At 63.4% G+C, this 112,419-nt stretch carries 107 protein-coding genes, 1 pseudogene and 1 riboswitch (2 of these 109 only partly in view); of the genes and pseudogenes, 50 read left to right on the top strand and 58 right to left on the bottom strand.

Features of this window, described 5'->3' with window-relative positions; genetic code table 11:
* Nucleotides 1–422, bottom strand: partial view of a biosynthetic peptidoglycan transglycosylase gene (locus NKI10_RS09450; protein WP_050587122.1) — the 5' portion only. The gene continues 286 nt to the left of window position 1, outside the view; only the first 422 of its 708 coding nucleotides appear in the window; it begins with the start codon at nucleotides 420–422; its stop codon lies beyond the left edge, outside the window.
* A gap of 132 nt (nucleotides 423–554) precedes the next feature.
* Between NKI10_RS09450 and NKI10_RS09445 the strand changes: the two genes are divergently transcribed.
* Nucleotides 555–1,472 carry a polyprenyl synthetase family protein gene (locus tag NKI10_RS09445; RefSeq protein WP_023693656.1) on the top strand — a complete coding sequence of 306 codons (918 nt, stop codon included), beginning with the start codon at nucleotides 555–557 and terminating at the stop codon, nucleotides 1,470–1,472.
* Nucleotides 1,473–1,569: 97 nt separating this feature from the next.
* On the opposite strand, the gene NKI10_RS09440 is transcribed toward NKI10_RS09445, so the two are convergent.
* Nucleotides 1,570–2,571, bottom strand: coding sequence for an NADP-dependent oxidoreductase (locus tag NKI10_RS09440; RefSeq protein WP_023702756.1), 1,002 nt, complete (start codon nucleotides 2,569–2,571; stop codon nucleotides 1,570–1,572).
* A gap of 68 nt (nucleotides 2,572–2,639) precedes the next feature.
* Entirely contained in the window at nucleotides 2,640–3,455 is an 816-nt protein-coding gene (locus NKI10_RS09435; protein WP_023715037.1) for an oxidoreductase, read from the bottom strand.
* A gap of 102 nt (nucleotides 3,456–3,557) precedes the next feature.
* Between NKI10_RS09435 and NKI10_RS09430 the strand changes: the two genes are divergently transcribed.
* Nucleotides 3,558–4,145 (top strand): TetR/AcrR family transcriptional regulator, encoded by a 588-nt coding sequence (locus tag NKI10_RS09430; RefSeq protein WP_352859636.1) that lies wholly within the window; start codon nucleotides 3,558–3,560, stop codon nucleotides 4,143–4,145.
* Nucleotides 4,146–4,453: 308 nt separating this feature from the next.
* On the opposite strand, the gene NKI10_RS09425 is transcribed toward NKI10_RS09430, so the two are convergent.
* Nucleotides 4,454–5,347, bottom strand: a complete 894-nt coding sequence (locus NKI10_RS09425) for a LysR family transcriptional regulator (protein WP_352859634.1) — start codon at nucleotides 5,345–5,347, stop codon at nucleotides 4,454–4,456.
* A 154-nt stretch (nucleotides 5,348–5,501) separates the two neighbouring features.
* Here NKI10_RS09425 and NKI10_RS09420 point away from each other — a divergent pair, with 154 nt between their 5' ends.
* From NKI10_RS09420 to NKI10_RS09405, 4 genes are all read left to right on the top strand, one after another.
* Complete coding sequence (locus NKI10_RS09420; RefSeq protein WP_023832021.1) at nucleotides 5,502–6,335, top strand: SDR family oxidoreductase; 834 nt, start codon at nucleotides 5,502–5,504, stop codon at nucleotides 6,333–6,335.
* Between the two features lie 239 nt (nucleotides 6,336–6,574).
* Nucleotides 6,575–7,066, top strand: a complete 492-nt coding sequence (locus tag NKI10_RS09415; protein ID WP_023730815.1) for a (2Fe-2S)-binding protein — start codon at nucleotides 6,575–6,577, stop codon at nucleotides 7,064–7,066.
* The gene (locus NKI10_RS09410; protein ID WP_352859632.1) at nucleotides 7,063–8,055 is read left to right on the top strand and encodes an FAD binding domain-containing protein; all 993 of its coding nucleotides are present in this window, start codon (nucleotides 7,063–7,065) and stop codon (nucleotides 8,053–8,055) included. The genes NKI10_RS09415 and NKI10_RS09410 overlap by 4 nt, the downstream gene beginning before the upstream one ends.
* The gene (locus NKI10_RS09405) at nucleotides 8,052–10,433 is read left to right on the top strand and encodes a xanthine dehydrogenase family protein molybdopterin-binding subunit (RefSeq protein ID WP_352859630.1); all 2,382 of its coding nucleotides are present in this window, start codon (nucleotides 8,052–8,054) and stop codon (nucleotides 10,431–10,433) included. The genes NKI10_RS09410 and NKI10_RS09405 overlap by 4 nt, the downstream gene beginning before the upstream one ends.
* Before the next feature lie 165 nt (nucleotides 10,434–10,598).
* Here the strand turns inward: NKI10_RS09405 and NKI10_RS09400 are convergent, their stop codons facing one another.
* The 4 genes from NKI10_RS09400 to NKI10_RS09385 all read right to left on the bottom strand — a co-directional run bounded on the left by NKI10_RS09400 (nucleotide 10,599) and on the right by NKI10_RS09385 (nucleotide 15,928).
* Nucleotides 10,599–11,699 (bottom strand): ABC transporter ATP-binding protein, encoded by a 1,101-nt coding sequence (locus tag NKI10_RS09400; RefSeq protein ID WP_352859628.1) that lies wholly within the window; start codon nucleotides 11,697–11,699, stop codon nucleotides 10,599–10,601.
* 14 nt (nucleotides 11,700–11,713) lie between these two features.
* Nucleotides 11,714–13,918, bottom strand: a complete 2,205-nt coding sequence (locus NKI10_RS09395) for an ABC transporter permease (protein ID WP_352859627.1) — start codon at nucleotides 13,916–13,918, stop codon at nucleotides 11,714–11,716.
* A gap of 89 nt (nucleotides 13,919–14,007) precedes the next feature.
* Nucleotides 14,008–15,033, bottom strand: coding sequence for an ABC transporter substrate-binding protein (locus NKI10_RS09390; RefSeq protein ID WP_023752887.1), 1,026 nt, complete (start codon nucleotides 15,031–15,033; stop codon nucleotides 14,008–14,010).
* 61 nt (nucleotides 15,034–15,094) lie between these two features.
* A complete protein-coding gene (locus tag NKI10_RS09385; RefSeq protein WP_050591319.1) occupies nucleotides 15,095–15,928 on the bottom strand; it encodes an inositol monophosphatase family protein in 834 nt (277 codons plus the stop codon).
* 218 nt (nucleotides 15,929–16,146) lie between these two features.
* On the opposite strand from NKI10_RS09385, the gene NKI10_RS09380 reads away from it, so the two are divergent.
* The 3 genes from NKI10_RS09380 to NKI10_RS09370 all read left to right on the top strand — a co-directional run bounded on the left by NKI10_RS09380 (nucleotide 16,147) and on the right by NKI10_RS09370 (nucleotide 19,817).
* Nucleotides 16,147–17,166, top strand: a complete 1,020-nt coding sequence (locus tag NKI10_RS09380) for a LacI family DNA-binding transcriptional regulator (RefSeq protein WP_031195645.1) — start codon at nucleotides 16,147–16,149, stop codon at nucleotides 17,164–17,166.
* A 37-nt stretch (nucleotides 17,167–17,203) separates the two neighbouring features.
* Nucleotides 17,204–17,389 carry a hypothetical protein gene (locus NKI10_RS09375; RefSeq protein WP_023684018.1) on the top strand — a complete coding sequence of 62 codons (186 nt, stop codon included), beginning with the start codon at nucleotides 17,204–17,206 and terminating at the stop codon, nucleotides 17,387–17,389.
* A gap of 85 nt (nucleotides 17,390–17,474) precedes the next feature.
* Complete coding sequence (locus NKI10_RS09370) at nucleotides 17,475–19,817, top strand: response regulator (protein ID WP_352859624.1); 2,343 nt, start codon at nucleotides 17,475–17,477, stop codon at nucleotides 19,815–19,817.
* On the opposite strand, the gene NKI10_RS09365 is transcribed toward NKI10_RS09370, so the two are convergent.
* From NKI10_RS09365 to NKI10_RS09340, 6 genes are all read right to left on the bottom strand, one after another.
* Entirely contained in the window at nucleotides 19,786–20,565 is a 780-nt protein-coding gene (locus NKI10_RS09365; RefSeq protein ID WP_352859622.1) for a Stf0 family sulfotransferase, read from the bottom strand. The two genes, NKI10_RS09370 and NKI10_RS09365, sit on opposite strands and share 32 nt — an antisense overlap.
* A gap of 80 nt (nucleotides 20,566–20,645) precedes the next feature.
* A complete protein-coding gene (locus NKI10_RS09360) occupies nucleotides 20,646–21,782 on the bottom strand; it encodes a sterol desaturase family protein (protein WP_352859620.1) in 1,137 nt (378 codons plus the stop codon).
* 164 nt (nucleotides 21,783–21,946) lie between these two features.
* A complete protein-coding gene (locus NKI10_RS09355) occupies nucleotides 21,947–22,498 on the bottom strand; it encodes a chloramphenicol phosphotransferase CPT family protein (RefSeq protein WP_352859618.1) in 552 nt (183 codons plus the stop codon).
* 14 nt (nucleotides 22,499–22,512) lie between these two features.
* Nucleotides 22,513–23,370, bottom strand: a complete 858-nt coding sequence (locus NKI10_RS09350) for a transglycosylase SLT domain-containing protein (RefSeq protein WP_352859616.1) — start codon at nucleotides 23,368–23,370, stop codon at nucleotides 22,513–22,515.
* 3 nt (nucleotides 23,371–23,373) lie between these two features.
* The gene (gene ispG, locus NKI10_RS09345; protein ID WP_352519845.1) at nucleotides 23,374–24,627 is read right to left on the bottom strand and encodes a flavodoxin-dependent (E)-4-hydroxy-3-methylbut-2-enyl-diphosphate synthase; all 1,254 of its coding nucleotides are present in this window, start codon (nucleotides 24,625–24,627) and stop codon (nucleotides 23,374–23,376) included.
* 287 nt (nucleotides 24,628–24,914) lie between these two features.
* Entirely contained in the window at nucleotides 24,915–25,094 is a 180-nt protein-coding gene (locus NKI10_RS09340; RefSeq protein WP_023684024.1) for a YdcH family protein, read from the bottom strand.
* 239 nt (nucleotides 25,095–25,333) lie between these two features.
* Between NKI10_RS09340 and NKI10_RS09335 the strand changes: the two genes are divergently transcribed.
* On the top strand, nucleotides 25,334–25,537 hold the full coding sequence (locus tag NKI10_RS09335) for a YdcH family protein (protein WP_023673103.1): 204 nt from the start codon (nucleotides 25,334–25,336) through the stop codon (nucleotides 25,535–25,537).
* A 24-nt stretch (nucleotides 25,538–25,561) separates the two neighbouring features.
* On the opposite strand, the gene NKI10_RS09330 is transcribed toward NKI10_RS09335, so the two are convergent.
* Nucleotides 25,562–26,377, bottom strand: coding sequence for an IclR family transcriptional regulator (locus NKI10_RS09330; protein ID WP_352859614.1), 816 nt, complete (start codon nucleotides 26,375–26,377; stop codon nucleotides 25,562–25,564).
* 155 nt (nucleotides 26,378–26,532) lie between these two features.
* Between NKI10_RS09330 and NKI10_RS09325 the strand changes: the two genes are divergently transcribed.
* The 8 genes from NKI10_RS09325 (at nucleotide 26,533) to NKI10_RS09290 (ending at nucleotide 32,999) form a co-directional block, all read left to right on the top strand.
* On the top strand, nucleotides 26,533–27,363 hold the full coding sequence (locus NKI10_RS09325) for a transporter substrate-binding protein (RefSeq protein ID WP_352859670.1): 831 nt from the start codon (nucleotides 26,533–26,535) through the stop codon (nucleotides 27,361–27,363).
* A gap of 69 nt (nucleotides 27,364–27,432) precedes the next feature.
* Nucleotides 27,433–28,098 (top strand): amino acid ABC transporter permease, encoded by a 666-nt coding sequence (locus NKI10_RS09320; protein WP_023693641.1) that lies wholly within the window; start codon nucleotides 27,433–27,435, stop codon nucleotides 28,096–28,098.
* Nucleotide 28,099: 1 nt separating this feature from the next.
* Nucleotides 28,100–28,750, top strand: a complete 651-nt coding sequence (locus NKI10_RS09315) for an amino acid ABC transporter permease (protein ID WP_352859612.1) — start codon at nucleotides 28,100–28,102, stop codon at nucleotides 28,748–28,750.
* Between the two features lie 4 nt (nucleotides 28,751–28,754).
* Entirely contained in the window at nucleotides 28,755–29,549 is a 795-nt protein-coding gene (locus NKI10_RS09310) for an amino acid ABC transporter ATP-binding protein (RefSeq protein WP_352859610.1), read from the top strand.
* A gap of 117 nt (nucleotides 29,550–29,666) precedes the next feature.
* A complete protein-coding gene (locus NKI10_RS09305) occupies nucleotides 29,667–30,128 on the top strand; it encodes a RidA family protein (RefSeq protein ID WP_023673109.1) in 462 nt (153 codons plus the stop codon).
* Between the two features lie 20 nt (nucleotides 30,129–30,148).
* Nucleotides 30,149–31,354, top strand: a complete 1,206-nt coding sequence (locus NKI10_RS09300; RefSeq protein WP_352859609.1) for an aminotransferase class V-fold PLP-dependent enzyme — start codon at nucleotides 30,149–30,151, stop codon at nucleotides 31,352–31,354.
* A gap of 74 nt (nucleotides 31,355–31,428) precedes the next feature.
* Nucleotides 31,429–31,926 (top strand): 5-(carboxyamino)imidazole ribonucleotide mutase, encoded by a 498-nt coding sequence (purE, locus tag NKI10_RS09295; protein ID WP_352859607.1) that lies wholly within the window; start codon nucleotides 31,429–31,431, stop codon nucleotides 31,924–31,926.
* Nucleotides 31,923–32,999 (top strand): 5-(carboxyamino)imidazole ribonucleotide synthase, encoded by a 1,077-nt coding sequence (locus NKI10_RS09290; protein WP_352859605.1) that lies wholly within the window; start codon nucleotides 31,923–31,925, stop codon nucleotides 32,997–32,999. Before purE ends, NKI10_RS09290 begins: the two co-directional genes overlap by 4 nt.
* Nucleotides 33,000–33,101: 102 nt before the next feature.
* On the opposite strand, the gene NKI10_RS09285 is transcribed toward NKI10_RS09290, so the two are convergent.
* The gene (locus NKI10_RS09285; protein WP_352859604.1) at nucleotides 33,102–33,500 is read right to left on the bottom strand and encodes a lysozyme inhibitor LprI family protein; all 399 of its coding nucleotides are present in this window, start codon (nucleotides 33,498–33,500) and stop codon (nucleotides 33,102–33,104) included.
* 206 nt (nucleotides 33,501–33,706) lie between these two features.
* On the opposite strand from NKI10_RS09285, the gene ykgO reads away from it, so the two are divergent.
* The 4 genes from ykgO (at nucleotide 33,707) to NKI10_RS09265 (ending at nucleotide 36,271) form a co-directional block, all read left to right on the top strand.
* Nucleotides 33,707–33,832, top strand: coding sequence for a type B 50S ribosomal protein L36 (gene ykgO, locus NKI10_RS09280; RefSeq protein ID WP_006327841.1), 126 nt, complete (start codon nucleotides 33,707–33,709; stop codon nucleotides 33,830–33,832).
* Nucleotides 33,833–33,945: 113 nt separating this feature from the next.
* Entirely contained in the window at nucleotides 33,946–34,527 is a 582-nt protein-coding gene (locus NKI10_RS09275) for a tetratricopeptide repeat protein (protein ID WP_023690055.1), read from the top strand.
* A 165-nt stretch (nucleotides 34,528–34,692) separates the two neighbouring features.
* On the top strand, nucleotides 34,693–35,757 hold the full coding sequence (locus tag NKI10_RS09270; protein WP_352859602.1) for an alpha/beta fold hydrolase: 1,065 nt from the start codon (nucleotides 34,693–34,695) through the stop codon (nucleotides 35,755–35,757).
* A 7-nt stretch (nucleotides 35,758–35,764) separates the two neighbouring features.
* Nucleotides 35,765–36,271 (top strand): hypothetical protein, encoded by a 507-nt coding sequence (locus NKI10_RS09265; RefSeq protein ID WP_352859600.1) that lies wholly within the window; start codon nucleotides 35,765–35,767, stop codon nucleotides 36,269–36,271.
* Here NKI10_RS09265 and pyk read toward each other — a convergent pair.
* On the bottom strand, nucleotides 36,229–37,674 hold the full coding sequence (pyk, locus tag NKI10_RS09260; RefSeq protein WP_023673117.1) for a pyruvate kinase: 1,446 nt from the start codon (nucleotides 37,672–37,674) through the stop codon (nucleotides 36,229–36,231). The genes NKI10_RS09265 and pyk overlap by 43 nt on opposite strands.
* Nucleotides 37,671–38,159: a DUF1036 domain-containing protein gene (locus NKI10_RS09255; RefSeq protein WP_023673118.1), complete on the bottom strand. Its 489-nt coding sequence runs from the start codon at nucleotides 38,157–38,159 to the stop codon at nucleotides 37,671–37,673. The genes pyk and NKI10_RS09255 overlap by 4 nt, the downstream gene beginning before the upstream one ends.
* Nucleotides 38,160–38,405: 246 nt before the next feature.
* On the opposite strand from NKI10_RS09255, the gene NKI10_RS09250 reads away from it, so the two are divergent.
* From NKI10_RS09250 to NKI10_RS09240, 3 genes are all read left to right on the top strand, one after another.
* Nucleotides 38,406–39,203: an N-formylglutamate amidohydrolase gene (locus tag NKI10_RS09250; RefSeq protein ID WP_023690052.1), complete on the top strand. Its 798-nt coding sequence runs from the start codon at nucleotides 38,406–38,408 to the stop codon at nucleotides 39,201–39,203.
* Nucleotides 39,204–39,215: 12 nt separating this feature from the next.
* Nucleotides 39,216–39,524, top strand: coding sequence for a DUF1244 domain-containing protein (locus NKI10_RS09245; protein WP_023690051.1), 309 nt, complete (start codon nucleotides 39,216–39,218; stop codon nucleotides 39,522–39,524).
* A 155-nt stretch (nucleotides 39,525–39,679) separates the two neighbouring features.
* Nucleotides 39,680–40,855, top strand: coding sequence for an MFS transporter (locus NKI10_RS09240; protein ID WP_023690050.1), 1,176 nt, complete (start codon nucleotides 39,680–39,682; stop codon nucleotides 40,853–40,855).
* Here NKI10_RS09240 and NKI10_RS09235 read toward each other — a convergent pair.
* Nucleotides 40,819–41,727, bottom strand: coding sequence for a LysR family transcriptional regulator (locus NKI10_RS09235; RefSeq protein ID WP_023832032.1), 909 nt, complete (start codon nucleotides 41,725–41,727; stop codon nucleotides 40,819–40,821). The two genes, NKI10_RS09240 and NKI10_RS09235, sit on opposite strands and share 37 nt — an antisense overlap.
* Nucleotides 41,728–41,822: 95 nt before the next feature.
* Between NKI10_RS09235 and NKI10_RS09230 the strand changes: the two genes are divergently transcribed.
* The 5 genes from NKI10_RS09230 to NKI10_RS09210 all read left to right on the top strand — a co-directional run bounded on the left by NKI10_RS09230 (nucleotide 41,823) and on the right by NKI10_RS09210 (nucleotide 46,827).
* Nucleotides 41,823–42,779, top strand: a complete 957-nt coding sequence (locus NKI10_RS09230) for an SDR family oxidoreductase (protein ID WP_352859598.1) — start codon at nucleotides 41,823–41,825, stop codon at nucleotides 42,777–42,779.
* 175 nt (nucleotides 42,780–42,954) lie between these two features.
* On the top strand, nucleotides 42,955–43,815 hold the full coding sequence (locus NKI10_RS09225; RefSeq protein ID WP_352539185.1) for an FAD binding domain-containing protein: 861 nt from the start codon (nucleotides 42,955–42,957) through the stop codon (nucleotides 43,813–43,815).
* On the top strand, nucleotides 43,815–44,297 hold the full coding sequence (locus tag NKI10_RS09220) for a (2Fe-2S)-binding protein (RefSeq protein WP_023684040.1): 483 nt from the start codon (nucleotides 43,815–43,817) through the stop codon (nucleotides 44,295–44,297). The genes NKI10_RS09225 and NKI10_RS09220 overlap by 1 nt, the downstream gene beginning before the upstream one ends.
* Nucleotides 44,294–46,558, top strand: a complete 2,265-nt coding sequence (locus NKI10_RS09215; RefSeq protein ID WP_352539186.1) for a xanthine dehydrogenase family protein molybdopterin-binding subunit — start codon at nucleotides 44,294–44,296, stop codon at nucleotides 46,556–46,558. Before NKI10_RS09220 ends, NKI10_RS09215 begins: the two co-directional genes overlap by 4 nt.
* A 23-nt stretch (nucleotides 46,559–46,581) precedes the next feature.
* The gene (locus tag NKI10_RS09210; protein ID WP_023684042.1) at nucleotides 46,582–46,827 is read left to right on the top strand and encodes a MoaD/ThiS family protein; all 246 of its coding nucleotides are present in this window, start codon (nucleotides 46,582–46,584) and stop codon (nucleotides 46,825–46,827) included.
* Nucleotides 46,828–47,056: 229 nt separating this feature from the next.
* Here NKI10_RS09210 and NKI10_RS09205 read toward each other — a convergent pair whose 3' ends face one another.
* The 10 genes from NKI10_RS09205 to NKI10_RS09160 form a co-directional block, all read right to left on the bottom strand.
* On the bottom strand, nucleotides 47,057–47,899 hold the full coding sequence (locus NKI10_RS09205; RefSeq protein ID WP_352859596.1) for a hypothetical protein: 843 nt from the start codon (nucleotides 47,897–47,899) through the stop codon (nucleotides 47,057–47,059).
* On the bottom strand, nucleotides 47,896–48,288 hold the full coding sequence (locus NKI10_RS09200) for a phage holin family protein (RefSeq protein WP_023693628.1): 393 nt from the start codon (nucleotides 48,286–48,288) through the stop codon (nucleotides 47,896–47,898). Before NKI10_RS09200 ends, NKI10_RS09205 begins: the two co-directional genes overlap by 4 nt.
* Nucleotides 48,285–48,893 carry a hypothetical protein gene (locus NKI10_RS09195; RefSeq protein WP_023693627.1) on the bottom strand — a complete coding sequence of 203 codons (609 nt, stop codon included), beginning with the start codon at nucleotides 48,891–48,893 and terminating at the stop codon, nucleotides 48,285–48,287. The genes NKI10_RS09200 and NKI10_RS09195 overlap by 4 nt, the downstream gene beginning before the upstream one ends.
* A gap of 260 nt (nucleotides 48,894–49,153) precedes the next feature.
* Nucleotides 49,154–49,609 (bottom strand): manganese catalase family protein, encoded by a 456-nt coding sequence (locus tag NKI10_RS09190; protein WP_081725537.1) that lies wholly within the window; start codon nucleotides 49,607–49,609, stop codon nucleotides 49,154–49,156.
* Between the two features lie 301 nt (nucleotides 49,610–49,910).
* A complete protein-coding gene (locus tag NKI10_RS09185; RefSeq protein WP_023690511.1) occupies nucleotides 49,911–50,327 on the bottom strand; it encodes a DOPA 4,5-dioxygenase family protein in 417 nt (138 codons plus the stop codon).
* A gap of 350 nt (nucleotides 50,328–50,677) precedes the next feature.
* A complete protein-coding gene (locus NKI10_RS09180) occupies nucleotides 50,678–50,836 on the bottom strand; it encodes a DUF3309 family protein (RefSeq protein ID WP_023685825.1) in 159 nt (52 codons plus the stop codon).
* Nucleotides 50,837–50,932: 96 nt separating this feature from the next.
* Nucleotides 50,933–54,103, bottom strand: coding sequence for an efflux RND transporter permease subunit (locus NKI10_RS09175; RefSeq protein WP_352859593.1), 3,171 nt, complete (start codon nucleotides 54,101–54,103; stop codon nucleotides 50,933–50,935).
* 65 nt (nucleotides 54,104–54,168) lie between these two features.
* Nucleotides 54,169–55,368 carry an efflux RND transporter periplasmic adaptor subunit gene (locus NKI10_RS09170; protein WP_027050802.1) on the bottom strand — a complete coding sequence of 400 codons (1,200 nt, stop codon included), beginning with the start codon at nucleotides 55,366–55,368 and terminating at the stop codon, nucleotides 54,169–54,171.
* 481 nt (nucleotides 55,369–55,849) lie between these two features.
* Complete coding sequence (locus NKI10_RS09165; protein ID WP_023715056.1) at nucleotides 55,850–56,980, bottom strand: patatin-like phospholipase family protein; 1,131 nt, start codon at nucleotides 56,978–56,980, stop codon at nucleotides 55,850–55,852.
* A 385-nt stretch (nucleotides 56,981–57,365) separates the two neighbouring features.
* Nucleotides 57,366–58,454, bottom strand: coding sequence for a citrate synthase/methylcitrate synthase (locus tag NKI10_RS09160; RefSeq protein WP_352859591.1), 1,089 nt, complete (start codon nucleotides 58,452–58,454; stop codon nucleotides 57,366–57,368).
* A 93-nt stretch (nucleotides 58,455–58,547) separates the two neighbouring features.
* Between NKI10_RS09160 and NKI10_RS09155 the strand changes: the two genes are divergently transcribed.
* Complete coding sequence (locus NKI10_RS09155; RefSeq protein ID WP_023693620.1) at nucleotides 58,548–59,687, top strand: citrate synthase; 1,140 nt, start codon at nucleotides 58,548–58,550, stop codon at nucleotides 59,685–59,687.
* On the opposite strand, the gene ftrA is transcribed toward NKI10_RS09155, so the two are convergent.
* Complete coding sequence (ftrA, locus tag NKI10_RS09150) at nucleotides 59,684–60,676, bottom strand: transcriptional regulator FtrA (RefSeq protein ID WP_023752866.1); 993 nt, start codon at nucleotides 60,674–60,676, stop codon at nucleotides 59,684–59,686. The two genes, NKI10_RS09155 and ftrA, sit on opposite strands and share 4 nt — an antisense overlap.
* Before the next feature lie 89 nt (nucleotides 60,677–60,765).
* Here ftrA and NKI10_RS09145 point away from each other — a divergent pair, with 89 nt between their 5' ends.
* The gene (locus NKI10_RS09145; RefSeq protein WP_023702797.1) at nucleotides 60,766–61,185 is read left to right on the top strand and encodes a rhodanese-like domain-containing protein; all 420 of its coding nucleotides are present in this window, start codon (nucleotides 60,766–60,768) and stop codon (nucleotides 61,183–61,185) included.
* Nucleotides 61,186–61,235: 50 nt separating this feature from the next.
* Nucleotides 61,236–61,691, top strand: a complete 456-nt coding sequence (locus NKI10_RS09140; protein WP_031194243.1) for a GNAT family N-acetyltransferase — start codon at nucleotides 61,236–61,238, stop codon at nucleotides 61,689–61,691.
* A 45-nt stretch (nucleotides 61,692–61,736) separates the two neighbouring features.
* Here NKI10_RS09140 and phaR read toward each other — a convergent pair whose 3' ends face one another.
* The gene (gene phaR, locus NKI10_RS09135; protein ID WP_023685813.1) at nucleotides 61,737–62,351 is read right to left on the bottom strand and encodes a polyhydroxyalkanoate synthesis repressor PhaR; all 615 of its coding nucleotides are present in this window, start codon (nucleotides 62,349–62,351) and stop codon (nucleotides 61,737–61,739) included.
* A gap of 302 nt (nucleotides 62,352–62,653) precedes the next feature.
* Here phaR and NKI10_RS09130 point away from each other — a divergent pair, with 302 nt between their 5' ends.
* From NKI10_RS09130 to NKI10_RS09105, 6 genes are all read left to right on the top strand, one after another.
* Nucleotides 62,654–63,838 carry an acetyl-CoA C-acetyltransferase gene (locus NKI10_RS09130; RefSeq protein WP_023673832.1) on the top strand — a complete coding sequence of 395 codons (1,185 nt, stop codon included), beginning with the start codon at nucleotides 62,654–62,656 and terminating at the stop codon, nucleotides 63,836–63,838.
* Between the two features lie 128 nt (nucleotides 63,839–63,966).
* A complete protein-coding gene (gene phbB, locus NKI10_RS09125; protein WP_352760755.1) occupies nucleotides 63,967–64,692 on the top strand; it encodes an acetoacetyl-CoA reductase in 726 nt (241 codons plus the stop codon).
* Nucleotides 64,693–65,386: 694 nt separating this feature from the next.
* Complete coding sequence (locus tag NKI10_RS09120) at nucleotides 65,387–68,932, top strand: helicase-related protein (protein ID WP_352859668.1); 3,546 nt, start codon at nucleotides 65,387–65,389, stop codon at nucleotides 68,930–68,932.
* Between the two features lie 75 nt (nucleotides 68,933–69,007).
* Nucleotides 69,008–69,394, top strand: coding sequence for an RNA-binding S4 domain-containing protein (locus NKI10_RS09115; RefSeq protein WP_352544306.1), 387 nt, complete (start codon nucleotides 69,008–69,010; stop codon nucleotides 69,392–69,394).
* Between the two features lie 253 nt (nucleotides 69,395–69,647).
* On the top strand, nucleotides 69,648–69,986 hold the full coding sequence (fdxA, locus tag NKI10_RS09110; RefSeq protein ID WP_013529180.1) for a ferredoxin FdxA: 339 nt from the start codon (nucleotides 69,648–69,650) through the stop codon (nucleotides 69,984–69,986).
* Nucleotides 69,987–70,412: 426 nt separating this feature from the next.
* A complete protein-coding gene (locus tag NKI10_RS09105; RefSeq protein ID WP_023673664.1) occupies nucleotides 70,413–70,994 on the top strand; it encodes a CarD family transcriptional regulator in 582 nt (193 codons plus the stop codon).
* Nucleotides 70,995–71,190: 196 nt separating this feature from the next.
* On the opposite strand, the gene NKI10_RS09100 is transcribed toward NKI10_RS09105, so the two are convergent.
* The 3 genes from NKI10_RS09100 to NKI10_RS09090 all read right to left on the bottom strand — a co-directional run bounded on the left by NKI10_RS09100 (nucleotide 71,191) and on the right by NKI10_RS09090 (nucleotide 73,546).
* Nucleotides 71,191–71,958 (bottom strand): amino acid ABC transporter ATP-binding protein, encoded by a 768-nt coding sequence (locus NKI10_RS09100; protein WP_023820301.1) that lies wholly within the window; start codon nucleotides 71,956–71,958, stop codon nucleotides 71,191–71,193.
* Nucleotides 71,955–72,635, bottom strand: coding sequence for an amino acid ABC transporter permease (locus NKI10_RS09095; RefSeq protein WP_023693608.1), 681 nt, complete (start codon nucleotides 72,633–72,635; stop codon nucleotides 71,955–71,957). Before NKI10_RS09095 ends, NKI10_RS09100 begins: the two co-directional genes overlap by 4 nt.
* A gap of 137 nt (nucleotides 72,636–72,772) precedes the next feature.
* Nucleotides 72,773–73,546 (bottom strand): amino acid ABC transporter substrate-binding protein, encoded by a 774-nt coding sequence (locus NKI10_RS09090; protein ID WP_023702802.1) that lies wholly within the window; start codon nucleotides 73,544–73,546, stop codon nucleotides 72,773–72,775.
* Between the two features lie 397 nt (nucleotides 73,547–73,943).
* Between NKI10_RS09090 and NKI10_RS09085 the strand changes: the two genes are divergently transcribed.
* Nucleotides 73,944–74,801 carry an RNA polymerase factor sigma-32 gene (locus tag NKI10_RS09085; protein ID WP_023685806.1) on the top strand — a complete coding sequence of 286 codons (858 nt, stop codon included), beginning with the start codon at nucleotides 73,944–73,946 and terminating at the stop codon, nucleotides 74,799–74,801.
* Between the two features lie 82 nt (nucleotides 74,802–74,883).
* Here the strand turns inward: NKI10_RS09085 and NKI10_RS09080 are convergent, their stop codons facing one another.
* The 4 genes from NKI10_RS09080 to thiB form a co-directional block, all read right to left on the bottom strand.
* Entirely contained in the window at nucleotides 74,884–76,290 is a 1,407-nt protein-coding gene (locus tag NKI10_RS09080) for a M48 family metalloprotease (RefSeq protein ID WP_245266161.1), read from the bottom strand.
* Nucleotides 76,291–76,620: 330 nt separating this feature from the next.
* Nucleotides 76,621–77,385, bottom strand: coding sequence for a thiamine ABC transporter ATP-binding protein (thiQ, locus tag NKI10_RS09075; RefSeq protein ID WP_352859587.1), 765 nt, complete (start codon nucleotides 77,383–77,385; stop codon nucleotides 76,621–76,623).
* The gene (gene thiP, locus NKI10_RS09070) at nucleotides 77,382–78,980 is read right to left on the bottom strand and encodes a thiamine/thiamine pyrophosphate ABC transporter permease (protein ID WP_023707250.1); all 1,599 of its coding nucleotides are present in this window, start codon (nucleotides 78,978–78,980) and stop codon (nucleotides 77,382–77,384) included. The genes thiQ and thiP overlap by 4 nt, the downstream gene beginning before the upstream one ends.
* Nucleotides 78,981–79,200: 220 nt before the next feature.
* A complete protein-coding gene (thiB, locus tag NKI10_RS09065) occupies nucleotides 79,201–80,208 on the bottom strand; it encodes a thiamine ABC transporter substrate binding subunit (protein ID WP_031246663.1) in 1,008 nt (335 codons plus the stop codon).
* Nucleotides 80,209–80,251: 43 nt separating this feature from the next.
* Nucleotides 80,252–80,366: riboswitch (TPP riboswitch) on the bottom strand.
* Nucleotides 80,367–80,528: 162 nt separating this feature from the next.
* Between thiB and NKI10_RS09060 the strand changes: the two genes are divergently transcribed.
* The 4 genes from NKI10_RS09060 to NKI10_RS09045 are packed head-to-tail and all read left to right on the top strand — an operon-like array spanning nucleotide 80,529 to nucleotide 83,607.
* Nucleotides 80,529–81,188: a thiamine diphosphokinase gene (locus NKI10_RS09060; RefSeq protein ID WP_023690494.1), complete on the top strand. Its 660-nt coding sequence runs from the start codon at nucleotides 80,529–80,531 to the stop codon at nucleotides 81,186–81,188.
* 1 nt (nucleotide 81,189) lies between these two features.
* A complete protein-coding gene (locus tag NKI10_RS09055) occupies nucleotides 81,190–83,010 on the top strand; it encodes an ABC-F family ATP-binding cassette domain-containing protein (protein WP_023690493.1) in 1,821 nt (606 codons plus the stop codon).
* Between the two features lie 55 nt (nucleotides 83,011–83,065).
* Nucleotides 83,066–83,308 carry a type II toxin-antitoxin system CcdA family antitoxin gene (locus tag NKI10_RS09050; RefSeq protein WP_245271029.1) on the top strand — a complete coding sequence of 81 codons (243 nt, stop codon included), beginning with the start codon at nucleotides 83,066–83,068 and terminating at the stop codon, nucleotides 83,306–83,308.
* Complete coding sequence (locus NKI10_RS09045; protein ID WP_023673676.1) at nucleotides 83,308–83,607, top strand: CcdB family protein; 300 nt, start codon at nucleotides 83,308–83,310, stop codon at nucleotides 83,605–83,607. Before NKI10_RS09050 ends, NKI10_RS09045 begins: the two co-directional genes overlap by 1 nt.
* Nucleotides 83,608–83,633: 26 nt before the next feature.
* On the opposite strand, the gene NKI10_RS09040 is transcribed toward NKI10_RS09045, so the two are convergent.
* Both NKI10_RS09040 and NKI10_RS09035 read right to left on the bottom strand, forming a co-directional pair.
* On the bottom strand, nucleotides 83,634–85,274 hold the full coding sequence (locus tag NKI10_RS09040; RefSeq protein ID WP_286440138.1) for a hypothetical protein: 1,641 nt from the start codon (nucleotides 85,272–85,274) through the stop codon (nucleotides 83,634–83,636).
* A gap of 75 nt (nucleotides 85,275–85,349) precedes the next feature.
* A complete protein-coding gene (locus NKI10_RS09035) occupies nucleotides 85,350–86,648 on the bottom strand; it encodes an adenylosuccinate synthase (RefSeq protein ID WP_023684197.1) in 1,299 nt (432 codons plus the stop codon).
* Between the two features lie 208 nt (nucleotides 86,649–86,856).
* Between NKI10_RS09035 and NKI10_RS09030 the strand changes: the two are divergent.
* Nucleotides 86,857–87,762: pseudogene (locus tag NKI10_RS09030) on the top strand (DMT family transporter).
* Nucleotides 87,763–87,867: 105 nt separating this feature from the next.
* Nucleotides 87,868–88,332 (top strand): DUF2231 domain-containing protein, encoded by a 465-nt coding sequence (locus tag NKI10_RS09025; protein ID WP_352859666.1) that lies wholly within the window; start codon nucleotides 87,868–87,870, stop codon nucleotides 88,330–88,332.
* Between the two features lie 64 nt (nucleotides 88,333–88,396).
* Here the strand turns inward: NKI10_RS09025 and serA are convergent, their stop codons facing one another.
* The 5 genes from serA to glmM form a co-directional block, all read right to left on the bottom strand.
* Nucleotides 88,397–89,998 carry a phosphoglycerate dehydrogenase gene (serA, locus tag NKI10_RS09020; protein ID WP_352859582.1) on the bottom strand — a complete coding sequence of 534 codons (1,602 nt, stop codon included), beginning with the start codon at nucleotides 89,996–89,998 and terminating at the stop codon, nucleotides 88,397–88,399.
* A 58-nt stretch (nucleotides 89,999–90,056) separates the two neighbouring features.
* Nucleotides 90,057–91,232, bottom strand: a complete 1,176-nt coding sequence (locus NKI10_RS09015; protein ID WP_023747279.1) for a phosphoserine transaminase — start codon at nucleotides 91,230–91,232, stop codon at nucleotides 90,057–90,059.
* Nucleotides 91,233–91,433: 201 nt separating this feature from the next.
* Nucleotides 91,434–92,204 (bottom strand): outer membrane protein, encoded by a 771-nt coding sequence (locus NKI10_RS09010; protein ID WP_023684192.1) that lies wholly within the window; start codon nucleotides 92,202–92,204, stop codon nucleotides 91,434–91,436.
* 229 nt (nucleotides 92,205–92,433) lie between these two features.
* On the bottom strand, nucleotides 92,434–93,249 hold the full coding sequence (locus NKI10_RS09005) for an outer membrane protein (protein ID WP_023728610.1): 816 nt from the start codon (nucleotides 93,247–93,249) through the stop codon (nucleotides 92,434–92,436).
* Nucleotides 93,250–93,500: 251 nt separating this feature from the next.
* Nucleotides 93,501–94,853 (bottom strand): phosphoglucosamine mutase, encoded by a 1,353-nt coding sequence (glmM, locus tag NKI10_RS09000; RefSeq protein WP_023673591.1) that lies wholly within the window; start codon nucleotides 94,851–94,853, stop codon nucleotides 93,501–93,503.
* 343 nt (nucleotides 94,854–95,196) lie between these two features.
* Between glmM and NKI10_RS08995 the strand changes: the two genes are divergently transcribed.
* Complete coding sequence (locus NKI10_RS08995) at nucleotides 95,197–96,201, top strand: hypothetical protein (protein ID WP_023716084.1); 1,005 nt, start codon at nucleotides 95,197–95,199, stop codon at nucleotides 96,199–96,201.
* 239 nt (nucleotides 96,202–96,440) lie between these two features.
* The gene (locus NKI10_RS08990; RefSeq protein ID WP_352859579.1) at nucleotides 96,441–96,893 is read left to right on the top strand and encodes a hypothetical protein; all 453 of its coding nucleotides are present in this window, start codon (nucleotides 96,441–96,443) and stop codon (nucleotides 96,891–96,893) included.
* 170 nt (nucleotides 96,894–97,063) lie between these two features.
* On the opposite strand, the gene NKI10_RS08985 is transcribed toward NKI10_RS08990, so the two are convergent.
* A complete protein-coding gene (locus tag NKI10_RS08985; protein ID WP_352859577.1) occupies nucleotides 97,064–97,837 on the bottom strand; it encodes an NAD(P)-dependent oxidoreductase in 774 nt (257 codons plus the stop codon).
* A 28-nt stretch (nucleotides 97,838–97,865) separates the two neighbouring features.
* On the bottom strand, nucleotides 97,866–98,630 hold the full coding sequence (locus NKI10_RS08980) for an SDR family oxidoreductase (protein ID WP_352859575.1): 765 nt from the start codon (nucleotides 98,628–98,630) through the stop codon (nucleotides 97,866–97,868).
* A gap of 184 nt (nucleotides 98,631–98,814) precedes the next feature.
* On the opposite strand from NKI10_RS08980, the gene NKI10_RS08975 reads away from it, so the two are divergent.
* On the top strand, nucleotides 98,815–99,183 hold the full coding sequence (locus NKI10_RS08975) for a winged helix-turn-helix transcriptional regulator (RefSeq protein ID WP_023726185.1): 369 nt from the start codon (nucleotides 98,815–98,817) through the stop codon (nucleotides 99,181–99,183).
* A 66-nt stretch (nucleotides 99,184–99,249) separates the two neighbouring features.
* On the opposite strand, the gene ftsH is transcribed toward NKI10_RS08975, so the two are convergent.
* The 9 genes from ftsH to ybgC form a co-directional block, all read right to left on the bottom strand.
* On the bottom strand, nucleotides 99,250–101,175 hold the full coding sequence (gene ftsH / locus NKI10_RS08970; RefSeq protein ID WP_023673598.1) for an ATP-dependent zinc metalloprotease FtsH: 1,926 nt from the start codon (nucleotides 101,173–101,175) through the stop codon (nucleotides 99,250–99,252).
* 103 nt (nucleotides 101,176–101,278) lie between these two features.
* Nucleotides 101,279–102,685, bottom strand: a complete 1,407-nt coding sequence (tilS, locus tag NKI10_RS08965; protein ID WP_352859572.1) for a tRNA lysidine(34) synthetase TilS — start codon at nucleotides 102,683–102,685, stop codon at nucleotides 101,279–101,281.
* A 51-nt stretch (nucleotides 102,686–102,736) separates the two neighbouring features.
* Nucleotides 102,737–103,819 (bottom strand): tol-pal system protein YbgF, encoded by a 1,083-nt coding sequence (ybgF, locus tag NKI10_RS08960; protein WP_023694601.1) that lies wholly within the window; start codon nucleotides 103,817–103,819, stop codon nucleotides 102,737–102,739.
* A 213-nt stretch (nucleotides 103,820–104,032) separates the two neighbouring features.
* A complete protein-coding gene (gene pal / locus NKI10_RS08955) occupies nucleotides 104,033–104,539 on the bottom strand; it encodes a peptidoglycan-associated lipoprotein Pal (RefSeq protein ID WP_352859570.1) in 507 nt (168 codons plus the stop codon).
* A 249-nt stretch (nucleotides 104,540–104,788) separates the two neighbouring features.
* The gene (gene tolB, locus NKI10_RS08950) at nucleotides 104,789–106,093 is read right to left on the bottom strand and encodes a Tol-Pal system beta propeller repeat protein TolB (protein WP_023737860.1); all 1,305 of its coding nucleotides are present in this window, start codon (nucleotides 106,091–106,093) and stop codon (nucleotides 104,789–104,791) included.
* Nucleotides 106,094–106,133: 40 nt separating this feature from the next.
* Nucleotides 106,134–107,291: a cell envelope integrity protein TolA gene (tolA, locus tag NKI10_RS08945; protein ID WP_352859568.1), complete on the bottom strand. Its 1,158-nt coding sequence runs from the start codon at nucleotides 107,289–107,291 to the stop codon at nucleotides 106,134–106,136.
* 7 nt (nucleotides 107,292–107,298) lie between these two features.
* A complete protein-coding gene (gene tolR / locus NKI10_RS08940) occupies nucleotides 107,299–107,751 on the bottom strand; it encodes a protein TolR (protein ID WP_023673843.1) in 453 nt (150 codons plus the stop codon).
* A gap of 9 nt (nucleotides 107,752–107,760) precedes the next feature.
* The gene (gene tolQ / locus NKI10_RS08935) at nucleotides 107,761–108,471 is read right to left on the bottom strand and encodes a protein TolQ (RefSeq protein WP_023673844.1); all 711 of its coding nucleotides are present in this window, start codon (nucleotides 108,469–108,471) and stop codon (nucleotides 107,761–107,763) included.
* Between the two features lie 312 nt (nucleotides 108,472–108,783).
* The gene (ybgC, locus tag NKI10_RS08930) at nucleotides 108,784–109,254 is read right to left on the bottom strand and encodes a tol-pal system-associated acyl-CoA thioesterase (protein WP_352859566.1); all 471 of its coding nucleotides are present in this window, start codon (nucleotides 109,252–109,254) and stop codon (nucleotides 108,784–108,786) included.
* A gap of 65 nt (nucleotides 109,255–109,319) precedes the next feature.
* On the opposite strand from ybgC, the gene NKI10_RS08925 reads away from it, so the two are divergent.
* Nucleotides 109,320–110,576: a glycoside hydrolase family 5 protein gene (locus tag NKI10_RS08925; RefSeq protein ID WP_352859563.1), complete on the top strand. Its 1,257-nt coding sequence runs from the start codon at nucleotides 109,320–109,322 to the stop codon at nucleotides 110,574–110,576.
* A 137-nt stretch (nucleotides 110,577–110,713) separates the two neighbouring features.
* Here NKI10_RS08925 and NKI10_RS08920 read toward each other — a convergent pair whose 3' ends face one another.
* Entirely contained in the window at nucleotides 110,714–111,613 is a 900-nt protein-coding gene (locus tag NKI10_RS08920; protein WP_023726179.1) for a metallophosphoesterase, read from the bottom strand.
* Between the two features lie 134 nt (nucleotides 111,614–111,747).
* Nucleotides 111,748–112,419, bottom strand: the 3' portion of a protein-coding gene (ruvB, locus tag NKI10_RS08915) for a Holliday junction branch migration DNA helicase RuvB (protein ID WP_023700287.1). Its footprint extends 366 nt past the window's final position; the window shows 672 of its 1,038 coding nt (coding positions 367–1,038); its start codon lies beyond the right edge, outside the window; it ends in the stop codon at nucleotides 111,748–111,750.

The following is a 112,419-nucleotide window of genomic DNA, read 5'->3' as shown; positions in this document are numbered from 1 at the left end:
AGCGGCAGTTCGACCACCTTGCGCACCGAGCCCAGCGGCCGCGACCACAGGAAAAGGTTCTTCACCGTCTGCATGGTGATGGTCGAGGCGCCGCGCGTCGCCTCGCCGGCCAGCGCATCGTCGACGACGCCGCGCAATTCGCCGAGATCGATGCCGCGATGGAAGCAGAATTGCCCGTCCTCCGACATGATCACCGAATTGGCCAGCACCGGGGACACATCGTCGATCGACACCCAGCGCCGGTCGTAACCGGAGAAGGTCGCGAGGTCTTTGACCATCAAGGTCGATATCGGATGCACGAAGGACGGCAGATAGAGGAAGGTCAGCACAATGGGTATCGCCGCCAGCACGACGGCGACGACCAGGCCGCGCCGTGCCAGGCGCTTCAGACCGGCGCGGTTCACGCGCCTTGGTCGCGCCATCTCAAACCCTTCGGTTTCATGATCGACGATCGGTTCCGTCAAGCCGCCCCCACCCGCGCCACTCTCCCGCCTCCGGCATAATGGCGCGAGGCTTCTTGCGCAACGTCTGAGTGTCGGCTACCGCTCCCGGCCATGACGAAAGACGAGCAATTGGCCTTTGAGGCCGCACTTCTGGGGCGGGCGGCGGCGATCGAGGCCGGGCTCAGGCTGCTGCTCGACGGCCGCACGCTTGCCGGCGAGATCGCCCGACCGGAGCGTCTGATGGCGGCCATGCGCCATGGCGTGCTGAACGGCGGCAAGCGGCTGCGCCCCTTCCTGGTCATGGAAAGTGCCGCCCTTTTTGGCGCCGATGGCGAGGCGGCGATGCGCGTGGCGGCGGCGCTCGAATGCGTGCATTGCTATTCGCTGATCCATGACGATCTGCCTGCCATGGACGACGACGATCTGCGCCGCGGCCAGCCGACCGTGCACAAGGCCTTCGATGAAGCTACCGCCATACTTGCCGGCGATGCGCTTCTGACGCTTGCCTTCGATGTCCTCGCCGATGAGGCGACGGCGCTGCCGGCGGAGCGCAGGGCGGCGCTGGTGCTGGCGCTGGCGCGCGCGGCTGGCACCGGGGGCATGGTTGGCGGGCAGACGCTCGACCTCGAAGCCGAGCGCAACAGGCCGGACGAAGCCGGCATTATCCGGCTGCAGGCGATGAAAACCGGCGCGCTGATCCGCTTCGCCTGCGAAGCCGGCGCGATCATTGCCGGCGCCGCACCGCAGGACCGCGACCGGCTGGCCGAATTCGGCTCGGCGGTCGGGCTTGCCTTCCAGCTTGCCGACGACCTGCTCGACCTGACCGCCGATGCCAGCCAGATGGGCAAGGCGACCGGCAAGGACGCAGCCGCCGGCAAGGCGACGCTGGTGGCGCTGCATGGCGCGAACTGGGCGCGCAGCCAGCTCCATGGGCTGGTCAAGCAGGCCCATGAATTGCTCGAGCCTTACGGCGGACAGGCAGCCTTGCTGAAGGCAGCGGCAAGCTTCGTTGCAATCCGCAACAACTGAGGTTTGGGCGATCGGATGCCGAACCGTTTTCGGAATTTGTCGGCCTTGCGCTGCCTTGCTTTGGTGTCTCTCAAATGCCCCAAAGCAACTGGGCGCGCTATCTGACCTTGACGACGACCTTGCCCTTGGCGCGTCCTGTTTCGACGTAAGCCAGCGCCTCATTGGTCGCTTCAAAAGGAAAGACCCTGTCGACGACCGGGCGAATCGCCCCATCTTCGATGAGGGACGTGATTTTGCTCAGTTGCTCACCTTGCGCCGACATGAACAGGAACGAAAATCCCACGCCCCGGCGCTTGGCTTTGGTCCTGATACCACGGCTCAGCAGCCGCAGCAGCAGCCTTAGCACCACGTTCAGTCCCTGTTTCCTGGCAAATTCGGGATCCGGAGGACCGGAAATCGAGATGAGCTTCCCACCCGGTTTCAGCACAGTCAGGGATTTCTCAAGCGTCTTGGCGTCCTGGCTGTTCAGGACGACGTCGTAGCCCGACAGGATTTTCTCGAAGTCGTCCTTCCTGTAGTCGACGACGACATCGGCGCCGAGATCCCTGACCAGATCGTTGCTTGCCGCGCCCGCTGTTGTCGCAACGATCGCGCCGAGGTGCTTTGCCAACTGGATGGCGAATGTCCCCACGCCGCCGGAGCCAGCCTGGATGAAGATCTTCTGGCCTGTCTTCAGACCCGCCCTCTCGATGAGAGCCTGCCAGGCGGTCAGACCGACCAGCGGGATCGAGGCCGCCTCTTCCATGCTGAGGTTCGCCGGCTTCAGCGCCACGTCGGCTTCATCGATTGCGATGAATTCGGCGAATGTCCCGATCCGGCCGTCGCGCGGCCGCGCATAGACGGCGTCGCTGGGTTTGAATTTGCGGACTTTCGAGCCCACCCTGACAACCCTCCCGGCAACGTCGTGACCGAGGATGAAGGGCCGGCGATAGGGAAGGACGAGTTTGAATTCGCCGGTCCTGATTTTGGAATCCAGCAGGTTCACCCCGGCGGCATGGACCTCGACCAGGACGTCATTGTCCAGCAGCTCCGGCTCCGGCATCTCGGCCAGCCGCAAAATGCCTTTCTTGTTATATTTATCGACAACGAATGCCTTCATGGCAGTGACTTTCTGAGAGTGTCCGTTGGTGTGCCGTTTGTGTGTGAAATTCTCCGTCCCACCGTTGTTCAGACCGGCAGGCGGAACTGCTTGCGCAAGGTCTTGTCGAACATCCCCGCGGGGGCGAAGCGGCGCAGCAGGCTGACCTGGCGCGCTGCCTTCCCTGCGGTATAGCGCCGTCGCGGACGGGCGTCGGTCGCTGCCTTGACGACCACATCCGCCACCACTTCCGGCCGATCGGCTTTGGGCATCACATCGGCAAGCAGCGCCTTGAGACCGGCGCGCGCCTGATCGTAGTCCTTCAACAGGGAATCCGGCTCGATGCCGTTCTGGTCGAAGACGGTGCGCACGAATGCCGGCTCGATGACCGAGACGCGAATGTTGAAGGCGCGAACCTCATGATCGAGCGATTCCGAATAGCCCTCCAGCGCGTGCTTGACCGCCGAGTAGTGCGCTGAGTATGGCGCAGGCACCAATCCTAGAATCGAGCCGATGTTGACGATGCGCCCTTGGCCGCGGCGCCGCATCGACGGCAACACCGCATTGGTCATGCGCATGACGCCGAACAGATTGACGTCGAACAGAACCTGCACCTGTGCGACCGAAGATTCCTCGGCGCCGCCAAGCAGGCCGACACCGGCATTGTTCACCAGCAGATCGATACGACCGGTCTGGGCCAGCACGGTTGCAACGAGGGCGCTGACGGACTCCCCGTCGGTCACGTCGCAGGTCAGCATGGACACCTTAGCCGGGCCGTTGCCGGCCTTGCTGCGGCTTGTCCCGAAGACGGTATACCCCGCCCGCGCCAAGGCCTCGGCAGTGGCGCGGCCGATGCCCGAAGAGGCTCCGGTCACGACTGCGGTTCTTCCCGAAAGGGTACTCATTTGATACTCCACAGACATGAGGGCTAGCTTTTTGCCGTTGATTGAGTTATGATCGTAATATCACATTACACCTATAATGCAATAGCAGAAAGGAAGAGCGCCATGCGCTACGAAAAGGGCCGAAAGGAAGCCTCTCGCGATCGCATCGTCGAGGTCGCAGCCCAGCGTTTTCGCGGTGACGGCATCGCCGCGTCCGGACTGGCAGCCATCATGGGCGACGCCGGACTGACGAACGGAGCCTTCTATCCGCATTTCCAGTCCAAGGCGGAGCTTGTGCGTGAAAGCCTTGTAGCGGCACTGGAGAGCCAGTCGCAGCAACTGCAGGAGGTATTGGCAGCCGGTGGTCCGGAGATGGGCATAGCGGCGTATCTGTCAGCTGAGCACCGGGACAATCCGGGAGCCGGCTGCGCGTCGGCCGCCCTGTTGCCGGAACTCGCGCGTCAGCCGCCCGAAACGCGCCAAGTCTATACCGAACGCTTGCTGGTTCTGGTGCGCCAGTTGTCTGCAGTACTTCCGCAGACCAAGGACCCGGAAGCCGCCGCCCTGGGCGTTTTTGCGACCCTCATAGGCACGCTTCAGCTGGCCCGCGCGGCAGCGGGGACGGAATTGTCGGATCGCATCCTTGCGGCAGGAGCAGACGCCGCGCGCAGCCTGATCCAGCCACGTGAGGGCGAGAAGGCATCCATTTAGAGATAGAGCGGCAGCAGCAAAGAGCCTGACATCCTCATCATGGCGGGCCGCATTACAAGAAGGGTCGCTTTGCCTAAAGTCATCGGCCATTGCCAGCACGAGGCCATCTCAACCTGCATCAGGGAATGACCGCATAAGGGCCGGAAGCGACTGGCAGCTTCAAGGCTCGGAATCGGACGGCCACCGCGACGCAGTCCGTAAGGGGGGTAACTTGCGACGGAGGAATCGATTGGACGCCCGAAAATTGTGCTGATGAGGGAGGGATAACTCACTTCGCCAAGTTAGAGCGGCGTGTTTTCGCCCTTCCGTCACGCCTTGAGACGGAGTGCCTCCACAAGAAGAGCGAACGCTGCAGTGTGCTGGCGTCGGCTGGGATAATAGAGGTGATAGCCCGGGAAAGGTTGGCACCAGTCTTCCAGCACCCGGATCAGGCGTCCGTCTGCGACGAACGGAGCGACCTGGCTTTCAAATGTGTATGCTAGTCCGAGCCCGGCGAGGGCCGCAGCCTCCAGCATTTCCCCGTCATTGATAATGAGTGGGCCATTCATCCTGACTTCAAGTTCCTCACCGCGTTTTTCGAACTCCCAGGCAAAGAGCCCGCCGCCGGTCTTCTGACGGTAGCTGATGCCTTTGTGTTCCCCAAGTTCGCGCGGTGTCTTTGGAACCGTTCGGGTTGCAAAATACGACGGTGATCCAACTACCGCCATACGCAGGTCCGGGCCGATCCTTACTGCCACCATGTCCTTCTGGACCTGCTCGCCGATCCGGATACCGGCGTCGAATTTGCTTGCAACGATGTCAACCAGACCTTCGTCCAGGCTCAATTCCACTTCGATATCCGGATACTGCAGAAGGAGTTTGGCGATGACGGGCCACAGTACTGATTTGGCAGCATACCGGAATGTCGTCAGGCGAATGAGGCCAGTGGGCTTGTCGCGCAGGGCGGCGACGGCGGCGATCTCGCTTTCGATGTGATCGAAGGCCGGTCGCAGGCTTCGCAGCAAGCGCTCTCCAGCTACCGTCACGGACAGGCTGCGGGTGGTGCGTGAGATCAGCCGGACTCCCATGCGCTGTTCCAGCGTTCTGACAGCGTAACTGAGCGCCGACTGCGATAGACCAAGCTTTGCTGCGGCGCGTGTGAAGCTGCCCGCCTCTGCTACGGCGATGAAGACTGCCAGCTCGCTGAAATCTCCGCGCCTCATTTATCAATCCCATTTCTAACTTCATGCAGATTATAGAGGCTAATCGTATCGAGTCCTATTCCCTATGTCACCTGGCAGACAACGAAACGCTGAGACGGACGTGCCAAGCCAACGCGGCATAAACTGAAAGATACCGACCAGGAAGGATACGACTATGAGTAGAGTATGGATGATCACCGGCGCAGGGCGAGGCATGGGCCTCGACTTTGCCAAAGCGGCCCTGGCCATCGGCGATAAGGTCGTTGCGACCGGTCGTAACCCAGATCGGGTCGCCAAGGGGATCGGGCAGTCGGACAATCTTTTGGTCGTCACGTTGGACGTGACCAAGCCGGCCGACGCCGACGCCGCGGTGAAGGCAACCCTGGACCGCTTTGGTCGCCTCGACGTGATCGTCAACAATGCCGCGGGCTTCTATGCCGGCTATTTCGAGGACCTGACTCCGGCCCATATCGAACTTCAGCTCGCGTCCACCCTGACCGGCGCCATGAACGTCACCCGCGCAGTCCTGCCGGTCATGCGCGCGCAGGGTTCTGGCAAGGTCATTGCCATCTCATCGACGGCAGGCCTGGTCGGCTTTGAGTTCTGTTCTGCATACGCCGCGGCAAAGTTCGGCGTTGATGGCTGGATCGAGTCACTGCAAGCCGAGGTGGCGCCGTTCGGCATTGAAACGATGATCGTGAACCCCGGGTTTTTCCGCACGGAGCTGCTGACGGACGAATCCACTCAATATGCTCCGTCATTCGTCAGCGATTACAGCGAACGTCGCGCCCGGCAGATAACGGGTTGGAAAGCCGCGAACGGCCAGCAAGTCGGCGACCCCGCCAAACTCGCGCAGGCGTTGATCACTCTGGTCGACAAGCCGGAGCTGCCCCGTCGGTTCATCGCCGGTGCCGATGCTCTTGCAATGGTCAGGCAGAAACTCGCTCTGCTGCAGCAGCAGGTCGATGCCCATGAGGAGCTATCCGGCTCACTGGCCTTCGACAGCTGAACGTCGCATCCAGCACTGCCGTCGTCGCAGGTCTATTTATGAGCGCCATCGATAGGCTCATGCGAATTCTGGGGGCTAATCCGAATGTCGCGCCCGTGCTCTCCTGAGGGTTGACCGTTGGGCAACCGGCCAACGACCGAACTTCGGAATGGACGTTCCCTTTCCCACTGATGCCGCCAGGCGTCGTCGGTCCGATTAGCTTCGCGTCCTATATCCCGCCCGCCACTCGAGGAGACGACATGCCAGAGCCCCGACAGCTAGCCTTGGACATCAACAGCCGGCGCCACCAGTTCAATCTTGATGTACGCGTGACTCTGCTGGATGCACTACGCGAGCATGCCAACCTGCCCGGCACGAAAAAAGGCTGTGATCATGGGCAGTGCGGCGCCTGTACCGTCCACGTCGACGGCGAGCGGGTATTGAGCTGCCTGACGCTGGCGGCCCAGGTCGAAGGCCGTCAGGTCACGACGATCGAGGGCCTCCAGGCTGCCGACGGCGTGATGCACGCAGTCCAGACCGCGTTCATCGAGCACGATGCATTCCAGTGCGGCTATTGCACCCCCGGTCAGATCATGTCGGCCGTTGCATGCATTCGTGAGGGCCACGCCGATACGGACGAGGACATCCGCGAATACATGAGCGGCAACATCTGCCGGTGCGGCGCTTACCCCCATATCGTCGCCGCGGTGCGCGATGCCGCCAGCCGCCTGAAGAAGGAGGCAGCACTATGAGACCTTTCGAGTATCTCCGCGCCAAAGATGCCGCGACGGCCATTGCCGAGGCTGCCAAGCCGGAGACAAGATTTCTCGCCGGTGGGACCACGCTTGTTGACCTCATGAAGCTGAATGTCGAGCGTCCTGCGCGGGTGGTCGACATCACACGCCTTTCAGGCCTGGACACGATCCAGGTATCGGCGGATGCCATTCGCATCGGTACGCTCGCCAAGATGAGCAAGGTCGCCGACCACGCCGATATCAAGCAGGCTGCGCCGGTGCTTTCCGAAAGCCTGTGGCGCGCTGCCTCGGCACAGCTGCGCAACATGGCGTCCATCGGTGGAAACTTGATGCAGCGAACCCGTTGCACCTACTTCCGGGACCCGGGCGCTTATTCGAACTGCAACAAGCGCAATCCTGGTTCCGGATGCGCTGCCGTTGACGGCGTCAACCGCAACCACGCGGTGCTCGGCACGAGTGACGCGTGCATAGCAATCTACCCCGGAGATTTTGCGGTTTCCCTGGTGGCATTCGACGCCACGGTCATCATCCGGGGAGCTTCCGAACGCAAAATTCCCGCCGACGAATTCTTCCTGCTCCCTGGCGATACCGCACACCTTGAGCATAATCTGTCGCCCGGAGAGATGATCGTCGGGATCGAGATCCCGCGTTCGGCAGCCCTGGAACGCTCGCATTATCTCAAGGTCCGGGATCGCGCGTCGTACGAGTTCGCCGCGGCCAGCGCCGCTGTCGGAATCGAATTGGAAGCCGATGGCAAGACAATTCGCGAAGTACGCATTGCGGTCGGCGGCCTCGCCACCAAACCCTGGCGCCTGCGCGCCGTCGAAAATTTGCTCAAGGGAAAGACGCTCGACGAGGCGACGCTTCGTAGCGCCTCGTCAGCCGCCGACGACGGCGCGAAGTCGAGCGGACACAACGCATTCAAGATTGAACTGGCACCGAAGGTCGTGGCCCGCGCCCTGATGACGGTAGGAGGTATCGCATGACACATGGTAACGCGTTCGAACTCAACCGCCGCACCGTCTTGAAGCTCGGCGCCGGCGTAGCCGCTGTCGCTGGCGCCGCTGTCGATCTCTCGTCAAAAGCCGTTGCGGCTGAGACCGTCCCCGCCAAGGCGCCAGCTCTCGGTGCCAGGCTTTCCCGCGCCGAAGGCCCGTTGAAAGTAACCGGGCAGGTTCGCTATGCGATCGAGCAGAAGCTGGAGAACCTGGCCTATGGCGTTACCGTCCAATCGACGCGGCCGGCAGGGCGTATCGTCAGTATCGATACGTCGGCCGCCAAGGCTCTACCGGGTGTCCTGGATGTCTACACCGCGCAGAATTCCCTGAAGCTCAACAAGCCGACCGTCTACAGCAAGGGCGGCGGAGCGACCGAGGAATTTACCCCAATTCAAGACGATGTGGTCCGTTTCAACGGCATGCATATCGCGCTCGTGGTCGCAGAAACCTTTGAGCAGGCAACGGAAGCGGCAAGTCTTCTCAAGATCGAATATGAGGACGGCGACCCTATTCTCGACATCAACGATCCCAAGGCAAAAGTGCAGCCCATCGATGAGATGGGTGCCGCGTGGGGCGATGCGGCGACAGCGTTGGCCAATGCCGAGGTCAACCTAGACGTCACTTACACGACGTCACGCGAATACAATGTGCCGATGGAGCCGCATGCGTGCATCGCTTCCTGGGACAACGGGAAAATCACCGTCTGGGAGCCCAGCCAGTGGGTTGGCGGGGCACGGAGCGTCGTGTCGGAATGGCTCGGCATCGACATCGAGAATGTGCGGGTGATCTCGCCCTATGTCGGCGGTGGGTTCGGGTCCAAGATCGGAGCACATCCGCATGTGGGGCTGGCTTGCGCGGCCTCGCGGAAACTGGGCAGGCCGATCAAGGTTTCTCTCACGCGGCCGCAGACCTTTACCGGCCTTGGCGGCCGACCGGCGACACGGCAGACACTCTCAATCGGAGCCTCGAAGGACGGAAAGATAAGCTCGATCGTCCATGAGAGCTGGAACGAGACGGCGATTGACGAAGTCCATATCGAGGCTTGCAACAATGTGACGAAGATCATGTATGCGACGCCGAACTTTTCTTCACGTCTCAACGTCGTCCCGGTCAATACGGTCCAGCCCGGCTGGAAACGGGGCCCCGGCGAAAACCCCAGTGCCTATGCTGTGGAAAGCGCGATCGACGAGCTGGCGTACGCGCTCAGCATGGATCCGGTCACGCTGCGCCTTGCCAACTGGGCGGAGACGGATCCCAGCAATGGGATGAAGTGGAGCACTCGACAGTTACGCGAAGCCTATGCCGTGGGCGCGGAAGCCTTCGGCTGGTGGAACCGGAACCCGGCCCCTCGCTCGATGCGCGAAGGCCGCGAGTTGATCGGTTATGGAATGGCCGCCGGGTCATACCCCATGATCCGTACCGCGAGCGAAGCCAAGATCGTACTCCATGCCAGTGGACAGATCGAAGTCCTCAGCGCGGGCACCGACATGGGAACGGGGACCTATACCATTCTCGCCCAGACAGCGGCTGACGCTCTGGGCGTTCCTGTTGAGACAGTCGCGGTGCGGCTGGGTGATACCCTCCTCCCCAGATCGGCGCTCGCTGGCGGCTCCCAGCAGGCCAACAACCTGACGGGAGCGGTGGACAAGGCGACCAGGAATGCACGGGACGCCTTGCTGGCGCTTGCCGCATCGGATCCGAAGTCGCCACTGGCAGCCTCGAAGGCGAGTGACCTTACGTTCGAAAACGGCTCGGTGCGACCGACCCGACGGCCGAACGGCGGTCTCAGCATCGCGGAACTGTTGAAGGCAGTGGGCAAAGACAAACTGGAAATCGAGGGTAACACCTTTGCTCCCGGCGCCACCGAGGAGATGAAGAACGGAGCTGACCGCAGTTTCGCCCAGTTGAAGGGCGCTGTGGAAGGAGGCGTCTCGGCCCATAGCTGGTGTGCGCATTTCGTGGAAGTTCGGATCGATGAGGATTTTGGCACGATCCGCGTCAAGCGCATGGTCTCGGCATTCGATAGCGGCAGGATCTTCAATCCGAAGCTTGCGGAAAGCCAGTGGATCGGCGGTATGGTCATGGGTCTCGGGCAGGCTCTCCTGGAAGAAGGTTACGTCGACCAGCGAGACGGGCGCACCATCAACGCGAATTTTGCCGACTATGCCGTCCCGGTTAACGCCGATGTGCCCGACATCCAGGTGATTTCGGTTGGAATTCCGGACATGCAGGCAACCGCTCTTGGCGGCAAAGGCGTCGGCGAGATCGGTGTCGTAGGGGTCGCACCTGCGATCGGCAATGCCGTCTTCCACGCGACCGGCAAACGCATTCGAAGCCTTCCGATCACGCTGGAAAAGCTCGTTTGAGTTCGGTCGATGCGCCCTGGTGACCCTCAGGCTCGCAAATAGGCGAGCATGCAAAAACAACGATTCTAAACCCAAGGCAAAACTGGGTCGCTAATCCCTGGTCGCCGCCTGTTGTAACGTCACCAAGCAACGCCGGGAAAGTGTGCAACGGTTTTCCCGGCGCGTTCAATCGTCTTTGATCAGCACGATCTTCGCCGGATCGAAATCGATCCCGACCATCGTCCCTTCCGCCACGGCGGGTGTGACATCAGGCGATGTCGCGAACAGTTCGACCGCCGGATCGCTGATCGCGATGCGGTATTCCATGTGGTCGCCGAGATACGAGCTCTTGACCACCCGGCCCTTCATGGTGCCCGCTGGCTGGCCGGGCAAGATGCGCACGGCATTCGGGCGCACAGCGAGCATCGCCGGCCCCGGAGCGTTACCGCGACCCGGCATGTCGAGCAGCAAGGGTCCGACCTTGACCCTTGCACTGGTCGCATTGCTGGAAAGCACCTCGACGTCGAGCAGATTGGCGTCGCCCATGAAGTCGGCGATGAAGCGGTTGGTCGGCTCGTTGTAGAGGTCGCGCGGCGTGCCGTCCTGGGCGACGCGAGCGGCGTTCATGACGATGATGCGGTCGGAGACGGCGAGCGCCTCTTCCTGGTCATGCGTGACATAGACCATGGTCAGCGCCAGATCTTGCTGGAGACCCCGGATTTCGTCGCGCACGCGCCGGCGCAGCTTGGCGTCGAGATTGGACAGCGGCTCGTCGAACAGCAGCACCTTCGGCTCCAGTACGATGGCTCGCGCCACCGCGACGCGCTGCTGCTGGCCGCCGGACAATTCGCTCGGCTGGCGCTTCTCGTAGCCGGACAGGCCGACAAGCGACAGCTTTTCGGCGGCGCGCTCGGCTGCCTGCGCCTTGCCAAGCCCCATAGCCCGCAAGCCGTAGCTGACATTCTCCATCACGTTCATGTGCGGGAACAGCGCATAGGACTGGAACACCATGGAGACATCTCGCTCGGCGGCGGACAGCAAGGTGACATCCTTGTCGTCGATCAGGATGCGCCCGGTGCTGGTCTGTTCCAGCCCGGCGATCAGCCTGAGCGTCGTGGTCTTGCCGCAACCCGAGGGCCCGAGCAGCGTCACCAGGCTGGCCGCCGCGATGTCGAAGCTGACATTGTCGACGGCGATCACCGCGCCGTATTTCTTGGTGACGCCCTCGAACCGCACGGCCGGCCTGTCCGTGACAACCGGGGCAGCATTCTTCGCCGTCTGATCCACGCCGCTTCTCCCCATCAGATTGCCGCCACGACGGCTTCCGGACCCGCACGGCGCCGGCCGAGCCGGCGTTCGCCGACCAGCAGCTGGATGCCGATGAGGATGACCATCATGACGACGATCATCACCGCCGAATAGACAATCGCGATGCCGTATTCGCCGACATCTGCGCGCCCGACAATGTAGACCGTGGCAAGGTTGAACCGGCCGCTCGCCAGGAAGATGACGGCGCTGACCGCCGTCACCGCGCGCACGAAACTGTAGATCATCGCGGTCACGATCGCCGGCTTCAGGATCGGCAGGATCACCCGCACCAAGGTAGCAAAAGACCGCGCCCCAAGCGTCAGCGATGCCTCGTCCAGGCTCTTGTCGATCTGGCCCAGATTGGCGAGCCCGGCACGGATCGCCACCGGCATGTTACGGAAGATGAAGGAGATGACGATGATCAGCCCGGTGCCGGTCAATTGCACCGGCGGCACGTTGAAGGCAAGGATATAGCTGACGCCGATCACCGTGCCGGGAATCGCAAAGCTCATCATCGCCAGGAATTCGAACATGGTGCGCCCGGCGAAACGCTGCCGGTCGAGCAGATAGGCCGTCAGCATGCCGAGCGCCGCGGTGAACGGCATCGCCACCAGCGCCAGGCCGATGGTCATCAGCAGCGACGGCCAGGCCGAGCCGCTGAAAAACCAGCCATTGACGCCTTTCTCGATCGAAAAGGCGGTGAGGAAATATTCGAGCGTCGGCGTGTTGTCGCGCCCGATCGATTGCACGAAACCGCCGCCCAGGATGATGCCGTAGACCACGATGGTCAGAACCAGCCACGGAACGACGGCGGCGTAGCAGCCGATCCGCAAGGCCTTGGGCAGCGTCGCCGGTACACCGCCATCGCCCTTGCCTGCGACGGTGACGTAGCTGCGGCTGCCGATCCAGCGGCGCTGGATGACGAAGGCTGCCAGCGTGAACATCAACAGCACGATCGCCAGCACCGCCGCGCGGCCCTGGTCGTGCGCCGCACCGACCACTGCAAAGAAGATGTCGGTCGACAGCACGTTGAAGTTTCCGCCCAGCACCAGCGGATTGGCGAAATCGGCCATGCTCTCGATAAACGAAATCAGGAAGGCGCTGGCCAGCCCCGGCCGGATCAACGGCCAGGTGACGGTGCGAAACGTGCGCCAGCGGCTGGCGCGCAGGGTTTGTGATGCTTCCTCCATGCTTGGGCTGACCCCTTGCAGCACGCCGACCAGAACCAGGAAGGCGATCGGCGTGAAGGCCAGCACCTGCGCGATGGTGATGCCGGCCATGCCATAGATCCAGCGGCTGCGCGGAATGCCGAGATGCACCGACATGAGGTTGGTGACGATGCCGGCGCGGCCGAAAAGCAGGATCAGCGCCAGGCCGATGACGAAGGGCGGCGTGATGATCGGCAGGATGGACAGGCCGCGCAGCAGCCATTTGGCCGGCAGCTTGGTGCGAAGCGCAATCAGCGCCAGAGCCAGCCCAAGCGCCGTGCAGAAAAAGCCGACGAGGACTGCGATCGCCACCGTGTTCCACGCCACGCCGCAGGAGCCCTCGCCATAGAGGCAGCGCAGGCTCCATATGTTGGCGCTGAAGATCTTTTCGACGAACAGCGCCGGCACGACATTGCCGTCATTGTCCTTGATGGCCGAGGTGAGGATCGACAGCAGCGGATAGGCGACGAACAGGATCAGCGAAGCAATCACGATTGAGAGCGAGCCGACGACGAAGCGGTCGCCCTTGCACCAGCCGCGCGCGGCGAGCGCCTCGGCGATGAACATCAGCATCGCCACGGCATAGAGCGCCGCACCCCAGCCGAGCCCCGGCTGTATCGGTCCCGGCGTGCCGGCGATCTGGGTAAGTAAGCCAAATCCCCAGCCCGAATGGATGATGGAAAAGCCTTCGATGGCCAGCCACAGCAGGCCCGCCGCGCCTGCAACCGCCAGGCTCTTGGGGTTGTTGCGCCCCACCAGCCAGCTCGCCAGCAGAAGCGGCAGGACAAGCGGCAACAGCCAGGGCCGGCCACCGAGCGCCAGCATGATGGCCGGCGTCGCATCCGCCGGCTGTGCCAGCCAGTCGAACGACAGGAAGCCGCCTTCGACCTTGTACCAAGGCAAGAGAACGAAGCTCGCCCACGCGGCCATTACCCAGGCGAGCGCGCTGCGTCCAGGAGCGGAACTGACCATGGAACCGGCCGCGGCCATTCAATGTCTTTCTGTGCCAAGGATGGTGCGCCGGCTGCCGCGAGGGGCAGCCGGCGATCAGATGCTAGAGTGAGCGCGAAAGAACGCGCTCAGCCGCCATTGCGGACCTCGTCGGTGAACTTCTTCAACAGCCGCTTGCGTTCGGCCGACGAGCCGTATTTGGCGAAGTCGTAGTCGATCAGCTTGATCTTCGAGAGGTCCGGCGCCTCGGGCGGCACCGGCGTGGCGGTGTTCGACGGGATCTGGAAGCTGCCGTTCGGCGCCGCGAGCTTCTGCGCATCCGGGCTCAGCGCCCAGTCGTAGAATTTCTGCGCCTCTTCGACATGCTTGGCGCCCGTCACGATGCTCATCGAGCCGATCTCGAAGCCGGTGCCCTCGCAAGGCGAAACCACCTTCACCGCCGGGTTCTGCTTGGCCGCGTTGATGACGTCGTGCTGGAAGGAGATGCCGATCAGCGTCTCGCCCTTGCCGACGGCGAGTGCCGGCGCGGCCCCTGCCTTGGTGTATTCGGCGATGTTCTTGTTGAGCTGCTTGAGATAGTCGAATGCCTTGTCCTCGCCCATCAGCTGGACGATCGTGGCAAGCATGGTCCAGGCCGTGCCCGATGAATTCGGGTCGGCCATCTCGATCTCGCCCTGGAATTCCGGCTTGACCAGATCGGCCCAGCACGCCGGCGCGGTCAGCCCGCGCTGCTTCAGATCTTCCTCATTATAGCCGTAACCGAGCGCACCGAGATAAATGCCGACCGTGCGGTTCTTCGACCTGTCGGCCTGCTTCAGCGCCCAGTCGCGCAAGTTTGCCAGTTGCGGCGACTTGTATTCCTGGGTGAGGCCCTCTTCCGCCGCCTGCAGATGCGGGTCGCCGGTGCCGCCCCACCAGATATCGGCTTGCGGATTGTCCTTCTCGGCCCGGAGGCGGGCGTAGATTTCGCCGGCGCTCATGCGGGTCATGTCGACGCTGACGCCCGTCTCCTTCTGGTAGGTGGTCGCCATCGCCCGGCACCAGGCCTCGTCGACGGCGCAATACATTGTGAGGCTGCGGTCGGCCGCCTGGGCGGCACCCGCCAATCCGAACATGGCCAGCGCCGCGCCAAGGCCAAGCCAGGCGGCGCGCAAGCCTTGCTTACTGTCAAATGTCTTCATCGATATTCCTCCCTGTCTTCTCACTGGAAACGATCTACCCGTCGTCGAGCGGCACTCCGATCACCTGGGACAATGTCGCCGCAACGCCGGGTGCTGCCGCTAGCACGGGATTGCCCTTCGCCATGCCGTCGCCGTCGAGGAACCGGTTCACACGGCCGCCGGCCTCCTCCACCAGCAGCAATCCGGCCAGGCAGTCCCACGAATTGATGTGCAGCTCGGCATAGGCATCCGAGCGGCCGTCGGCCACATAGGCCAGCCCAAGCGCTCCGGAGCCGGAGCGCCGCACATTGGCGCCGAGTGCCCAGACAAGGCTCACCTTGTCCAGATAGTCGCGATTGGGAATCCTGGGCGACCAGCCGAACTCGACAAAGGCGCGGTCGAACGCTTGCGTCGGCGACACATGGATCGGCGCGCCATTGCGCGTCGCGCCTTGCCCGCGACGGGCAAAGTACGTTTCGCCGACGGCCGGATTGGCAATGCCGCCGATCTCGCTGCGGCCGTCCTCGACGAAAGCTATCGAAATGCAGAAATGCGGAATACCGCGCATGAAATTGGCGGTGCCGTCGATCGGGTCGACGACCCACATGCGGGCAGAGCCGATGCCGCCGCCTTCCTCGCCCAAAAACCCGTCCTGCGGAAAAGCCTCTGCGAGCGTCGCGCGGATGTGCTCCTCGACCTTGCCGTCGGTTTCAGTGAGAAAATCCTGCGGGCCTTTCATCGCCACCGGCTGGACGGCGCCCTGCCGGGCATAGCCTTCCATCGCCAGTTGCCCGGCCGTGACAAGCAGTTTCCGGCAGACCTCGGCACGCCTGTCCATCTCGGCCTCGGACAGCCGGTCCGCCTTCGGATGCGCCGCCGCCCTGCTCATGCAGCCGGTCCGGACAATCGCGCCCTCAATGCCGTCTTCGGCGAAATGGACAGGGTATTCCTCCGATGCCACTCTTGAGCCGGCTTGTATTGCACGGCTGTGCAAAGCTGTTGCATTCGGCCATGCCTGTCAAGTGCGGTGGGTGGCAATGGCAGAAGAGTTGCATTACATTGCACTGGCGTGCAAAGAATCACGAAAACAGCAGCGAGAGCGTTCGCTTGACGGTTCCGAGAATCCGCACCGGTTTTTCCAGCGCCCAGCAGGTTGCCGACCTCGCCGGGGTTTCGCGCTCGGCCGTGTCACGTACCTTCACGCCCGGCGCTTCCGTTTCCGGGGAAACCCGCGAGCGGGTGATGCTGGCGGCCGAGCAACTCGGCTATCACGTCAACCATCTGGCTCGCGGCCTGATGCGGGCCTCGACCGGCATTGTCTGCCTCATCGTTGCCGATGGCGACACGCCCTATCATGCCCGCCTGCAGAAGGCGCTGACCCAACATCTGCGGGACGCCGGCAAAATGGCCATGGTGTTCAACACCTCCGGCCCCAGCCACCATGTCGACCAGGCGCTGCGCAACACGCTGAACTATCGCGCCGATGCGAGCATCGTTCTGTCCGGCTCGCCGCCGCAGTTGCTGATCCGCACCTGTCTTGAGAACGGCCAGCGGCTGGTGCTGATCAATCGCGATGACCGCTTCGACGGCCCGCACAATATCGGTGTCGACAATGCTGCAGCCGCAGAGGCAGCGCTGCATGCCTTCATCCGGGCCGGCTGTACCCGCCCCGCTTTGGTGACCTCGGCTGCCGGCACGCCCAGCCTGCTCTCCCGCGAAACCGCCTTCCTTACCGCCGCGCAGAAGGAAGGGCTGGAGGTGACCGTGTGGCGCGAGGGCCGCACCGGCTATGCCACCGGAGCCGATGGCGCTAGGCGACTCTTTTCCGGCCGGCAGCGGCCGGATGCGGCGTTCTGCGTGACCGACCTGATTGCGTGCGGCTTTCTCGATGCGGCCCGCCACGAGTTCGGCATCAACGTACCCCGCGATCTCTGCGTCATCGGCTTTGACGACATTGAACAGGCCGACTGGGCCTCTTACCGGCTGACGACGTTCTCGCCGCCGATCGAGGAGATCGCCAGGCGCGCCGTGCGGCTCGCGACCGGCGCGCGGGAGGAGGCTGGCAGCCGCCTGATCTGCCATGCGCCCATGGTCTGGCGCAGCACGGTGAGGCCGGGCCAGGGCTGATGCGAAACATGTGTCGGTCAAAACGGGAAACGTACTGATGTCCAAGAAAAAGGCCAGGAAGACCCGCCAGGCGGCAAGACCGGTGGAGATAGCTGTAGGCCCCGAAATCCGGAGCATGATGCGCAAGTTCGGCCTGACCGAGGAAGAAGCACTGCGCATGATGCGCGAATGCGATGCCACCCTCTATGGCGCCAACTCCGGGCACGTGCAGCCAGGATCTTGACGGCCCGCCAGGCGCGAACGGAATTTTAATGTAAATCAAGCGTAATCCCGACCGTTAAAATGATGCGTATGTGTTGGGGTTGCGCATGCCGGAATATTCTTTCTTCATCCGCTCGATCCGGATCCGCTACATCTCGGGATTGCTCATCTTTGCGCTGGCTTCCACTGCGGTGATGTTTGCGCTCAATCGCGTCAATTCCTTCCGCCACGACATCGACGCGCTGAGCAGCAATCTCGTCGTCTTCACCCGCGACCTGCGCAACGCCTCCAGCTTTGCCGAAACCGCCAGCACGACCTGGCGCACCGAAACCCGTGACGGCCTTGCCGCCGCCGCGCGCGGCCATTCGCAACGCCTGACCAGCGAGATCGAAACACTGTCCGCGGAGTTGGCCGCGATCAAGCCGAGCCTGTCGGCCAAAACGCTGGACGAACTCTCGTCGGCCGCCGTCAACGGCGACCTGTTCTGGTCGTCGCGCGACATCGTGCGCAACTTCAACCTGATGTCAGCGGCGCAACAGACCGACGAATGGAGTTCGCGCGAAATCCTCAACCAGAACGACCTGTTCGTCCAGCCGATGCTGGTGCGTGTGCGTACCGCCATGGATGGCGAACGCCATCTGGCCGACGCCTCCAGCGACAGGCTGCTGTTGTGGGCAAGCGGCCTTCTGTTCGCGGTTCTTGCCATCGTTGCCCTCTGGATCTTCCGGCCGATGGAAAAGGCGATCCGCCGCGCCTTCACCGAATCCGCCGCATCCTTGTTCAAGGCCGAAGCGGCCGACCGCGCCAAATCGGAATTCCTGGCCAATATGAGCCATGAGATCCGCACGCCGATGAATGGCGTGCTGGGCATGGCCGAACTGCTCGCCAAGACCGAGCTTAACGCGCGCCAGAAGACCTTCACCGAAGTCATCGTCAAGTCCGGCAATGCGCTGCTCACCATCATCAACGACATCCTCGATTTCTCCAAGATCAATGCCGGTCAGCTGACGCTCGATCCTGCACCCTTCCGGCTTGCCGAAGCGGTCGAGGACGTGGCCACACTGGTGTCGGCGCGCGTCGCCGAAAAGAACCTCGAGCTGATCGTGCGCGTCGACCCGCGCCTGCCTGCCCATGTCGTCGGCGATGCCGGACGGTTCCGTCAGATCGTCACCAATCTGCTCGGCAATGCGGTGAAGTTCACCGAGAAGGGCCATGTGCTGATCGATGTCGGCGGCGAGGTGGTCGACGGCATGGTCCAGCTCAAGGTCCGCGTCGAGGACACAGGCATCGGCATTCCTGCCGAGAAGCTCGAGAACGTGTTCGAGAAATTCGCGCAGGTCGACGGCTCGTCGACGCGCCGCCATGAAGGCACCGGCCTCGGCCTTGCCATCGCCGCCCGCCTCATCGACCTGATGGGCGGCAAGATCGGCGTCGAAAGCGAGATCGGCCGCGGCTCGGTGTTCTGGTTCGCCGTGCCGCTGCCGGCGCATCAGCAGGACACGCGCAACGAGATCGTGCCGGTCGATGTCACCGGCGCCCGCGTGCTGGTCATCGACGACAACCCGGTCAACCGCGAGATCTTGCTGGAGCAGCTCAGAAGCTGGAGCTTCGACTGCGCGGCCGCCGAAAGCGGCGCCGTCGGCCTCGCCTTTCTAGACCGGGCCAGCCAACTCGGTGCTGCGGTCGACTGCATCATCCTCGACTACCAGATGCCCGGCATGAACGGCGCCGATGTCGCCAAGGCGATTTCCGCCGACAGCCGTCTCTCCGCCATCCCGGTGGTGCTGCTGACCTCCGTCGACCAGGTCGATTTCGGCAAGATGGTCATCGATTTCGGCATCGCCGCGCATCTCACCAAGCCGGCGCGCTCGGCCATCCTGCTCGGCACCGTCATCTCGGCCATCCAGAAAGCGCGGGCCCAGATCGGCAAGGCCCAGTTCGTTCGCGAGCCTGTCGTTCCGCAGGCGGCACCCGTGACGCCACCCGCCTTCACCGTCATTCGCGGCCCGGCAATTCCGGCGGCCACAGTGCCTGAATCGATCGCCACGCCATACGGCCCGATCGATATTCTGATCGCCGAGGACAATGACGTGAACCAGCTGGTGTTCGGCCAGATCCTCAATGGGCTTGGCCTCAGCTACCGCATCGCCAGCAATGGCCGCACGGCCGTCGAGATGTACCGGGCGCTGCGGCCGAAGCTGATCCTCATGGACGTCTCCATGCCGGAGATGAACGGCTACGAGGCGACCCGCGCCATCCGGGCGGCGGAGGCAGCGAGTGGCAATCACACACCAATCATCGGCGTCACCGCGCACGCACTGAAGGGCGACCGCGACAAATGTATCGAGTCCGGCATGGACGACTATTTGCCCAAGCCGGTGTCGCCCGACCGCCTCGGCAGCAAGATCGGCACATGGCTCAGCGAAACGGTCGCGGTAAAGAGGGCTTGATCAAATCGTCCAGATGATAGCGGCGCATCCAGTCGAGGCTGATTTCATCCGAGAGCTTGGCGACGCCCGGCTTTACGTCGGCGGCATTCGGCGCCGGAACGCCCAGGGCCTTGCAGATGGATGCCAATGCCGCTGCCGGATCGGCTGACAGGCGCTTATAGCCGATTCGCAGCGGGACGATCCCCTGCTCCGCGAACCAGACGTTCCAGGCCGCGTCATAGGCTTCGAGTTCGGCAAGCTCGCGCTGGATCCGCTTGAAATCGTAGCGGGGTTCCTGCGACGGTGCGACCCGTTCGATCTCGGTTCCGTCCGGCGCGATGTGCCAAAGCCCGGTTTGCTCGGCCTTGATCAGCGACACCGCCTGCGCCAGCTTGTTTTCGCGCGAAAGATGGATGTAGAGGACCCGCCCGATGGCCTTTTCAAAGCGTGCTTTGTCCGATGGCAGGTCTGGGTAGATCCGGTCGAGGATGGCCGAGAGTTCACCCAGGTTCTCCCGCATCAGGCGCAAGCCGAAGACGGCTGTTCCGCCCTTTCCCGCGCTGATTGCCGCCTTGAGGTAGGCGACATCGAAGTCATGCGAGCTCATCGTATCGGGATGCGGCAATTTCCACTCTTCTGCCCATTCCGCCTTGTCCTGCCGCCGGTAGAACGAGTGCGGATCGCCGGCTGTTTTCGTCGAGGCCAGAAGGCCGCACAGCAAGGTGCTTCCGGTTCTCGGCGTGCCGCAGATTATGTAGCCGTCACGCATCTCGGGGCTCTGTCGCTTGTCATGGATTGGGCTAACCTCGCCAGGCGCGGTGACACGCGCGCTTCGCTAATGGATCCAGTCTAGCCGCGCCGGAAGGGATAGAGGAATTGCTGCCAGTATCCGTTCGGAACGGGATGTCCGTAAATGCCGTAGCCGTTCGGCCAGCGTCCTTCAGGCATATGGTGGGTACCGAACAGCCGGTCGAGCAGCGGGAAATGGATGGCGAAGTTTACGTCGATCGCTTCTTTCTCGAGGCCGTGATGCCAGTGGTGGTAACGCGGCGACACCAGCACCTTTTCGACAGGACCGAAACTGGTTCCGATGTTGGAATGGATGAAAGACGAATAGACGTAGACGATCAATATATACGTCTGGATGGCCGACTCATCGAACCCCAGCACGAACATCGGGGTGGCCGTCAGGCTGCGCAGCATGATGATTTCAAGGAAATGCATGCGCGCACCGGCAATCCAGTCCATCGACTTGGCGGAATGGTGCACGGCATGGAACTTCCACAGCCAGGGAATGCGATGAAAGGCCCGATGCACCCAATACTGGGCAAGGTCGGTCAGGAACATCACCGCCAGCAGTTGTACCAGCCACGGCAAGTCGTGGACCCAGGCGCGCACTGAACCAAGGGCGCCCTGTGCATTGACGAAGTTGGACGGCGCCAAGGTCAGGTAGGTCAAAATCTGCACCAGCAGCGATGAAACCAGATAGTAGAACAGGTCCTCGCGCCATTCGTCGCGGAACACGGTCTGATCCTTGTTGCGCGCGAAAAGACGTTCGAGCGGGACGAACAGCACACCCATGAACAAGGCGTTCAGGATGAAGAAATCGAGCCCGAAGAACACCCCGTCTATGTGCAGTTGATGGCGCACCGGAAGCATGCCGACCAGCGACGCCAGCAGCACAGTGAACATGGCTGCCGCGCCGAGCGTCTTTTGCCTGCGCAGCGTCATGCTGAGGATCGCCAGGATATAGCCGGAGATGAGGACGAAATAGAGCACCGGCTTGAAGAACAGCATCTGGTGGATGGGGGCCAGATCCGGCATCGATGTAAGCGACGGGTAGCGCAGCACGATGACCATCAGCAGGGCGGTGACCCCGGCAAGCAAGCCAATCGAGCCGGACAGCCAGCCAGAACCGAACGGCCGTTTGGCGCGCGGCGTTTCAAGTTCACCGACGACGCGTCTAAGGAAATTTGTCACCGGCATGATGTTCCCCCGTTAACGGCCCCAAAGGTCTCGCCAGAAATTTCGACCCGTCTTACTACAGCAAGGCTCATAAATATTAATCGACACGACTTTGCAGGCCAGAGACGGCTATCTGCGTTTTGGGCAACTGGTAAAAGCTGCGATCGTGTCAAAGACACCGGCCACTATAGTCGGAATCTTTCCTGGATGCGACGGGCGCATTCAAGCGGCGTCAGCCGGCTGGTGTCGACTTCGAGGTCGTAGTCCATGCCCTTGTGGACGCGTCCATATTGCCAGCGCGCCAGGCCAGGCAGCCTGTCGGCGCGCGCGGCCTCGCGCGCTTCCAGCACCTCCAGCGGCGCCATGACGCCGACCAGATGCAGATCGAAACCCGACAGCAGCATGCGGTACTCCGCTATCTCGTCATTGAAGACCACGTCGTCGACGATGAGATTGTTGCCTTGCCCGGCCATGGCGGCGATGGCATGGCGCATGCCGCGCATGGCTAGCGCCGCGACCGGCCCGCTCCTGATCACCACCGACGGCTTGCCGTCTTCCAGCACGGTCTCAAAGGAAAACCCGTCGGCATGATCCTGCAGCGCCGGCGGCAGCATGTCGATGAAAGCATCCATCTGGACATGCAGGAACGGTTCAGTGGCGATCGTTTGCAGCGCCCTGGCGATCGAGCTTTTGCCGGCGCTGCCGACGCCATTGAGCAGGACGATTTTGGCCGTCATGTCGCCCCCTCGGCCTATCGGTTGCGCACGACGATACAGGCGCCGCCGACGCTTTGCAGTTTCTGGCAGATGACGTTGGCGGCGGCACGGTCGTCGACGCCGATCCTGACGGCGTAGATGCCGCGTCGGCCGATCGGCGTGCGCACCCGGCTGACCACCGGGTCACGACCGGAAAGCAGCGCCGGAAACCGGCTCCTGACCCGCAGCCATTGATTGATCGCCGCGCCGCGGCGGAAATTGCCGGCCACCTGGACGCCCCATGGCTTCACATTGATCGACGCCATGGCCACGGTTCTCGACATGATCACCGGCAGCTTGCGGCAGGCGACGGCAAAGCTGGTTTTCGCGTCGAGCGGCTCGATCGTTCCGGCGTAGGCGCTGTCGGAGAACTTGTCGGCCGGTTCGCCCATGATGTCGAAGACGTAGCTCTCGGTCTCCATCGGCAGGAAACCGCCGGAACCCAGCCAGCGCGAAACGCGGCTCTCGCCGGCATTGTAGGCAGCCGCCGCCAGGCCGAGATTGCCGAAGCCGGTCTTCATTTCGGCGAGATATTTCGCCGAAGCCGGGATCGCCTGGTTGATGTCGAAAGGATCGACCAGCCCGCGCATCTTGGCGGTGCCCGGCATGAACTGGGCGATGCCTTCGGCACCGACCGGGCTAACCGCATTGGGATCGAAGCGGCTTTCTTTCCAGATCAGCCGGGCGAAGTAATCCTTCGGCAGGCCGTTCCGCTCGGCATGCGTCTCGATCAGGTCACAGACACGGCCGATCAATCGTTTCGCCGCCGAGCGCGATTGCGGTGGATCGGCGAGCGCCTGTCCGGCACCCAGCCCGCAGAGCAGGATCACACCGGCTTTGAGCAGCCCCCGCATGGCTTATTCGGCCGCGGCTTTGCCGTGCTGGCCAAACCGCTGCTCGATATAGTCGGCAACCATTTTTTCGAAATCGGCGGCGATCGACGGACCGCGCAGCGTCGCCGACTTCTTGCCATCGACGAAGACGGGCGCGGTCGGCGTCTCGCCGGTGCCGGGCAGCGAGATGCCGATATCGGCGTGCTTGGATTCGCCGGGGCCGTTGACGATGCAGCCCATCACCGCGACCTTGAGGTTCTCGACGCCGGGATATTTCTCCCGCCAGACCGGCATGTTCTTGCGCAAATCGGCCTGGATGTTCTGGGCGAGCTCCTGGAACACGGTGGAGGTCGTGCGACCGCAGCCGGGGCAAGCGGCGACGATCGGCACGAACTGACGGAAGCCCATGGTCTGCAGCAGTTCCTGCGAGACCTGCACCTCGCGAGTGCGGTCGCCATTCGGCTCCGGCGTCAGCGAGATGCGGATGGTGTCGCCAATGCCTTGCTGCAAGAGGATGCCCATGGCAGCCGACGAGGCGACGATGCCCTTCGAGCCCATGCCGGCTTCGGTGAGGCCAAGATGCAGCGCATGGTTGGAACGCGTGGCAAGCTCGGTGTAGACGGCGATCAAATCCTGCACGCCGCTGACCTTGGCCGACAGGATGATCTTTTCGCGGGCGAGGCCTATCTCTTCGGCCATTTCGGCCGACAGGATCGCCGACTGCACGATCGCTTCGCGGGTTACTTCCTGCGCCGTCAGCGGAAAGCCTTGGCGCTGGTTCTCGTCCATCAGCCGGGTGAGCAACTCCTGATCGAGCGACCCCCAATTGACGCCGATGCGCACCGGCTTGTCGTATCTGATCGCCATTTCGACGATCGCTGCGAACTGGCGGTCCTTCTTGTCCTTGAAGCCGACATTGCCGGGATTGATGCGGTATTTGGCCAGCGCCTCGGCGCAGGCTGGATGGTCGGCCAGCAGCTTGTGGCCGATATAGTGGAAGTCGCCGACCAGCGGCACATTGATGCCGAGCCGCTCGAGCCGTTCGCGGATGCGCGGCACGGCGGCGGCGCTCTCGTCACGATCGACGGTGATGCGCACGATCTCGGAGCCAGCGCGATGCAAAGCCGCAACCTGCGCGACGGTCTGGTCGATATCGGCCGTGTCGGTGTTGGTCATCGACTGCACGACGACCGGCGCGCCGCCGCCGACGACCACGCCGCCGACATCGACGCCGACCGATGTCCGGCGCGCAAAGGGGGAGGAAAAATACCCGGTCATGCCGGCAGCCTCTTGATCACCCGAGCGACACACGTCCACGTCGACGCACGCTCAATCAGCTATCAGCGCATAGCGCTGAGGTTCGGGCATGAGGTGGAGGAGCAAAGATGGCTTGTCAATGGCGACAGACAAGCAGAGCCGCCAAATCGCAGTAGCGCGGCGATCCCACAGACGGGTTTCGCCGGCCAACAGTATCGCAACCAGTAGCAAAAACAGGCCTCCGGCGGCATGTCGCCACCGGAGCGATAGTCACGCGCCAAGGCGGCGCGTCTAATCCTGGAAGGGCGTCAGTGTCTCGTCGGTTTCGCCTTCAGTTTTTCAATCTCGTCCTTGAGTGCCAGCTTGCGTCGCTTCAGATTCACGATTTCGAGGTCGTCGACCGATGGATGGTTCATCGCATCGTCGATCTCGCGTTCGATATCACCGTGTTTCCGCTGCAACTCATCAAGATGGGATGCAAGAGACATGATTGGTTCTCCCTTTCATGGTTTCCTCGATTGCAGCCGTCAAAGGCACGTCCACCGCAGGTCGCATCTGTGACGGCACCATGACAGTCTGCCACCATCCGGCTGCGATGTCGAATGCTGCGTGGTAGCATTCCACGACAATGTGATATGTGATATTGGCTGCGCGCCGGCGGCAATCGATGCCGCCCCCGCCCAATCATGCCCATTGCCGGGCGCCGCAGACATGCAGACGGTAGAGAATGTCCGACCAGGAAAAGGCCGATGTCCGCCTCGAATTTTCCCGCCTGAAGCAGGAACATGCCGATTTCGACGCGGCCATCAATGCGATGATCGCCATGGGCTGCGACCCCTTGCAGATCCAGCGCATGAAGAAGAAGAAGCTTTTCCTCAAGGACCGGCTGATGGCGCTGGAAGACAAGATCATTCCGGACATCATCGCTTAGCCGACGGCCTCGGGGCCTAACTGCTCACCCCGCTATCGACAGCCGCGCCGCGCGATGGCGCAGCAACGTCAGCAATTCGTCGGTCTTCTCCGCTGAAGTGTCGATCGGCACCACCAGGCACATCGTCGCCTCGACCTTGCCGGCGGCCGCGAAGACAGGGGCGGCCAGGCATTTGGTGTAGGCGTCGACCAGCCCCGAAGTGATGCAATAGCCGGTCGTTCTGGCCGTCGCGATATCGGCAATGAAGTCGTCGAACTGCAGCCTGCGGCCGTCGGGCAGCAAAAGGTCGTCTTCCGAGACCATGTCCTGGATGGCGGCCCTTTCCAATCCGGCCAGAAGCAGCCGCCCCGATGCCGTCCATGGCAGCGGGATCTGCAGGCCGGTGGCCGAGCTGATGCGGAACGGCCTGGTGCCGGGGCTGGAATGGACGATGGTATAGCGCCCGCTTTGCAGCATGCACAATTCGGAGGTCTCGCCGGTCTCGCGCGACAGATTGTCGACCTCCTGCCGGCCCCGCCTAAGCAGGTCGTTGCCCCTGACATAGTCCATCCCATAGAGGTAGAGCTTCTTGCCGAAATAGACCCGGTTGCCGTCGCCCTCCACCTCCAGGAGACCCGCATCGACCAGCGAACGCACCACCGTATAGGTGGTGGAGCGCGGCGCATTCACCCCCTTGGCGAGATCGCCAATGCCGATGGCGCGCTGCGTCACATGCAGGAAGTCCAGGATCTCCAGCACCCGGTTGAGGCCCTTCTCGCGCGAGCCGGAGGTCTTGTCGGGCGTCGGGCTCTCGGCTGGACCAAGCTCCGCCCGATCCGTGAGTCCATTGCTGTCTTGCATAACTGATTCCTGATGTTAGTATCTGTCTTGTATAGGATACATATGTCTATTGTAAGAGACAATTCAGGTCGGCGACACGTGTGTCTGTAGGGGAACTCAAACAACAGGAGGTCGCAGTGAACGACGCATCCAAGCGAGATTTTCTGAAACTGGGCATGGCCGGGCTTGCAACGGCGGGCGTGATGACCGCTGTCAGCGCCGAAAAGGCGGCGGCACAAGCCGCATCCGACAGCGTTCTGCGCACCGCGCTTGACCGCGGCAAGCTGATCGTCGGCACCGGCAGCACCAACGCGCCATGGCATTTCGAAAACGATGCCGGCGAGCTAGTCGGCATGGACGTCACCATGGGCCGCATCCTGGCCAAGGGTCTGTTCGACGATCCGAGCAAGGTCGAGTTCGTCATGCAAGATCCGGCGCAGCGCATCCCCAATGTCACCACCAACAAGGTCGACATTACCATCCAGTTCATGACCATGACCGCGCAGCGCTCGCAGCTGATCCACTTCTCCAGGCCATACTATGTCGAGGGCGTCGCCCTGCTGACGCTGCCGACGGCGGAAAACAAGACCTTCGACAAGCTGCTCGCCGGTGGTTCGGCGACGCGCATCTCGATCCTGCAGAATGTCGATGCCGAAAGCTCGGTCCATTACGCCCTGCCGGAGGCGCAGGTGCTGCAGATCGACACCCAGGCCAATGTGCTGCAGGCACTGGAATCGAAACGCGCCGATGCCGCCGCTGTCGATCTTTCAACCGTGCGCTGGCTGGCCTCGCGCAACCCCGACAAATATTTCGATGCCGGCAAGAGCTGGTACTCGATGCTCTACGGCGCGGCGGTCAGGCAGGGCGACCTGGACTGGCTGACCTTCGTCAACCAGACCTTCACCATCGCTATGTTCGGCCATGAGACCGCACTCTACGACGCCGCCTTCAAGGACTATTTCGGCCAGGAGCCGCCGGCCCGCCATCCCGGTTTCCCGGTTGTCTGACAAGCGCTGGCGGAAGGGTTAGCCCTTCCGCCTTCTAGTTCGCATCCCCTTGGTTATTGCGGGAGACGCATGGGCTATACGCTCAACTTCAACCTGATCTGGCGCCATTTCGACAAGCTGTGGGGCGGCCTTCTGCTCAGCCTCGAGCTTGCCGTGATTTCGATTGCCATCGGCGTCGTCATCGGCCTGGTGCTGGCGGTCTGGTATGTCTCGGCCGGACGCGTGGTGCGCGCCATCATTGCGGCTTACGTCGAATTCATCCGCAACGTGCCGCTGATCCTGCTCGTCTATCTTGTCTTCTACGGCCTGCCGACGGTGATCGACGTCGCCTACGACGCGCCGACCTCGTTCGTGCTGACGCTGTCGGTCTATAGCGGCGCCTATCTGGTCGAGGTGTTCCGCTCCGGCCTCGAAGCCGTGCCTCGCGGCCAGCTCGATGCCGGCAAGGCGATCGGGCTCACGCCTTGGCAGCGGCTGGTTCATGTGCGCCTGCCGACCATGCTGCGCATCACGCTGCCGGCGCTGTCCAACACCTTCATCTCGCTGTTCAAGGACACGTCGATCGCCTCGGTGATCTCGGTGCCCGAGCTCACCTTCGGCGCCCAGTGGATCAACTTCAACACCTTCCGCATCGTCGAGGTCTATCTGGTGACGACGGCGATGTATCTGGTGACCGGCTACACCCTGCTCTTCGGGCTGCGGCTGGTCGAACGCCGGTTCAGGGCTGCGCGCTGACATGCTGAGCCAGATCCTCTACGCCGTACCGTTCCTCGCCCAGGGCTTCGCCATCACCTTGTGGGTGTCGCTGCTGGTCGTGGTGCTGTCGCTGATTGCCGGCGTCGCGCTCGGCGTCGGCCTGGTCTACGGCCCGGCGCCGCTGCGCTGGGCCGTGCGCATCTTCTCCGACACCATCCGCGGCATCCCGATCCTGGTGCTGATGTTCTTCGTCTATTACGGCCTGCCGGCCATCGGCCTGCATCTGCAATCCTTCTCGGCGGCGGTGCTGGCGCTGACCTTGTTCAAGACGGCGCAGGTCATTGAGTATCTCCGGGGCGCCGTCGGCTCTATTCCCAAGGGCCAGTCAGAAGCGGCGATGGCCATTGGGCTGACTTTTCGCCAGCGGCTCACCTACGTCATCTTTCCGCAGGCCTTCCGGCGCTTCCTGCCGCCCTGGATCAACGGCGTCACCGATGCGGTCAAGGGCAGCGCCCTGGTCTCGCTGCTCGGCATCACCGACCTGATGCAGGCGATCAACCAGGTCATCGGCCGCACCTATGAGGCGATGCCGCTCTACATCGTCGGCGCCTTGATCTATTTCGCCGTCAACTATGCGCTTTCCTACGCCAGCCGGCAGATGGAACGGCGCTTTGCCTTCATCCGGGACTAGCACGATGGCCACAAGCTCGAACGACAATGCCGCCCTTCTTGACATTGCCGGGGTCTCGAAAGCCTTTGGTTCCGTCGAGGTGCTGCGCTCGGTCAGCCTCAAGGTGGACAGGGGCGAGGTGGTCACCGTCATCGGCCCTTCCGGCAGCGGCAAGACGACGCTTTTGCGCTGCGTCAACTTTCTCGAAAGCTACGACTCAGGCTCGATCCGAATCGACGGCAAGGAGGTCGGTTTTCGTGAGGCCGGCGCGCGCCAGCGGCGCAGCGAGCGCGACCTTGCCAATATGCGCGCCGAAACCGGCATGGTGTTCCAGAGCTTCAACCTGTTTCCGCACCTCACCGGCGCCGGCAACATCATGCTCGGCCTCACCAAGGTGCGCGGCAAGAGCAAGGCCGAGGCGCGCCAGATCGCCGAGCATTGGCTGAGCCGCGTCGGCCTCGCCCACAAGGCCGACAGCCTGCCGGCGGAACTCTCCGGCGGCCAGCAGCAGCGCGTCGGCATAGCGCGGGCAGTCGCCATGGAGCCGAAGATCCTGCTGCTCGACGAGATCACCTCCGCGCTCGATCCCGAATTGGTCGGCGAGGTGCTGGCCGTTGTGCGCAGCCTGGCCGAAGACGGCATGACAATGGTGATGGTCACGCACGAGATGGCCTTTGCCCGCGACGCTTCGAGCCGCATTGTCTTCATGGCCGATGGCGGTGTCAGCGCTGTTGGCCCGCCGAAGGAGATCCTTGCCGAAGAGACCACCAATGAGCGCCTGCGCTCTTTCCTGGCGCGGTTCCGCGCCTCGCATTTCTGACATGGGCGGCCCAAAGCAATTCCAGGAAAAGTGTAAGCGGTTTTCCCGGGAAAAGCGCGAAGCGCTTTCCCTTGGGAATTGCGTAAAACAACAGGCCGGCCCAAGGAGAATTCTTCCATGACGCCTTACATCCGGCTCGCCGAGCTCGGCCTGACGCTGCCCGAGCCGCCGACGCCGATCGCCAATTTCGTCACCCATGCGGAAAGCGGCCGGCTGATCTTTCTTTCGGGTCAAGGGCCGCTGCGCGCCGACGGCACGCTGTGCACCGGCAAGGTCGGCGAGGACGTCACCGTCGAGCAGGCCTATGAGCATGCCCGCCTCACCGGCCTCAACCTGCTCGCCGTCATGCACGCCGCCGCCGGCGATCTCGGCCGCATCGTGCGCGTCGTCAAATTGCTCGGCTTCGTCAATGCGACGCCGACCTTCAGCGACCACCCGAAAGTGGTCAATGGCTGCTCGGACCTGTTCGCCAGCGTCTTCGACAAGATCGGCGGCCATGCCCGCTCGGCGATCGGGGTCGGCTCGCTGCCTGGAAACATCACCGTTGAAATCGAAGCGGTCGTCGAGATCGCCGCCTGACCGTCAAGGGATTGCTGAACATGAAAACCTATTCCGACACCGGCTCCAACACCACGATCCGTGAACGGCTGGGACTGCGGCCGATCATCAACGTCTCCGGCACGATGACGACGCTCGGCGCCTCGATCATCGTTCCCGAGGCGATCAGCGCCATGGCCGAGATCGCCTCGCAATGGGTGGAGATGGACGATCTGCAGCGCGCCGCAAGCGTGATCACCGCCCGCCTCACCGGCGGCGAGGCCGGCTTCATCACCGCCTGCTGCGCCTCAGGCATCACAATGGCGATCGCCGGGGCGATGACCGGCACCAATTTGCTGGCGATCGAACGGCTGCCCGACGATACCGAAGGGCTGAAGTCCGAAGTCGTCATCCAGCTCGGCCATATCGTCAATTACGGCGCACCGATCGACCAGTCGATCCGCGTTGCCGGCGCCAAGGTCATTCCGGCCGGCACGGTCAGCGTCACGCAGGATTATCATGTGCGCGAGGCTATCAACGAGCGCACCGTGGCGGCGCTCTACGTCGTGGCGCACCACACCGTGCAATACGGCATGCTTTCCCTCGAGGAATTCTGCGATATCTGCCACGCCAGGGGCGTGCCGGTGATCGTCGACGCGGCTTCCGAATATGACCTGCGCAGCTTCCTGGCGCGCGGCGCCGACATCGTCGTCTACAGCGGCCACAAATTCCTTTCGGGGCCGACCAGCGGCATCGTCGCCGGCCGCAAGGATCTCGTCCGCGCCGCCTATCTGCAAAACCGTGGCGTCGCCCGCGCCATGAAGGTCGGCAAGGAAAGCATCGCCGGCACGATGGCGGCGCTCGAAGCCTGGGAAAAGCGCGACCATGCCGGCATCCGCCGACGCGAGGAAGCGGCGCTCCATCTATGGAGGGATTCGCTGCAGGGAATACCCGGCATCGTCGCAACCATCATTCCCGACCCGACCGCCAATCCGCTCGACCGGCTGCAGATCTTCGTCTCCCCCGAAAGCCGCTTCAGTGCCGCCGGCCTCGCCTCGGCATTGGCGGCCGGATCGCCGCCCATCATCGTGCGCAACCACGAAGTCGAGCGTGGCCATTTCTTCCTCGACCCGTGCAACCTGCACCCAGGCGAGGCCGAGATCGTCGCCGAACGCCTCCGCGCCGTGCTCACCGCGGCCGACAGGCCGGCGGATGCGATGAGACAGCCGCGAAAGGATTCATCCGGCGCCCTGCGCTGGCCGGACTAGGCTGCGGCGGCCGCCATCCTTGCGGGCCAGCCCGAATTCCGCTAAGGCGCGCCTTTACCGCCGGGAGCATGCGCTTGACCGACCACCGCGCCGACGTCGCCATCATCATGGGCAGCCAGTCCGACTGGGCGACGATGCGCCACGCCGCCGAAACGCTGGAGGCGCTGGGCATTCCGCACAAGCGGCTGATCGTCTCCGCCCACCGCACCCCGGACCGCCTCTATGATTTCGCCAAGGGCGCCAAGGCGGCCGGCTACAAGGTGATCATCGCCGGCGCCGGCGGCGCCGCCCACCTGCCCGGCATGACGGCGGCGATGACGCCGCTGCCGGTGTTCGGCGTGCCGGTCGAATCGAAGGCGCTGTCCGGCCAGGATTCGCTGCTCTCCATCGTCCAGATGCCGGCCGGCATTCCGGTCGGCACGCTTGCCATCGGCAAGGCGGGTGCGGCCAACGCCGCCCTTCTGGCGGCCGCCGTGCTGGCGCTGCACGACGAAGAACTTGCCGCCCGCCTGGATGCCTGGCGCGCCGCCCAAACCGCTAGGGTCGCCACCGAACCGACGGACGCGCCGTGAGCCTGCCCGCGGGATCGAGCATCGGCATCATCGGCGGCGGCCAGCTCGGCCGCATGCTGGCTGTTGCCGCAGCGCGCCTCGGCTACCGCACAATTATCCTCGAACCGCAGGCCGATTGCCCGGCGGCTCAGGTCGCCAACCGCCAGATCACCGCCGCCTATGACGATGCGGACGCCCTTGCCGAACTGGCGGCAGTCAGCGCCGTCGTCACCTACGAATTCGAGAATGTGCCGGTAGCGGCTGCCGGCGCGCTCGCCGCCAAGGTCCCGGTCTATCCGCCGCCCAGGGCGTTGGAAGTCGCCCAGGACCGGGTGGCGGAGAAGCTATTCCTTAACAGCATCGGCATCAGGACAGCGGATTTCCGCTCCGTCGACAATGACGACGAGCTGACGGCGGCGCTGAGAGAGTTCGGCGGCAGCGGCATCTTGAAAACCCGCCGCATGGGCTATGACGGCAAGGGCCAGCGCGTCTTCCGCAACATGGAGACGGGCGGCTTTGCCGGCACATGCGAGACCATGGGCAATGTGCCGCTGATCCTCGAATCCTTCGTCGCTTTCGAGCGCGAAATCTCGGTCATCGCCGCGCGCGGGTTGGACGGCGCGGTCGCCGCCTACGATCCGGCTGAGAACGTCCACCGCGACGGCATCCTGCATACCTCGACCCTGCCGGCCCAGATCAGGCTGGAGACGGCGGCGACGGCACAGGGGGCGGCAGCGAAAACCCTGTCGGCCCTCGACTATGTCGGCGTCATCGGCGTCGAGTTCTTCGTTCTTGCCGATGGCACGCTGCTGGCCAACGAAATGGCGCCGCGCGTGCACAATTCCGGCCACTGGACGGAAGCCGCCTGCATCGTTTCGCAATTCGAGCAGCATATCCGCGCCATTGCCGGCCTGCCGCTGGGCAACCCTGGCCGGCATTCAAACTGCGTCATGGAAAACCTGATCGGCGACGATGTGCTGCGCGTACCCGCTTTGCTCGCCGAGCCCGATCTGATGCTGCATCTCTACGGCAAGGCGGAAGCGCGCCCAGGCCGCAAGATGGGCCATTTCACGCGCATCAGCCGCCGTAGCTAAGCCATTCCGGCACTTTGCGCGAGGGCGTGGCTCGAGCCCTATTGCAGCTCGTCGTTCGGATCCCCGTCTTCGTCGGGGCTGGCGCAACTCGCATCGCCTTCCCTACAATTGGCGCCCGCGGTGAGCTGTTTGATGCGCTGGTCCGTCAGTTCGGTCAGGCATTGTGAACCTCCATCGGATGGATGGAGCCGCCCTCGCTGTCTTTCGTCGTATAGGCGCATTCGGCGTCGCGGAGGCGATCCAGGCGCGTTGCGCGACCTGCAGCAGCTTCCTGCCCTTGTCGTCGTTGCGACCGACGAGATCCTTGTAGGCCTGGTTGAGCTTGGCATCGGCGGCCCGATAGTCCTCGCCGGCGCAGATGTTCATCATCTGCTGGCTGTCGTCGTTGCGGTCGCATTCCTGCGCCTGCGCGATGGAGGCGGCTGCCAGAACGGCAAGGCTCGCGGACACAAACAACAGGCGCATAGAGGTCTCCAAATCGGCTTGCGGGTGCCGCACCATTCCAGCCCGCCTTCGGCCGCGCAATGGCGTGGAGCCGAGATGGCGGATATTTGATGCCCAAAGCCATTCTCGGCCTCTATCCAGCACGCTTGCGGTTGACACGGGCAAGGCTCCTCGTTTATGAGCCACCGCAAGTTCAAAGGCGCGCTTTTCAGGCGCGCCTTAATAATTCGGCCCGGACAGGGCCCAGACCGACGGGCAAGACCATGAAGATCAAGAATTCGCTCAAGGCGCTGAAGGCGCGTCACCGCGACAACCAGCTGGTTCGCCGCAAGGGCCGCGTCTACATCATCAACAAGACCGCTCCACGCTACAAGGCGCGCCAGGGCTGAGTGTTCGGCCGGAGGCTCGTTGCCTCCGTCCATACGATGGTAATTGCCTGGTTTCAGGCACTTTCACGCTAATTTCAGTTTGACGATCCGCCATCCGGGGTTAGATTCCGGCGATGCGGATTCTTTTTGCATTTTTGGCCACCCTGTTTCTTTTCGGCGTCGCTCCGGCGTCGGCGGACGATCCGCCGGCAAAGCCGCCGGTTGCCCTGACCAGGGAAGCCAGGCTCGACCAACTGTTTGCCGAGCTGAAGCGCGAGCGCAACGAAAAGGCGGCCGAGCGCATCGCCGGGCGCATCTGGGGCGAATGGTTCCAGTCCGGCAGCGCCTCGATCGACCTGATGATGCAATGGTCGCAAAAGGCGATTGACGACCAGAAGTTCGACGTCGCCCTCGACTTCCTCGACCAGGTCGTCATCCTGCAGCCAAAATATGCCGAAGGCTGGAACCGGCGCGCCACCGTCCATTACATGATGAAGAATTTCGGGAAATCGATGTCCGACATCGACCAGACGCTGCAGCTGGAACCACGCCATTTCGGCGCGCTTTCCGGCCTGGCCCAGATCATGGCCGCCACCGGCCACAAGCAATCGGCGCTCGAAGCCTGGCAGAAGGTGCTTACCATCTATCCGATGATGCGCAGCGCCCAGGACCAGGTCGCGGCAATTTCGGAAGAGCTTGCCGGCGAAGGAATTTGATTAGGCAGTAGGAATTAGGGATTAGTCAGTAGTCAGTAGAGAAGATTGGTCGAGACGCCACCTCCCTACTCCCTACTCCCTACTCCCTACTCCCTACTCCCTACTCCCTACTCCCTACTCCCTACTCCCTAGAACTTATCCCCCTCCACCCCCGTATCTCCGCGCATGAACCACATTTACGCCGCCTGTGCTTTGCTCCTCGCGCTCGTCTTTGCCTTGGCCGGTGTCACCCGCGCCGGCGCGTGGCTGATCGAGTGGCGAAACCCGCCGGCCGGCGAATTTGCCGACATCGACGCCACCCGCATCCACTATGTCCACGTGCCGGCGCCTCAAAATGCCGAGCTGCCGGCGATCGTCTTCATCCATGGCGCCAGCGCCAACCTCAGGGATGAGATGCTGCCGATCAGGCCTTTGCTCGAAGGCCGCGCCGAGATGGTCTTCCTCGACCGGCCGGGCTTCGGCTGGTCGGCGCGCGGCCCCGGCAATGAGAGCCCGTCGGGGCAGGCCGACACCATCGCCAGGCTGATGGACCGTCTCGGCATCCACAAGGCGATCATCGTCGGCCATTCGTTTGGCGGCGTGATCACCGCCGCCTTTGGCCGCGAACACCCGGAGAAGACGCTCGGGCTGGTCTTTCTGTCGCCGGTCAGCCACCCCTGGCCGGGCGGCGCGACCGCCTGGTACTACAAGCTGACCGCCACCCCCATCATCGGCTGGCTGTTCTCGGAGACATTGACCTATCCGGCAGGCACGCTGCAGATGGACAGCGCCACGGCCTGCGTGTTTTCTCCCAACAAGGTGCCGGAAGGCTATGTCGGCAATGCCTCGATTCCGCTGGTGCTGCGTCCCGGCGCTTTCCGCGCCAACGCCATCGATGTCGCCGGCCTCTACGACTATACGCTGAAGGCCGCGCCGCATTACCGCGACATCACAGCGCCGACGATCGTCATCACGGGCGACCGCGACAAGGTGGTCTATGCCTCGATCCATTCGGTCGGCCTGGTCAGGGACATCCCCGGCGCCGAACTGATCTGGGTCCACAATCTGGGCCACAAGCCGGATTGGATCGCCTCCGACCTCGTCGTCGGCGCGATCGAGAAAGTCGCCGGCAAGGTCGTCGACCTGCAGGCATTGGCAAAAACCGTGGAAGCACGCATCGCCGGCGATGCCTACAACGATGCACAGTGCCCCGACATTACGGTGCCCGACGCGCAACTCGCCCCGACGTGACGGCCGCATGTATGTCCTGAAGCACGGAATCAAGAAAAACCCCGAAGCGTTCTGGGCGCTACCGGATCGCATCTTCTTCGGCTACGGCGCCTGCCACATCCTTGCGGGCACCTTCCTCAGCCATCCTCCCCTGGACGGATTCTACGGCGAACGGATCATTCCGGGCGAGGATTTCTACGGCAACCATATCTACATGACGAACGGCGTGATCGCCTTCGACTATCACGGCTATTCCAGCCGAGAGCGGCTTCTGCAGCACCATGGAAGGGGATGGGCTTCGCATAGCGCAGGCTGGCACTGCACGCTGGAAAGGGTCGATTTCGACCTGCTCGACACCGCCGACCTCAACCGGCGAAAGATGCGCGGCCCGGATCAGTATCTCTATGACCCACTCCCTCGCGCACACCGCTTCCTTCAGCGTATCGATCACGCCGAAGGTGCGGCAAGAGCGCTGCGAACTGTGACGAGGTCTCAGCCTATGTTGCGGGTGGCCTGCACGTCCGATCCGACATAGGCGATGCGCAGCATGTTGGTCGAACCCGGCGTCCTCAGCGGCACGCCCGCCGTGATGATGACGCGGTCGCCCGGCTGGCCGAACCCCTCTTCGAAAGCGATGCGGCAGGCGCGGTCGACCATGTCGTCGAGGTCGCTGGCGTCGGGCGAGACGACGCAATGCGTGCCCCACAAAAGCGACAGCCGCCGCGCCGTGTTGAGGATCGGCGACAGCGCGATGATCGGCACTTGCGGCCGCTCGCGCGCGGCGCGCAGGCCGGTGGTGCCCGACGCCGTATAGGTGATGATCGCCGACAGTTTCAGCGTCTCGGCAATCTCGCGGGCCGCGAGCGAAATGGCGTCGGCGCCGGTTGCTTCCGGTTCCGAGCGCTGCGCGTTGATGATGCCGGCATAGGTCGGGTCGGTTTCGACCTTGGTGGCGATGCGGTTCATCATCGCCACCGCCTCGACCGGATAGGCGCCGGCAGCGGATTCGGCTGAAAGCATGATGGCGTCGGCGCCCTCGAACACGGCGATCGACACGTCGGACACCTCGGCGCGGGTCGGCACCGGCGCGGTGATCATCGATTCCAGCATTTGCGTGGCGACCACCACCGGCTTGCCGGCGCGGCGCGCGGCGCGCGTGATCTGCTTCTGGATGCCGGGCACCGCTTCCAGCGGCATTTCCACACCGAGATCGCCGCGGGCGACCATCAGCGCGTCGGAGAGTTCGATGATTTCGGCCAGCCGGGCTACCGCCTGCGGCTTTTCGATCTTGGCCATGATAAGCGCCCGGCCGCGCGCGATCTTGCGGGCTTCCGCCAAATCCTCCGGCCGCTGCACGAACGACAGCGCCACCCAGTCGACGCTTTCCGCCAGCACCGCATCGAGGTCCTTGCGGTCCTTTTCGGTCAGCGCACCGACCGGCAGGTCGGTGTCGGGCAGGCTGACGCCCTTCTTGTCGGAAATGGTGGTGCCGGCGACGACGGTGCAGGTGATCGATTTGCCGTCGCTCTTCACCGCCCTGAGCTCCAGCTTGCCGTCGTCGATCAACAGACGGTGGCCGGCCTCGACCGAACTCAGGATTTCGGGATGCGGCAGGTAGACGCGGGTCGACGTGCCGGGCTCGGGATTGTTGTCGAGGGTGAAGGTCTGGCCCGGGGTCAGCACCTCCTTGCCGTTGGCGAACTTGCCGACGCGCAGCTTCGGTCCCTGCAAATCGGCCAGGATGCCGATCGGACGGCCGACCTTTTCCTCGACCGCGCGGATGCGGCCGACCAGCGTGCGCATCAGCTCGTGATCGGTGTGGCTCATATTGATGCGGAAGACATCGGCGCCGGCTTCGAACAGCTTCTGCAGCATCTCCTCGGACGAGGAGGCAGGACCGATGGTGGCGAGGATCTTGACCTTGCGGCTACGTCTCATTGACTGTTTGTTCCCGGGGCGGCTGGAGCGCCTCCCGTTGTGGACTCATCGGTCAGCTGGACCATCCAGCTTGCCTGCTCGCCCGTGTCATATTCCTGGAATCCGGCGCGCTGGAAGCCCCGGGCGACGCAATCGGTAACGCCGGCAATCTTGAATTCTTTTTCGGCCACGCACATGTTGATCGGGCCATCCCAGCGCCCGCCGCGCTCGGCGTCTTCTGCATAAAGATAGTAAAACCTCGATGACAGCGGACCTTCGATCAGCGTCTTGCAGCTCGATCCTTCGATGTGCCACCACCCCTCGGTGATCCAGCCTGCCTTGGCGCGGTAGCCGATGCCGACGCCGACCAGGTTCTGCGTGGCGTTGCAGACGCGGAAATCGGCGCGGGCGGGCGAAGCCGCGACCAGCGCGGTGAGCCCTAGCGTCAGGGTCAGGAGCGGCACGGCAAAGGCGGTGCGCGCACGCGGCCTGCCGGCGGAACCCATCCCGAAACCCCTCAATAACGTCATCTGCATCTCTCAGCGCCCCTTTTCGGAAAAGTCCGGGCGCATGTCAACGCGCCGTTCTGTCCAATTCCAATCGATTTAGAAAGGCCCCCGACACGCGATCTGCCGCGCGTCACAGGATTTTCGCAGAAACCGTGGCCAAACAACGGCATTGCGCAACAGTCCTCTTCGTGGGAATGACGATACCACCCTCCCCGGAAGCCAGCGAACAGACCTTTCCAGCCAATGACCCGATCCACAGTTTTCGCGCCTTTCGATATCGTCGAAGGCGACCGCAAGCGAGGCATCGTGCTTGTCGCCGACCATGCCCGCCGCGACCTGCCGGAGGAGTATGGCAGTCTCGGCTTGCCGGCGGCGGAACTCGATCGCCATATCGCCTACGACATCGGTGTCGAGACGGTGACGCGCGAACTGGCCGCAGCGCTCGACGTGCCGGCGGTGATCGCCAATTTTTCGCGGCTGCTGATCGATCCCAATCGCGGCGAGGACGACCCGACGCTGATCCGCCAGCTCTATGACGGCACTGTCGTGCCGGGAAACTACCCTATGGCACCGGCCGAACGCGAAAGGCGGCTCGACGGCTTCTACCGGCCTTATCAGGACGCGGTCGGCGCCATGATCGCGTCGGTGGCGCACGCCTCAGGCAAAGCGCCGCTCATCTTCTCCGTACACTCCTTCACCCCTGTCATGCAGGGCTTCATCCGCCCTTGGCATGTCGGCATATTGTGGGACCTCGACGACCGCGTGGCGCGGCCGCTGATCGACATGCTGGCGCAGGATAAAAACCTCGTCGTTGGCGACAACGAACCCTATGACGGCGCGTTGCGCGGCGACACCATGTTCAAGCACGCCATCGTCAACGGCTTTGCCCATGCGCTGATCGAGATCCGCCAGGACCTGATATCAGACCGCAAGGGGGCGCTGGCCTGGGCGGAACGGCTGGCGCCGATCGTTGACGCCATCGACCGCCGTCCCGATATACATCAGGTGAAGATGTTCGGCTCGCGCACCGGGCCGCTGTGAGGACCCAAGGCAATGACCGAACTCAGCGATGACCAGAAACGCGATTTCGAGGCCGCGGCCTTCCGCCGGCTGGTCGAGCATCTGCGCGAGCGCAGCGATGTGCAAAACATCGACCTGATGAACCTCGCCGGCTTCTGCCGCAACTGCCTGTCGAACTGGTATCGCGAAGCGGCCGAGGCTGAGGGCGTCGATCTCGGCAAGGATCAGTCGCGCGAAATCGTCTACGGCATGCCCTATGCGCAATGGCAGGCGCTGAACCAGACCGAGGCTTCGGACGCCAAGAAAGCGGAGTTCGAGGCAAGACGGCCGAGGGATCACTGAAGTAGCGCGCGGTTCACAGGATTGACGTCGGCGGGACAGCGCCTAACGGTTTCCCCTTAGATGTGGCCCACAAGCTTTTCGCAGCCAAGCGCTTGACGAGAAATTGAATCGATCTAATTTGCCGCGCAAAGCCATTCCTTGACCGGATTCGGGCCATGAACGCGCAAGACACCATGCAGAGCGCCCTTCAGGGGCGATGGGCCGTAGCCGCGATCTTCCTCGCCAACGGCTTCCTGACCGGCAGCTGGGCGCCGCAGATTCCGGTGTTCCTGACCCGGCTCGACATCTCGAAATTCACCCTCGGTCTGCTGATCCTGCTGTTCGGCGTCGGCGCGGTCGCGGCCATGAGCTGGTGCGGCCATCTGATCTCCAGGCATGGCTCGCGCACCGTGTTGCGCTGGTTCGGCCTTTGCGGCAGCCTCGGCCTGCTGATCGTGGCGCTGGCGCCCAACGTGCCGCTGGCGGCGATCGCCATGATCATCTTCGGCGGCTCGATCGGCGGCATGGATGTCGCGATGAACGCCAATGCGGTGGTGGTCGAGCGCCGGCTGTCCCGCGCCATCATGTCGTCCTCGCACGGCTTCTGGAGCCTCGGCGGTTTCGCCGGTGGCGGTCTGGGCGGTTACGCCATCCAGACTTACGGCCACCTCGCCCATGCGGCTGTGGTCACGGTCATAGCTTTTGCCGTCATTGCCGTGGCGGTCGGCTACCTCATCGCCGAGGACAAGCCGCAGGCCGCCGAGCATCACAGATTAACGCTGCCGGCCAACCCGCTGGTCTATCTTGTCGGGCTGATGGCGCTGCTGACGATGATTTCCGAGGGCGCCGTGCTCGACTGGGCAGCGCTTTATCTCCGGCAGGAGCTCGGCGCCGACCTCGCCATCGCCGGCCTTGCCTACGCCGCCTTCTCCGGCGTCATGGCTGTCATGCGCTTTTTCGGCGACGGCGTGCGCAACCGCTTCGGCGCGGTGGCGACGCTGCGCGGCTCGGCGGTGGTCGCCGCCGCCGGCATGCTGGTCGCCGGCCTGTCGCCTTCGCCCTGGATCGCCATCGCGGCTTTTGCCCTGTGCGGCTTCGGCATCGCCAATATGGTGCCGATCATCTTCTCGGCCGGCGGCAACCAGGAAGGCATGTCGTCGGGCACCGGCATGAGCGTCGTCACCACCATGGGCTATTCCGGCATATTGGTGGCGCCGTCGGCGATCGGCTTCGTCGCCGAGCATTCCAGCTTCGGGCCGATCTTCGTCGCCATGTCGGGGCTGTTGATCGTCGTGCTTTTGATGGCCGGGCTCGCTCACCGCGCCGAATTCGCGGCCGCCCCCGCCGAATAGCGCTTCAGCTCCTCATAGAGGAAATCCGCGACGCGGCGGATGCGCACGCTGGTGCGCACGTCGCGATGCATGGCCAGCCACACCGGCAGGCTGGGCAGTGGCAGGCCGGGCAGCAGTTTCTCCAGCGACGGGTCGCTGTCCGTCAGCGGCTCCTGGCCAAGACCGACGCCGTTTCCCGCCCGCAGCGCTTCCCACAGCACGATCTGGTTGTCGGCCCTGAAGCGGAAGCTGCTTCGGGTGACGGGGATGCCGGCCTGGGTAAAGCCCCGGATCATCTCGTCGCTGCGGTCGAAGCCGATCAGCGGATGGTCGAGAAGATCGGCGGGCTTGAGCGGGCGGCCGTGCTGGTCGAGATAGGATTTCGCCGCGCAGCAGCAGAGCTTGATATCGCAGACCTTGCGCGCCGTCAGCTCGTTCTGCGCCGGCTTGACCATGCGGATGGCGATATCGGCATCCCTTCGCAGCAGGTTCTCGACCTGGTTCGAGGCGACGATCTCGACCTCGATGCCGGATTCCTCGATGCCGAGCCGCGCCGTCATCCTCGGCAGCACATAGGCCGCCACCACCTCGCTGGCGGCAATGCGCACCGTGCCTTCGATCGCCTCGACCGAGCCCAATGCCAATAGTGAGAACGCGCTCGCCTGCTCGCTCACGGCCTTGCCGCGTTCGAACAGCGTGGCGCCTGCTTCCGTCAGCGCATAGCCGCGCCGCCCGCGCCGGAACAAGGTGACGCCCAACGCCTGTTCGAGCTCACCGATGTGACGCCCGAGCGTCGGTTGGCTGGCCGACAGTTTGCGCGCTGCGGCCGACAGGCTGCCGGTCTCCGCCACGGTGACGAAACTCTTGATCAGGTTCCAGTCGATGTCTTCCATTCATTTATGAATAACAAATCTGCATCCATAGTCAATTTTCATTCGCGTATGAACGCATCATATTCGCCGTGCAAACACAGACACGGAGAAGAAAAATGACCAAGATCGCAATTCTAGGCGCCAATGGCCGGCTCGGCCGCGTGGTTGGGAAAGCCTTCATCGACGCCGGTTTCGACGTCCGCGCCGTCACCCGCAGCGGCAAGGTCCCAGCCGAACTCAAGGGCGCCACCGCCGTCGCCGGCGATGCGCTCGACCGCGAGGCGCTGATCCGCGCCACGCAGGGTGTCGACATCGTCTTCAACGGTCTCAACCCGATCTACACCGACTGGAGCAAATGCCTGCCGATGGCGGAGAACGTCATGGCCGCCTGCCATGCCAACGGCGCGCTGCATCTTTTCCCCGGCACTGTCTACAATTACGGCTCGCCGATGCCTGAGGTGGTCACCGAAGACGCGCCATTTCGTCCGACGACCGAGAAGGGCCGCATCCGCTGCGCCATGGAAGCGCTGTTTCGCCGCGAGGCGGATGCCGGCCGCGTCCGCACCATCATCCTGCGCGCCGGCGATTTCTTCGGCGGCACGGGCAGCGGTTCATGGTTCGACCTCGTCGTCGCCGCCAAGATGAACAAGGGCGTCTACACAGCGCCTGGCCCTGCCAACCTCGTGCACGAATGGGCCTATTTGCCGGACTTCGCCATCGGCTTCGTCGGCCTGGCGCGCAATCAGGGCAAGCTCGGCTTCTTTGAGGCGCTCAACTTCCCCGGCCACGCCGTCACCGACATGGACATAAAGGCCGCCGCCGAGAAGGCGCTTGGCCGGCCGCTGAAACTGACCTTCATGCCCTGGTGGGTGCTGCGCGCCGGCAGCCCGTTCGTGGCGATGTGGCGCGAGATCGTCTCGATGTCCTATCTGCGCTTCGAACCGCACCGGCTCGTGTCCGACCGGCTGGAAGGCATCATCGGCGAAGTCCCGCACACGCCGCTGGACGAGGCCGTGGCCGAGGCCTTGAAGGACATCGGCATCAGCCTCGACCGTGCAAAAGACGCCGCTTAAATGCATGTCGCCCAGAAGTGTGCGCGGTTCTGGGACAACGACATGCATCAAAACAAAGACTTTAGACAAAATCTCTCGCGGTGCTGGCCCAATCGCTGGAAATCAGCAACCGGATGGTCATTATGAGGAGACTGTTTATAACGGTCGGCGAGATCACCATCACCAAGGGGAGACGATGCGTTACATACGTCCGCTTTCAATCGAAGACGCCGTTGGCCTGCTGGCCGACGCTTCCGGCACATCAGCCATTCTCGCTGGAGGCAGTGACCTCCTCGTTCGGATGAAGGGCGGGTTTGTCGATCCCGACCTGATCGTCGACATCAAGGCGATCGAGGGCTTGAGCGAGATCAGGGAGACGGCCGACGGCTTCAGCATCGGCGCCACCGTCCCCTGCGCCGTCCTGGGCGAGAGCGCGGTTCTGAAGAAGGCCTGGCCCGGTGTCGTCGAAGCGGCGAAGCTGATCGGCTCCAAGCAGGTCCAGGGCCGCTGCACCATCGTTGGCAATCTGTGCAACGCCTCGCCGGCCGCCGACAGCGTCCCGGCCTTGGTGGCCGCCGCTGCAAAGGCCGTGGTTGCCGGCCAGTCGGGCAAGCGCACCATTCCGGTCGAGGCCGTGCCGATCGGGCCTGGCAAGACCTCGCTCGCCAAGGGTGAGATCGTCGAGGCGATCCTGCTCGGCAAGCGGGAGCCGCGTTCGGGCGACGCCTATCTCAGATTCATCCCGCGCACCGAGATGGACATCGCCGTGGTCAGCGCCGGCGTGAAGCTGTCGCTCGACGAGCATGGCGTCATAACAGCCGCCCGCGTCGCGCTGGGCGCCGCGGCCCCGACCGTGCTTCTGGTGGAAGAAGCAGCCGAGGCTCTCATCGGCAGGAAGCTGGATGAGGCGGCACTTGAGCGGCTCGCCAAGATCTGCGCCGGGGCCTGCCGCCCCATCGACGACAAGCGCGGCACCATCGAGTTCAGACGAAAAGTTGCGGGCGTGCTGGCCGGACGGGCCGCGACGACCGCCTACGCACGCGCAGGAGGCAAATGATGGCCGGTGTAGCAGTTTCAACGACAATCAACGGCGATCACGTCGAATACCTTTGCCAGCCCGACGAGACGTTGCTCGACGTCCTGCGCGATCGGCTCGGCCTGACCGGCGCCAAGGAAGGCTGCGGCACCGGCGACTGCGGCGCCTGCTCGATCATCCTCGACAACCGGCTGGTCTGCTCGTGCCTGGTGCTCGGCGCTGAAGCCGAAGGCCGGCATATCGAAACCGTCGAGGGCATGGCGCATGGCGATCAGTTGCATCCGCTGCAGCAGAAATTCCTCGAGCATGCGGCCCTGCAATGCGGCATCTGCACGCCGGGCTTCCTCATCGCGGCCAAGGATCTTCTGGCCAAGAACCCCGATCCTACCGAGGAAGAAATCCGCTTCGGCCTCGCCGGCAACCTCTGCCGCTGCACCGGCTACGACAAGATCGTGCGCGCGGTCCAGGATGCGGCCAATGTGATGAAGGGAGCGCACGCATGAACTTCGATCCACGCTTTTCGGGCCGCAAATTCTCATCCGTCGGCACCCGCCCCATCCGCCCAGACGGCATCGACAAGGTGACGGGACGCGCCCGCTACGGCGCCGACTTCAACATGGCGGGACAACTGGTCGGGCGTGTCCTGCGCAGTCCGCATGCGCATGCCAGGATCCTCAAGATCGACACCTCGAAAGCGGAAAAGCTCGCCGGCGTGAAAGCGGTGATCACCGCCGCCGACCTGCCCGATCTCACCGATGGCGATGCCGCCATGTATGACGTCCTCGACAATTGCATGGCGCGCGGCAAGGCGCTCTATGACGGCCATGCGGTGGCCGCGGTCGCCGCCGTCGATGCCCGCACGGCCAGGCAGGCGCTGAAGCTCATCGAGGTCGAATACGAGCTGTTGCCGCATGTCACCGATGTCGACGAGGCGATGAAGCACACCGCGCCGTTGATCAACGACACCATCTTCACCGAGGGGCTCGAGGAAAAGCCGGTAAAGCCGTCCAACGTCACCAAGCGCAGCCAGTTTGGCCATGGCGATGTCCATCAGGGTTTCGGCCACGCCGATGTCATCGTCGAGCGCTCCTTCAAGACCGAGCAGACGCACCAAGGCTATATCGAGCCGCATGCCTGCGTGGCGAGCGTCTCGTCCGACGGCACCGCCGACCTCTGGGTCTGCACGCAGGGCCATTTCGTCTACCGCCAGCATTGCGCGCAACTGCTCGGGCTGGAAGCCTCGAAGCTGCGCGTCACCTCGTCGGAAATCGGCGGCGGCTTCGGCGGCAAGACCCATGTCTGGGCCGAGCCGGTGGCGCTGGCGCTGTCGCGCAAGGCGGGACGCGCGGTGAAGCTGGTGATGACCCGCGACGAGGTGTTCCGCGCCTCGGGCCCGACCAGCGCCACCTCGATCGACGTCAAGATCGGCGCCCGCAAGGATGGCACCATCACTGCCGCCGAAGCGACACTGCGCTACACCAGCGGCCCCTATGCCGGCGCCTGGGCCGAGATCGGCGCCATGACGGCCTTCGCCTGCTACAAGCTCGATAACGTCCAGACGGTCGGCTTCGAAGTGCTGGTCAACCGGCCGAAGACCGCCGCCTATCGCGCACCCTCGGCACCCATGGCTGCGTTCGCGGTGGAAAGCGCCGTCGACGAGCTGGCCAAGGAGCTTGGCATGGATCCGGTCGAGTTCCGCATCAAGAACGCCGCCCAGGAAGGCACCCGCTCTTCCTACGGCCCGGTCTACGGCCCGATCGGCATCGGCCCGACGCTGGAGGCGGCCAAGCACCATCCGCACATGAAGGCGCCGCTGGGCAAGAACCAGGGCCGCGGCATGGCCTGCGGCTTCTGGTTCAATTTCGGTGGCCAGACCTGCGTGGACCTGAACATCGGCATGGACGGCTCGGTGTCGCTGGCCGTCGGCACGGTGGACGTCGGCGGTTCGCGCGCGTCGCTGTCGCTGGTGGCGGCGGAGGAGCTCGGCATCGACTATGCCCAGCTCAAGGCGGTGGTCGCCGACACGTCCTCGCTCGGCTACAATGACATGACCGACGGCAGCCGCGGCACCTTCTCGTCCTCGATGGCGACCATCTCGGCCGCCCGCAACGCGATCAAGATCCTGCGTGAGCGCGCCGCCCAGACATGGGACATCCCCGTCGACGACGTGGTCTGGGAAAACGGCCACGCCATCGCCAAGGGCGAAAAATACGGCAATCTTGCAGCCCTGTCGCTGAAGGAGATCGCCGCCGCTTCCGGCAAGACCGGCGGGCCGATCGCCGGCCACAGCGAACTCGTCGCCGACGGCGCCGGCGTCTCCTTCGCCACCCATATATGCGACATCGAGGTCGACCCCGATACCGGCTCGACCAGGGTGATCCGCTACACGGTGATCCAGGATGCCGGCAAGGCGGTGCACCCGACTTATGTCGAGGGCCAGTACCAGGGCGGTGCCGCGCAAGGCATCGGCTGGGCGCTCAACGAGGAGTATATCTACGGCAAGGACGGGCGCCTCCAGAATGCCGGCTTCCTCGACTATCGCATCCCGGTCTGCTCGGACCTGCCGATGATCGACACGCAGATCCTCGAGATACCCAATCCCAACCACCCCTATGGCGTGCGCGGCGTCGGCGAAACCTCGATCGTGCCGCCGCTGGCGGCGATCGCCAATGCCGTCTCCAACGCAGCCGGCGTGCGCATGACCCACATCCCGATGTCGCCGCCACGGGTTCTCGCCGCGATCGAGGCGGAACGGGGAGGCTAGGGCAAAATGAGGTTCTTGCCCTAATGGTCGAAGTGACGCTCTGGGGCGCGCTGGGCCAGCTCGCCGGCGGCCAGAGCAAGGTCGAGGTCGAGGCCAAGGACATCAGGGAGCTGTTCAGGAAACTGGCTGAACAGTATCCCGGCATCGAGCCCTGGATCGAGAAGGGCATCGCGGTGGCCATTGACGGGACGATTTATCGCGATACGTGGTCGAAGGAACTGCCGCCGGGGGCGGAGATTTTTCTGCTGCCGCGGCTGGCTGGGGGGTGAAGTGGGGTGTCGCCCTACGTCCCAGAGCGGACCGGCATCCTCGGTCTGCGACCTTCAAGTGCAGGTCGGTCCTCGCCTAGATACCAGTTTTGCTGACCGCGTCTTATCGGCGGCGGGTTGGCCAATAATCCAGAGAACCTGATCCGCTGGATTACTATCGGCAAGGGACATCAGTCCGCACACCGCTCTGAAGTGACTCGAGCGGGTCACCGTTTGACGGATCATCAAGCTAGGTTTGGCGCTGAGACGTATCGGAAATACGTTCGCGCACGGCATGCTCGGTCTTGTCTGCTGTGGACTTCACGATCTCGCCGAGCTGATCGGCTATCGTGTCTGCTTCCATATCTTGCCGGCCAGCTTCCTGCTTGATGGTCTCATAGGCTTCGGCGGCGACCTGCTTGGCCTCATCGAGGCCCCTATTGAGCAAAGTTTCGGCGGAATCGCGAAGCTTGTCGCCATAGGCGCCTAGTTGCTCGTCCTCCGTTGCGGTATGGGGCAGCATTGCACCTATAGCGGCGCCGATGGCGAGACCGACGGCCGCTACGGCCAAGGGTTGGTCCTCCAACAGATCTTGCGCGGAGCGGCTGGCTTTCGCCGCCATGTCCCCAGTCGTCGAGCTTGCATTGGCAGCGCTTCCCGTCAGACCCGCCGCAGCGGCTCTTGCGGTGCTCGATATGGTGTCGCCGACGCTGGCAGCGCTCGAGGAGAGCGATTCCGCGGCGTCGGAGAGCGTGCCGCCCAAGCCGCCGCGCTCCCCTGCTACATCATGTCGTCCCGGCGCTGAAGGCAATGGATAGCCAGCCGAACGGTGGGCTGTGTTTGAGGTACCGCTGCCGAACATCAGCCAGGCCAGACCTGCGCCCACCATGGTGACCGGCAAAGGATTGTCTCGGACCTGCGTTCTGAGATTTCTGAGCATGGCCGCGCTCTCCCCTCCCGAGAACAGCCCGGTGAACTCATCCAGCAATTGTCCAGGCGTCATCTTGCCTCGAATGGATCCGGCGGTCTCCATCACCCGAGCGCGAGCAGCCTCGGCCTCGCGTTCAAGTTCGGCTGCGGATTTCTCGTTCATCTCACCTGTTCCTTAATCGCGCTCGCGTCGCGCTTGAGCTGTCCCTGGGTCCGGTCGGGGGTAAGTTCCGAAGGCGCCATGCTGGCCGTCCCCGTCCGCAGCAGGATGACGCCGAGGACCGCCACGACCACACCGACCAGCAGGGAAGACCATCCCGCGCCAAGCCCTGCCCGCGTCAGTGCGATAATGAGCGCCTGCAGCAACACCAAGAGCGCGGCGAGCAGGCAAATCGCGCCGCCCAGCACTTCCGCGGCACCTGCTCCGGCTTTGGTAAGCTTTTCAGAGAGCTCGGCCCGAAACAGCCTCGCCTCGGTTTGCACCAGAGTGGTGACATTCTGGGCCAAATCGGTGACTAGCCCGGCAAGGCTGGGATTGTCCTGGTTGTTCATCTGTCCTGCTCCGCGATCTGCGTGGCCCCATCATCGCCGACCACGCCAAAATCTTGTGGACGATCAGCGGACCAACCCTGTGGCTGATCGGTGTGTGATTTGAGGCCTCCCGGAGCGGCCTCAGAATCGGGCCTTGCCGGCGGAGAAGCCTTGATGAACCGCCCGAGAGCCAATCCGGCCAACACCGATCCCGCAAGCAGGACACCGGGATTTTGCCGGCCGAAGGACTGGACGTCATCAAGGACTTGGCTAAAGGGCTTCTGTTTCAAGGACGATGAAAGCCGCTCAAGGCCACTGGCAGCATCCAAAGCGAACTTCGATGCGTTCCTTTCATCGTTGCTGGCAAGGTGATCGCTGGCCGCTCGCAGTGCACCACCCAACGCCGCCAAGCTCGATCCGATGTCGCGCTGCGCCTCCTCCGCCTTGTCGGAGATGACCTGCGTGGCTTCAGATGCATAGTCGCCAGCCTTACGGGTCACCTCGTCCCGCGCGTCGTGAAGCAACTCGCTGGCACGCTCATTTTCCTGGCGAAGTCTTTCGGAGACGTCGCTTTTCGCCTTGTCGAAATCGGTGGGCTGTCCACCCTGATCCTTCTCATGCTGCATGAGGCCACCTAGTGAAAACCGAGGAAGGAGAGGACCGCGAGCACGACGACGATAAGGCCGATAAGATAGATTACACTGTTCATGTGCACGTCCTCCGTAGCTTTCCAACTTCGACGAACCTGCGATGTTCCGTAAGTGAGAGCATTTATCTCAGCCGAAACGAAGAGCTTCGTCAGGCACGCACCCAGTCAACAGTGAGTTGCCCTGTCCCTCGTGGGCAGGAGCCGAGTGCCGGCTGCCTCCTGTATTGCAATCTTTGCCTATTCGGCGGCCCCGCCTCGGCGTACCGGCGACCAGGGAGAACTCTCCCTTGCCGTCCATCGACGGTCCATCCTCCAACGGCCCCGCGCTGGTTCGATACCTTCGACGAAGCAATTGATGAAGGCATAGGATACGTCCTGATACACACGGGAAGGAGTTGGGACCGGCAGAAACGCGTTAAGTCCGCCCATGTCTTCAATGGCCGTGAGCCACTGCTGTGGGTGCATGGTGTCGCGCGCAATAAGGAAGGACACGATGTCCTTCATGCCGGGATCGTTGGTCATGTTGTACAGGCGGGTAGCAAGTACGCGGCCACTTCCTTCCGCAGTGACGTTTGCGACCATATCTGCGCAAGATTGCCGCCGGCGTAGGGATGCGAAGCATTGAAGGGAAACGCCGTTGGCGTTTTCAGGCAGTGCGGCCAGGCCGGTCGACAAGATTTGGCGGACGTTCATCCCGTTGAGGGCCGAGCCGCCGACCTGTCGGGGAAAGGCGGTAGCGCTTCCGCGACCACCTTACCCCCGCTGCTTTGACGCCATGCCCACCAGCTCGCCGACTCTGCGGCTGGAGATTGCACTCATCGCTAATGACTGCTGGGCGTACTTTTCTGGGGTGGATCGTGCCGGTCCGCCTGTACGCTCGAATTTCTGCCTTTGGGATTCCGCTGGGGCCAGCTCAAAGACCTGAGGCATGCCTGAGCTAGGCTACTGGTGAACGCGTCTCCAAGGCCAAGTCTCTACTTTGCAGAACGCCTCCCTACGCCCCCAACGTCGGCTCCGTATTCACCTCCAGCGCCTCTTCCGCCTCATCTTCCTCGCCGAGCACCTCCCCATGCACCCCCAGCGGCCGGCCGATCCAGATCGGATCGACGAGATGGTCGCGTTTGGGGTTGGTGGTGTTGGGGTGGATGAGAATGCTCAGGCCGCCGTGGTTCAGCATCAGCCATGGGACCAGCGTGGCGAAGATCTCGGTGGCGAAGGAGACCTGGTACATGGCCTGCTCGTGCGGGCCGACCGGCTCGTCGCGCCAGTTGCCCAGGCGCACGCGAAAACGTTCGCCGATGCGCAGGCGCAGCCATTCGGCGTGTTGCCGCTCGGCTTGGCCGTCATAGTAGATGTGGGCGTGATAGCTGGCGATCTCGGCGAGCGGCCTTGGCGGGTTGGCGGTGTTCACCTTGATGGCTCCCTCGGCGATTATGGTGCGGGCAGCGTATACGCAAGGGGGCGGGGTGGCCAAGGGGGGCACAGCGTGTGCTCGTCATCTCGATTTCGGGCCAATCGCATATGGAGCTCCCCCGCTCCGTCTCGGCTTCGCCCAGCCACCTCTACCCCCACATTCGTGGGGGAGAGGAAATGCTAATCGCCAAGATCGCTGCCTTGAAAAGCTTGGCATTTCCTCTCCCCCATGGACATGTGGGAGAGGTGGCCGCGCAGCGGCCGGAGTGGGGGCTGGCACCGCCGTATGCCTATTGCCTGCACTTCGTGGGGCGAGGAAACGCTAATCTCCGATATCTCAGGCTCCGATCAAACCCTGCCCATCAGCACCAGGATCAGCAGCACCACCAGCACAGCGCCGGCGATCCCCGACGGCCCATAGCCCCAGGAGCGCGAATGCGGCCAGGCCGGTACGGCGCCGATCAGGATCAGGATCAAGACAATGATGAGGATGGTGCTGACGGTCATTAAGAGTCCCTCGCCTTGCTGGTCGGATACGAGGGGACAATGCAAAAGGCCGCCCGGTTGTTCCGGACGGCCTTTTGTCTGACTGGTCGAATGCAGCTATTCCGCGGCTTTCGGGAAGGCGATTGCCGGTTCGTCGAGCGGACCCGGCCTCGGCCCCACAGGCGCATCCGGCTTCTTGTCGCGGCCGAAAATCCTGCGGAAAAACGCATAGAAGCGGCTGTTCTTGCTGCGCGTGAAGATCATCAGCATGGACGGCGTCACCACCAGCGTCAGCAAGGTGGCGAAGGACAGGCCGAAGACGATCGCCGAGGATAGCGAAATCCACCATTGCGTCGACGGCGCGTTGATCGTCGTCTCGTGATGGAAGATTTCCAGCCCCAGGCCGAAGGCGATCGGCAGCACGCCGAGGATGGCCGATACCGCCGTCAGCACGACCGGGCGGGCGCGCTCGCGGCAGGTCTGCAGCACCGCCTCCATCTTGTCCCAGCCTTCTTCACGCAGCCGGTCATAGGTGTCGATGAGCACGATGTTGTTGTTCACCACCACGCCGGCCAGCGCGATGACGCCGATGCCCGACATGACGATGCCGAAGGCCTCGCCGGTCAGAAGCAACCCCAGGAACACGCCGATCGTCGCCATGACCACGCAGGACAGCACCAGAAGCACGCTGGTGAACTTGTTGAACTGCATCAGCAGCACCAGGAAGATCAGGAAGATCGCCGCGCCAAAAGCCTTGCCGAGGAAGGCGCTGGCTTCGGCGCTGTCCTCGTTGGAGCCGGCGAGCTTCCAGCGTATGCCGCTGTCGAGCTTCATGTCGGTGACCGCCTTGGTCACTTCCGCCTGCACCGCCGCAACCTGGTTACCGGCGGCGACGTTGGCCTGGACGACCACGGTGCGGGCGCCGTCGATGCGGTTGAGGATGCCGACCGTCGGCTCCGGCTTGCGCACGACGAAGTTCGAAATCGGCACCGAGCCTTGCGCGGTCTGCACCCGGAGCTCGTCGAGCGTCGACAGCGTGCGCCGGTCTTCGGGCAGGCGCAGGCGGATATCGACAGCATCGTCGGCGCCGGCGGGCCGGTACTCGGACAGCTTCAAGCCATTGGTCACCAATTGCACCACGGTGCCGACCGCGGTCGGGCTGATGCCGTACTGCGCCGCCTTGGCGCGGTCGACCTCGAGCGCCCAGTCGACGCCGGGCGGCGGCAGGCCGTCGGAAACGTCGATGACGCCGGGCACCTTGGCGATGCGCGCCGCGACCGCACGGGCCTGGTCGTCAAGCCCTTTTGGATCGATGGCCGAAAGCCGGAGCTGGACCGCCTTGCCTGTGGGAGGACCGGCCTCCGGCACGCGCACTTCGACATCGACGCCGGGAATGCCGGCCATGACGGTGCGCAGCTCATCCAGGATATTGTTCGCCGATTTGCGCTCGCGCCAGTCGATGAACTCATACTGGATGACGCCGACGACGTCCTCCGGCACGTCCTGTCCGCCGCCCTGCGTCTTGCCGACGCGGGTATAGACCGATTTGACGCCAGGCCAGCCAAGCAGCCGGTTTTCGGCGATCCTGGTTGCCGTATCCATTTCGGCCAGCGAGAGATTGCCGCGGGCATGCACATAGAGCAGGCCGTAATCGGGCTCGACGCTGGGGAAGAACTCGACGCCGGCGCCATATTTCGAATAGGCGAAGCCGACGCCGGTCAGCAAGACGGCGGTGAGCACCAGCACAGTAATGGGGAAGCGCACCGCCTGCTTGACCAGCGCCATGTACCAGCCGTCGCGATTGTGTTCCTCGTGATGCTCCGGCGCCTTGGCGAAAAGCGCGCCCAGCGTCGGCGCGAACACCAGCGCATAAAGCATCGAGGCCGACAGCGTGACGATCAGCGTGATCGGCATGTATTTCATGAAGTCGCCGATGATGCCGGGCCAGAACAGCAGCGGCGAAAATGCCGCGATGCGCGTCATCGTCGCGGCGATGACGGGGCCGGCCATGCGCTTGGCGGCCAGCGTGAAGGCTTCCGCCTTCGGCATGCCTTCGCCCATGCGCCGTTCGGCGAATTCGGTTACGATGATGGCGTCGTCGACCAGCATGCCGACCGCCAGGATAAGGCTGAACAGCACGATCATGTTGATCGTGTAGCCCATCATGGCAAGCAGCAGGATGCCGATCAGGAACGATGACGGAATGGCAAGCCCGATCAGCAGCGAGGCGCGGCCCGACAGCGCATAAAGGATGACGATGAACACCAGGATGACGGCGATCATCACGTGGTTCTGCAGGTCGCCCAGCAGCTGGTTGACGAAGACAGACTTGTCCTGCGTGTAGGTGATGTTCATGCCTTCCGGCATCGTCTTGACGTAGGCGTCGGACACTTCCCGCACCTTGGCCAGCGTGTCGATCAGGTTGGCGCCGATGCGCTTCTTGACTTCGATGGCGATGGCCGGCTTGCCGTTGAGGCGAGTGATGGTCTCGGCGTCGGCGAAGGTCGAACGCACCGTGGCGATGTCCTTCGCCTGCACGACGGCATTGGGGCCGGCGACCACCGGCAAGGACGCGACATCCTCGGGTGTCTCGATCAGCGACGGCACCTTGACCGCGTATTTGCCTTCCGAACCCTCGATATTGCCGGCGGCGACCAGGCTGTTGGAAGCGCCGACCGCGCCGATCAACTGGTCGAGCTGCAGGCCGTAGGAGGACAGCTTCATCGGGTCGATGACGACCTCGACGAGATCGTCGCGCGCGCCTTGTATGGTGCCCTCAAGAACGCCCGGGACTTCCTCGATGCGGTCGCGCAGTTCGCGCGCCGCCGCCGTAAGCACACGCTCGGGCACATCGCCGGACAGCGTGACGACCAGGACGGGAAACTCGGAAATGTTGACCTCGGTAACAACCGGTTCTTCTGCCGCTTGGGGAAGGTCAGCCTTCGCGTCCTGAACCTTCGAGCGTGTATCAGTCACCGCGGTGTCGACTTTTATAGACGGCAGAAACTCAAGGAAGACAAAGGCACCGCCCTGATAGGCGGATGATTTCATCTCCTTTAACCCCTTGAGACTCTTAAGCTTTGCCTCCAGAGGCCTAAGCAGAAGTCTTTCAGCGTCTTCGGGCGCGATGCCTTGATAGGCAACATTTATATAAACATAAGGGGTAGGAACGTCGGGTTCCGCTTCCTTCGGTGTCGACTGATAGGCGACCCAGCCCGCCAGCAGCAGGAAGACCAGCACCGCAATGGTCAGCCGGGCATTGTTGATCGCGAGTTTGACGATATCCATGGCCTGTTCTCAAGATTTCAGGAGCCGCATGGCGGCCGGTTGTCCCCGCCCGGGGCCACCCGGCGCTACTGCGTTGTCGCTTCGCCCAACAGTTTCTGGATGGTCGCCTGGTCGGCCTCGACCGGCTTGACGACGTCCCCTTCCTTGACGAGCTCCTGGCCGGCGACGATGACGCGGGCATCGGCGGGAATGCCGCCAAGCACCAGGCCCTTCGGCGAGTCATCGACCAGGTCGATCGGGAAGAACACCACCTTGTTGTCCTTGTCGACGGCGCGGATGCCGAGGTCTCCCTTGTCGCCCAGCGTCACCACGGAGCGCGGCAACATGACGGCGTCGGTCGGCTGCGCGCTGAGCGCAATCTCTGCCGTCATGCCGGCCGGCACCGAGCCGTCGGCATTGGGGACGGCGATCTCGACGCGGAAGGTGCGCGTCGCCGACGAGGCGTCGCGGCTGATGTAGCGCACGGTGCCTTCGACGGTCTGGCCGCTGACCAGCCGCACAGCAGCCTTGTCGCCGAGCTTGAGATAGCCGAGGTCGCGTTCGCTGACTTCACCGCGCGCAATCACCGGATCGAGCTTGAGGATGGTTGCCACCTCGCCGCCCTGCATGACGGAACTGCCGAGCTCCACCGGCACCCGGTCGATGACGCCGTCGAAGGGCGCCTTGACCAGATTGCGGTCGAGTTCGGCCTGCGCCGTTTCCAGCTGCGACTGCGCAGCGGTCAGGTTCGAACGCGCCGTGTCGAGCTGCAGCTTGGGCAGATTGCCGGTCTTCATGAGCCGCAGCGACGCTTCGAGTTCAGCCTGGCGCTGCACGACGAGCTGCTTGGCATTGTCGACCATCGAGATCTTTTCTTCCGCCGCAAGCATCAGCACCAGATCGCCGGTCTTGACGTGATCGCCCTGCTTGACCGGCAGCTTTTCGATGACGCCGGCGACACGCGTCGCCAGCACGGCGCGCTTGTCGGCCTCGGTCAGCCCGGAAATGCGGATGGCGCGGGCATAGGTCTTGCGCGGCGGCGTCACCACCGCGACGGTGCGCAGCGGCGCCTTCGGTTCGGCCTCGGCTGCCTTAGGCCCAGTGGTCGGGGGCTTGGCTGCGTCCGGCGCCTTGGCCTGATCGCCCGGCTTGGCCTGGTCGCCCGGCTTGGCAGCGCCTTCGACAGCGGCGCTGCCGACGGACGAGAACGCGCCTGTTCCCATCCAGGCGGCGAAGCCGATGAGCACGACAATAGCGGCAAGCTTGTGAAACCTGATCTTCGGCATCATTTTTTTCCACTGCGGGGTTCGGCCAAGTCGTTATCCAACAGGGTGTCCGTCGTCTAACAGCTACCGTGTCTTCCAACTCGGGCGCATCGCCGATATGGGTGCGCGCCAGGCCGTGTTCAATTTGCCGTGAACGGCGAAGCCGCGCTTCTACATCAAAGTTGCATCGCAATACAGTCGAAAAGTTGCAGGGGCATTGCGCAAGGCAGGCGTAGTGTGGCCAACGGAAACGGTTTTATCGGCGCCCCGTCAGGCGGCGGAACCACAGTCTCGGAACCATACGGATGTTGGAGGCGCTTTGTTTTCAAGGCGTTTTGGGCACTGACATCCCCTGTGCCCGCACCAGTTTTTGACGCTCAAATGTGGGCGCGCCCTGCGTCGTCGCGACTTGAATGGCAGTAGGCGTCAGTATGATTTTGTATACCGTCACACGCAGAAGTTGCGCCGCATCGGGAAAGCCGCCGGCGCTGCTCCGAAAAACTCAGGCCCGCCGGCGTTCCGCCTCCGGCTTCTTGCGGGCGGCGAGAAATTCCTTCACCCGCCGTCCCGGTGCCGGCCCGCGCACCGGTTTGAAGCCGTCATCGAGTTCGCCGGAAAGATCGAGCGTCGGCCGCTTGCCGACGGCGTCGTAATTCTCCTCCAGCCAGTCGCTGGCCGCTATACGGCCAAGGTCTCTGAGATAGCTCAGGAAGGCCCATTCCGCATTGACCTTGGACGACGCCGACAGATCCTTGAACGCCTCGTCGGCATCGATGCGGTGCATGCGGATGTCGCGGTATTCGCCAGGCGGCAGCCGGCCGGCGGCGATCAGCTCCTTGACGAAGGCGATCGAGCGGAATTCGTTCAGCAGCCCGGCATTGAAGGTGATCTCGTCGATGCGGTTCTGGATTTCGTTGGCGCTTCTCGGCGTGCCTTCGCGCACCACCGGATTGATCTGCACCAAAAGCACATCCTCGGTCGCCGCCGTCTTGAAGAACGGGAACAGCGCCGGATTGCCGCCATAGCCGCCATCCCAATAGGGCACGCCCTTGATCTCGACGGCGCGGAACAATTGTGGCAGGCAGGCCGAGGCCATCACCGTGTCGAGGTCGATCTCGCCATCGGAAAAGACGCGCAGCTGGCCGGTCTCGACATTGGTCGCCGAAATGAACAGCTCCATCGACTTGCAGGCGTGAACATTTTTGAAATCGATCTCCTGCTCGACCACGTCGCGCAGCGGGTTCAAGCCCAGCGGATTGGCGACATAGGGCGAAAACACTCGGGACATGGTGTCGAAGAAGAAATATCCGGGCGTGTTCTCGATCGACCAGTTGCCCCAGGCGACGTCCCACGGCATGCGCTGCACCGGGCTGAAGCGGCCCTTGGCCGCCACCGCGCGCCAGAAATCGTCGAGCTTTTGCCGTGCACCCTCGACGCCGGCGCGCACAAACCCATCGGCCAGCGCCACCGCATTCATGGCGCCGGCGCTGGTGCCGGACACCGCCGCGATCTCCAGCCTGCCATCCTCCAGCAGCCGGTCGAGCACGCCCCAGGAGAAGGCCCCGTGCGAGCCGCCGCCCTGCAGCGCGATGTTGATCTTCTTCGTTTCCTCCGCCTTGCCGTTTTTGGTCATGGCGTTCCTGTTCGGTTTGGTCGCTGCTGCCTCATTCCGCCCGGGGATCGGGCGGGTTCGACTGCAGCGGACTTGTATTGCAGCGCAGCATATAAGGGATGACCAAGGCAAGAACACGAACACGGTCGCGTGATCACATGAAATTTTGGTCATGGGAATGGTCCTCCACGCCCAGGTCTTCGCCCTACGAATACCCCCACCCTTGATCCCTCCCCACAAGGGGGAGGGAGACTTGGTAGACGCTGATCTCAGCAAACCACCGACGTTTCGGCGGCGCGCGCCAGCTGCCCTCCCCCTTGTGGGGGTCCGAAGGACGGGCGAGACCCGTGGCTCGCCCCGGCAAGCTAGGGTGGGGTCCTCTTCGCAACAATCTGAACTTGGAACCTCAGGCCACGAGGTCCGGCACCGGCCCGACATAGCGCGATTGTGGACGGATCAGCCGCCCCGTCGTCTGCTGTTCGCGCGCATGCGCGATCCAGCCGGCGACACGTCCGGCGGCAAAGACATTGCTGAACGCCTGTGGCGGAAAGCCAGCCGCCTCAAGCACAAGCGCTGTGTAAAACTCGACATTGGTCTGCAGCGAGCGCTGCGGCTTGGCGATCCGCAGCACTTCGAGCGCCGTCTGCTCGACCTGTTCGGCGAAGGCCAGGCGGCGGCCGGCTTCGCCCTCGCTGCCGAGCTGCCGCACGACGGCTTTCAGTACATCGGCGCGCGGATCGCGCACGCGGTAGATACGATGGCCGAAACCCATGATGCGCTCGCCATGCGCGACCTTCTCGCGCAGCCAACCGGCCGCGTCGCCATGCGCCTGGATTGCATCGAGCATCTCGATCACCGGGCCGGGCGCGCCGCCGTGCAGCGGCCCCTTGAGCGCGCCGAGCCCGGCCAGCACCGACGATGTCAGCCCTGCCAGCGTCGATGCGACGACGCGGGTGGCAAAGGTCGAGGCGTTGAGGCCGTGATCGCACACGGTCACCAGATAGGTGTCGAGTGCCCTTGCCAGCGCCGGCGACGGGACGGATCCCTCGAGCATCCTCAGCATGTCGGCGGCATGATCGGCCTTAGCGTCAGGTGCGGTCGGCTGCTCGCCGCGCGCCAGCCGCAGCAGAGCCGGCGTCAGCACGGCGGGCGCCGCGATCAGCCGCAAGGCGTCCGTCAGCGTCTCGCCATCCGGCAGCAGCGCCATGCCGGCGCGCATGGCGCCATAGATCTCAAGCGGTGCGAGCAGCGGCAGCGAGGGCGCAAGCCGCTCGAACACCTCGACGCGAGCCTTGCCCAGCCTCGCTGCCAGTTCGGCATCGCCGGGAAGGCCGTCGAAGAAGCCGTCGAGCAACAGGCGAACCACTTGCGCATAGCGCCAGCGTCCCGCCAATTCCGGCAGCGAATGACCGCGGATCGTCAGGCGGCCGCCAAGGCCATCGACATCGGAGAGCACGGTCTCCGCCGCCACCACATCATCGAGCCCGTTCGGCATATCTCATCTCCTTGCAGCTTTTCTGCATGGGAGATAAGGGTTAGGCTGCGCCTCGATCAATCTTGATCAATATAATCAATGCATGGGCTAAAAATGTCCGAATGGCTGTCGCGGGATGAGGCGCTGGAACGGCTCAAGGTCCGGCCGCAGACGCTCTACGCCTATGTCAGCCGTGGCCGCATCGGCATGCGGCCGGATGAGAGCGACCCGCGCCGCAGCCAGTACCGCGCCGACGACATCGCGGCATTGGCGACCCGCCGGGCGCGGGGCCGCAGTCCCTCGGCCATCGCCGAGAGTGCGATCGCCTGGGGCGAACCCTCGATCGCAACAGCAATTTCAACCGTTCTGCACGGGCGCCTCATCTACCGAGGGCAAGACGCCGTTGCGCTTTCCAAAGCGGCGACGCTGGAGGAAACCGCTGCTGTGCTCTGGGCCTCGCCTGAACCGGTGGCTTTCAAAGCTCCGTCATCTGAAGCGCCTCATCCAGTCGGCCGCGCCTCGGCCTTTGCGCAGCTTGCCATGCTTGCAGGCCACGGGCGGCCTTCGCTAGGACGCAGCGCCGCCTCGCTGTGCACCGAGGCCGCGCGCACAGTCGGAGCGCTGGCGCAGTCGCTGGGCGCTGAAGCCGGCACAGCGCCCGTCCATAAGCGCCTGGCGCAGGGCTGGTCGGTAGATGCGACGGGAGCGGAAGCGATCCGCTGCGCCCTCGTCCTGCTCGCCGATCATGAACTCAACGCATCGACCTTCGCCGCCCGCGTCGCAGCGTCCACAGGGGCCTCGCCTGCCGCATGCCTGTTGGCCGGCCTGGCAACGCTGTCCGGCCCGCGCCACGGCGGCGCCGGCGAAGCGGTGATGCAACTGGCTGAAGATGCAGCAGCCCACGGCGCGGATGCGGCGATCCGGCGCTGGCTCGGCCATGATCGGCCCTTGCCGGCGTTCGGCCATCCGCTCTATCCCGACGGCGATCCCCGTGCCACCGCACTTCTGGCAGTCATCCCTGTCGACGAGACGCTGCAACAGCTGCAAAAAGCCGCCATGGCGGCAGCCGGTGCCCAGCCCAACATCGACTTCGCCCTGGCCGCACTAACGCGCGGCCTTGGCTTGCCGCGCGATGCACCGTTCCAGCTATTCGCGCTTGGACGCAGCGTCGGCTGGGCCGCGCATATGGTCGAACAGATCATTAGCGGCAGCATCATCAGGCCGCGTGGCCGCTATGAGGGACGCGTGACTTAAGCCGACCTGGCCGTGTTCCCGAAACGCGCACGGTACGCGACGGGCGTCGTGGCGAATTGCCGGCGGAAGTGATGCCGCAACGTGCCTGCCGCGCCAAAGCCGGCGGTCTCGGCAATCCGTTCGATCGGCATGGCGGTGTCTTCCAGCAGCGTGCGCGCCCGCGAAAGCCGTTCCGACAGCAGCCAGCGCGCCGGCGTGACGCCGGTTGCGGCCGCAAAGCGGCGCAGAAACGTCCGCTCGCTCATCCCGGCAAGCTCGGCCAAGATGGCGACGGGATAGTCGGCAGAAATATCGGCGCGCATCCTGTCGATCAACGGTCCAAGCCGGCTGCGCTCATGTGGCTCGGGAACGGAGCTCTCGACATACTGCGCCTGGCCGCCGTCGCGATGCGGCGGCACGACCAGACGGCGCGCCACCATGTTTGCAGCCTTGGTGCCGAAGTCGCGCCGAACCAGATGCAGGCAGAGGTCGATGCCCGCGGCACTGCCTGCCGATGTCAGCACATTGCCCTCATCGATGTACAAAACGTCCGGAATCACGGTGATGTCGGGGTACATCTCCGTCAGCTTCTCGCTGTAGCGCCAATGCGTGGTCGCTCTTTTGCCCGCAAGCAGGCCGGCGGCGGCAAGCACGAACACGCCCGAACAGATCGAAAGAATGCGAGAGCCGCGCTCGTGTGCCTTTCGAAGCGCCTCGATCAGCGCCGGCGGCACCGGAGCCTCCGTTCCGCGCCATCCCGGTACGATCACCGTGCCGGCCTGGCCGATCAGATCGATCCCGCCGTCGGCAACAATACGCACGCCGCCCAGCGCGCGCATTTCACCGGTATCAATACCGGCAACTGCAAAACGGTACCAATCCTCACCCATTTCCGGCCGGGGCAAGGCGAAGATCTCAACCGCCACGCCAAACTCGAACGTGCACAGGCCGTCATAGGCAACGGCAACGACAAGAGGGTTGGCAGGGCGCGGATTGGCAGAGGATGGCATGATCTTGACGATATATGGCAAAGCTGCCAGCTGCAATCGCCCTGCTTCCTGTCTTATCTCTCCGTCGCATCAGCAATGGAGATACGAGGATGAGCCACGTGACAGACATTCCGGCGGCATCGCCGGATATCGCCCGCGACCATTTTCTGCGCCGGCTTTCCGTCGAGACCGACTGTTCCGACGTCGCCGCCGCACTGCGTGCCGGGGAGCCGGACTTTGTTCTCCTGCATGTGGTCGGTTCGCCGGAAGCCTATGGACGCCGCCATGTGCCGGGCGCGCTGCATCTGCCCCACCGCGAAATATCGGCCGGGCGGATGGTGCAATGGCCCGAAAGGACGCTGTTCGTCGTCTATTGCGCGGGACCGCATTGCAATGGCGCGGATCAGGCGGCCTTCAAGCTGGCCAGCCTCGGTCGTCCCGTGAAGATCATGATCGGCGGCATAACCGGTTGGCAGGACGAGGACCTTCCTTTCGCTTCAGGCAAGGAGCCCGGTGTCTTGCACGCGTGAGGCCACGCGATATGGTCGGCCTTGAAGACTGAGCAAGCATGCAGAAGGCGATGGTTAGAATTCGTCCATTCGAGCGCCAGGATGTCGGTGCGGTGCTCGCCCTCATGCGGGCGCTAGCCGTCTTCGAGGGTTATGACGACAAGCTTCGCGTCACCGAAGCGAACCTCATCGAGCACGGGCTGGGGCCATCGCCCCGGTTCGGCGTGTTGGTGGCGGAGCGAGAGGGCGTGATCGTCGGCATCGCCGTCCACTACCTCATCCCCTGGACCTACGACCTGAAGCCGGTTGTCTGGCTGAAGGAACTCTACGTCACTGAAGCGACGCGCGGCATGGGGGTCGGCCATGCGCTTGTTGAACAGCTTCGCCAACACGCTTTGAGCATTGGCGCCTCCGCCATCAAATGGACGGTGCTGAAATCCAACTCGCCGGCCAAAGCCTTCTACCGCTCGCTCGACGGCCAGCCCGACGATATCTGGGAACCGTGGCAGCTGAAAATCGACCCGTGACGGCCGCCTCGACCAACTGAGGGCGGTCGACCATGCGGCGGTCGCTTACGACATGGTGTCGAGCTTGCGCTGCATGGCGGCGATCTGTTGCTTCAGTTCCTGAAGGTCGTCGCCGCTCTTTTCCGGGACGTCCTTGCGGGCCGGCTCGGGTGCAGCCGCGGCCGCAGCATTTGTGGCGGCGGTCGGGAAGGGCGTGAACAGGCGCATCGCGTTCTGGAACATTTCCATGTTGCGGCGTGTCTGCTCTTCCAGCGCCTTGATCGGCGTGGCGATCTTCATCACATCCAGCGGCGACTTGCCGATCGCGCCCTTCATCTGCTCGCGGAACCGCTCCTGTTCCTTGGAGAAGGCCATCATCGACTGTTCGAGGAAGCTCGGCACGATCTGCTGCATCTGGTCGCCATAGAAAGCGATCAACTGGCGCAGGAACGGGATCGGCAGCATGTTCTGCCCATCCTTGTTCTCCAGTTCGAAGATGATCTGCGTCAGCACCGGATGGGTAATGTCGTCACCGGTCTTGGCGTCCTGGACGGTGAACTCCTCGCCCTTCTTGACCATCTCGGCCAGATCCTCGAGCGTGACATAGGTGCTGGTGCCGGTGTTGTAGAGCCGGCGATTGGCATATTTCTTGATAATGATAGGGTCGTCTTTCGCGGCCATCAGCATCCTCCCGGGACACCGGCGCGCCTGAGTAAGCCGCCGGTAACGATTGCGCCATTTTTAAGGATATGCGCAAAAGCTCTATAATTCCAAGCGCTTTGTGCAGTGCGGCATCATTTATTGCTGCATGGCCGGCCAATTATGCTGCGCAGCAAAGGTTGGGCGATCCCGCCGGCCGCTCACGCCCTGCTTGCGGCGCTTGGCCGGCACGCCCATTTCCGGTTTGACTTGGGGTGTGGAACGGGCAAGAAAAGTCCCAACAAGCCCCCAAGAACACGACACCTCGAAGTCTGGAGAGAAAAATGTCCGCTTCCAATTCAATCGTCGTTGCCAGCGCCGCACGCACGGCTGTCGGCTCTTTCAACGGCGCCTTCGCCGCCACCCCGGCGCATGAACTTGGCGCCGTCGTCATCAGGGAGCTTTTGGCGCGCGCCGGCGTCGAGCCGGGTGAAGTCGACGAGGTCATTCTCGGCCAGGTGCTGACCGCCGCGCAGGGCCAGAACCCCGCCCGCCAGGCGTCGATCAATGCCGGCCTGCCCAAGGAGACCACCGCCTGGGGGCTCAACCAGGTTTGCGGCTCTGGCCTGCGCGCCATCGCGCTCGGCATGCAGCAGATCGCCGCCGGCGACGCCACTGTGATCATCGCCGGCGGCCAGGAATCGATGTCGCTGTCGCCGCACGCCGAGCACCTGCGCGCCGGCGTCAAGATGGGCGACTACAAGATGATCGACACCATGATCAAGGACGGGTTGTGGGACGCCTTCAACGGCTACCACATGGGCAACACCGCCGAGAACGTCGCCCGCCAGTTCCAGATCACCCGCGACGACCAGGACCAGTTTGCGCTGGCCTCGCAAAACAAGGCCGAGGCCGCGCAGAAGGCCGGCAAGTTCAAGGACGAGATCGTCGCCTTCACGATCAAGGGCAGGAAAGGCGACACTGTCGTCGACCAGGACGAGTACATCCGCCACGGCGCCACCATCGACGCCATGTCCAAGCTGAAGCCGGCTTTCGACAAGGACGGCACCGTGACCGCCGCCAACGCGTCGGGCATCAATGACGGCGCCGCCGGCGCGCTGCTGATGAGCGAGGCTGAAGCCACAAGGCGCGGCATCACCCCGCTGGTGCGCATCGCCTCATGGGCGACGGCCGGCGTCGATCCGGCGATCATGGGCACCGGACCTATTCCCGCCTCGAAGCGGGCGCTCGAGAAAGCCGGCTGGTCGGTCAAGGACCTCGACCTTGTCGAGGCCAATGAAGCCTTCGCCGCGCAGGCCTGCGCTGTCAACAAGGGCATGGGCTGGGATACGTCGATCGTCAACGTCAATGGCGGCGCCATCGCCATCGGCCATCCGATCGGCGCGTCGGGCGCCCGCGTCTTCAACACGCTGGTTTTCGAGATGCGCCGCCGCGGCGCCAAGAAGGGCCTTGCCACGCTGTGCATCGGCGGCGGCATGGGCGTCGCTCTGTGCGTGGAAGCGCTGTGAACAAGAAGTGAGTAGTGAATAGGGAGTAGCGAAGAGGGAAGAAGGAGCAGCGCGGCGGGATATCGATCCGTACTCGCTATTCCCACTCCCTATTCCCTTCTTCCGACCAAAGGGAGGAAGAACTTTCAATGACCAAAGTAGCGCTCGTCACCGGCGGATCGCGCGGCATCGGCGCCGCCATATCGATCGGCCTGAAGAATGCCGGTTACACCGTTGCCGCCAACTATGCCGGCAATGACGAGGCAGCGGGGAAGTTCAGCACACAAACCGGCATCAAGACCTACAAATGGTCGGTCGCCGACTACGACGCCTGTGCCGCCGGAATCAAACAGGTCGAGGCCGATCTCGGCCCGGTCTCGGTGCTGGTCAACAATGCCGGCATTACCCGTGACGCCATGTTCCACAAGCTGACGCGCGAGCAGTGGAAGGAAGTCATCGACACCAATCTGTCTGGGGTCTTCAACATGACGCATCCGCTGTGGGGCGGCATGCGCGACCGCAAATTCGGCCGCGTCATCACCATTTCCTCCATCAACGGCCAGAAAGGCCAGGCCGGCCAGGTCAACTATTCCGCCGCAAAGGCCGGCGACATCGGCTTCTCGAAGGCGCTGGCGCAGGAGGGCGCGCGCGCGGGCATCACAGTCAATGTCATCTGCCCCGGCTACATCGCCACCGAGATGGTCAAGGCGATCGACGAGAAGGTGCTGAATGAACGCATCATCCCGCAGATTCCGGTCGGCCGCCTCGGCGAACCGGAAGAGATCGCGCGTTGCGTCGTCTTCCTCGCTTCCGAAGACGCCGGCTTCATCACCGGTTCGACCATCACAGCCAATGGCGGCCAGTATTTCGCCTGAACGACAGCATTTCGCCCGGTAGGACGGGCCGGCTTATGGCCCGTTTTTTCATCGCCGGCCGGCGATGTTCCCGGGCTGCGCGCTAGACATTGACCCGTTCCGGCACGCAAAGATTAACGATTTCCAGGCGCCCTGTGCAAAACCCGGTTCGCAAGCTGTGAATTCTCGGTGGACAAGCTGTGGACAACACAACATGTTGGGGTGAACAAACCAGGAAAATCCCGCCATCGCCGATTCGTCACCAATTCGTTCCGGCTTTGAGCGGAACGTTAACGACCAAGGCCGAATACCACCGGAAAATGGTTAAGGCCGATTAAGAAAATTCAGCAATTTCATAATGTTGGCCGAGGCGTATCGGATCACGACGATGCCCCGCCGGCAAAGGTTAACGCCAATGGTCGCCTTGCAGGAATCGGGCCAGTTTCCGCGATTCAGCATATGGTGAGACTCAGGCTCGCAAAATCCACATGTAGCCGTGAACAAAACCTGAATCTGCCGGAGTCACTGATTCGTCGCCGATTCGTTCCAGACTCGTTCCAACTGTTAATTGAGACCTCAAAGACGAACCGTGGGATTGCCGGCCGGAACATTCCGCTTTCGCTTCGCGCCTGAAATCCCTATGTGTCGCCTGTCATACGCGCCACGCGAGGCGCGCTCCCGACAACACGATGCAGAAAGCCTCATCTCCAGGCCGATGAACATCCAGCCGAAACACACCGAGCCGCTGATCCTGTCGGGCCGCGACGTGACTGCCGTGCTGGGTCCGACCAACACCGGCAAGACCCATCTCGCCATCGAGCGCATGGTGGTGCATGAGAGCGGCATTATCGGCCTGCCGCTCCGCCTTCTGGCGCGCGAGGTCTATGCCCGCGTCTGCGAAAAGGTCGGCGCCCACAAGGTGGCGCTCATCACCGGCGAGGAAAAAATCCAGCCGCCCGGCGCGAAATATTCGGTCTGCACCGTCGAAGCCATGCCGCGCGAGACCGACGTTGCCTTCGTCGCCATCGACGAGGTGCAGCTCGCCGGCGACCTCGAGCGCGGCCATATCTTCACCGACCGAATCCTGCACCTGCGCGGGCGCCAGGAAACGCTGCTGCTCGGCGCGGCCACCATGCATGGCATCCTGCAAAAGCTGCTGAGAGGCGTCTCGGTGGTGACGCGCCCTCGCCTGTCGCACCTGGCCTATGCCGGTTCGAAGAAATTGACCCGCCTGCCGCGGCGTACGGCCATCGTCGCCTTCTCCGCCGACGAGGTCTATGCCATCGCTGAGCTGATCCGCCGCCAGCAAGGAGGAGCGGCAGTCGTGCTCGGCGCGCTGTCGCCCCGCACCCGCAACGCCCAGGTGGCAATGTTCCAGGCAGGCGACGTCGACTATCTCGTCGCCACCGACGCCATCGGCATGGGCCTCAACCTTGATCTCGATCATGTCGCCTTCGCCCAGAACCGCAAATTCGACGGCTACCAGTACCGCAACCTGACGGCGGCCGAGCTCGGCCAGATCGCCGGCCGCGCCGGCCGGCATCTGCGCGACGGCACCTTCGGCGTCACCGGCCAGGTCGATCCGCTGGACGAGGAACTGGTCAAGCGCATCGAGGGGCACGAGTTCGATCCGGTGAAGGTGCTGCAATGGCGCACCGCGCATTTCGACTTCGCCAGCCTCGACGCGCTGAAGCGCTCGATCGAAACCAACGCGCCGGTCGAAGGCCTGACGCGGGCGCTGCCGGCGGTCGATGCGCAGGCGCTCGAACATCTCTCCCGCGACGAGGACATCCGCGCGCTGGCTACCAATGCCAAGCGCGTGGCGCTGCTGTGGGAAGCCTGCGCGTTGCCGGACTACCGCAAGATCGCGCCGGCCCAGCACTCCGACCTGATCGCTTCTATCTACACCGACCTCGCCAAACACGGCCATGTCGACGAGAACTACATGGCCGAGCAGGTGCGCCGCGCCGATACGACCGAGGGGGACATCGACACGCTGTCGCACCGCATTGCGCAGATCCGCACCTGGACATTCGTGTCCAACCGGCCGGGCTGGCTGGCCGATCAGGCACACTGGCGGGAAAAGACGCGCGAAATCGAAGACAGATTGTCGGATGCGCTGCATGAGCGGTTGACGAAACGGTTTGTAGACCGCAGGACTTCCGTCCTCATGCGGCGCCTTAGAGAAAATACAATGCCTGAAGCCGAAATCAGTCCTACCGGAACCGTCCTTGTCGAAGGCCATCATGTCGGCGAGTTGCAAGGGTTCCGCTTCACCGCCGATCAGAGCGCCGGCGGCGAAGACGCCAAGGCCGTGCGTACGGCAGCGCAAAAAGCGCTGGCCGCCGAGTTCGAGGCACGTGCCGAACGCTTCGGCGCCTGCGCCAATGGCGACCTTGCGCTCGGCTCCGACGGCACGCTGCGCTGGATCGGCGCGCCGATCGGCACGCTGGTTGCCGGCGAGGACGCGCTGAAGCCGCGCCTGGTGCTTTTGGCCGACGAGCAGTTGACCGGTCCCGCCCGCGACAAGGTCGCCGCGCGCGCCGAGCGCTTCGTCAATTTCCAGATCGAATCCTTGCTGAAGCCGCTGGTCGACTTGAAGAATGCCGAGCAGATCGCCGGCATCGGCCGTGGCATCGCCTTCCAACTCGTCGAGCATTTCGGCCTCATCAACCGCCGCGACATCGCCGAGGAAATGAAGTCGCTCGACCAGGAGGGTCGCGCCGCCTTGCGCCGGCTCGGTGTGCGCTTCGGCGCCTACCACGTCTTCGTGCCGGCGCTGATCAAGCCGGCGCCCGCCGGACTGATCACGCTTTTGTGGGCGCTGAAGAACGACGGCAAGGACAAGCCCGGCTTTGGCGACGTCGTGCACGCGCTGGCCTCCGGCCGCACCTCGGTGGTCATCGATCCGGCTTTCGACAAGAGCTTCTACAAGCTCGCCGGCTACCGTAATCTCGGCCGCCGCGCCGTGCGCATCGACATTCTGGAACGGCTGGCCGACCTGATCCGGCCTGCGACCAACTGGAAGCCCGGTCTGGGACAGCGCCCGGACGGCGCCTATGACGGCCAGTCCTTCATGGTGACGCCGCCGATGATGTCCATCCTCGGCGCCACCGCCGACGACATGGAAGAGATCCTGAAAGGTCTCGGCTATCGCGCCGAGCCGAAGCCGCCGGCAGAGGTCAAGGCGCGGCTGGAAGCACAGGACAACGCGGCGCGGGAAGCGGCTGCCGCCAAGCTGGCTGCGGACGCGGCTGCAAAAGCTGAACAGGCCAAGGCGGCGGAAGCCGCTGCAAGTGAAGCCGTCGCTGAAGCGCCGGCCGTTGGATCGGAGCCGGATGCGGTTGCCGCCGCTGAGCCTGCGGCTGAGCAGCCCGTCGCCGAAGCCGCAGCGGAGGCTGTTGCTGCGGACGCTCAGCCGGGCGCGCCTCAAGAGGGTACGGAGCCAACTCCGGCCGCTGAAGCTACCGCCGAAGCTCCAGCCATCGCGGAAGCAACGGCAGAGCCTGTCGCGGACGAGCAAGTCGAAGCTCACGCAGAAATCGCGGAAGAAGCTCCGGCTGTTGCGGAAGCTGACGACACTGCCGACGCCACCGTCGCCGAAAACGCCGACGCCCTTACCTCCCCCTCGATGGCGGAGGTCGCGGCGCGAAGCGACGCGGGTGACAGCGTTGACGAAGCAGGTGCAGACACAGCAGACACTTCAGGCGCAACCGCCGACGCCGGCGCTGCCCCCACCCCGGCGCTGCGCGCCGACCCTCCCCACGAGGGGGAGGGTGGAAGCGCTGAGCCTGTCCCCGAGGCCGAAGCGCCAAAGCCCATCTTGCTGTGGCGGCAGGGTCGTTTCGAGCAGCGCCCGCGCCATCGTCAAGGCCGGGACAATCGCCCGCGTAACGGCCAGGCTGGCCGCGCCGATGCGCCGGCCGACGCTGCCGGCGGACAGCCGGCACCGGGCGAACGGCCGGCCTATCAGGGCCGGCGCGACCAGCGCGACGGTGCCGCCAAGCCACGCTTCGACCGTTCGAAGTTCAAGCCCAAGCCGCAGGCCGAGGGCGAACAGCGCCGCGACGGCAAGCCGCAAGGCGAGCGTCCGCGCGAGGGCCGGCCTGACTGGAAAGGCGGCAGGCCGGAAGGCAAAGGCGGACCGCAAGGCGCCAAGCCGGCTTTCCAGGCCAAGCCACGCGAGGAACGCCCGGCGCGCTTCGATCCGGACTCGCCCTTCGCCAAGCTCGCCGCCTTGCGCGACCAGCTGAAGAAGTAAGCTCTGAGCATGATCCCGAAAAGTGGAACCGGTTTTCGGACAAGATCATGCTCCAACAAGAAATAACTCGCTGCGATGGTTGCTGAAGGTCGTCAGCGCATCGACAAGTGGCTGTTCTTTTCGCGCGCGATAAAATCGCGCTCGCTGGCGGCCAAGCTGGTTGTCGCCGGACGCGTCCGCATCAACAGCGACAAAGCAGCGCAGGCCTCCGATCTGGTCAAGCCTGGCGACGTTTTGACCATTACGCACGAGCGCCGCATCTTCGTTTGGAAGGTGCTTGGCACCGGCGTGCGGCGCGGTCCGGCCGATGAAGCACGCACGCTCTACGAGGACATGTCCCCGCCGCCGGCCCCCAAAGGCGAGGCTGTTGCCGATGCCATTCCGGCGCTGCGCGACGCCGGCAGCGGCCGGCCGACCAAGAAGGAGCGCAGGCAAACCGACCGGCTGTTCGGCGAAGACTGAAGCCTTGGCCGTCTGCGCCATGCCGGCGGTCTGGAATTTCATTCCGGACACGCGGGCCCCGCCTGCAATGGCTGCCCTTGCAAGCGGCAGGCAAAGGCGTTACCTCACCAAAAAAGCCGCCGCATCGGCCCGAAAATCGGAAATCGATTTTTCGGAAGGCACGATGCGCAGATTCAAAGTGTCAGAGCGTACTTTGTGCGTCCAAGTGGACGCACGTCGCTCTAGCAAAAACGGGACGTCCCGGAGCCGACCAATGACCTATGTCGTGACCGACAACTGCATCAAATGCAAGTACATGGACTGCATCGAGGTCTGTCCGGTCGACTGCTTTTACGAGGGCGAGAACATGCTTGTCATACATCCCGACGAGTGCATCGACTGCGGCGTCTGCGAACCGGAATGCCCGGCCGATGCAATCAAGCCCGACACCGAGCCGGGCCTCGACAAATGGCTGCAGGTCAACACCGAATACGCCGAGAAATGGCCCAACATCACCGCCAAGAAGGAGCCTCCGGCAGATGCCAAGAGCTTCGACGGCGAGGCCGGCAAGTTCGAGAAATATTTCTCCGCCGAGCCCGGCGAAGGCGACTGAGCACATGACGCTGGAATCGGAATCGATTTCGGAAAGGGTGATGCGCAAAGCAAAAAAGTGCGGCCTATTGGATCGTCATAACGCTGCGTAACGCGCATCATACATTAACTGCCTTGACAGGCGGCGATGGCGCTCGACCTTCGCGTTTGCAGCAAAACCTTGATTCTTCCGACTTTTTGTGCTACACCAGTTGAAACATGCCGGTGACACAACGTCGATTTATGGCGCAAGCGCCCCAAATCACTGAAAGGTGAAATCCCCAATCGGACCAGAGCGATCTGGGCCAGGCAGTCGCTATGTATGCGGTTTGCCGGTCCCGGCTTTTTCCGATGGGTTCATCTGTTGTGCGGCTAACGATCGGTGTCCCCGGTCGCATGCGTTCGGACCGGCAGGCCGCCGGTGCCACAACAAGGAGTTCAGGGCGTAATGGCAACGATCACCCCGCAGAAGAAGTCCACCTCGGCACGCCACGGTTTCAAGACCGGCGAGTACATCGTCTATCCGGCACACGGCGTCGGCCAGATCGTCTCGATCGACGAGCAGGAAGTTGCGGGCCACAAGCTGGAACTGTTCGTCATCGACTTCCAGAAGGACAAGATGCGCCTGAAGGTTCCGGTCGCCAAGGCGACCTCCATCGGCATGCGCAAGCTGTCGGAAGAGGATTATGTCGAGCGCGCGCTGAAGGTCGTGCAGGGCCGCGCCCGCGTCAAGCGCACCATGTGGTCGCGCCGTGCGCAGGAATATGATGCCAAGATCAATTCGGGCGACCTGATCTCGATCTCGGAAGTCGTGCGCGACCTCTACCGTGCCGACAACCAGCCGGAACAGTCCTATTCCGAGCGTCAGCTCTATGAGGCGGCACTCGACCGCATGGCGCGCGAGATCGCGGCAGTCAACCGCATGTCGGAAACCGAAGCCGTGCGCCTGATCGAGGTCAACCTCAACAAGGGCCCGAAGCGCGGCGCCAAGGCCGACAATGAGGAAGCCGAGCAGGAAGAAGCTGCCTGATCGCTTTCACCGTCGAAATCATGAAAAACCCGGCCTTGTGCCGGGTTTTTGTTTTTACCCCCTTGTGGGGTTCCAAGGACGGGCGGGACCCGTGGCTCGCCCAGGCAGGGTCGCTGCGAAGCAGCGAGGATGGGGACGACCCCAGACCGCACCCGGACCTTCCGTCCGACCTCCCCACAAGGGGGAGGTAGAAGGCTCAGCCGCCGGCTTCCTTCTCCGCCTCCTGCTTCAGCGTCGCAATAAAACGCTTCGTCCGTTCACGCTCCGGATTGCTGAACACCACGGTGGACGGCCCCTTCTCGACGACGACGCCAGCATCGAGGAACACCACCTCCTGCGCGATCTTGGAGGCAAGGCGAAGGTCGTGCGTGGCCATCACCATGGTGGTGCCTTCGCTGGCGAGTTTTCCGAGCACGTCGACCACTTCCTGCGCCAGTTCCGGATCGAGCGCCGAGGTCGGCTCGTCGCAAAGCAGCACTTTCGGCGACGGCGCCAAGGCGCGGGCGATCGCCACACGCTGCTGCTGGCCGCCCGACAGCGTTGCCGGCCAATCGTCCGCCTTGTGCGCCATGCCGACCTTCTCGAGCAGCGCCAGTGCCCGCTCGCGCGCCTTTGCCGTCGGCCATTTCAGCACCGTCACCAGGCCTTCCATGACGTTCTCGATCGCGGTGCGATGCGGGAACAGCTGGAAATTCTGGAACACCATGCCGGTCTGCAGCCGCAGGCGCTGGATGTCGCGGCTGGGGATCTTGACGCCGGGACGGAATTCCAGCGTCTCGTCGCCGATGCGCACCATGCCCGAGGTCGGGATCTCCAACAGGTTGATGCAGCGCAGCAGTGTGCTCTTGCCGCCGCCGGAGGGGCCGACGAGCGCGGTGACGTTGCCTTCGGCAATGGTGACCGTCACGCCCTTCAGCACCAGATTGTCGCCGAAGCGCTTTTCGATGTCGGTGAGGCCGATCATGAGCGCGCCTCCAGGAAGCCGCCATAACGGTTGAGCCGCTCCTCCAGCCGCGTCTGCAAGGCCGAAAGCACCGAGCTCATCGCCAGATAAAGGATCGCCGCCTCGACATAGAGGATCAGCGGCTCATAGGTGGTGGCGACGATGCGCTGCGCCGCCTGGAACATCTCCGGCACAGTGATGGCGGCGGCGAGCGACGTATCCTTGACCAGCGAGATGAAGGTGTTGGACAGCGGCGGCACGGCGACGCGGCCGGCTTGCGGCAGGATGGTGCGCCGCATCGCCTGGCTCCAGGTCATGCCGATCGAATAGGCCGCCTCCCACTGGCCCTTCGGCACCGAGCCGATCACGGCGCGGATAATTTCCGAACTGTAGGCGCCTATGTTGAGGGTGAATCCAATCAGCGCCGCCGGAAAAGCATCCAGCAATATGCCGACCGAAGGCAGGCCGTAAAAGATCAGGAACAGCTGCACCAGAAGCGGCGTGCCGCGAAAGATCCAGACATAGAAGCGGACCACGGCAACCAGAGGCTTGGGACCGAACAGCCGCACCAGGGCGACAACCAGGCCGACGAACAGGCCGAGTGCGAACGACAGCAATGTCAGCGGTACGGTGAAGATCAACGCCGCCCACAGCAGTGTCGGCAACGAGTCCAGCATCAGGTGTAGCCAGTGCGGCACGAACGGCTCCTCCTTCACAGACCGCCGCGGTGACGGCAGTGCGATTGTGTGCTTCTCATATCATGCGAAAAACGGCGAGCCGTCAAAGACGGCCCGCCGCTATTTGTCATTGCCGGCAAACCGCCGGGAGATGGTCTTTACTGCGAGACATCCTGGCCGAAATAAGTGTCGGCGATCTTCTTGTAGGTGCCGTCGGCCTTGATGTCGGCCAGCGCCTTGTTGATCGCCGCGACCAGCTCCGGATCACCCTTGCGCACGATGACGCCGGAATAGTCGGCGTTCTCTTCCTGCGCGGCGATCTTCACATTGGCGTCCGGCTTGTGCTTCTTGAAGTCGAGGAAAGACAGGCTGTCATTGATGGTGGCGTCGGCGCGGCCGGTGAGCAGCAGTTGGATCGACTGGTCGAAGCCGTCGGTGCCGACGAGTTCGGCGCCGTTGGTCTCGGCGAGCTTGCCGAAATTCGATGTCAACGACTGTGCCGACTTCTTGCCCTTGAGGTCGGCGAAGGTCTTGATGTCGGTGTTGTCGCCGCGCACGATCAGCACGGCCTTGGAGGCGATGTAAGGATCGGAGAAATCGTACTTGGCCTTGCGCGCGTCGGTGATGCCGACCTCGTTGATCACGGCGTCGTAGCGGTTGGCGTCGAGGCCGGCGATCAGCCCGTCCCATTTGCCTTCGAGGAACTCGACCTTGACGCCGAGCTTGTCGCCGATCGCCTTGGCGATCTCGACGTCGAAGCCGACCAGCGCGCCGGAAGCATCATGATAGGTGAAGGGCGCATAGGTGCCTTCTGTGCCGACCTTGAGGGTGCCGGCCTGCTTGATCTGGTCAAGATTGGCGCCGGCATGGCCTGATGTAACAGCCAGAACCTGAAGCGTTCCGGCGACGATGAGCGAATTGAGCCATTTCATTTCTATGTGATCCCGTCCTTGGCCGGTGTCCGGCACTTGTGAGAGCCGGAAACTGACAGATACAGCGCAGCAAAATAAGGAACCAGATTTCAAAAAAACGGCGATCCAGAAATCAGATTCTCAAAGCAGCTCCGATCGGTGCCAATAGTCCCGATCTGCGGTGTCGATGCGCCCTGTCGGACCGCACAAAACAACCGCCATCGGCGGCGGAACCAATCCCCGGTGTGGCACGTTCATGGCATGTTGTAGGGCGCCGCGTTTCCATTTCAAGAACCCTTGGCTGCGCTAGGCCCGAAGCAATTCCAGGAAAGTGGGAAAGCGGTTTCCTTCGGAATTGCGTCAAACAGAGATAACGGCCGCCAGGCCGTCCGAAAATGTCCGGGAGCAGGAGCGCGGCATGATCGAAGACACGGCAGGACGGACCATGGTCCGCACGGCAATGAAAGCCCCCTACCTCGAGCGCGATGAGGAACATGTTCTCGCCTTGCGCTGGAAGGAGGACCAGGATCAGCAGGCGCTGCATCAGATCACCGTCGCCCATATGCGGCTGGTCATCTCCATGGCTTCGAAATTCCGACATTACGGCCTGCCGCTCGGAGATCTGGTCCAGGAGGGCCATGTCGGGCTGCTGGAAGCAGCCGCGCGTTTCGAGCCGGAGCGCGAGGTGCGCTTCTCGACCTATGCGACATGGTGGATCCGCGCTTCGATGCAGGACTACATCCTGCGCAACTGGTCGATCGTTCGCGGCGGCACCTCTTCGGCGCAAAAGGCGCTGTTCTTCAACCTGCGGCGCCTGCGCGCCCGTCTTGCCAATGGCGCCGAGCCGATCTCCAACGCCACGCTCTACCGCGAAGTCTCGGTAGCCCTCGGCGTCTCCGAGGCCGATGTCGCGAAGATGGATTCCAGGCTTTCAGCACCTGACTCTTCGCTCAACGCACCGCTCGCCGACGAAGCCGGCACCACTGAGCGGATGGACTTCCTGATTTCGGACGATCCATTGCCTGACGAGGTCGCCGGCGACACCATCGACGTCGAACGGCGCCTGATGTGGCTGAAGACGGCGCTCCGCGCGCTCAATGCCCGCGAACTCAGGATCATCGAGGAGCGCCGGCTGAGCGACGAAGGTGCCACGCTTGAGGCGCTTGGCGAGACGCTCGGCATTTCCAAGGAGCGTGTCCGCCAGATCGAGGCCCGCGCCATGGAAAAGCTCAAGCTCGCGCTGGTCAAGCAGAACCCCGAATTCATGGCAGCGTGAGATTGCCAGGAACAGGGGTACCGCCCTGAGTTATCTCAGAAAAATGCACTATGAAGGCTGGGGTTTCTGACGAAGACCGGCGCTATCTGTCCGTGACGATCTTGACCTTGTCGCCGGCCGAAACCGAGGCGCCCGGCGACATCGCGTTGAGCACGCGGAACAGATCGAGCTTGCGGTCGACGCCGACCATCTGCGCCGAAAGTGTGCCCATCGTCTGCCCGGCCTGTACCGTGACGACGCGGATATGCAGCGGCTTCAGTGCCGCTTTCTCGGCGGGGCTGAGCACGCGGAACGAACTGCTGACCGAGCGTGCCACCGGATCGAGTGTCGTGCTGGCCGAGGGGGCCGCTGTCAAAAGCCGGTAGACCTGGCCGCCGGCGCGGATCACTGCAATGTCGAACTGCCAGCCATCGGCGCCGGCGTGCGCTGTCGCCGCCTCGTTGCCGTCGATCGTCTCCTGGCGCACACTGGTCTCGTCGAGACCGGCCACCCAGCCGCTTCTGATGTAGTCGGTCAGCGCACGATCCTTGTCGATCGACACACCGTCGAAGCGGATCGCCATGTCGCCGGGACCGGTCGCCGTCACCGCCGCTGCCGAATTGTCGATGATGAAGCCGTCGGGCACCGTGAACGATACGCCGAGGCCCGGATGCAGGAAGGTCTGGCCGCGCACATAGCCCTCTTCCGGCGTGTCGCCATAGAGCAGGCCGTCTATCCCGGCCAGGAAGGAATCGCGGTCGCGCGTGCCGATGCCCGGCGCGCCGAACTGGCGGGCGTGACGCTGCGCCAGATCAATTCGCTGCGGCGTGTTGGGGTGCGTAGCCAGGAAGTCGAGGCTGGCGTCGGTGGCGCCGCTGATCGAGCGGAAATCTGTATAGGCCGACATCGACTGCAGGAAACGCCCGGCGGCATAGGGATCGTAACCCGCCTCGCCGATCGACTTGATGCCGATGGCGTCTGCCTCCAGCTCCTGGTTGCGCGAGAACTGCGCCAGCCTCAGCTTGCCGCGGATCAATGCCTGCTTGGCGGTCGGGCTGTCGCCCAGCACATCGGAGACCACCTTGGTCGCCAGGCCTTCCTCGGCCTCGAGCTGCTGTCGCTGCAGACCATGATTGGCGGTGACGTGGCCCATCTCATGTGCGATGACGGCGGCGAGTTCGGCCGAATCATTGGCCAGCGCCAGCAGGCCGCGGGTGACGTAGAGATAGCCACCCGGCAGCGCGAAAGCGTTGACGTTGGGCGAATTGAGGATGGTGATGCGATAGGTCTGGGTCGGATTGGCCGACACCACGGTCAGGCTGCCGACAACCTTGGCCACCATGCGCTCGAGCTTGGGATCGGAATATTCGCCGCCATAGGTGGCAAGGATGCGCGGATGCTGTGCCTTCGCCAGTTCGGCAAGCTTGCTGTTGGCGGCGACATTGTCGACCGTGATCGGCTTGTCGGAAGGCTGGAAGCCGGATTCCTGCACTTCGGGAGGCGTGAACATCTGGCAGCTGGCCAGCGCCACGGCAAGGCCGGCCAGCGCGAGGAAGCGCACCAGCGGTCTGCGTTTCAAAGTGTCAGTGCCGGTCGGCAGCACGGCGTTCCTTCAGCTCTCGGCGCATGATTTGGACCGGGGTCCGCGCCAGCGAAAAATCGGTTTTCGTTGGCAATCCTGCACACATCAAAAAACCTACAGCGTTTACGCATCCGGCCGGGTGCGGCGCTGTAGGGGCAAATCACGGCTCGTGCCGGACCAGTACTAAGCGGACCTAGCCACATCGACTGGACCATGGCAAGCAAGCGCCACATCACCTGTAGCCGGTTTGGTCGTAAATTATGTCCGCTTCCGGGCAATATCGCGTGATCCGCCCGAACTTGCGCCGATATAGCGCCGAAACGCTTCAGGGCCAGTGCCGTCGAAAAAATCGGCGGCAGGTCCCGTCGCGGCAACCCTGCCATTGTCCAGAAAAACCATCTGCTCGCCGATACGGCGAGCGTCTTCCGGCTGATGCGTGACGAACAGCACCGTCATCGCCCGCTCGGCATGAACGCCGGCCACCAGCTCGAGCATGTCGTCGCGCAGTGCTGGCCCGAGCGAAGCGAACGGCTCGTCGAGCAGCAGCACCGGCCGGTCGCGCACCAGAACGCGGGCGAGCGCCACGCGCTGCCTTTCGCCGCCGGAGAGTTCGCGCGGCAGGCGCATTTCCTTGCCGGCCAGGCCGACGCGGTCAAGCGCCTCGGCGATTGCGGCGCGATCGGCGTCGGTCAGGTTGAGCGATGGCGAGCGGCCGAGCCCGACATTCTTCTCCACCGAGAGATGAGCAAACAGATTGTTTTCCTGGAATACCATCGACACCGGCCGCGCCGAAGGCGGCTTGGCGCCGACATCGGCGGCGCCGATCAGCACACGACCGGACTCCGGCGTCTCGAAACCAGCCACCAGATTGAGCAAGGTCGATTTGCCCGAACCACTTGCCCCCATGATGGCGGTGATCTTCGATGTATCGAATTCGACATCGAACAGGAATGACGTTTCGCCATAGCTGAACGAGACCTTGTCCAGCCGGACAGTCGTGCCTTTCTCCACAGCGGACGTCACGATCTCTCTCCCCGTCCCAGCCAGTCTGCCGCGACCACCAATGCAAGGCAGACCGCCCCGAGCAGCAAAGCCAGCCCGGCAGCATCGGCCGTGCGATAGCTGCCCATGCGCGCCAGCAGGAGATAGGGCAAGGTCTGCACCGAATCGCTGCCGAACAGCGCGATGACGCCGAGATCGCCGAGCGACAGTGCCATGGCGAAGGCAAAGCCGGTGGCCAGCGGCCGCCGGAGCGATGGCCAGTCGACCAGAAGCAGCCGGTTCCAGCCCGCAATGCCGAGCTGCGCGCACAGCTTTTCATGGCGCTCGCTCGCCGCATCATAGGCCGGGCGCATCGCGCGGATGGCAAAGGGCATCGCCATCACCGCATTGACGGTGACGACCATGACCGGCGCGATGGCAAAGACATCGCTGACCGTGCGCAGCAGGAGAAACCAGCCGGCGCCGATGACGATGGGCGGCACGACGAGGACGAAGCCGGCGCCGGTGTCGGTGGCATGTTCGAGCAATGAACGGGCACTGGACCGGCGGCGCAGCGACAGTGCCCGCCGCGCCATGATCAGCGACAGTGCCAGCGCCACCGAAAGTAGCGCCGCCGAGAAGGCGAGACCGGCGCTGGTCAGCGTCGCCTGACGCACGGCACTCTCGCCCGCCAGCCGGCCGAGATCGGCGCCGAGGCCGGAGGCAACGGTGGCCGCCATCGGTCCGGCGACGAACAGCAAGGCGAGCACGATCAGGACGGCGTTGAACGCTGTTTCTGCTTTGCCGGCCAAGTGATAGCGGCGCGGCGCGACAGGCAAATTGGCGTCGCCGGTCACATTGGCGCCGAGCCGCGTCAGCGCCAGCATGACGGCGAAAGTCAGCGCGATCTGTAGCACCGTCAGCGTCACCGCTCGCGCCGGATCGAAGTCGAAACGCAGCGCCTGATAGATGGCGACTTCCAGCGTCGTCGCCGCCGGCCCGCCGCCGAGGATCAGGACGATGGTGAAGGAGGTGATGCAAAGCATGAAGACAAGCCCGGCGACGCCCGGCAGCGCGGCGCGCAGCACCGGCCACTCGATCAGCCGGAAGGCTGGCCTCGCCCCCATGCCGAGCTGGCTCGCCAGCCGCCATTGATCGGCCGGCACCGTTCCCAGCGCTTCGAGGAACAGCCGGGTGGCCAGCGGCAGGTTGAAGAAGACGTGGGCGACGAGGATGCCCGACAGCCCATAGATGTCGGGCCAGCTCTGGCCACCGATCGCGGCGAAATAACCGGCGCGGCCATAGAGCGCCAGTATTCCCAGCGCTCCGACAATTGCCGGCAAGGCAAGGGGCACAGTGAATAGCTGCAGGATGAAGCCGCGTCCGAAGAAGCGCGGATGCCGCGACAGCGCCCGGGCGACGAAGAGCGCCGGTACGGCGGAAAGCAGAGTCGAGAGCGCAGCCTGCCAGAGCGTGAAGCGGACAACGCGCAGGAGATAGAGGTCAAAGGCGGACGCGGCGCCGGAAAGGTCGTGCGCGCCTTCGCGGATAAGGCCGGCGAAGGCGCCACCGATCAGCAGCGCGATTGCCGCAAGCGCGACAATGCCGGCCGTGATGCGGGGGTCAGAGCGTTGCACTCTTTACCGGGCGTCGCGTTCCTTCGCGCCCCCCTCTGTCCTGCCGGACATCTCCCCCACGAGGGGGGAGATTGGCGGTTTTAGCGCTCCGCTCATTCCTGCAGCTTCGGAGATTGGCGAAAGTCAACGTAAAGGCCAATCTCCCCCCTCGTGGGGGAGATGTCCGGCAGGACAGAGGGGGGCGCCGTAGAGCACTCATCTTTTGACTATACAGCCAAATCTACTTGCTCATCACCGCCAGCCATTCATCCACCCAGGCCTTGCGATTTGCCGCGACCTCTTCCGGGCTGAACAGCAAGGTCTTCGCCGGCTTGACCAGCCTATCAAAAGCCGGATTGAGCGGCTTGTCGGTTTTCCCGGCCGGGAACATCCAGTTGGTCTCCGGAATGACATCCTGGAATTTCGGCCCGGTCATGAAGGCCAGGAACTTCGCCGCCAGCGGATTCTTCGCGCCCGTGGTGGTGATGCCGGCGACCTCGATCTGCAGATACTCGCCTTCCTCGAACGAGGCCGCCTGGTAGCGCCCGGTGTTCTCCGCCACCATGTGGTAGGCCGGCGACGTCGTATAGGAAAGCACCATCGGCGCCTCGCCCTTGGTGAACAGGCCGTAGGCCTCGCTCCAGCCCGGCGTCACCGTCAGCACTTTGCCCTTGAGTTTCGCCCAGGCTTCCGGCGCCTTGTCGCCATAGACCGACTTAACCCACAGCAGCAGGCCAAGGCCCGGCGTCGACGTCCTCGGATCCTGGATGACGATCTTGTCGGCGGCATCGCCCTCGACCAATTTCTTCAGGCTCTTCGGTGGGTTCTTCAGCTTCTCGGTGTCGTAGACGACGGCGAAATAGCCATAATCGTAGGGCACGAAAGTGTCGTCGCTCCAGCCGCCCGGCACGTTGTTTTCAGCCACCGCGCCATGTGGGACAAACAGGCCGGAAGCCTTGGCTTCCGCGGTGAGGTTGGTGTCGAGGCCAAGCACGATATCGGCTTTGGTCGACGCACCTTCGAGCTTGACGCGATTGAGCAGCGCGACGCCGTCGGCCACCGAGACGAAGTCGACGCTGCAGCCACACTCGGCCTCGAATTCCTTCTTCACCTGGGGGCCTGGACCCCAGTCGGCAGTGAAACTCTCATAGGTATAGATCGTGAGTTTTTCCTGCGCGCACGCAGGGCTTGCCAGTAGCGAAACAGCAAGCCCAAGCGCTGGGACAAGACGGGACAAAAAAATGCGCATCGGCGCCTCCTTCATTCGTGTTGAAAGGAATTGAGGCGTCGGGCTGTCCGAAGCGTCTAATCCCTCCGCCGGTACAAACCGGATCAGGTTCAGCGGGTTGGCGAGACTGCCTCTCAGCCGGTCCGCGAAGATCGCGTCCGGCACCCCGTTAGAGCGTTTCGACACATAGGCCCGGCCAAGGTGCCACGCAAGTGGAAGTTTGCCCGAGCGTGATCCCGGAAAGTGGAATCCGTTTCCGGAAAAAGATCATGCTCCAACAAAGAGTGACGGTGCCGCTCGGCCTTCCGTTTCGTCGGCGGGGCTGGTAAGGGCCAGCGGATATGAGCACATTCACCATCCTGCTTGGCGGCGATCTCGTCCGCACGCCGCGGCTCGACCGCCAGGTCGCGGGCACGCGCGTCATCGCCGCCGACGCCGGCATCGATCATGCCCGCCTGCTCGGCGTGATGCCGGAGCTGTGGGTCGGCGATTTCGATTCCGTGCCGGCGGACCTGCCTGCCGATCTCGCCGCCGTGCCGCGGGAGGTGTTTCCTCCCGAAAAGGACAAGACCGATGGCGAACTGGCGATCGCGGCGGCATTGGAACGCGGCGCCACCAGCCTGGTGCTGGCCGGCGCTTTCGGCGGCAAGCGCGCCGACCACGCCTTCCTCCATCTGGCGCTCAGCCTGCGGCTGGCCGAGGCCGGCACAAAATTGCTGTTGACCAGCGGAGCGCAGGAAGGCGCCCCTCTGCTGCCTGGCAAGGCCGGCTTCGACTATGCCGACGGAACGCTGTTTTCGGTGCTCGGCTTTTCCGATCTTTCGGGCCTCACCGTGTCCGGCGCGAAGTGGCCGCTCGACCATGTCGAGGTCGTGTTCGGCTCGTCGCTGACCATCTCGAACGAGGTCAAGTCCAACACGACCGGGGGCGGCCTCGAAATCGCGCTCGGCCATGGCCGCGCGCTGCTGCTCGCCCACCCCTACCCCTTGCCTGAAAGCTGACATGGCCCCGCCCCTTCTCAACCTCGACGGCATAAGACTGACCTTTGGCGGCACGCCGCTGCTCGATGGCGCCGAACTGACGGCGTCCGCCGGTGACAAGATCGCGCTCGTCGGCCGCAACGGCTCCGGCAAGTCGACGCTCCTGAAGATTGCTGCTGGTCTGATCGAGCCGCAAGACGGCGAGGTCTTCCGCCAGCCTTCGGCAACGGTGCGCTATCTCCCGCAAATGCCCGACATGGACGGCTTTGCCAATGTGCGCGCCTATGTCGAGGCCGGGCTTGGGCCTGCCGACGATCCCTACCGCGCCACATATCTGATGGAGCATCTCGGCCTCGCCGGCACGGAGAACCCCAACGATCTCTCCGGCGGCGAGGCGCGCCGCGCAGCACTTGCCCGCGTCATGGCGCCCGAACCCGATATTCTGCTGCTTGATGAGCCGACGAACCATCTCGATTTGTCGGTCATCGAATGGCTGGAAGAAGAGCTTGTCCGGACGTCTTCGGCGCTGATCGTCATCTCGCACGACCGTCGCTTCCTCGAACGCGTCTCGCGCGCCACTGTCTGGCTCGACCGTGGCCAGACCCGCCGCCTCGACAAGGGCTTTGGCCATTTCGAGGAATGGCGCGACCTTGTGCTGGAAGAGGAAGAGCGCGAACAGCACAAGCTCGGCCGCCAGATCGTGCGCGAGGAGCATTGGCTGCGCTATGGCGTGACGGCTCGCCGCAAACGCAACATGCGCCGCCTGGGCGAACTGCAGACCATGCGCCAGCGTTTTCGCGGCCATCGCGGCGCCGAGGGCTCGGCGACCATGGTGGCCAGCGACGCCGCCGAATCCGGCAAGCTGGTGATCGAGGCCAAGAACATCGAGAAGAGTTTTGGCGACCTGACCGTGGTCAAGGGCTTCTCGACCCGCATCCAGCGCGGCGATCGCGTCGGCCTTGTCGGGCCGAACGGCGCCGGCAAGACGACGCTGTTGAAGATGCTCACCGGCGAGATGAAGCCCGATGCCGGCTCGGTGCGGCTCGGCACCAATCTGGAAATCGCCACGCTCGACCAGAAGCGCGAGGCGGTCGATCCGGCCGAGACCCTGGCGCAGTATCTCACGGACGGGCGCGGCGAAAACCTCGTCATCAATGGCGAGCAGCGCCATGTCGTGTCCTACATGAAGGATTTCCTGTTCAAGCCGGAACAGGCGCGCACCCCGGTGCGCGAGCTGTCCGGCGGCGAACGGGCGCGGCTGCTCCTGGCGCGTGTTCTGGCGCGGCCGGCCAACCTTCTGGTGCTCGACGAGCCGACCAACGATCTCGACATGGAGACGCTGGAACTGTTGCAGGAACTTGTCGCCGGCTTTGCCGGCACGGTCATCCTGGTCAGCCACGACCGCGACTTCCTCGACCGCACCGTCACCAGCATCATCGCCCCGGACGGAGGCGGCCGCTGGATCGAATATGCCGGTGGCTATTCCGACATGCTGGCGCAGCGCGGCGGCACCCGGCTCGACGACCGCAAGGCGCGCGCCAAGGCCGAAGCCAGCGATGCGCCGGCGCCGGGCAAGAGCGAGCCGGCAGCGCCAAAAGGGCCGTCGAAGAAACTGTCGTTCAAGCAGAAATTCGCCCTGGAATCGCTGCCCAAGAAGATCGAGGCGGTAATGGCCTCGATCTCGCGTTTGGAAAACAACATCGCCGATCCCGCCTATTACGAGCGCGACCCGGCCTCGTTCCAAAAGACCATCGCCGCCCTCGACAAGGAACGCGCCACGCTGGCCGCACTCGAGGAAGAGTGGCTGGAACTGGAAATGCTGCGTGAGGAGATGGAGGGGTAGCATTGCCTGCGGTCTTTTATGCGCGTATATTGTGCGCATGAAAGGAGGCATCTCCGTGCTTCAATCGACGCCAAAAACTCAGCGGACCTCTGTCAACACGTCCATTGACTCTCAGTTGATCAAGGACGCCAAAGCGTTGGGCATCAACATCTCCCGCGCTGCCGAAGCAGGGATCGCGAAAGCGATTGCGGCGGAGAAAACGCGTCGATGGCAAGAAGAAAACAGGGAAGCCATCAAAAGCTCCAACGAATATGTCCGAAAGAACGGACTGCCATTGGCTAAACACCGGCCGTTCTGATGGCGCGTTACGATTTCTATCGGAGTACCGAGAGCGACGGTTATCTTCTCGACGTGCAGTCAGATATGCTTGAAGGGCTGAGCACGAGGGTGGTCGTTCCTTTGATGCCGCCCGAGATTGCCCCGCTTCCTGGCCGCCGCCTGAACCCGACCTTCGCTATAAACGGCAAAGATCTTGTGATGGTCACACAGTTTGTGTCGGCCTTCAGCGCGTCCGAATTGCGGATGCCAGAGGGAAACCTTTCTAGACATCACGACGACATCGTCGCCGCCCTCGACATGCTGTTCCAGGGCTTCTGAGCGAAGGCAGCCGCTACTGCCGCCCGTCAACCTGCCGTCTTGGCCTGCCAGGCCTTCAGCGCCTCGTCGAACACCTTCTCGCCCGGAATGCCCTTTTCCATGGTCAGCAGCGCCCGGCGTCCGGTCTTGTAGACCACCGGCACGTCGATCCAGTCCTGGCCTCGAAGCAAGGTCATATTGGCGTCCTCGTCGGCCTTGGTGTCGTTGAGCGCCACCAGGAAGAAGCCGTCGGCGATCTTGGCCGGAATGCCGATCAGCGGGCTGCCGGCATCCTGTTCCGAACTCTTCATGGCGACGCGCAGGATGTTGTCGACGCCACCGCCGTCAAAGCCCTCGGGCGTCAGGAAGATCATCTCGATGATGTGGCTGGCCGGCAGCGTCTGGTCGGTATTGCGGCGGATGGTCATGCGCAGCTGGATGTCCTTGCCGGGAATGGTCGCCTCGGCGCGGATCGCCGGCTCGGGCGGCAGGTCGCCGCCGGGCGATTCCTGCACCAGCGACCAGACGATGCTGCCGGGTTCGGCCGAACCTTGCGCGGTCGAGGTGCGTTCCTCGTAGAAGATCGCCTTCTGGCCGACCGCAACGGTCGGCGCGGGAGCGGCGGCCGCCGGCGCAGCGGGCGGCGTGGCGGCGGCATCAGCCGGTGCTGCCCCATTGGCCGGCGGTGCGACGCCATCGGCGGGCGGCGTTGCCGGTGGCGTGGCGGAAGCGTCGGGCGCCGGCGTGGCGGGCGCGCCCGTGGCTGCGGCGTCGCCGGCCGGCGGGGTCGCAGGCGCTGGAGCCGCAGGTGGCGCTGGAGCCGGGGGGGGCGGTGTGGTCAGCGCGGCGACGGACTCGCCCTCGCCGATGCCGCTTTGACCGGCCGCGGGACCGGGGTCGGTTTCACCGCCTTCGGGCGACAGGCGCTGGGTGAACTTCGTTCCCTCGCCGGCAGCGGCCGGTGCCGGTGCATCGGCCGCGGGCTTGGCCGGCGCCGGCTTTACCAGCGGTTCGGTCGAGACCGTCTTGGTGTCGCCGCCGAGGCCCAGCATCGAGCCAAAGGCATCCTTGTTCAGCCAGATGCCATAGCCGCCGCCGGCGACCACTAGAAGCGCGACGACAGCCGCGATCAACCCGCCATAGCTGCGCCTGCGCTCGGCTGGGCGCAGGCGCTGGAACGTGTCCGCGACCGGCTGCTCGTCATTGGCGAACACATCGGCGCTGTCGTCGTCGGCGTCCAGCTCCACGGCTTGCTTGTCGATGGTTTCTGCACGCGCCGCAGGCGACGGCGGTGTCGGCGCGGGCCTCTGCCAGCTCGGCTCTGTCCTGGCGGTCGGCGCCGGCTGCACCGGTTTCGCCGGCTGCCAGGCCGGCGCAGGCGTGGCGGAAGGCTTTACATGACTGGACTGGTTCTTGTTGCGGTCGATGGAGGAGAAGATGTGCTCCAGCTCCGCCAGCGGATCGGATGCCGGCACCGCCCTGGCATAGTCGCGCTCGACGCTCGAGATGGCATCTTCCAGGGATCGCTTCTGCGTGCTTATGGCTTCCGTGGCCAGCGGCGGCGAATACTCCGCAAGCTTCTTCGCCAGCATGGTACGAACGCTTTCATAGATCCGCGTACGCTTTTCGGGCGTTTCGTCGCCGTGCTTGTCGAGCGCCTTTTTCAGAATAGCAACGAAATCTGCCATGCTTCAGTCGACCTGTATTTGTTTCCGCGCCGGCCCCCGCAAATCGGCCGCGATGCCCGGAAAGGCTTCAGAAAACTAGTCTTGAAACGGATCGGTCACAAGTATCGTGTCGTCCCGTTCCGGGCTGGTGGAAAGGAGCGCGACGGGTGCGCCGATCAGCTCCTCGATGTAACGGACGTATTTAACGGCCTGCGCCGGAAGGTCGTTCCAGCTGCGCGCGCCGGCGGTGGTGCCTTTCCAGCCTTCGAGCGTCTCGTAGACCGGCTCGACACGCGCCTGCGCGCCCTGGCTGGCCGGCAGATAGTCGATCGTTTCGCCGTCGAGACGGTAGCCGGTGCAAACCTTGATCTCATCCAGCCCGTCGAGCACGTCGAGCTTGGTCAGGGCGATGCCCTTGATACCGTTGACGGCGACGGCCTGGCGCACCAGCACGGCGTCGAACCAGCCGCAACGGCGTTTGCGCCCGGTGACGACGCCGAATTCGTGGCCACGCGTACCGAGAAATTCGCCGATCTCGTTCTTCTGCTCGGTCGGGAACGGGCCTTCGCCGACACGCGTCGTATAGGCCTTGGTGATGCCCAGGACATAGCCGATGGCGCCGGGGCCCACCCCCGAGCCGGCGGCTGCCTGGCCGGCAACGGTGTTGGACGAGGTGACGAACGGATAGGTGCCGTGGTCGATGTCGAGCAGCGTGCCTTGCGCGCCCTCGAACAGGATGCGTTCGCCGGCGCGGCGCTTGTCGTCGAGGATTTTCCAGACGCGGTCCATATAGGGCAGGATCTCATCGGCGACCGAGGTCAGCTCGGTCATGATCGCCTCATGCGTGACTTCGCCATGGCCAAGCCCGCGACGCAGCGCATTGTGATGCGTCAGCAGCCTGTCGACCTTGAGAGGCAGCGTTTCCAAATCCGCCAGATCCATCACCCGAACCGCGCGCCGGCCCACCTTGTCTTCATAGGCTGGGCCGATGCCACGACGCGTCGTGCCAATTTTCGTCCCGGAATTGGAGGCGGCGTCCTCGCGGAATCCGTCCAGCTCCCGGTGCAGCGACAGGATAAGCGCCGTGTTTTCGGCTATTTTCAGGCGGTCCGGCGTGACCTCGACGCCTTGCGCCTTGAGTTTTGCCACTTCCGCGACAAAGGCGTGCGGGTCGAAGACGACGCCATTGCCGATGATCGACAGCTTGCCTTGCCGCACCACGCCCGACGGCAGCAGCGACAGTTTGTAGACCTTGCCGTCGACGACCAGCGTATGGCCGGCATTGTGGCCGCCCTGGAAGCGCACGACCACGTCGGCGCGCTCCGACAACCAGTCGACGATCTTGCCCTTGCCTTCGTCGCCCCATTGCGAGCCGACGACCACCACATTGGCCATGTTTCTTTTCCCTTGAGATGCCGCCCTGGCGGCCTGGATATGGTTCGAAACGACAGGCCTCTATAGCGTCAAGACCTCGCAAGCGCGACCTTTCTTTGCCGCCGAAAATGCCCTGAGGCACAACAATTTTCGGCTTTGACATCATTTACTTGCGTCGGCGGGGGCAATAGGCCGGCAAACACAACTCCCCAAGCGGCCGGAATCCCGCATGCATCGACGCGCCTACCTGTTCCTGCTGCTGACCACCCTGCTGTGGGGCGGCAATTCCGTCGCCGGCAAGCTGGCGGTCGATCACGTCTCGCCGATGACGCTGGTCTTCCTGCGCTGGGTGCTGGCCGTCGCGATCCTGCTGCCGATCGGCTGGCGCACGATCAGGGAGGACTGGCAGGTGGTGCGCAAACACTGGTTCGTGCTGGCTGCACTTGGCGCCAGCGGCTTCACTCTGTTCAACACCATTTTTTACACCGCGCTCAACTACACGACCGCGATCAATGTCTCGATCGAACAGGCGGCGATGCCGGTCTTGATCATCATTGCCAATTTCTTCTTCTTCCGCCTGCGCGTGAGCTGGGCGCAGATTGCGGGCGTGGTGCTGACCATCTTCGGTGTCATATTGACTGCCTGCCACGGCGATCCGCGCCGACTGCTCACATTGGAACTCAATTTCGGCGACGCCATCATGCTGGTCGCGGTCGTCCTCTACAGCGGTTATTCGGTCGGGCTGCGGCTGAAGCCGGTGATGCGCTGGCAGAGCCTGATGTTGTCCCTGGCGATCGCTGCCCTCATCACCTCGCTGCCGTTCTTCCTGTGGGAGGTCGCCGCCGGCAAGGTTATCGTCCCCGATATCAGCGGCTGGGTGGTCATCGTCTATACCGCGATCGGCGCTTCGGTCATTTCGCAGATCACTTACATCAGGGGCAACGAACTGATCGGCGCCAACCGTGCCGGGCTGTTCATCAATCTGGTGCCGATCTTCGGCACGCTGCTGTCAGTGCTGATCGTCGGCGAGACATTCCAGCTCTAGCAGGCGCTGGCGCTCGTCCTGGTGCTGGGCGGCATTTCGCTCGCCGAATACAGCGGGCGCAAGATGGCGGCACCGAACCGCCGCGGATAACATTTGGCTGCTGCCGCGCTGCGCCGCCGTCGCGATAACTGCTGCCGCGCGCCGACCAGGAACATTTTACCTCTGGCGGAGTTTGCTTGCGTGGGAGGCAACAAGATGAGCCATAACCCTCGCAGCACGGCAAGCATTGCCGGTCACCCCATTCATCCAATGCTGATTCCGTTTCCGATCGCCTTCTTTGTCGGCACCTTCGTTTGCGATCTGATTTTCTGGCAAACAGCCGATCCCGGGTGGGTCACCGGATCGCTTTGGCTTCTCGGCGCCGGCCTGATCATGGGCGCCTTGGCCGCTCTTACCGGCCTGACGGACGTTCTCGGCGATGTTCAGATCCGCAATCTCACGACGGCATGGCTCCATGCCGGCGGCAACGTGCTCGTCGTGCTGATCGAGCTTTATAACTGGTACTCGCGTTATGTCGGTGGAGCGGCGGCCGTGATCCCGACCGGCTTTATCTTATCGCTGATCGTGGTTCTGGTCCTGCTGTTTACAGGCTGGAAGGGCTGGGACTTGGTCTATCGGCATCGCGTGGGCGTCTCCGACGGCTCAGACGAATTGACCTGAACCGGCCTCTGCGACGGCCGCCCCAATGATGGGGGGAGGACCGCCGCATCCGCCACGCCGTCAACTACATTGCGTCGATGTCGAACTGCAGCCGCTTGGCCGAGTCGATGGACTTGTGCGCCTTGACCTGTTCCAGCACTTTCTCCGGGAACGGCGCGTCGAGATAGAGCAGCGCGATGGCGTCGCCGCCCGGCCGGTTGCGGCCGAGCTGGAAGTTGGCGATGTTGACGCCGTTCTCACCGCACACCGTGCCGAGCAGGCCGATAATGCCGGGCGCATCGGCATTGGTTGTGTAGAGCATGTGCTGGCCGACCTCGGCGTCGAGATTGATGCCCTTGATCTGGATGAAGCGCGGCTTGCCGTCGGAGAAGCAGGTGCCGGCGATCGAGCGCGTCATGTGCTCGGTCTTCACCGTCAGCTTGATGTAGCCGTCGAACACGCCCGACTTGTCGCGCTTGACCTCGGCGACGATGATGCCGCGCTCCTTCACCATGATCGGCGCCGACACCATATTGACGTCGGCGACCTGCGGCCGGATCAGTCCGGCAAGCGCGGCACTGATCAGGGCACGCGTGTTCATCGTCGCGGTCGAGCCATCGAACAGGATCTCGACCTCGTTGATCGGGTCCTCGGTGACCTGGCCGACAAAGGCGCCGAGCACTTCGGCGAGCTTGACGAACGGCTTCAGCCGCGGTGCTTCCTCGGCCGTGATCGAGGGCATGTTGATGGCATTCGAAACCGCGCCCTTGATCAGATAGTCGGCCATCTGCTCGGCTACTTGCAGCGCAACGTTTTCCTGCGCCTCCGCTGTCGAGGCGCCCAGATGCGGCGTTGCCACCACATTCTCCATGCCGAACAGCGCGTTGTTCTCCGCCGGTTCGACCTCGAACACATCGACGCCGGCGCCCGCCACCTTGCCGCTCTTCAGCGCCGCGACCAGGTCGGCTTCGACGATGAGCCCGCCACGCGCGCAATTGATGATGCGCACGCCGTTCTTCATCTTGGCGATCGCCGCCGCGTCGATGATGTTGCGCGTCTTGTCGGTCAGCGGCGTGTGCAGCGTGATGAAATCGGCGCGGGCGAAAAGCTCGTCCAGCTCGACCTTGTCGACGCCGAGTTCCTCGGCGCGCTTGTCCGACAGGAACGGGTCGAAGGCAACGACATGCATCTTCAGGCCGACGCCGCGCGTGGCGACGATCGAGCCGATATTGCCGCAGCCGATGACACCCAGCGTCTTGCCGGTGATCTCGACGCCCATGAAACGGTTCTTTTCCCATTTGCCGGCATGGGTCGAGGCATTGGCCTCCGGGATCTGCCGTGCGAGTGCAAAGATCATCGCCACCGCATGTTCGGCCGTGGTGATCGAATTGCCGAAAGGCGTGTTCATCACGATGATGCCCTTGCGGCTCGCCGCGGGGATGTCGACATTGTCGACACCGATGCCGGCGCGGCCGACGACCTTGAGTCTTGTCGCGGCGTTGATCAGTTTTTCCGTGACCTTGGTCGCCGAGCGGATGGCAAGGCCATCATACTGGCCGATTACTTCGAGCAGCTTTTCCTTGTCCTTGCCGAGATCGGGCAAATAGTCGACCTCGATACCGCGGTCCTTGAATATCTGGACGGCGGTGGTGGAGAGTTTGTCAGAGACGAGAACGCGGGGCGCCATGGCGGCCTCCTTGAATTGGATTGTCGGGAAAGGGCGGCCCGCAGGCCACCACGAAATCTCAGGCTGCGGCCTTCAGCGAAGCCTTCTGCGTGGCGAAGGCCCAGTCGAGCCAAGGCAGCAGCGCTTCGAGATCGGAGGTCTCGACGGTGGCGCCGCACCAGATGCGCAGACCGGGAGGTGCGTCACGATAGGAGCCGATGTCGTACGCGACGCCTTCCTTGTCGAGCACAGAGACGATCGCCTTGGCGAAGGCCGCCTGTCCGTCGGCGTCGAGCGCCGCGACATCGGCGTCGGTGAAGGACAGACACACGGACGTGTTGGACCGTGTCGCCGCATCGACCGCAAGATGGCCGAGCCAGGACGACTTGTCGACAAAGCCATCAAGCACGGCGGCATTGGCATCGGCTCTGGCAATCAACGCATCGAGACCGCCGATCGACTTCGCCCAATGAAGCGCATCGAGATAGTCCTCGACGCACAGCATCGACGGCGTGTTGATGGTCTCGCCCTTGAAGACGCCTTCGATCAGCTTGCCGCCCGAGGTCAGGCGGAAGATTTTCGGCAGCGGCCACGCCGGCTTGTAGGTTTCCAGTCGCTCGACGGCGCGAGGCGACAGGATCAGCATGCCGTGTGAGCCCTCGCCGCCCAGCACTTTCTGCCAGGAGAAGGTGACGACATCGAGTTTCTGGAAATCGAGCCTCTGAGCGAATGCGGCCGAGGTCGCGTCGCAGATGGCCAGGCCTTTGCGGTCAGCTGGAATGAAATCACCATTCGGCACACGCACGCCCGAGGTCGTGCCGTTCCATGTGAAGACCACATCGCGGTCGAAATCGATTTTGGTGAGATCCGGCAGCTCGCCATAGCCTGCCTCGATCTTTCTGACATCGGCGAGCTTCAGCTGCTTGACCACATCGGTCACCCAGCCGGAGCCAAAGCTTTCCCATGCCACCATGTCGACACCGCGTTCGCCGAGCAGCGACCACAGCGCCATCTCGACAGCACCCGTGTCCGACGCCGGCACGATGCCGATACGGTAATCCGCCGGAACCTGGAGAATTTCGCGCGTCAGTTCGATCGCCTGTTCGAGCTTGGTCTTGCCGATCTTGGCCCGGTGGGAACGGCCGAGCGCGGCATTCTTCAGCGCCTCGACCGACCAGCCGGGGCGTTTTGCGCAGGGACCTGAGGAGAAATTGGGATTTGCCGGACGGAGTCCGGGCTTCGTATGCGTCGTCATCGTGGTCTATCCTTCCAGATAGTGGCCCCTCGTTGGGGAGGGGTGGCCCACGAACGGCGATATGCGTTCAGCCCTCAGGCGTCAAGAGGAAAGTTTTTGTCGCTGGCGGGATACCGGCGATACGGGATCAGCATGTCGTGGGCTAAAACGCAAACAGCGGATCGAAGAGATCCGCCGTTGGGCTTCCGAACAGCAAGCTTCCTACCAGAGGTCGTAGCGCAGGCCGAGCTTGACCTGATGATTGCTGATGCCCTTGCGGATCGGATAGGAGGTCAGGCTCTCGGCCGTGACATATTCGGCATCCGGCGCGGAGAAGTACTGGTAGCCGAGATCTACAGAAACATTCTTGGTCACCTGATAGGCCAGGCCCGCATCCAGCGTGTAGGCGAGGGAATACTGGGTCTTGTTGTCGTTCCGGACGAAATCATCCGTAGGGTCGACATTGTCGGTGAAGTAACTCGCCGACAGCTTGTATTTGCTCCGGACCAGCCCAATGCCGGCGCCGAGGTAGGGCGTGATCCCGACATAAGTGCCGAGATCGACATAGCCATTGACCATGCCCGACAGGGAATAATTTTGCAGCGATGCCGACGCGATGGTCGCACCACCCGGCGGCGGCGTCGCCGAATCGTCAAAGCCGACGCCGATCTTGTTGCCGGGCAGATAGCCAAGATTGACGTCGCCGCGCAGATAGTCGTTGAAGTGGTAGCCGAAGCCGATGCTGGCAAAGGCCGGATCCTGCTTCTCGCTGAAGCTCGCGGGGGCGAAGGTGAAATCCTGATCCTCGTAGCTCTTCTGCGCCAGATAAGAGACGTCGCCGCGCAGATACCAGCCCGAGCCGACCTCGACCGGTTGATAGTCCGGCGCCTGATCGACATAGATCGGCGGATCGTAGTCCGCGGCCTGCGCCGGCGTCAGCGGCACAAGGACGAGTGCGGCGAGCGCCGGCGCTGTCAGCGATTTGAAATTCATGGGTCCCCGGCTCCTGAAATTGGCGCCCGTCATTTTGATCGCAAGCGCCGTTTCACCAAGCATTGTTAACCATAGTGGTTAAGTCAGGGTTAAGGATAACGCGGCGTACCGAATTGATTTCAATCGGGTTTCTTCGGCACACGCGGCCGGTTGAAAACGCGCAAGCATCGGCAAACGAAAACCGCCCGGCAAGACCGGGCGGTTCGCGAATTCCTGGATTTCGAAGCGACTACTTGGTGTAGATCGGCTCCGGCTCTGGAACGTAGGGCTCCGGCGATGTGCAACCATTATTGCCGCCGAACTGATAGCGCAGACCGCCTCGTACCTCATGTGTGTTGATGCCATGGTCGAAGCCGGGCCCGGAACTGCTCACGTCGAAGTCGAACATGCGGCCCCCCTCAATGTGAGAGTAGCGATAGCCGGCATCCAGGATCACCCTGTTCGTAAGGCAATAGGACGCGCCGGCCATGAGCGCGTAGGCAAAGCGCCAATTCTTCGACCCGGGGTTGGTCTCGGTTGTGTTCGGGTCGTGGACGGTATCCCATTTGACGTGCGCGCCGCCGATGCCAGCGCCAACATAAGGCGTGATGCCGTGCCAGGTGCCGATATCGTAATAGGCGTTGGCCAAGAGCAGCAATGCGCTCATTTTCGACACTTCGACCGATGTCGTAACGCCATCGTTGGTTGATCCGTTGAAGTCCGAAGCGAACCAATAGTCGGCTGTCAGGTCGGTACGGAAATGATCGTTGATCTTGTAGCCAATGCCGGCGCCGAGTGAGAAGCCGCCCTTAAGCTCGCCGGAATCGAAAACATTGCTGCCGGGAGGCGGCCCGTAGGTGATATAGTCGATGCCGCGCAAATCCGATTTATGATAGTCGATGTCGCCGCGGATGTACCAGCCGCCGAAATCGGCCGGCTGCTCGTAGGCGATCGGCGCCGGCGCCTCTTCGACCACCGGCGGCTCCGCCAGATCGGCGGCGAATACTGGCCCGGCCACACCTGCGAACAGCGCGGCAAGGAGGGCCTTTTTTGCTGTATTGAACATGTTTGTCACCCCTGAGAACCGTCGGGAAAGTCCAACTTGCCCGAATGTGATTGACCTCAGTTGTGGATAATGAATTGGAAAAGTTAAAAGGCGTTTAACCCTGTCGATTAACCACGAATTCTCGACATTTTAGCAAACAGTCTCCGCCGGCATAACGCTGGGACCAACCCTGGCCGAAACAAAAAGCCCGCCTGCAGGCGGGCTTGAAGTCTTGAGCCGGCAGTTCGCCCCTGCCGTTGGACGCAGCGCAATCAGGCGGCGCTGCGCGTTTCCGAAATAATGTCGACGATGTCGTTGACCACGGCCTCGACCAGCTGTGGGTCGTCGCCCTCGGCCATGACGCGGATCAGCGGCTCGGTGCCGGAGGGCCGTATGACCAGGCGGCCGGCCTTGCCGAGACGGTTGCGCGCGTCTTCGATCACCGCCTTGACCGTGGCTTCCTCAAGCGGCTTGCCGCCGGCGATGCGGACATTCTTCAACAGCTGCGGCACCGGCTCGAATTTCTTCGACAATTCGCTGACCGGCCGGTTCTGCCGCTTGATGCAGGCCAGCACCTGCAGAGCCGAGACCAGCCCGTCGCCAGTGGTCGAGAAATCGGACAGCACAATGTGGCCCGACTGCTCGCCGCCGACATTCAACCCGTGCGCGCGCATATGTTCCACGACATAGCGGTCGCCGACCTTGGTGCGATGCAGCTGCAGCTTCATGTCGCCAAGGAAGCGTTCGAGGCCGAGATTGGACATCACCGTCGAGACGACGCCGCCGCCGGCCAGTCGCCCGCTCTGGTGCCAGGACTCGGCGATCAGCGCCATGATCTGGTCACCGTCGACGATGGTGCCGTTCTCGTCGACGATGACGACACGGTCGGCATCGCCGTCGAGTGCGATGCCGATATCGGCGCGCACTTCATGCACCTTCTTCTGCAGGCCGGCCGGATGGGTCGAGCCGCATTCCTTGTTGATGTTGAAACCGTTCGGATCGACATTGATGGCAATGACCTCGGCGCCCAGTTCCCAAAGTGCTGCTGGCGCCACCTTGTAGGCCGCGCCGTTGGCGCAATCGACGACGATCCTGAGACCCGACAGCGACATCGAGCGCGGCAGCGTGCGCTTGGCGAATTCGATGTAGCGGTCATGCACGCCGTCGACGCGCTTGGCGCGGCCAAGTCCGTCGGAATCGGCGAGCGCCAGTTCGATATCCTTGTCGAGCATGCTCTCGATGCGCTCCTCGATCTCGTCGGAGAGCTTGTACCCGTCGGGACCGAACAGCTTGATGCCGTTGTCGTAATAGGGATTGTGCGAGGCCGAGATCATGACGCCGATATCGGCACGCAGCGAGCGTACCAGCATGGCGACCGCCGGTGTCGGGATCGGGCCGAGCAGGAACACATCCATGCCGGCCGCGCACAGGCCGGACACCATGGCGTTTTCGATCATGTAGCCGGACAGCCTGGTGTCCTTGCCGAGCACGACGCGGTGGCGATGGCTGCCGCGCTGGAACGAGAGGCCGGCGGCCATGCCGACCCGCATCGCGATCTCAGCCGTCATCGGAAACTTGTTGGCGCGCCCGCGAATGCCGTCGGTGCCAAAATAACGTCCTGCCATGCTTGCCAGAATCCCCGTCGGTTTTCAGCCGGCTCGTAATGCCACAATTGGTCCGAGCCCGACTATCACATTGTGTGATTGTATATTACCAATTCTTAGAAAATCATTGTAGCAGGCTGTTCGGAGCGTTGGCAGCGTATCATGACACGGTGTTGCCGCAATATAGCATTCACACTGGGCCACACTGCGCAGATTGGGCCGGTAAGCCGGACTGTTGGAGGGGCAGATCGCAAGGGTCCATCACCTTATCGGGAGAACGCCGTTTAGCATCTGGCGCAGCCTAGCGTTGAGAGCTATTGATTGACACAGGTACAACCTATGGGCGCAGCAACGGGAGAACGCCATGCTCATCCACCGACTTGCAACTTTGACGGGTCTTGCCGTCGCAACCTTGTTCATGGCGGCGCCCGCCAGCGCGCTGACCATGGCCCAGTGTAGTACCAAGTATAATGCCGCCAAGGACGCCGGCACGCTGAACGGGCAGACCTGGAATCAGTATCGGAAGGCCGAGTGCGGCACCGACGCGGCGGCCACCACCGAGACCGCAAAGCCGGCGGCCAAGAAGGCCGCTGCGGCCAAGACGGACACGACCAAGGCCGCCGCCGCTGCTGATGACGGCGCCAAGGGTCTGACGGCCAAGGAATGCAGCGCTAAATACCAGACTGCCAAGGCCGCCGGTACGCTCAATGGCGCAAAGTGGAACGACTTCCGCAAGACCGAATGCGCCGCCGGCGCATCCGCCGCGGCAGAACCCGCCAAGGCCACGACCAAGGCCGCAGCCACAACCGACGATGGCGCCAAGGGCCTGACGGCCAAGGAATGCAGCACCAAGTACCAGGCGGCAAAGGCCGCCGGCACACTGAACGGCGTGAAGTGGAACGACTTCCGCAAGACCGAATGCGCCGCCGGGGCCTCGGCCGCGGCAGCACCCGCCAAGGCAACCACCAAGGCAGCTGCCGACAGCAGCGGCAAGGGCCTGAGCATGGCCGATTGCAGCGCCAAGTACCAGGCTGCCAAGTCTGCCAACACGCTGGGCGGCAAGAAGTGGAACGACTTCCGCAAGGCCGAATGCGGCGCCGGCGCAGATGACGACGACACCGTGCCGGCTCCGAGCGAGGCGACCTATACCAGCGAGCCCGAGAAGCCCTCGGTCAGCGCTCCCAAAGGTGTCAAGTTCCCGGCCGCGATCTCGAAGAAATACGCCGGCGAGACGCCGGCCAAGGGCCGCATGCATACCTGCCTCGAGGTGTATTATGCCAACAAGGACGCCAACACGCTCAATGGCCTGCGCTGGATCCAGAAGGGCGGCGGCTTCTACAGCCTCTGCAATGCCAAGCTGAAGAGCTGATCGCGTAGCCATATTCTCCAGACAGAGGCCCGCGCATCGCAGCATGCGCGGGCCTTTTTATTGCGCTCGAACACACCCGGCGTTGATCGACGTCTACATATCGCGGAAGCTGTCGGCATCATCTATTCGCCCACACTGCCCACCCCAGACATATCGGTGGTGCAAAGATTCCAATTGAACATATGTAGAACAAATGGTATACAAAAGGACATCGAACTTTTGTCAACCAGGAGGGTCTTATGTCCAGATTGAAATTGGCGGCATTGGCTGTGACGGCATGGATTGCGTGGAGCGTCACCCCTGCAAGCGCACTGACAATGAAGGAATGCGGCGAGGCCTATCGCACAGCCAAGGAAGGCGGCACTCTGAACGGCATGGATTGGACCGCTTTCCGCACTGAGAAGTGTGCGACGTCAGCTGCGGAGAGTGCCAATGCGGATGCGGTCAAAACCGAGCCGCAGCCGCAGAAGGAAACCAGCGCGGCGGTCGCCCCCGCTGTAACGCCGACGGGCGTGACATTCCCGACCACCCTCGCCGCCGAATTCAAGACCGAGAAGCCCTCGAAGGCGCGGATGAAGACCTGCCTGCAGGGCTACCACGGCAACAAGGACGCGGGTACGTTGAACGGCCTTCGCTGGATCCAGAAGGGCGGCGGCTATTACAGCCTCTGCAACGCCAAGCTGAAGAGCTGATCGACCAGCAGCGTTTGAAGATCGAAGGCCCCCAACCGCAAAGGTTGGCGGGCCTTCTCTTGGGTCTTGCCCCGTCAAGCGCCTTGTTTCGAGAGCAGTGCGACCAGGCTTGTAAGATCGGCATTGGCCTGGCCGGCAGCCACCCCGCGCTTCATCAGGCTTTGCATCGGCTAGACGAGTTCGGTGCTGACGTCAGCCGACCTGCTGGCATCGATGAGATTGACATAGGCATCAGCCTGCATGCCCAGGTTGGAAACGACATTGCTGGTGTGATCGCCACTGTCGATCTGTTCCGCCCACTTCGGCAGCAGGCCTTGCATCGACTGAAGCCAGGAGGCCAGCAACGGCATGAACTCGCCGGCCGGGATTCCTGCTGCGCCCGTCAATGCCAACGCCTGCAGAACGCCCGCGAACATGCCGTACATGCCGGTCAGAAGCGAGATATCATAGAGCGGCGCGAGGCCTGGATCCTCACCGAGGAATTTGCTGGTGCCGAGCGCTCCGAGCTGCCCCGAACAGGCATCGAACGCCTGGCGCGAACCGCTGTAGAGAATCAAGGCGTGCGGCCCGCCGATCATCGGCGGCACCGCCATGATGCCGCCGTCGATATAGCTGGCGCCCTGGCTCACCGCCCAGCCCGACATCGCCCGCGCCTGCTCGGGCGTGCCGTTGGTGAGATTGACCAATGTGCGGCCCGACAGCGCGGCTCGGCTTGGGCCGAGCACCTCACCAACGGTGTCATAGACAAGCAGGCACGCCACGATCAGTGGACTCGATCTGACGGCTTCCTCGACACTCTTGGCCACAATGGCGCCCTTGGCTGCCAAAGCCTCAGCCCTTGCCGGAGAACGGTTCCACACCGTCACCCCATGTCCCTGGTTCAGAAAGGCTTCGGCAAGCGCCGTGCCCATGGCGCCGAGACCGATCACTGTTATGTCGCTCATTCTGCTTCTCCTTGGTTTGGTTGCGCGGTTACGCCGGTGTCGGGCTCAGGTCCTGGCCAAGGCCACCGTCCACGGTCAGCCGCGCGCCCGTGGTGAAGGTCGCGTCGAACGCCAGGAACAGCACTGCGCGCGCCACCTCCTCCATCGTGCCGTGGCGCTTCACCGGCGTGACCGCGTCGCCGATCGCCATGAAGGCGGCCCGCTCCTCGGTCGAGGCGTCGGCCACACCCATCGTCGGCGTATCGATGAAACCAGGGCTGACCACATTCACGCGGATGCGGCGCGGCAGAAGCTCGGCGGCCAGGACCTTGGCGAAGGCGCGCAGTGCCGCCTTCGATCCGGAATAGACGCTCATGCCGCCGGTGCCGGATTCGTCGGCGATCGACGAGGTGAAGACTATGGCGCCACCATCCCTGATGAGGGGCAGCAGGCGCTGCGCGGTGAAGAAAGCGCCTTTGGTGTTGATGTCGAAGGTGCGATCGTAACTGTCCTCGGTGACCCGCTCCACGGGTTCGAGATTGGCCACCCCGGCATTGACGTGAAGGAAGTCGATCTGGCCAAGCTTCTGCCCCACTTCGGCACCGAGCGTGACGATATCGGCCATGTCTGAGATATCGGACCGCACGACATGAGCTCGCGAAAGCAGCTTGGCTCGCGCGGCCTTGATGTTGCGCTGGTCGCGGCCGGTGACCAGGACCTCGGCGCCGCTTTCGATCAGGGCTTCGGCAACGGCGAGCCCCATGCCGTGCGTCCCGCCGATGACAACGGCCTTCTTGTTTGCGTATCGTGTCATGATCCATCCCTTTTGACAAAATCCGGCCGCCGACGGCCTTTGCAGGTCGAAGCGAGGTACCGATATGATGTTGTGGTGTTCGCCGATGCCGGCGAGCTGGTTTGAAGCTATGGACCGGCTTGGTTTTTCTCAAGTACCGACAAAAATGTAAGCTACCCACCGATTGCTCAGAATTGGATGAAACATGGGAAAGAAACAGCCAGATAGTTGCGGATTGGGGCCGGCGCTGGAGGTCATCAGCGGCAAATGGAAGGCGCTACTGCTCTGGCAGATTCACAAGGCGCCGGCACGATTCGGTGAGCTGAAGCGGCTGGTGCCTGACATCAGCGAAAAGATGCTGATCCAACAGCTGCGCGAAATGGAGGCCGACGGCATCGTCCATCGCGAAATCTTTCCCGAGGTGCCGCCGAGGGTCGAATACTCGATTACCGAATTCGGCATCGAGCTGGACAATGCCCTGATCCCGCTGGCCAGATGGGGCAAGCAACATGCTGGCCGGACTGACGGTGTGCGCCCCGGCAAAGCAAATGCATCCGTCCCGCATGCTATTTGAGAGACCCTGAATAGCAAAACGCCGCGGATTGAGCCGCGGCGTTTTCTTGCATCACATGATGTCAGCTCAGCTCGACGGCTGAGGCTCCATGCCGCCTTCGGGCTCGGGACCCTTCTTGCGGCGGCCGGACTTCGGCACAGCCGAGCCGCGGCTTGTGGGGGTGTCATCCCCCAAATCTCGCGCGGGCTTCTGCCCGGCGATCAGCTGCTTGATCTCTTCGCCCGAAAGCGTCTCGTATTCGAGCAGGCCCTGCGCCAGAGCGATCCATTCCTTCTTCTTCTTGGTCAGAATGGACTTGGCCGTGACATAGGCCTCGTCGATCAGGCGGCGTACTTCGGCGTCGATGATCTGCGCAGTCTCTTCCGAGACGTTCTGCGTGCGCGCCACCGAATGGCCGAGGAAAACCTCTTCCTGGTTGTCGCCATAGGCGACGTGGCCGAGCTTGTCGGAGAAGCCCCAGCGCGTGACCATGGCGCGCGCCAGCTTTGTCGCCTGCTCGATGTCCGAGGACGCGCCGGAGGTGATGTTCTCCTTGCCGAACTTGAACTCCTCTGCGACGCGGCCGCCCATCATGATGGCAAGCCGCGAGATCATGTATTTGTAGCTCATCGAATAGCGGTCGCCTTCCGGCAGTTGCATGACCATGCCGAGCGCGCGACCGCGCGGGATGATGGTCGCCTTGTGCAGCGGATCGGCCGACGGCACGTTGAGCGCCAGGATGGCGTGGCCGGCCTCGTGATAGGCCGTGAGTTCCTTTTCGGCCTGGGTCATGGCCGACGAGCGGCGCTCGGCGCCCATCATGATCTTGTCCTTGGCGTCCTCGAACTCGGCCATGGTGACAAGGCGCTTGTTGCGGCGCGCCGCCATCAGAGCGGATTCATTGACAAGGTTCATCAGGTCGGCGCCCGAGAAGCCCGGCGTGCCGCGTGCGATTACCTTGAGGTCGACATTCGGTGCCAGCGGCACGTTGCGCACATGCACCTTGAGGATCTTCTCGCGGCCGACGATGTCGGGGTTCGGCACCACCACCTGGCGGTCGAAGCGACCCGGACGCAGCAGCGCCGGATCGAGCACGTCGGGCCGGTTGGTGGCGGCGATAAGGATGATGCTCTCGTTGGACTCGAAGCCGTCCATCTCGACCAGCAGCTGGTTCAGCGTCTGCTCGCGCTCGTCATTGCCACCGCCGAGGCCGGCGCCGCGATGGCGGCCCACAGCGTCGATTTCGTCGATGAAGATGATGCAGGGAGCATTCTTCTTGGCCTGGTCGAACATGTCGCGGACACGGCTTGCGCCGACGCCGACGAACATCTCGACGAAGTCGGAACCCGAAATGGTAAAGAACGGCACATTGGCCTCGCCGGCGACCGAGCGCGCAAGCAGCGTCTTGCCGGTGCCAGGAGGGCCGACCAGAAGCACGCCGCGCGGGATCTTGCCGCCGAGGCGCTGGAACTTCTGCGGATCGCGCAGGAACTCGACGATCTCTTCCAGATCTTCCTTGGCCTCGTCGACGCCGGCGACATCCTGGAAGGTGACGCGGCCATGCGCCTCAGTGAGAAGCTTGGCCTTCGACTTGCCGAAACCCATGGCGCGGCCGGAGCCGGACTGCATCTGGCGCATGAAGAATATCCACACGCCAAGGATCAGGATCATCGGCAGGTAGGAGATCAGATAGCTGAACAGCGAGTTGGAACCGTCCGACTCAGGCCGCGCATTGATGGTGACGTTCTTGTCCTGCAGCCGCGAGACCAGCTGCGGATCCCCAGGCGAATAGGTCTGGAAGCCATTGGCGTTGTCGGCGTAGGTGCCCGTGATGCGGGCGCCGGCGATGACCACCGTCTTGACCCGGCCGGCCGCGACCTCTTGCAGGAACTGCGAATAGGGAACGTCGGTCGAGGCCCCGCGAGTCTGCGGCGTCTGGAACAGATTGAAGAGAGCAATGAGCAGGACCGCTATGATCGCCCAGAGCGCGAGATTGCGATAATTCGGATTCATCAATTGTCCCGTTGGTGCCCGCTGGGACACGCGTCATGAGAGGAAACTTGCGCCTAACATAGGGAGAGCGCCCCCCCTTGCCAAGCATAACAGCACGTCTGGGTTAAGCTTTCGCGCCATGATCAACCGGCACTGTGGCGGCCAAAGGGCAAGCCGGGACAGGCGGTGCGCCGATCAACTCGGCCACGGCCTGCGCCAACACCAGATCGAAGCACGGCAGGAAACGGGCAAAGGGCGCAACGACCGGGCTGACGGCGATTGCCGGCGCCGCCGCTACATCCCCTGCAAAACCACGGCATTCGCCGCCGCGCCACAGCGCCGGTTCCGCAGCCAGGGCGGCGCGCACAAGGCTTGGCGGCGCGCCATCCCCGGCAATCGGCGTTTTGGCGGCGGCAGCGGCGCCAAGCGGCGCGATCAACCATGCACCCGGACTGTCGTCCAATGTGATCGCCCCGGCTTCGATGTGTGGCGTGATCCGCCGGCGACCGTCCCAAAGCAGAGCGCCAGCTACCGGCGCGGAACGCGGCAGGTCGCGCGATTCACGGCGCAGGAAGATGCCGTTTCGCCTGATATCGACGACCGCCCGCGACAATGTGGCGCAAAGCCGACCGGCCCGCATTTGCTCGAACAGCGCTTCGCTGCGCGCCTGGTCCGGCAACAAGGCGGTGCCGCCCGTCGCCGCCAGCAGGACACGCAGCGCATAGACCGCGGCTCGCGTGTCGTCAGCTTCGGCAAGACCGGGATCGAGACGGATGAGACCCCTCGCCGGCCGGCTGGCAAATTCACCGATCAGGGCGGCGGCGCGGCGACCGAGTTGTTCGCGCTCGCCGGCGGCCCGCCTGGCCAGGCCGATCGCTTCGGCAAAACGCTGCCCGCTCCGGTCTTCGCCGAGCACGGCCCGGATGCGCGGGCGTTCGAAATTCGTGTCGATGTTGGTCGGATCCTCCGCCCAGCCGACATGTTCGCGCTGCAGGAAGGCGCGCAACGCCGCGCGCCGAGCGCCGAGCAGCGGCCGCGCGATCCAGGTCCGCCAGTCATAGAGGGTGGCAGGCGCCATGCCGGCGAGACCTCGGCCTGCAAGCTCTCGCCCGTCAATCCGCGCGGCTCGCATCAGGACGGTCTCGGCCTGGTCGTCGGCGGTGTGGCCGGTCACGATCACACCAATGCCTTGCGCCTGCGCTGCCTCGGCCAGCAACCGGTAGCGCGCCTCGCGCGCCGCCGCGGGCAGGCCGGCCGACGGCTTGGCGCCGGACCAGTTGAGCGTCCGGTGCGCGATGCCGCGCTCGGCACAAAGCTTTGCCACGCTGCGCGCTTCGGCTGCTGCTTCCGGACGCAGGCCGTGGTCGATCGTCACCGCCAGCAGCCGGGCTGTCGGGGCGCTGCGGTCGAGGTGAGCCTTGAGGAGAAGAAGGAGGGCGGTCGAGTCGCTGCCGCCGGACACGGCCGCAAGCGCGCCGTTGGTAAAGTCGATCTGCGAAAAATTCGAAAGGTCAGGCTCGGTATCGAGCATCAATGCATGTCGCGCAAAAGTGGTCCCGGTTCTGGGACAACACGGCAAAGACTAGCACGCCGCCAGCGCCCTCTCCTGCTTGACGCGTTCCTTGAGCGCGGCCGAAATATCGGGATAGCGCTTGCCGATCTCGCCGAAGGTGGCGCAGGCGACATCCTTCTGCTTGAGGCCGACCAGCGACACGCCAAGCTTCAGGAGCATGTCAGGCGCCTTCTTGGCCTTCGGATAGTCCTTGCTGGCGGAGAGGAAAACCTCGGCAGCGTCATGATACTTCTGCTGGCCAAGCAGCGATTCGCCAAGCCAGTAATGCGCGTCCGCCGCCTTGGCGTCCTTCGGGAACCGGGCGATGTGGTCGCGAAAACCCTGCTCGGCGGTGCTGTAGTCGCCCGACAGGATGAACTGGTAGGAGTTGCGGTAGATCTCTTCCGGGTTGTTGGTGGCAGGCAGCGCCGCCACCACCGTGCCGTCCGACTTGCCGGTCTTAGCCCCGGCAGCCGGCGCCTCGGCGGCGGGAGCCGCACCTTCCGCCGGCGCCGCTGCCTGCGTGTTGCCGCCGGCGTCGATTACATTGCCGTTCTTGTCGACGGTAATGGTGCCGAAGGTCTTGGGCGGCGTGCCGTTGATCACCTTGCCGGGATCGCCGGTCTGCGATTCGACGATGACCTCGCCGACGCTCTGGCCGCCATCCGGCTGCGCGCCGGCATCGGCCGGCGCCTGGTCTGCCGGGGCCTCGGCGACGCCGGTGCCCGCGCCACCGTCCTGCGGCGCGGCCTCCGATTTCTTCTGGGCCGGCGGCTGCCCGCTGGAGCCGCCTTCCAACTGCTGGAAGCGGAACTCGTTGTCTTCCTGCTGCTTGCGCATCTGCTCCTGCATCTGCAGGATCTGGAAGTTGAGTTCCTCGAGCTTGCCGTTCATCTGCCGGAGCTGATCTTCCAGCCCCGCGGCGGCGGTGCCGTCCTGCTGCTGCGCGATCTGTTGCTGCTCCGGCTTCTCCTTCTTGCCGAAAATGCCGAGCGTCGGCAGATGGAAGGAAAAGCCGCTATCCGCGGGTTGTCCGGTGCCGCTCGCAGAAGCCGCGAAGCCTGATACGAGCAGCAGCGCAAGCGTGCCGCTCAAGACCGATCTGAAATGCATGTGCCTCTCGCCGTGAAAATCGTGAGCCTGTTCGCGCCTTCCGATCAAAGTGGGACCGGCACGACGCCCTCGGCTCTTAGCAGGAGGCGAGACTTCGGCCAAATTTTGTTTCCGGGTTTGTTTCCGGGGCCGAAAGTGAAAAAGGCGGCCACAAGGCCGCCTTTCGCATGGAGGTGTTGCAATTATGCGACTAAGGCACCGCCGTCTTGCCTATCAGGAGCCGGCGCCGGAGAGCGTGGTGACCGCGCGGCGATTCTGCGACCAGCAGGAGATGTCGTCGCAGACCGCGACCGGACGTTCCTTGCCGTAGGAAATCGTCTTCAATCGGCTCGCCGAGACGCCCCTGGCGACCAGGAAGTCGCGAGTGGCGGCGGCGCGGCGGGCGCCGAGAGCCAGATTGTATTCACGTGTGCCACGTTCGTCGGCATGGCCTTCGACGACAATGGCGTACTGCTTGTACTGGTTGAGCCACTGCGCCTGGCGCGACAGCGTCGTCTGCGCATCCGCGCGGATTGCGGTCGAGTCCGTGTCGAAGAAGATGCGGTCGCCAATGTTGACGGTGAAGTCCTGCGCCGAGCCCGGCGTTGCGGCACCCACGCCATTGAGGCCGAGATCGGCAGCGTTGTTCGGGGTTTTCTTCGAGGCGCAACCGGTGATGGCGAGCATCGCGATCAGGGCGATCATCGCCGGGTTTCTGGTAAGTGCTGCGATACGGCCCATGCCGCCTCTCCTTCGTATTCGAGTGATCGTATTTCGAGTGATTTCGTTGATCACCCAGTAACCACGTTTGGGTTAACCGGCATTCAAGAAATACGGTTAATGTTTGGTTTCGATCGTCCGTCCACGACCTTCAAATCCACGGTCACAGTTGGCGCGGACCCTAGGCGGAAATGCGGCCGAAACGCGACTAATGAATGGAAAAGGGGCCAAACGGGCCCCTTTTTAGCAGGTGTGGCAATTCGGCCGAACCTACTCCAGCAGCGGCGACCAGGCGGGATCCGACGCGAAATTCGCGGTCGGGATCGACTGTTCGTTGCGGCCGGTGAGATCGACGGAAACCAGTTTTGGGCCGCCGGCGGAGTCGCGGAAGAACATCAGCACGCGGCCGTTGGGCGCCCAGGTCGGTCCCTCCTGCTGGAAGCCCGAGGAGAGGATGCGCTCGCCCGAACCGTCGGTCTTCATGACGCCGATCTGGAATTCGCCGCCGGTCTGCTTGGTGAAGGCGACGAGGTCGCCGCGCGGCGACCACACCGGCGTCGAATAGACGCCGTCGCCGAACGAAATGCGGGTCTGGCCCGAGCCGTCGGCGCCCATCACATAAATCTGCGCACGGCCGCCACGATCGGAAGTGAATACCACCTTGCTGCCGTCGGGCGAATAAGAGGGCGAGGTGTCGATGGCGGTCGAGTTGGTCAGCCGGGTGGTCGAGCGGCTTCGCAGATCCATGGCGAAGATGTTGGAATTGCCGTCATCGCGCAGCAGGCTCATGATCACCTTCTGGCCGTCGGGCGAGAAGCGCGGCGCAAAGGTCATGCCGGGAAAGTTGCCGACCAGTTCGCGCTGTCCGGTCTCGATCTGCAGCAGATAGACCCGCGGCTGGCCGCTTTCGTACGACATGTAAGTGATTTCCTGCCGGTTCGGCGAGAAACGCGGTGTCAGCACGATCGAGCGGCCGTCCGAGAGATAGCGCACATTGGCGCCGTCCTGGTCCATGATGGCGAGCCGCTTCTTGCGCGCATTCTTGGCGCCGGATTCGTCGATGAAGACGACGCGGGTGTCGAAATAGCCCTTCTCGCCGGTGAGCCTCTCGTAGATCGCATCGGCGATGATGTGGGCGACGCGGCGCTGATTGGCATCATTGGCGAAGAACTGTTCGCCCGACATCTGTTGGCCGGCAAAAGTATCCCACAGTCTGTATTGGGCGCGGATGCGGCCGTCCGCCTCCTTTGCGACACTGCCGGTAACCAGCGCCTGCGCATTGATCACCTTCCAGTCGTCGAAGCGCGGCTGCGCATCCGGATTGGCGATCTTCTCGATGAAGGCGTTCTTGTCTATCGGTGCGAACAGGCCTGAGCGTTTCAGGTCGGCGCTGACGATATCGGAAATCTGGGCGCCAAGCTCACCTTGAAAATCGGTGATTGCGATCGGCAACGGTTCGACATTGCCCTTGTTGACGTTGATCTCGACGAGTGCTCGCGCCGGCAAGGTGGCAACGGCAGTCATGCCCAGCGCCATGGCTGCAATCGTCAGGAGCGGCTTGAGGATGGATTTCATGTCTTCTCGCTTCTCGTAACTGATTTTGTGGATACCAGGCCTAGAGCCCCAGCATCTCCCTGGGGTCGAAAGTGACTCGAACCTGGGCCCAGATATCATGCTTGCCGGCAGGAACTTGCAAGCCAGCCATGTTTGCCTTCTGGACGGCACGTACCGCACTCTCGTCGAATTGGCGGTTTCCGCTCGATTTTTCGACGGTCGGACGGCCTTCGAGCTTGCCGGAGGCATCGAGATTGAACACGATCACGGCGACGAAGTTTTCCGAGCCCTCAACCCCCACCGGAAGGGTCCAGCTATTGCCCAGCTGATCCGACAAAGTGCCCATTTCGGCCTGCGACAGTTTCTGGCCCTGGGTCTTGTCGGCGCCGAGCGACGCCTGCTGCGTCGAGCGCTTGGCGCCGCCGCCAGAAGGCTTCTGCTTGTCGAGCAGAGCAGTGATCTCACCTTCATTGAACTGCTTTTCCTCGGACTTCGGCTTCGACGAGGCTTCCTTGACCGGCTTGTCGGCGTCCTTGCGGTCCGGAGCCCTCGCGCTTTCAGCCTGCGCCGGTTGCGGCTTCGGCCGTGCTTCCGGAGCAGGAGCGGAAGTCGGAAGCTGCGCTTCTTCCAGAGGCTGCTGATCCGATATGGCTTCGGCGACCGCGTCGGGCTTCACGCGGGGCTTCGGCTCTATGGCGGCGGTCGTGTCCGGCTGCGGTGTTGGTGCAGGCTCCCTCACCGGGGTCGGCTTCGGTTCAACCTGTTTCACCGGCTCGGGCTTGACCTCTTCCTTCGGCTGCGGCGTTGGTGCCACCTCCGTCGCCGGCGTCGGCTTCGGCACTTCCTTCGGTTTCGGCGCGTCCTCGGGTTTCGGCTTCTCGGTCGGCGTCGGAGCCGGGGCAAGGGCCGCTGTTTTCTCCACCGGCTTCGGCTTGGGCTCGTCCGTCACCGGCTTGTCGGTATCAACGCTGTTCTCGCCGATCTTCTGTGCATCTGGCACGATGTCGGGACGCTTGGTCGGCATCGGCGCCGGCTTTTCATGCATCACCGTCTTCTTGTCGCCCTGCAGCGTCTGCGCAATGGCTTCCATGGGAACGATGTCGACCGCTATCGACTCGACATCCGTGGACGGCAGCGCGGCCGGCGCCGACAGGGTGAACAGGCCGAAAGCCAGTGCCACCGTATGCAGTATCACCGATGTGGTGAGGCCGGTCTTCATCGTGCGTCTACTGATCCTGTTGCTGCAGTGAAATCAGGCCGATATTCTTGTAGCCGGCGGCCTGGATGAGGGCCATGACCTCCATCGCGGCGCCATAGTTGGTCGCCTTGTCGCCTCGGATGAAGATGCGCTCTTCGTAGCCGGTCTTGGAAATCGCCTGCAGTTTGGCGACCAGCTCTTCCCTTGGGATTTCGGTCTCCTGCAGGAAAATCTTGCCGGCCGCGTCGATCGAAACGGTGATCGGCTGGGTGTCGGCGTTCATAGCCTTGGCCTTAGTCTCCGGCAGGTCGACCGGCACGCCGACCGTCAACATAGGTGCGGCGACCATGAAGATGATCAAGAGCACCAGCATCACGTCGACCATCGGCGTGACGTTGATTTCCGACATCAATGCATGGTGGCGGCCGCGCCGCCTGTGCCCGCGTCCGCCGCGTCCTGCCATGCCAACCGACATACCCATCTTCTTACCTCAGCCCTTAGGCGCTACTTTTTCATCGATTTGGCGCGAGAGTATGGCGGAGAACTCGTCCGAGAACCCTTCCATCCGCACCGCGATCTTGTTCGCGTCGGATGACAGCTTGTTGTAGGCGATAACCGCCGGAATGGCGGCGAGCAGACCGATGGCCGTCGCCAGCAGCGCTTCGGCAATGCCGGGTGCGACAACCGCGAGACTGGTGTTCTTCGAACCGGCAATCGCCTGGAACGAGGTCATGATGCCGATGACGGTGCCGAACAGGCCGATGAAGGGTGCGGCCGAACCAGTGGTAGCGAGAAAGCCGAGACGGCCCTCCAGCTTCTCCATCTCGCGCGTCAACGCCAGGTCCATCGCCTTGTCGATGCGGGTCTGCAGGCCGAGCGGCGATTTGGCCCCCTTCTCGAAGCTCTTCTTCCATTCGCGCATGGCGGCGACGAAGATCGCACCCATGCCCGTGGTCTTGCGGTCGGCAAGCGTGCGATAGAGTTCTTCCAGCGACTGCCCCGACCAGAACACCTGTTCGAAGCGATTGAGCGACAGACGCATGCGGGCATAGCTGACCAGCTTGTCGACGATGATCGCCCAGGTCCAGACCGAGGCGCAGAGCAGACCGATCATGACCAGCTTGACCACCCAGCTGGCCTGTGTGAACAGCGCCCAAATCGACAATTGCGCTGCCGGATCGGCGAGTGCGGTAGTTTCCATGCTTCAGTCCTTAAGATTTTCCGGGCATCGCTGGCGGCTGGCCCATGGGCATCCCTTGTGGTCCGTTCGCGCTTGGCTTCCGGATTAACCCCAAAATGCACCGTTGGCGGCCTTTTCAGGGCAAATATTGGTGAAAGGAAGGCGCGCGGATTCTTCCAATCTTCATCAATCTCTTCATGAACCGTTATGGTTAAGGATGGGTTAGGAAATATGGCGCGGCGCATTGCCGCGCCCAGCGACGCCGCTGGCCGTCCATCCACAATCGAATGCGTTGCCGATTGGCCGCTCGTTGCCGGCCGGCAGGCCTTGATATCAGCTTGCTCTTGGTAGAAAGGCCGCGATCCATTCTTTCGGAAAGCGTTTCGGCCGGCCGTTGTCGCCGATGATCGCCGCCTCGACCTTTGCTTCGACCAGTACCTCTGTCCCGCGCTTCAGCTGCTGCGCCATGACGATGCGGGCGCCGGAAATATCCTGCGTCGATGTGTCGATGGTCAGAATATCATCCATGCGGGCAGGCGAGCGGAAGTCGATCTCCATGCGCCGCACCACCCAGACGATGCGTTCGCCGTGCTTGCCTTCGTGAAGTTCAGTGTGGTGAACGCCGGCCAGCCTGAGATAGTCCGAGCGGCCGCGCTCGAAGAATTCGAGATAGCGCGCATGGTAGACGACGCCGGAAAAATCGGTGTCGGCATAATAGACTCGCGCTATCAGCCGATGGCCGAATTCCGTCAAGGCTCCGGAAAGCCCGGCAGCAAGCTGCGCCGATTCACCATGATCGTCCATCGCGCTTTCCTTTTTGCCCCCGGCGGGGCACCTGTCTTGCCAAAATCACCAGCGCAGCAAACCGGATGGCACTGTTGACGGCGAGGATCAAGACCTTGATGGCAGCGCTGCTGGTGCTGGCGGCGTCTGCGCTTCCCGGTCAGGCCGCGAGCTTTTCGATGAAGCGCGGCCTCAACCTCGACCAGTGGACGACCTGGGTCGGGGAAGACAAATGGAACGACCGACAAGCCATCCTGCCCTATCCGGAATGGCGCAAGTTCCTCGACGAGGGTGACCTCAAGGCGCTGAAGGCCGCCGGTTTCGACTTTCTGCGCATGCCGGTCGATCCCTCGCCGTTTATGTCGGATCAGACACTGGCGCTGCGTGACGACCTTTATGCCAGCGTGCGGGACTCGGCGCGCATGATCAACCGGGCCGGTCTGAAAGTGATCGTCGACATGCACCTGATCCCGGCCGGCGGCGGCCGCGAGATCGGCATAGGCCAGGTGATGGACGATCCCGCAACCTTCGACGCCTATGTCGAGGTCGTCCGCAAAATGGCGCGCACGCTTGCCACTGAGGACCCGGCGCAGGTCGCTTTCGAGCCGATTAACGAGCCTATCGTCGACTGCGACAGCGATGGCACCAGCCTGTGGCCGGAGCGTCAGCAAAAGCTGTTCGCGGCCGCGCGCGCCTCGGCCACCAGGCTGACGCTGATCCTGACCGGCGCCTGTTATTCCAATGCGGCTTCGCTGGTCAAGATCGACCCAAAGTCGATCCCCGACGACAACATCATCTGGACCTTCCACTCCTACGAGCCGTTCCTGCTGACCCATCAGGGCGCGACCTGGGCCGGCGATTTCATTCTCTATGTTACCGGGCTGCCCTATCCGCTGACCGCGGTGCCGCGCGCCGAGCTCGATGCGACGCTGGATGCGATCCGCGCCAAGATAAAAGCCGAGGCGCCATGGACCAGACGGAACGGCCTGCTCGCCTATCTCGATGAACAAGTCGCCAGCATGGACACGGAGGAAAAGCTGCTCGGCGTCATGGATGCGCCGTTCGAAAAGGTCGAGGCCTGGGCGAAGGCCAACGCCATCAAGCCCGAAAACATCACGCTGGGCGAGTTCGGCATGATCCGGCAGGAGTATGGCAACCCCTATGTGATGCCGCCCAAATACCGCGCGGCCTATGTCAAGGACATGATCGCGCGCGCCGAGGCGCATGGCTTCTCATGGTCGGTGTGGAGTTTTGGCGGCGCCTTCGGCATCGTCGACGCTTTCAACGGCGAAAAGGCCGAACCCGCCGTGATGGATGCGATCCGCTCGCTCCATTCGCCCTAGGGCATGTCGATATTCAGGTCAGGCCGAGGGAAAATGAGGGGTCCGAAAACCGGAACGGAGCGGACTTTGGTCCGTGACTACCGGAAGCGCAGGAACACCTCATTTGCAGGCCGGCATCACCTGAATACCGGCATGCCCTAACCGAGGTCGATCTGCAGGATCTCCGGCCGCATGCCAAAGCGCACCGGCGCGATGCTGAAGCCGAGTCCGCCTGACACGATCAAATTGCGGTCATTCTCGACGACATGGCCATAGGCAAAGCGGTTGCCGAAGCGGGACGGCACCACCGGTGAATAGCCGAACAGCCTGACCTGCCCGCCATGTGTGTGGCCCGACAGCGTCAGCGAAACCCGCCACGGCACTTTCGGGAAAATGTCAGGCTCATGCGCAAGCAGGATGATCGGTGCCTGGTCGGTGATCTTGGCCAGCGTGCCGTCGAGATCGTCCAGGCCTTCAAATCTGTCGCGGCCTGCGGCCTTGTTCGGTAACAGTGCCAGCTGGTCGGCGAGCCCGGCGATCCAGAAGCCGTATCCATCCTTTTGCAGGCGCACGGCGTCGTTCTCCAGAACCGAGATGCCGGATTCCTCCAATGCCTTGCGCGCCACAGTCCCCGCTCCGGCCTGCTGCGCGAAAGGATCGTGCCACCAGTCGTGATTGCCGAGGATCGACAGCACACCAAGCGGCGCCTTCAGTCCTGACAAGGCCGGCGCCCATTCATGGGCCTCCACCCGGTTCGTCACCAGGGACATGCCTGAGAAATAGTCGCCGAGCAGTACGATCAGATCGGGCTTCAGCACGTTCGCATCTTCGACGAGCGAAGCGATCCGCTCAGGCGTCATCCAGGGACGGCAGGCGTGAATATCGGCAAGTGCTACGACGCGCAGCTTGAGATCTGCAGGCCAATGCGGCGGCGTCAGCTGGTAGCGCTTCACATGTGTCAACAGCATCGGCTCGATGCCGACCGCATAGGCACTGAGCGAAGCCAGCGAGAGGAACGAACCTCCGGCGAATTTCAGGAACCCGCGTCTGGTGATCACTTTTCTGGCTCCGACCTTGATCGGAGCAGTTCGCGCCGACATTGCGACGCCCGATACAATCGAGGAATGCGCCTTCACGCTGGCAGGTTTGAGGAGATTCTGCACAGAAATCCGTTCCGAAGAACAAATGTCCGTTACTCTTCCTGGAACAGGTTGATCTGCTGCTGTGCCAGATCCTTTGGCGCGTCGAGGCCGAGATGGCGCCAGGCGTTGGCGGTCAGCACGCGGCCGCGTGGCGTGCGTTGGATGAAACCCTGCTGGATCAGATAGGGCTCGATAATGTCCTCGATGGCGTCGCGCGGCTCGGAGAGGCCGGCGGCGATGGTTTCGATGCCGACCGGCCCACCACCGAAATTGCGCGCGATCATCGAGAGATAGCGGCGGTCGAGTGCGTCGAGGCCGAGCGCGTCGACCTCGAGCCGGGTGAGAGCTTCGTCGGCAATCTGCTTGTCGACGTGGCCGTCGCCGGCGACGGAGGCGAAATCGCGCACGCGGCGCAACAGCCGGCCGGCGATGCGCGGCGTGCCGCGGGCGCGGCGCGCAATCTCAAGCGCGCCGTCGTCGCCGAGCGGCATTTGTAGGATACGGGCGCCGCGGCGCACGATCTGCTCCAGTTCCTCGACCGAATAGAAATTAAGCCGCACCGGAATGCCGAAGCGATCGCGCAGCGGGTTGGTCAAAAGGCCGAGCCTGGTGGTGGCGGCAACGAGCGTGAAGCGGGCAAGATCGATCTTGACCGAGCGTGCCGCCGGACCTTCGCCGATGATCAGGTCGAGCTGGAAATCCTCCATCGCCGGGTAAAGGAT

Source organism: Mesorhizobium sp. M0802, from assembly GCF_040320115.1.
Lineage (GTDB): Bacteria > Pseudomonadota > Alphaproteobacteria > Rhizobiales > Rhizobiaceae > Mesorhizobium.
The sequence above is the reverse complement of the archived record's forward strand: the minus strand, read 5'-3'. Positions and strand labels throughout refer to the sequence as shown.

Bases quoted from the DNA above. Each gene is read 5' to 3' on its own strand.
- NKI10_RS09115 (WP_352544306.1), top strand. From the start codon at position 69,008: ATGGTTGCTGAAGGTCGTCAGCGCATCGACAAGTGGCTGTTCTTTTCG.
- NKI10_RS09175 (WP_352859593.1), bottom strand. From the start codon at position 54,103: ATGGATATCGTCAAACTCGCGATCAACAATGCCCGGCTGACCATTGCG.
- NKI10_RS08925 (WP_352859563.1), top strand. From the start codon at position 109,320: ATGGCACTGTTGACGGCGAGGATCAAGACCTTGATGGCAGCGCTGCTG.
- NKI10_RS09265 (WP_352859600.1), top strand. From the start codon at position 35,765: ATGTATGTCCTGAAGCACGGAATCAAGAAAAACCCCGAAGCGTTCTGG.
- NKI10_RS09055 (WP_023690493.1), top strand. From the start codon at position 81,190: ATGGCCCCGCCCCTTCTCAACCTCGACGGCATAAGACTGACCTTTGGC.
- NKI10_RS09080 (WP_245266161.1), bottom strand. From the start codon at position 76,290: ATGTTCACGCCTCCCGAAGTGCAGGAATCCGGCTTCCAGCCTTCCGAC.
- NKI10_RS09010 (WP_023684192.1), bottom strand. From the start codon at position 92,204: ATGAATTTCAAATCGCTGACAGCGCCGGCGCTCGCCGCACTCGTCCTT.
- NKI10_RS08990 (WP_352859579.1), top strand. From the start codon at position 96,441: ATGTCCAGATTGAAATTGGCGGCATTGGCTGTGACGGCATGGATTGCG.
- NKI10_RS09370 (WP_352859624.1), top strand. From the start codon at position 17,475: ATGCCGGAATATTCTTTCTTCATCCGCTCGATCCGGATCCGCTACATC.
- NKI10_RS09270 (WP_352859602.1), top strand. From the start codon at position 34,693: ATGAACCACATTTACGCCGCCTGTGCTTTGCTCCTCGCGCTCGTCTTT.
- NKI10_RS09395 (WP_352859627.1), bottom strand. From the start codon at position 13,918: ATGGCCGCGGCCGGTTCCATGGTCAGTTCCGCTCCTGGACGCAGCGCG.
- pal (WP_352859570.1), bottom strand. From the start codon at position 104,539: ATGGGCCGTATCGCAGCACTTACCAGAAACCCGGCGATGATCGCCCTG.
- NKI10_RS09250 (WP_023690052.1), top strand. From the start codon at position 38,406: ATGACCCGATCCACAGTTTTCGCGCCTTTCGATATCGTCGAAGGCGAC.
- NKI10_RS09105 (WP_023673664.1), top strand. From the start codon at position 70,413: ATGGCAACGATCACCCCGCAGAAGAAGTCCACCTCGGCACGCCACGGT.
- NKI10_RS09305 (WP_023673109.1), top strand. From the start codon at position 29,667: ATGACGCCTTACATCCGGCTCGCCGAGCTCGGCCTGACGCTGCCCGAG.
- NKI10_RS09430 (WP_352859636.1), top strand. From the start codon at position 3,558: ATGCGCTACGAAAAGGGCCGAAAGGAAGCCTCTCGCGATCGCATCGTC.
- NKI10_RS09200 (WP_023693628.1), bottom strand. From the start codon at position 48,288: ATGAACAACCAGGACAATCCCAGCCTTGCCGGGCTAGTCACCGATTTG.
- NKI10_RS09090 (WP_023702802.1), bottom strand. From the start codon at position 73,546: ATGAAATGGCTCAATTCGCTCATCGTCGCCGGAACGCTTCAGGTTCTG.
- ykgO (WP_006327841.1), top strand. From the start codon at position 33,707: ATGAAGATCAAGAATTCGCTCAAGGCGCTGAAGGCGCGTCACCGCGAC.
- NKI10_RS09320 (WP_023693641.1), top strand. From the start codon at position 27,433: ATGGGCTATACGCTCAACTTCAACCTGATCTGGCGCCATTTCGACAAG.
- NKI10_RS09385 (WP_050591319.1), bottom strand. From the start codon at position 15,928: ATGAGCAGGGCGGCGGCGCATCCGAAGGCGGACCGGCTGTCCGAGGCC.
- NKI10_RS09015 (WP_023747279.1), bottom strand. From the start codon at position 91,232: ATGACGACGCATACGAAGCCCGGACTCCGTCCGGCAAATCCCAATTTC.
- phaR (WP_023685813.1), bottom strand. From the start codon at position 62,351: ATGGCCGCGAAAGACGACCCTATCATTATCAAGAAATATGCCAATCGC.
- thiB (WP_031246663.1), bottom strand. From the start codon at position 80,208: ATGCGCATTTTTTTGTCCCGTCTTGTCCCAGCGCTTGGGCTTGCTGTT.
- NKI10_RS09145 (WP_023702797.1), top strand. From the start codon at position 60,766: ATGAGCCACGTGACAGACATTCCGGCGGCATCGCCGGATATCGCCCGC.
- NKI10_RS09435 (WP_023715037.1), bottom strand. From the start codon at position 3,455: ATGAGTACCCTTTCGGGAAGAACCGCAGTCGTGACCGGAGCCTCTTCG.
- NKI10_RS09330 (WP_352859614.1), bottom strand. From the start codon at position 26,377: ATGCAAGACAGCAATGGACTCACGGATCGGGCGGAGCTTGGTCCAGCC.
- NKI10_RS09205 (WP_352859596.1), bottom strand. From the start codon at position 47,899: ATGAACGAGAAATCCGCAGCCGAACTTGAACGCGAGGCCGAGGCTGCT.
- NKI10_RS09360 (WP_352859620.1), bottom strand. From the start codon at position 21,782: ATGCCGGTGACAAATTTCCTTAGACGCGTCGTCGGTGAACTTGAAACG.
- NKI10_RS09220 (WP_023684040.1), top strand. From the start codon at position 43,815: ATGGCCGGTGTAGCAGTTTCAACGACAATCAACGGCGATCACGTCGAA.
- NKI10_RS09310 (WP_352859610.1), top strand. From the start codon at position 28,755: ATGGCCACAAGCTCGAACGACAATGCCGCCCTTCTTGACATTGCCGGG.
- NKI10_RS09190 (WP_081725537.1), bottom strand. From the start codon at position 49,609: ATGAACGTCCGCCAAATCTTGTCGACCGGCCTGGCCGCACTGCCTGAA.
- NKI10_RS08995 (WP_023716084.1), top strand. From the start codon at position 95,197: ATGCTCATCCACCGACTTGCAACTTTGACGGGTCTTGCCGTCGCAACC.
- NKI10_RS09005 (WP_023728610.1), bottom strand. From the start codon at position 93,249: ATGTTCAATACAGCAAAAAAGGCCCTCCTTGCCGCGCTGTTCGCAGGT.
- NKI10_RS09420 (WP_023832021.1), top strand. From the start codon at position 5,502: ATGAGTAGAGTATGGATGATCACCGGCGCAGGGCGAGGCATGGGCCTC.
- NKI10_RS09230 (WP_352859598.1), top strand. From the start codon at position 41,823: ATGACCAAGATCGCAATTCTAGGCGCCAATGGCCGGCTCGGCCGCGTG.
- NKI10_RS09100 (WP_023820301.1), bottom strand. From the start codon at position 71,958: ATGATCGGCCTCACCGACATCGAAAAGCGCTTCGGCGACAATCTGGTG.
- NKI10_RS09160 (WP_352859591.1), bottom strand. From the start codon at position 58,454: ATGCCGAACGGGCTCGATGATGTGGTGGCGGCGGAGACCGTGCTCTCC.
- ftsH (WP_023673598.1), bottom strand. From the start codon at position 101,175: ATGAATCCGAATTATCGCAATCTCGCGCTCTGGGCGATCATAGCGGTC.
- ybgC (WP_352859566.1), bottom strand. From the start codon at position 109,254: ATGGACGATCATGGTGAATCGGCGCAGCTTGCTGCCGGGCTTTCCGGA.
- tolR (WP_023673843.1), bottom strand. From the start codon at position 107,751: ATGGGTATGTCGGTTGGCATGGCAGGACGCGGCGGACGCGGGCACAGG.
- NKI10_RS09285 (WP_352859604.1), bottom strand. From the start codon at position 33,500: ATGGTGCGGCACCCGCAAGCCGATTTGGAGACCTCTATGCGCCTGTTG.
- ispG (WP_352519845.1), bottom strand. From the start codon at position 24,627: ATGACCGGGTATTTTTCCTCCCCCTTTGCGCGCCGGACATCGGTCGGC.
- NKI10_RS09235 (WP_023832032.1), bottom strand. From the start codon at position 41,727: ATGGAAGACATCGACTGGAACCTGATCAAGAGTTTCGTCACCGTGGCG.
- NKI10_RS09120 (WP_352859668.1), top strand. From the start codon at position 65,387: ATGAACATCCAGCCGAAACACACCGAGCCGCTGATCCTGTCGGGCCGC.
- NKI10_RS09355 (WP_352859618.1), bottom strand. From the start codon at position 22,498: ATGACGGCCAAAATCGTCCTGCTCAATGGCGTCGGCAGCGCCGGCAAA.
- NKI10_RS09325 (WP_352859670.1), top strand. From the start codon at position 26,533: ATGGCCGGGCTTGCAACGGCGGGCGTGATGACCGCTGTCAGCGCCGAA.
- NKI10_RS09225 (WP_352539185.1), top strand. From the start codon at position 42,955: ATGCGTTACATACGTCCGCTTTCAATCGAAGACGCCGTTGGCCTGCTG.
- NKI10_RS09350 (WP_352859616.1), bottom strand. From the start codon at position 23,370: ATGCGGGGGCTGCTCAAAGCCGGTGTGATCCTGCTCTGCGGGCTGGGT.
- NKI10_RS09440 (WP_023702756.1), bottom strand. From the start codon at position 2,571: ATGAAGGCATTCGTTGTCGATAAATATAACAAGAAAGGCATTTTGCGG.
- NKI10_RS09335 (WP_023673103.1), top strand. From the start codon at position 25,334: ATGTCCGACCAGGAAAAGGCCGATGTCCGCCTCGAATTTTCCCGCCTG.
- NKI10_RS09210 (WP_023684042.1), top strand. From the start codon at position 46,582: ATGGTCGAAGTGACGCTCTGGGGCGCGCTGGGCCAGCTCGCCGGCGGC.
- NKI10_RS09315 (WP_352859612.1), top strand. From the start codon at position 28,100: ATGCTGAGCCAGATCCTCTACGCCGTACCGTTCCTCGCCCAGGGCTTC.
- NKI10_RS09085 (WP_023685806.1), top strand. From the start codon at position 73,944: ATGATCGAAGACACGGCAGGACGGACCATGGTCCGCACGGCAATGAAA.
- serA (WP_352859582.1), bottom strand. From the start codon at position 89,998: ATGGCGCCCCGCGTTCTCGTCTCTGACAAACTCTCCACCACCGCCGTC.
- tolA (WP_352859568.1), bottom strand. From the start codon at position 107,291: ATGAAGACCGGCCTCACCACATCGGTGATACTGCATACGGTGGCACTG.
- NKI10_RS09180 (WP_023685825.1), bottom strand. From the start codon at position 50,836: ATGACCGTCAGCACCATCCTCATCATTGTCTTGATCCTGATCCTGATC.
- NKI10_RS09365 (WP_352859622.1), bottom strand. From the start codon at position 20,565: ATGCGTGACGGCTACATAATCTGCGGCACGCCGAGAACCGGAAGCACC.
- NKI10_RS09040 (WP_286440138.1), bottom strand. From the start codon at position 85,274: ATGGCAGATTTCGTTGCTATTCTGAAAAAGGCGCTCGACAAGCACGGC.
- NKI10_RS09425 (WP_352859634.1), bottom strand. From the start codon at position 5,347: ATGAGGCGCGGAGATTTCAGCGAGCTGGCAGTCTTCATCGCCGTAGCA.
- NKI10_RS09130 (WP_023673832.1), top strand. From the start codon at position 62,654: ATGTCCGCTTCCAATTCAATCGTCGTTGCCAGCGCCGCACGCACGGCT.
- NKI10_RS09340 (WP_023684024.1), bottom strand. From the start codon at position 25,094: ATGTCTCTTGCATCCCATCTTGATGAGTTGCAGCGGAAACACGGTGAT.
- ybgF (WP_023694601.1), bottom strand. From the start codon at position 103,819: ATGCATTTCAGATCGGTCTTGAGCGGCACGCTTGCGCTGCTGCTCGTA.
- fdxA (WP_013529180.1), top strand. From the start codon at position 69,648: ATGACCTATGTCGTGACCGACAACTGCATCAAATGCAAGTACATGGAC.
- NKI10_RS09045 (WP_023673676.1), top strand. From the start codon at position 83,308: ATGGCGCGTTACGATTTCTATCGGAGTACCGAGAGCGACGGTTATCTT.
- NKI10_RS08975 (WP_023726185.1), top strand. From the start codon at position 98,815: ATGGGAAAGAAACAGCCAGATAGTTGCGGATTGGGGCCGGCGCTGGAG.
- NKI10_RS09445 (WP_023693656.1), top strand. From the start codon at position 555: ATGACGAAAGACGAGCAATTGGCCTTTGAGGCCGCACTTCTGGGGCGG.
- NKI10_RS09245 (WP_023690051.1), top strand. From the start codon at position 39,216: ATGACCGAACTCAGCGATGACCAGAAACGCGATTTCGAGGCCGCGGCC.
- tolB (WP_023737860.1), bottom strand. From the start codon at position 106,093: ATGAAATCCATCCTCAAGCCGCTCCTGACGATTGCAGCCATGGCGCTG.
- NKI10_RS09410 (WP_352859632.1), top strand. From the start codon at position 7,063: ATGAGACCTTTCGAGTATCTCCGCGCCAAAGATGCCGCGACGGCCATT.
- tilS (WP_352859572.1), bottom strand. From the start codon at position 102,685: ATGCTCGATACCGAGCCTGACCTTTCGAATTTTTCGCAGATCGACTTT.
- pyk (WP_023673117.1), bottom strand. From the start codon at position 37,674: ATGAGACGTAGCCGCAAGGTCAAGATCCTCGCCACCATCGGTCCTGCC.
- NKI10_RS09415 (WP_023730815.1), top strand. From the start codon at position 6,575: ATGCCAGAGCCCCGACAGCTAGCCTTGGACATCAACAGCCGGCGCCAC.
- NKI10_RS09375 (WP_023684018.1), top strand. From the start codon at position 17,204: ATGTCCAAGAAAAAGGCCAGGAAGACCCGCCAGGCGGCAAGACCGGTG.
- NKI10_RS09405 (WP_352859630.1), top strand. From the start codon at position 8,052: ATGACACATGGTAACGCGTTCGAACTCAACCGCCGCACCGTCTTGAAG.
- phbB (WP_352760755.1), top strand. From the start codon at position 63,967: ATGACCAAAGTAGCGCTCGTCACCGGCGGATCGCGCGGCATCGGCGCC.
- NKI10_RS08980 (WP_352859575.1), bottom strand. From the start codon at position 98,630: ATGACACGATACGCAAACAAGAAGGCCGTTGTCATCGGCGGGACGCAC.
- NKI10_RS09140 (WP_031194243.1), top strand. From the start codon at position 61,236: ATGGTTAGAATTCGTCCATTCGAGCGCCAGGATGTCGGTGCGGTGCTC.
- NKI10_RS09155 (WP_023693620.1), top strand. From the start codon at position 58,548: ATGTCCGAATGGCTGTCGCGGGATGAGGCGCTGGAACGGCTCAAGGTC.
- ftrA (WP_023752866.1), bottom strand. From the start codon at position 60,676: ATGCCATCCTCTGCCAATCCGCGCCCTGCCAACCCTCTTGTCGTTGCC.
- NKI10_RS09170 (WP_027050802.1), bottom strand. From the start codon at position 55,368: ATGCCGAAGATCAGGTTTCACAAGCTTGCCGCTATTGTCGTGCTCATC.
- NKI10_RS09275 (WP_023690055.1), top strand. From the start codon at position 33,946: ATGCGGATTCTTTTTGCATTTTTGGCCACCCTGTTTCTTTTCGGCGTC.
- NKI10_RS09300 (WP_352859609.1), top strand. From the start codon at position 30,149: ATGAAAACCTATTCCGACACCGGCTCCAACACCACGATCCGTGAACGG.
- NKI10_RS09195 (WP_023693627.1), bottom strand. From the start codon at position 48,893: ATGCAGCATGAGAAGGATCAGGGTGGACAGCCCACCGATTTCGACAAG.
- tolQ (WP_023673844.1), bottom strand. From the start codon at position 108,471: ATGGAAACTACCGCACTCGCCGATCCGGCAGCGCAATTGTCGATTTGG.
- NKI10_RS09060 (WP_023690494.1), top strand. From the start codon at position 80,529: ATGAGCACATTCACCATCCTGCTTGGCGGCGATCTCGTCCGCACGCCG.
- NKI10_RS09025 (WP_352859666.1), top strand. From the start codon at position 87,868: ATGAGCCATAACCCTCGCAGCACGGCAAGCATTGCCGGTCACCCCATT.
- NKI10_RS08985 (WP_352859577.1), bottom strand. From the start codon at position 97,837: ATGAGCGACATAACAGTGATCGGTCTCGGCGCCATGGGCACGGCGCTT.
- NKI10_RS09255 (WP_023673118.1), bottom strand. From the start codon at position 38,159: ATGGGTTCCGCCGGCAGGCCGCGTGCGCGCACCGCCTTTGCCGTGCCG.
- NKI10_RS09240 (WP_023690050.1), top strand. From the start codon at position 39,680: ATGAACGCGCAAGACACCATGCAGAGCGCCCTTCAGGGGCGATGGGCC.
- NKI10_RS09165 (WP_023715056.1), bottom strand. From the start codon at position 56,980: ATGACCAAAAACGGCAAGGCGGAGGAAACGAAGAAGATCAACATCGCG.
- NKI10_RS09215 (WP_352539186.1), top strand. From the start codon at position 44,294: ATGAACTTCGATCCACGCTTTTCGGGCCGCAAATTCTCATCCGTCGGC.
- NKI10_RS09035 (WP_023684197.1), bottom strand. From the start codon at position 86,648: ATGGCCAATGTGGTGGTCGTCGGCTCGCAATGGGGCGACGAAGGCAAG.
- glmM (WP_023673591.1), bottom strand. From the start codon at position 94,853: ATGGCAGGACGTTATTTTGGCACCGACGGCATTCGCGGGCGCGCCAAC.